Annotated in this window: 107 protein-coding genes (2 of these 107 only partly in view); 47 read left to right on the top strand and 60 right to left on the bottom strand. The window is 61.8% G+C overall.

The window, feature by feature from the left end:
• The 4 genes from DV706_RS07255 to ileS form a co-directional block, all read right to left on the bottom strand.
• Positions 1–337: the beginning of a hypothetical protein gene (locus DV706_RS07255; RefSeq protein ID WP_006065282.1), read on the bottom strand. The gene continues 1,829 nt to the left of window position 1, outside the view; the window shows 337 of its 2,166 coding nt (coding positions 1–337); the start codon lies at positions 335–337; the stop codon falls past the left edge of the window.
• Between the two features lie 88 nt (positions 338–425).
• On the bottom strand, positions 426–1,397 hold the full coding sequence (locus DV706_RS07260) for a permease (RefSeq protein ID WP_006065281.1): 972 nt from the start codon (positions 1,395–1,397) through the stop codon (positions 426–428).
• Positions 1,394–1,795 carry an ArsR/SmtB family transcription factor gene (locus tag DV706_RS07265; RefSeq protein ID WP_006065280.1) on the bottom strand — a complete coding sequence of 134 codons (402 nt, stop codon included), beginning with the start codon at positions 1,793–1,795 and terminating at the stop codon, positions 1,394–1,396. Before DV706_RS07265 ends, DV706_RS07260 begins: the two co-directional genes overlap by 4 nt.
• Positions 1,796–2,648: 853 nt before the next feature.
• Positions 2,649–5,864 (bottom strand): isoleucine--tRNA ligase, encoded by a 3,216-nt coding sequence (gene ileS / locus DV706_RS07270; protein ID WP_006065278.1) that lies wholly within the window; start codon positions 5,862–5,864, stop codon positions 2,649–2,651.
• Positions 5,865–5,981: 117 nt separating this feature from the next.
• Here ileS and DV706_RS07275 point away from each other — a divergent pair, with 117 nt between their 5' ends.
• Positions 5,982–6,236: a hypothetical protein gene (locus tag DV706_RS07275; protein ID WP_006065277.1), complete on the top strand. Its 255-nt coding sequence runs from the start codon at positions 5,982–5,984 to the stop codon at positions 6,234–6,236.
• Here the strand turns inward: DV706_RS07275 and DV706_RS07280 are convergent.
• The 3 genes from DV706_RS07280 to DV706_RS07290 all read right to left on the bottom strand — a co-directional run bounded on the left by DV706_RS07280 (position 6,233) and on the right by DV706_RS07290 (position 8,140).
• Positions 6,233–6,469, bottom strand: coding sequence for a hypothetical protein (locus tag DV706_RS07280; protein WP_006065276.1), 237 nt, complete (start codon positions 6,467–6,469; stop codon positions 6,233–6,235). The genes DV706_RS07275 and DV706_RS07280 overlap by 4 nt on opposite strands.
• 130 nt (positions 6,470–6,599) lie before the next feature.
• Positions 6,600–6,965, bottom strand: a complete 366-nt coding sequence (locus DV706_RS07285) for a PhlB family protein (RefSeq protein ID WP_006065275.1) — start codon at positions 6,963–6,965, stop codon at positions 6,600–6,602.
• A complete protein-coding gene (locus DV706_RS07290) occupies positions 6,962–8,140 on the bottom strand; it encodes a thiolase family protein (RefSeq protein ID WP_006065274.1) in 1,179 nt (392 codons plus the stop codon). The genes DV706_RS07285 and DV706_RS07290 overlap by 4 nt, the downstream gene beginning before the upstream one ends.
• Positions 8,141–8,244: 104 nt before the next feature.
• On the opposite strand from DV706_RS07290, the gene DV706_RS07295 reads away from it, so the two are divergent.
• Together DV706_RS07295 and DV706_RS07300 are read left to right on the top strand one after the other, a co-directional pair.
• Complete coding sequence (locus tag DV706_RS07295; RefSeq protein ID WP_006065273.1) at positions 8,245–8,907, top strand: uracil-DNA glycosylase; 663 nt, start codon at positions 8,245–8,247, stop codon at positions 8,905–8,907.
• 282 nt (positions 8,908–9,189) lie between these two features.
• Complete coding sequence (locus DV706_RS07300) at positions 9,190–9,696, top strand: hypothetical protein (protein WP_006065272.1); 507 nt, start codon at positions 9,190–9,192, stop codon at positions 9,694–9,696.
• A 75-nt stretch (positions 9,697–9,771) separates the two neighbouring features.
• Here DV706_RS07300 and DV706_RS21705 read toward each other — a convergent pair whose 3' ends face one another.
• The 6 genes from DV706_RS21705 to DV706_RS07325 form a co-directional block, all read right to left on the bottom strand.
• A complete protein-coding gene (locus tag DV706_RS21705; protein WP_006065271.1) occupies positions 9,772–9,930 on the bottom strand; it encodes a hypothetical protein in 159 nt (52 codons plus the stop codon).
• 214 nt (positions 9,931–10,144) lie between these two features.
• Positions 10,145–11,485, bottom strand: a complete 1,341-nt coding sequence (locus DV706_RS07305; RefSeq protein WP_006065270.1) for an ABC transporter ATP-binding protein — start codon at positions 11,483–11,485, stop codon at positions 10,145–10,147.
• On the bottom strand, positions 11,482–12,648 hold the full coding sequence (locus DV706_RS07310; RefSeq protein WP_006065269.1) for an ABC transporter ATP-binding protein: 1,167 nt from the start codon (positions 12,646–12,648) through the stop codon (positions 11,482–11,484). Before DV706_RS07310 ends, DV706_RS07305 begins: the two co-directional genes overlap by 4 nt.
• A gap of 3 nt (positions 12,649–12,651) precedes the next feature.
• Positions 12,652–13,677, bottom strand: a complete 1,026-nt coding sequence (locus DV706_RS07315) for an ABC transporter permease (RefSeq protein WP_006065268.1) — start codon at positions 13,675–13,677, stop codon at positions 12,652–12,654.
• 23 nt (positions 13,678–13,700) lie between these two features.
• The gene (locus DV706_RS07320; protein WP_006065267.1) at positions 13,701–14,693 is read right to left on the bottom strand and encodes an ABC transporter permease; all 993 of its coding nucleotides are present in this window, start codon (positions 14,691–14,693) and stop codon (positions 13,701–13,703) included.
• Positions 14,694–14,808: 115 nt separating this feature from the next.
• The gene (locus DV706_RS07325; RefSeq protein ID WP_006065266.1) at positions 14,809–16,398 is read right to left on the bottom strand and encodes an ABC transporter substrate-binding protein; all 1,590 of its coding nucleotides are present in this window, start codon (positions 16,396–16,398) and stop codon (positions 14,809–14,811) included.
• Positions 16,399–16,594: 196 nt separating this feature from the next.
• Between DV706_RS07325 and DV706_RS07330 the strand changes: the two genes are divergently transcribed.
• Positions 16,595–17,014: a PPC domain-containing DNA-binding protein gene (locus DV706_RS07330; RefSeq protein ID WP_006065265.1), complete on the top strand. Its 420-nt coding sequence runs from the start codon at positions 16,595–16,597 to the stop codon at positions 17,012–17,014.
• Position 17,015: 1 nt separating this feature from the next.
• Positions 17,016–22,175, top strand: coding sequence for a DNA polymerase II large subunit (locus DV706_RS07335; RefSeq protein WP_006065264.1), 5,160 nt, complete (start codon positions 17,016–17,018; stop codon positions 22,173–22,175).
• A 218-nt stretch (positions 22,176–22,393) separates the two neighbouring features.
• Here the strand turns inward: DV706_RS07335 and DV706_RS07340 are convergent, their stop codons facing one another.
• A complete protein-coding gene (locus tag DV706_RS07340) occupies positions 22,394–23,302 on the bottom strand; it encodes an alpha/beta fold hydrolase (protein ID WP_006065263.1) in 909 nt (302 codons plus the stop codon).
• A 509-nt stretch (positions 23,303–23,811) separates the two neighbouring features.
• Between DV706_RS07340 and DV706_RS07345 the strand changes: the two genes are divergently transcribed.
• Positions 23,812–24,717: a ketopantoate reductase family protein gene (locus DV706_RS07345; protein WP_006065262.1), complete on the top strand. Its 906-nt coding sequence runs from the start codon at positions 23,812–23,814 to the stop codon at positions 24,715–24,717.
• Between the two features lie 81 nt (positions 24,718–24,798).
• On the opposite strand, the gene DV706_RS07350 is transcribed toward DV706_RS07345, so the two are convergent.
• A complete protein-coding gene (locus DV706_RS07350) occupies positions 24,799–25,161 on the bottom strand; it encodes a NifU family protein (RefSeq protein WP_006065261.1) in 363 nt (120 codons plus the stop codon).
• A gap of 86 nt (positions 25,162–25,247) precedes the next feature.
• On the bottom strand, positions 25,248–25,565 hold the full coding sequence (locus DV706_RS07355) for a DUF5783 family protein (RefSeq protein WP_006065260.1): 318 nt from the start codon (positions 25,563–25,565) through the stop codon (positions 25,248–25,250).
• Between the two features lie 163 nt (positions 25,566–25,728).
• Between DV706_RS07355 and DV706_RS07360 the strand changes: the two genes are divergently transcribed.
• Both DV706_RS07360 and DV706_RS07365 read left to right on the top strand, forming a co-directional pair.
• Positions 25,729–26,118: a hypothetical protein gene (locus DV706_RS07360; protein ID WP_006065259.1), complete on the top strand. Its 390-nt coding sequence runs from the start codon at positions 25,729–25,731 to the stop codon at positions 26,116–26,118.
• A gap of 569 nt (positions 26,119–26,687) precedes the next feature.
• The gene (locus DV706_RS07365; RefSeq protein ID WP_006065258.1) at positions 26,688–27,443 is read left to right on the top strand and encodes a PHP-associated domain-containing protein; all 756 of its coding nucleotides are present in this window, start codon (positions 26,688–26,690) and stop codon (positions 27,441–27,443) included.
• A 5-nt stretch (positions 27,444–27,448) separates the two neighbouring features.
• Here the strand turns inward: DV706_RS07365 and DV706_RS07370 are convergent, their stop codons facing one another.
• From DV706_RS07370 to hemC, 5 genes are all read right to left on the bottom strand, one after another.
• Entirely contained in the window at positions 27,449–28,945 is a 1,497-nt protein-coding gene (locus DV706_RS07370) for a DHHA1 domain-containing protein (protein ID WP_006065257.1), read from the bottom strand.
• A 69-nt stretch (positions 28,946–29,014) separates the two neighbouring features.
• On the bottom strand, positions 29,015–29,374 hold the full coding sequence (locus tag DV706_RS07375) for a hypothetical protein (protein ID WP_006065256.1): 360 nt from the start codon (positions 29,372–29,374) through the stop codon (positions 29,015–29,017).
• A 108-nt stretch (positions 29,375–29,482) separates the two neighbouring features.
• Positions 29,483–30,226, bottom strand: coding sequence for a uroporphyrinogen-III synthase (locus DV706_RS07380; protein ID WP_006065255.1), 744 nt, complete (start codon positions 30,224–30,226; stop codon positions 29,483–29,485).
• A complete protein-coding gene (gene cobA / locus DV706_RS07385; protein ID WP_006065254.1) occupies positions 30,223–31,059 on the bottom strand; it encodes a uroporphyrinogen-III C-methyltransferase in 837 nt (278 codons plus the stop codon). The genes DV706_RS07380 and cobA overlap by 4 nt, the downstream gene beginning before the upstream one ends.
• Positions 31,060–32,184 carry a hydroxymethylbilane synthase gene (gene hemC / locus DV706_RS07390; protein WP_049889692.1) on the bottom strand — a complete coding sequence of 375 codons (1,125 nt, stop codon included), beginning with the start codon at positions 32,182–32,184 and terminating at the stop codon, positions 31,060–31,062.
• A 135-nt stretch (positions 32,185–32,319) separates the two neighbouring features.
• Between hemC and DV706_RS07395 the strand changes: the two genes are divergently transcribed.
• From DV706_RS07395 to DV706_RS07410, 4 genes are all read left to right on the top strand, one after another.
• Positions 32,320–32,685: a group I truncated hemoglobin gene (locus DV706_RS07395; protein ID WP_006065252.1), complete on the top strand. Its 366-nt coding sequence runs from the start codon at positions 32,320–32,322 to the stop codon at positions 32,683–32,685.
• 101 nt (positions 32,686–32,786) lie between these two features.
• On the top strand, positions 32,787–33,599 hold the full coding sequence (gene pheA / locus DV706_RS07400) for a prephenate dehydratase (protein ID WP_006065251.1): 813 nt from the start codon (positions 32,787–32,789) through the stop codon (positions 33,597–33,599).
• Positions 33,600–33,682: 83 nt separating this feature from the next.
• On the top strand, positions 33,683–34,141 hold the full coding sequence (locus DV706_RS07405) for a peroxiredoxin (protein ID WP_006065250.1): 459 nt from the start codon (positions 33,683–33,685) through the stop codon (positions 34,139–34,141).
• Positions 34,142–34,211: 70 nt separating this feature from the next.
• On the top strand, positions 34,212–34,631 hold the full coding sequence (locus tag DV706_RS07410; protein ID WP_006065249.1) for an Hsp20/alpha crystallin family protein: 420 nt from the start codon (positions 34,212–34,214) through the stop codon (positions 34,629–34,631).
• 44 nt (positions 34,632–34,675) lie between these two features.
• On the opposite strand, the gene DV706_RS07415 is transcribed toward DV706_RS07410, so the two are convergent.
• On the bottom strand, positions 34,676–35,101 hold the full coding sequence (locus DV706_RS07415; protein WP_006065248.1) for a DUF7522 family protein: 426 nt from the start codon (positions 35,099–35,101) through the stop codon (positions 34,676–34,678).
• A gap of 213 nt (positions 35,102–35,314) precedes the next feature.
• Between DV706_RS07415 and leuS the strand changes: the two genes are divergently transcribed.
• Together leuS and DV706_RS07425 are read left to right on the top strand one after the other, a co-directional pair.
• Positions 35,315–37,972 (top strand): leucine--tRNA ligase, encoded by a 2,658-nt coding sequence (leuS, locus tag DV706_RS07420; protein ID WP_006065247.1) that lies wholly within the window; start codon positions 35,315–35,317, stop codon positions 37,970–37,972.
• Between the two features lie 178 nt (positions 37,973–38,150).
• Positions 38,151–38,966, top strand: a complete 816-nt coding sequence (locus DV706_RS07425) for a YqjF family protein (protein WP_006065246.1) — start codon at positions 38,151–38,153, stop codon at positions 38,964–38,966.
• A 130-nt stretch (positions 38,967–39,096) separates the two neighbouring features.
• Here the strand turns inward: DV706_RS07425 and DV706_RS07430 are convergent, their stop codons facing one another.
• The 7 genes from DV706_RS07430 to rio1 all read right to left on the bottom strand — a co-directional run bounded on the left by DV706_RS07430 (position 39,097) and on the right by rio1 (position 46,281).
• On the bottom strand, positions 39,097–40,089 hold the full coding sequence (locus DV706_RS07430; RefSeq protein ID WP_006065245.1) for an ornithine cyclodeaminase family protein: 993 nt from the start codon (positions 40,087–40,089) through the stop codon (positions 39,097–39,099).
• Between the two features lie 339 nt (positions 40,090–40,428).
• A complete protein-coding gene (gene thsA, locus DV706_RS07435) occupies positions 40,429–42,087 on the bottom strand; it encodes a thermosome subunit alpha (RefSeq protein WP_049889691.1) in 1,659 nt (552 codons plus the stop codon).
• A 216-nt stretch (positions 42,088–42,303) separates the two neighbouring features.
• Entirely contained in the window at positions 42,304–43,554 is a 1,251-nt protein-coding gene (locus tag DV706_RS07440; RefSeq protein ID WP_006065243.1) for an MFS transporter, read from the bottom strand.
• A gap of 202 nt (positions 43,555–43,756) precedes the next feature.
• Positions 43,757–43,954 carry a hypothetical protein gene (locus DV706_RS21935; RefSeq protein WP_049889685.1) on the bottom strand — a complete coding sequence of 66 codons (198 nt, stop codon included), beginning with the start codon at positions 43,952–43,954 and terminating at the stop codon, positions 43,757–43,759.
• Positions 43,955–44,109: 155 nt separating this feature from the next.
• Entirely contained in the window at positions 44,110–44,667 is a 558-nt protein-coding gene (locus tag DV706_RS07450) for a KH domain-containing protein (protein WP_006065242.1), read from the bottom strand.
• Between the two features lie 171 nt (positions 44,668–44,838).
• Positions 44,839–45,342 (bottom strand): metallophosphoesterase, encoded by a 504-nt coding sequence (locus tag DV706_RS07455; protein WP_006065241.1) that lies wholly within the window; start codon positions 45,340–45,342, stop codon positions 44,839–44,841.
• A 63-nt stretch (positions 45,343–45,405) separates the two neighbouring features.
• Positions 45,406–46,281, bottom strand: a complete 876-nt coding sequence (rio1, locus tag DV706_RS07460) for a serine/threonine-protein kinase Rio1 (protein WP_006065240.1) — start codon at positions 46,279–46,281, stop codon at positions 45,406–45,408.
• 309 nt (positions 46,282–46,590) lie between these two features.
• On the opposite strand from rio1, the gene DV706_RS07465 reads away from it, so the two are divergent.
• From DV706_RS07465 to ligA, 4 genes are all read left to right on the top strand, one after another.
• Complete coding sequence (locus DV706_RS07465; protein ID WP_006065239.1) at positions 46,591–47,997, top strand: selenium-binding protein SBP56-related protein; 1,407 nt, start codon at positions 46,591–46,593, stop codon at positions 47,995–47,997.
• Positions 47,998–48,003: 6 nt separating this feature from the next.
• On the top strand, positions 48,004–48,381 hold the full coding sequence (locus DV706_RS07470) for a 2Fe-2S iron-sulfur cluster-binding protein (RefSeq protein WP_006065238.1): 378 nt from the start codon (positions 48,004–48,006) through the stop codon (positions 48,379–48,381).
• An 85-nt stretch (positions 48,382–48,466) separates the two neighbouring features.
• Entirely contained in the window at positions 48,467–48,847 is a 381-nt protein-coding gene (locus DV706_RS07475; protein ID WP_006065237.1) for a 2Fe-2S iron-sulfur cluster-binding protein, read from the top strand.
• A gap of 150 nt (positions 48,848–48,997) precedes the next feature.
• Positions 48,998–51,082, top strand: coding sequence for an NAD-dependent DNA ligase LigA (ligA, locus tag DV706_RS07480; RefSeq protein WP_006065236.1), 2,085 nt, complete (start codon positions 48,998–49,000; stop codon positions 51,080–51,082).
• Between the two features lie 33 nt (positions 51,083–51,115).
• On the opposite strand, the gene DV706_RS07485 is transcribed toward ligA, so the two are convergent.
• The 5 genes from DV706_RS07485 to DV706_RS07505 form a co-directional block, all read right to left on the bottom strand.
• Positions 51,116–52,288 carry an MFS transporter gene (locus DV706_RS07485; protein WP_006065235.1) on the bottom strand — a complete coding sequence of 391 codons (1,173 nt, stop codon included), beginning with the start codon at positions 52,286–52,288 and terminating at the stop codon, positions 51,116–51,118.
• Between the two features lie 118 nt (positions 52,289–52,406).
• The gene (locus DV706_RS07490) at positions 52,407–53,369 is read right to left on the bottom strand and encodes an ArsA family ATPase (protein ID WP_006065234.1); all 963 of its coding nucleotides are present in this window, start codon (positions 53,367–53,369) and stop codon (positions 52,407–52,409) included.
• A gap of 158 nt (positions 53,370–53,527) precedes the next feature.
• A complete protein-coding gene (locus DV706_RS07495; RefSeq protein WP_006065233.1) occupies positions 53,528–54,502 on the bottom strand; it encodes an ABC transporter permease in 975 nt (324 codons plus the stop codon).
• Complete coding sequence (locus DV706_RS07500; RefSeq protein ID WP_006065232.1) at positions 54,499–55,431, bottom strand: ABC transporter ATP-binding protein; 933 nt, start codon at positions 55,429–55,431, stop codon at positions 54,499–54,501. Before DV706_RS07500 ends, DV706_RS07495 begins: the two co-directional genes overlap by 4 nt.
• 80 nt (positions 55,432–55,511) lie before the next feature.
• Positions 55,512–55,781: a hypothetical protein gene (locus DV706_RS07505; protein ID WP_006065231.1), complete on the bottom strand. Its 270-nt coding sequence runs from the start codon at positions 55,779–55,781 to the stop codon at positions 55,512–55,514.
• 104 nt (positions 55,782–55,885) lie between these two features.
• Here DV706_RS07505 and DV706_RS07510 point away from each other — a divergent pair, with 104 nt between their 5' ends.
• The 5 genes from DV706_RS07510 to DV706_RS07530 all read left to right on the top strand — a co-directional run bounded on the left by DV706_RS07510 (position 55,886) and on the right by DV706_RS07530 (position 59,789).
• Positions 55,886–56,503 (top strand): hypothetical protein, encoded by a 618-nt coding sequence (locus tag DV706_RS07510; RefSeq protein WP_006065230.1) that lies wholly within the window; start codon positions 55,886–55,888, stop codon positions 56,501–56,503.
• A 26-nt stretch (positions 56,504–56,529) separates the two neighbouring features.
• Positions 56,530–58,314 (top strand): excinuclease ABC subunit C, encoded by a 1,785-nt coding sequence (locus tag DV706_RS07515; RefSeq protein ID WP_006065229.1) that lies wholly within the window; start codon positions 56,530–56,532, stop codon positions 58,312–58,314.
• Between the two features lie 51 nt (positions 58,315–58,365).
• Positions 58,366–58,665, top strand: a complete 300-nt coding sequence (locus DV706_RS07520; protein WP_006065228.1) for an SUI1 family translation initiation factor — start codon at positions 58,366–58,368, stop codon at positions 58,663–58,665.
• Positions 58,666–58,742: 77 nt separating this feature from the next.
• A complete protein-coding gene (locus tag DV706_RS07525) occupies positions 58,743–59,219 on the top strand; it encodes a GNAT family N-acetyltransferase (RefSeq protein ID WP_006065227.1) in 477 nt (158 codons plus the stop codon).
• Positions 59,220–59,306: 87 nt separating this feature from the next.
• Complete coding sequence (locus DV706_RS07530; RefSeq protein ID WP_006065226.1) at positions 59,307–59,789, top strand: GNAT family N-acetyltransferase; 483 nt, start codon at positions 59,307–59,309, stop codon at positions 59,787–59,789.
• 32 nt (positions 59,790–59,821) lie between these two features.
• On the opposite strand, the gene DV706_RS07535 is transcribed toward DV706_RS07530, so the two are convergent.
• The 8 genes from DV706_RS07535 to DV706_RS07570 all read right to left on the bottom strand — a co-directional run bounded on the left by DV706_RS07535 (position 59,822) and on the right by DV706_RS07570 (position 71,659).
• Complete coding sequence (locus tag DV706_RS07535; protein ID WP_006065225.1) at positions 59,822–60,775, bottom strand: hypothetical protein; 954 nt, start codon at positions 60,773–60,775, stop codon at positions 59,822–59,824.
• Between the two features lie 282 nt (positions 60,776–61,057).
• Complete coding sequence (locus DV706_RS07540; protein ID WP_006065224.1) at positions 61,058–61,384, bottom strand: PQQ-binding-like beta-propeller repeat protein; 327 nt, start codon at positions 61,382–61,384, stop codon at positions 61,058–61,060.
• 6 nt (positions 61,385–61,390) lie between these two features.
• On the bottom strand, positions 61,391–62,794 hold the full coding sequence (locus DV706_RS22025; protein ID WP_006065223.1) for a hypothetical protein: 1,404 nt from the start codon (positions 62,792–62,794) through the stop codon (positions 61,391–61,393).
• Positions 62,795–62,935: 141 nt separating this feature from the next.
• Entirely contained in the window at positions 62,936–64,135 is a 1,200-nt protein-coding gene (locus DV706_RS07550; protein ID WP_006065222.1) for a HEAT repeat domain-containing protein, read from the bottom strand.
• 33 nt (positions 64,136–64,168) lie between these two features.
• Positions 64,169–67,528, bottom strand: a complete 3,360-nt coding sequence (locus DV706_RS07555) for a vWA domain-containing protein (RefSeq protein WP_049889684.1) — start codon at positions 67,526–67,528, stop codon at positions 64,169–64,171.
• Entirely contained in the window at positions 67,525–68,499 is a 975-nt protein-coding gene (locus DV706_RS07560) for a hypothetical protein (RefSeq protein WP_049889683.1), read from the bottom strand. The genes DV706_RS07555 and DV706_RS07560 overlap by 4 nt, the downstream gene beginning before the upstream one ends.
• 274 nt (positions 68,500–68,773) lie before the next feature.
• Entirely contained in the window at positions 68,774–70,828 is a 2,055-nt protein-coding gene (gene uvrB / locus DV706_RS07565) for an excinuclease ABC subunit UvrB (RefSeq protein ID WP_006065221.1), read from the bottom strand.
• A gap of 105 nt (positions 70,829–70,933) precedes the next feature.
• Positions 70,934–71,659 (bottom strand): DUF4397 domain-containing protein, encoded by a 726-nt coding sequence (locus DV706_RS07570; protein WP_006065220.1) that lies wholly within the window; start codon positions 71,657–71,659, stop codon positions 70,934–70,936.
• A gap of 329 nt (positions 71,660–71,988) precedes the next feature.
• Here DV706_RS07570 and DV706_RS07575 point away from each other — a divergent pair, with 329 nt between their 5' ends.
• A complete protein-coding gene (locus DV706_RS07575) occupies positions 71,989–72,255 on the top strand; it encodes a DUF7553 family protein (protein WP_006065219.1) in 267 nt (88 codons plus the stop codon).
• Positions 72,256–72,276: 21 nt separating this feature from the next.
• Here DV706_RS07575 and DV706_RS07580 read toward each other — a convergent pair whose 3' ends face one another.
• On the bottom strand, positions 72,277–73,407 hold the full coding sequence (locus DV706_RS07580; RefSeq protein WP_006065218.1) for an ORC1-type DNA replication protein: 1,131 nt from the start codon (positions 73,405–73,407) through the stop codon (positions 72,277–72,279).
• Positions 73,408–73,444: 37 nt separating this feature from the next.
• Here DV706_RS07580 and DV706_RS21420 point away from each other — a divergent pair, with 37 nt between their 5' ends.
• Positions 73,445–73,603, top strand: coding sequence for a hypothetical protein (locus tag DV706_RS21420; RefSeq protein ID WP_161569792.1), 159 nt, complete (start codon positions 73,445–73,447; stop codon positions 73,601–73,603).
• 159 nt (positions 73,604–73,762) lie between these two features.
• Here DV706_RS21420 and DV706_RS22390 read toward each other — a convergent pair whose 3' ends face one another.
• Positions 73,763–74,032: a DUF1059 domain-containing protein gene (locus DV706_RS22390; protein ID WP_338043264.1), complete on the bottom strand. Its 270-nt coding sequence runs from the start codon at positions 74,030–74,032 to the stop codon at positions 73,763–73,765.
• A gap of 22 nt (positions 74,033–74,054) precedes the next feature.
• On the opposite strand from DV706_RS22390, the gene DV706_RS07590 reads away from it, so the two are divergent.
• Positions 74,055–74,366 carry an ASCH domain-containing protein gene (locus DV706_RS07590; RefSeq protein WP_006065217.1) on the top strand — a complete coding sequence of 104 codons (312 nt, stop codon included), beginning with the start codon at positions 74,055–74,057 and terminating at the stop codon, positions 74,364–74,366.
• A gap of 45 nt (positions 74,367–74,411) precedes the next feature.
• Here DV706_RS07590 and DV706_RS07595 read toward each other — a convergent pair whose 3' ends face one another.
• A complete protein-coding gene (locus DV706_RS07595) occupies positions 74,412–74,642 on the bottom strand; it encodes a hypothetical protein (RefSeq protein ID WP_049889690.1) in 231 nt (76 codons plus the stop codon).
• 108 nt (positions 74,643–74,750) lie between these two features.
• Between DV706_RS07595 and DV706_RS07600 the strand changes: the two genes are divergently transcribed.
• Complete coding sequence (locus tag DV706_RS07600; protein WP_006065215.1) at positions 74,751–75,773, top strand: threonine aldolase family protein; 1,023 nt, start codon at positions 74,751–74,753, stop codon at positions 75,771–75,773.
• 6 nt (positions 75,774–75,779) lie between these two features.
• Here DV706_RS07600 and DV706_RS22285 read toward each other — a convergent pair whose 3' ends face one another.
• Positions 75,780–75,905 carry a DUF7859 family protein gene (locus DV706_RS22285; RefSeq protein ID WP_006065214.1) on the bottom strand — a complete coding sequence of 42 codons (126 nt, stop codon included), beginning with the start codon at positions 75,903–75,905 and terminating at the stop codon, positions 75,780–75,782.
• 239 nt (positions 75,906–76,144) lie between these two features.
• Complete coding sequence (locus DV706_RS07605; RefSeq protein WP_006065213.1) at positions 76,145–76,702, bottom strand: metallophosphoesterase; 558 nt, start codon at positions 76,700–76,702, stop codon at positions 76,145–76,147.
• 129 nt (positions 76,703–76,831) lie between these two features.
• Between DV706_RS07605 and DV706_RS07610 the strand changes: the two genes are divergently transcribed.
• Entirely contained in the window at positions 76,832–79,003 is a 2,172-nt protein-coding gene (locus DV706_RS07610) for an ATP-dependent DNA helicase (RefSeq protein WP_006065212.1), read from the top strand.
• 11 nt (positions 79,004–79,014) lie between these two features.
• Here the strand turns inward: DV706_RS07610 and DV706_RS07615 are convergent, their stop codons facing one another.
• Both DV706_RS07615 and DV706_RS07620 read right to left on the bottom strand, forming a co-directional pair.
• Positions 79,015–79,515 carry a 2'-5' RNA ligase family protein gene (locus DV706_RS07615; RefSeq protein WP_006065211.1) on the bottom strand — a complete coding sequence of 167 codons (501 nt, stop codon included), beginning with the start codon at positions 79,513–79,515 and terminating at the stop codon, positions 79,015–79,017.
• Positions 79,516–79,654: 139 nt separating this feature from the next.
• Positions 79,655–79,849 (bottom strand): DUF7554 family protein, encoded by a 195-nt coding sequence (locus DV706_RS07620; RefSeq protein ID WP_006065210.1) that lies wholly within the window; start codon positions 79,847–79,849, stop codon positions 79,655–79,657.
• 84 nt (positions 79,850–79,933) lie between these two features.
• Between DV706_RS07620 and DV706_RS07625 the strand changes: the two genes are divergently transcribed.
• From DV706_RS07625 to DV706_RS21710, 14 genes are all read left to right on the top strand, one after another.
• Entirely contained in the window at positions 79,934–81,034 is a 1,101-nt protein-coding gene (locus tag DV706_RS07625) for a helix-turn-helix transcriptional regulator (protein WP_006065209.1), read from the top strand.
• 294 nt (positions 81,035–81,328) lie between these two features.
• Positions 81,329–82,525: an argininosuccinate synthase gene (locus DV706_RS07630; RefSeq protein ID WP_006065208.1), complete on the top strand. Its 1,197-nt coding sequence runs from the start codon at positions 81,329–81,331 to the stop codon at positions 82,523–82,525.
• Between the two features lie 2 nt (positions 82,526–82,527).
• Positions 82,528–84,036: an argininosuccinate lyase gene (gene argH, locus DV706_RS07635; protein WP_006065207.1), complete on the top strand. Its 1,509-nt coding sequence runs from the start codon at positions 82,528–82,530 to the stop codon at positions 84,034–84,036.
• A gap of 219 nt (positions 84,037–84,255) precedes the next feature.
• Entirely contained in the window at positions 84,256–84,420 is a 165-nt protein-coding gene (gene lysW, locus DV706_RS07640) for a lysine biosynthesis protein LysW (protein WP_005554620.1), read from the top strand.
• 58 nt (positions 84,421–84,478) lie between these two features.
• A complete protein-coding gene (lysX, locus tag DV706_RS07645; protein ID WP_006065206.1) occupies positions 84,479–85,357 on the top strand; it encodes a lysine biosynthesis protein LysX in 879 nt (292 codons plus the stop codon).
• Positions 85,357–86,406, top strand: coding sequence for an N-acetyl-gamma-glutamyl-phosphate reductase (gene argC / locus DV706_RS07650; RefSeq protein WP_006065205.1), 1,050 nt, complete (start codon positions 85,357–85,359; stop codon positions 86,404–86,406). Before lysX ends, argC begins: the two co-directional genes overlap by 1 nt.
• Entirely contained in the window at positions 86,403–87,254 is an 852-nt protein-coding gene (locus DV706_RS07655; protein WP_006065204.1) for an acetylglutamate/acetylaminoadipate kinase, read from the top strand. The genes argC and DV706_RS07655 overlap by 4 nt, the downstream gene beginning before the upstream one ends.
• On the top strand, positions 87,251–88,402 hold the full coding sequence (locus tag DV706_RS07660) for an aspartate aminotransferase family protein (protein WP_006065203.1): 1,152 nt from the start codon (positions 87,251–87,253) through the stop codon (positions 88,400–88,402). The genes DV706_RS07655 and DV706_RS07660 overlap by 4 nt, the downstream gene beginning before the upstream one ends.
• Complete coding sequence (locus tag DV706_RS07665) at positions 88,399–89,469, top strand: [LysW]-lysine hydrolase (protein WP_006065202.1); 1,071 nt, start codon at positions 88,399–88,401, stop codon at positions 89,467–89,469. The genes DV706_RS07660 and DV706_RS07665 overlap by 4 nt, the downstream gene beginning before the upstream one ends.
• Before the next feature lie 23 nt (positions 89,470–89,492).
• Positions 89,493–90,422, top strand: coding sequence for an ornithine carbamoyltransferase (gene argF / locus DV706_RS07670; RefSeq protein WP_006065201.1), 930 nt, complete (start codon positions 89,493–89,495; stop codon positions 90,420–90,422).
• Between the two features lie 473 nt (positions 90,423–90,895).
• Complete coding sequence (thrC, locus tag DV706_RS07675; protein ID WP_006065200.1) at positions 90,896–92,155, top strand: threonine synthase; 1,260 nt, start codon at positions 90,896–90,898, stop codon at positions 92,153–92,155.
• A gap of 182 nt (positions 92,156–92,337) precedes the next feature.
• Positions 92,338–92,907: a magnesium transporter gene (locus DV706_RS07680; protein ID WP_006065199.1), complete on the top strand. Its 570-nt coding sequence runs from the start codon at positions 92,338–92,340 to the stop codon at positions 92,905–92,907.
• Entirely contained in the window at positions 92,907–93,488 is a 582-nt protein-coding gene (locus DV706_RS07685; RefSeq protein ID WP_006065198.1) for a magnesium transporter, read from the top strand. The genes DV706_RS07680 and DV706_RS07685 overlap by 1 nt, the downstream gene beginning before the upstream one ends.
• 343 nt (positions 93,489–93,831) lie before the next feature.
• A complete protein-coding gene (locus DV706_RS21710) occupies positions 93,832–93,972 on the top strand; it encodes a hypothetical protein (protein ID WP_006065197.1) in 141 nt (46 codons plus the stop codon).
• A 28-nt stretch (positions 93,973–94,000) separates the two neighbouring features.
• Here the strand turns inward: DV706_RS21710 and DV706_RS07690 are convergent, their stop codons facing one another.
• Positions 94,001–95,209: a potassium channel family protein gene (locus DV706_RS07690; protein ID WP_049889682.1), complete on the bottom strand. Its 1,209-nt coding sequence runs from the start codon at positions 95,207–95,209 to the stop codon at positions 94,001–94,003.
• Positions 95,210–95,354: 145 nt separating this feature from the next.
• On the opposite strand from DV706_RS07690, the gene serS reads away from it, so the two are divergent.
• Positions 95,355–96,731 (top strand): serine--tRNA ligase, encoded by a 1,377-nt coding sequence (serS, locus tag DV706_RS07695; RefSeq protein ID WP_136350835.1) that lies wholly within the window; start codon positions 95,355–95,357, stop codon positions 96,729–96,731.
• A 570-nt stretch (positions 96,732–97,301) separates the two neighbouring features.
• Here serS and DV706_RS07705 read toward each other — a convergent pair.
• Positions 97,302–99,488, bottom strand: coding sequence for an elongation factor EF-2 (locus DV706_RS07705; RefSeq protein WP_006065194.1), 2,187 nt, complete (start codon positions 99,486–99,488; stop codon positions 97,302–97,304).
• Between the two features lie 203 nt (positions 99,489–99,691).
• Between DV706_RS07705 and DV706_RS07710 the strand changes: the two genes are divergently transcribed.
• The 3 genes from DV706_RS07710 (at position 99,692) to DV706_RS07720 (ending at position 103,430) form a co-directional block, all read left to right on the top strand.
• Positions 99,692–100,447 carry a DUF5781 family protein gene (locus tag DV706_RS07710; RefSeq protein WP_006065193.1) on the top strand — a complete coding sequence of 252 codons (756 nt, stop codon included), beginning with the start codon at positions 99,692–99,694 and terminating at the stop codon, positions 100,445–100,447.
• A gap of 103 nt (positions 100,448–100,550) precedes the next feature.
• The gene (locus tag DV706_RS07715) at positions 100,551–101,276 is read left to right on the top strand and encodes a DUF7504 family protein (protein ID WP_006065192.1); all 726 of its coding nucleotides are present in this window, start codon (positions 100,551–100,553) and stop codon (positions 101,274–101,276) included.
• Between the two features lie 69 nt (positions 101,277–101,345).
• A complete protein-coding gene (locus DV706_RS07720; protein ID WP_136350836.1) occupies positions 101,346–103,430 on the top strand; it encodes a hypothetical protein in 2,085 nt (694 codons plus the stop codon).
• A 5-nt stretch (positions 103,431–103,435) separates the two neighbouring features.
• Here DV706_RS07720 and DV706_RS22555 read toward each other — a convergent pair whose 3' ends face one another.
• Positions 103,436–103,561 carry a DUF7503 family protein gene (locus tag DV706_RS22555; protein ID WP_449406811.1) on the bottom strand — a complete coding sequence of 42 codons (126 nt, stop codon included), beginning with the start codon at positions 103,559–103,561 and terminating at the stop codon, positions 103,436–103,438.
• A gap of 161 nt (positions 103,562–103,722) precedes the next feature.
• Positions 103,723–104,232 carry a HalX domain-containing protein gene (locus DV706_RS07725; RefSeq protein ID WP_006065191.1) on the bottom strand — a complete coding sequence of 170 codons (510 nt, stop codon included), beginning with the start codon at positions 104,230–104,232 and terminating at the stop codon, positions 103,723–103,725.
• A 258-nt stretch (positions 104,233–104,490) separates the two neighbouring features.
• Between DV706_RS07725 and DV706_RS22030 the strand changes: the two genes are divergently transcribed.
• Positions 104,491–106,476, top strand: coding sequence for a hypothetical protein (locus DV706_RS22030; RefSeq protein WP_049889680.1), 1,986 nt, complete (start codon positions 104,491–104,493; stop codon positions 106,474–106,476).
• 63 nt (positions 106,477–106,539) lie between these two features.
• On the opposite strand, the gene DV706_RS07735 is transcribed toward DV706_RS22030, so the two are convergent.
• From DV706_RS07735 to DV706_RS07765, 7 genes are all read right to left on the bottom strand, one after another.
• Complete coding sequence (locus DV706_RS07735; RefSeq protein ID WP_006065189.1) at positions 106,540–107,148, bottom strand: 30S ribosomal protein S7; 609 nt, start codon at positions 107,146–107,148, stop codon at positions 106,540–106,542.
• Between the two features lie 2 nt (positions 107,149–107,150).
• Positions 107,151–107,579 (bottom strand): 30S ribosomal protein S12, encoded by a 429-nt coding sequence (locus DV706_RS07740; protein ID WP_004267302.1) that lies wholly within the window; start codon positions 107,577–107,579, stop codon positions 107,151–107,153.
• Between the two features lie 267 nt (positions 107,580–107,846).
• Positions 107,847–108,281 (bottom strand): NusA-like transcription termination signal-binding factor, encoded by a 435-nt coding sequence (locus DV706_RS07745; RefSeq protein WP_006065188.1) that lies wholly within the window; start codon positions 108,279–108,281, stop codon positions 107,847–107,849.
• Positions 108,282–108,284: 3 nt separating this feature from the next.
• The gene (gene rpoA2 / locus DV706_RS07750) at positions 108,285–109,481 is read right to left on the bottom strand and encodes a DNA-directed RNA polymerase subunit A'' (protein ID WP_006065187.1); all 1,197 of its coding nucleotides are present in this window, start codon (positions 109,479–109,481) and stop codon (positions 108,285–108,287) included.
• Positions 109,474–112,395, bottom strand: coding sequence for a DNA-directed RNA polymerase subunit A' (locus tag DV706_RS07755; RefSeq protein WP_006065186.1), 2,922 nt, complete (start codon positions 112,393–112,395; stop codon positions 109,474–109,476). Before DV706_RS07755 ends, rpoA2 begins: the two co-directional genes overlap by 8 nt.
• Position 112,396: 1 nt before the next feature.
• The gene (gene rpoB, locus DV706_RS07760; RefSeq protein WP_006065185.1) at positions 112,397–114,226 is read right to left on the bottom strand and encodes a DNA-directed RNA polymerase subunit B; all 1,830 of its coding nucleotides are present in this window, start codon (positions 114,224–114,226) and stop codon (positions 112,397–112,399) included.
• 4 nt (positions 114,227–114,230) lie between these two features.
• Positions 114,231–115,343, bottom strand: partial view of a DNA-directed RNA polymerase subunit B'' gene (locus tag DV706_RS07765; protein WP_006065184.1) — the 3' portion only. The gene runs 468 nt beyond the window's last position; the window shows 1,113 of its 1,581 coding nt (coding positions 469–1,581); its start codon lies beyond the right edge, outside the window; its stop codon occupies positions 114,231–114,233.

The following is a 115,343-nucleotide window of genomic DNA, read 5'->3' on the forward strand; positions in this document are numbered from 1 at the left end:
TGTGCACCTCGGCTTCCGACTCGAGGTCGATCTCCAGGCCGGTCATAGGCTCCGGCACGTCGAACGTCATCGCCGTCTCGAACGTCCCTGGTTGTGCCGGGAGCTGTCGGAGCGTCGTCGTCCGCTCGAGGACGTCGCTCGTACTGGCTAGACGCGTTGCGTCGCGGTTCACGGTGGGCGTGGCTGCCGATTCGCCACCATTGATTCCGGCGTCGAGTGTGTGTTGTGTGGCGGTTGTCTCGGGCGTCGGTGCTGTCGCCGAGCCACCGGCGACGCCCGCTGGAATCGCCCCGAGCAACACCACGACGACGAGACAGACGGCGACTCGAGTGATCACTACCCTGCTCTGTCGAGTCAGCAACCATGACTGTTACGACGTGACTATTTTCAGAAAATCTTGCACCACGAACCGAAACGCGCCGTCGTCAGAGCAGTCCAGCCAGCACCGTGTTGAACAGCACGCCGACGGCGACCCCGGTGGTCACGACGGTGCCCGCATAGACGGCAAGCAGTCGCCGTTCGAAGAGCTTGTTCAACAGGATCAGGTTCGGAATGCTGATTCCAGCACCACCGATGACGAAGGCGATCACCGTCCCGATCGGAATCCCCTGTTCGGCCAGCGAGTGAGCGATCGGCAACATGCCGCTAATGCTCACGTAGATCGGTGCGCCAGCCAGTGCGGCCATCGGCGTCGCGAGTGGGTTCGACGGGCCGGCGATTCGCTGGAGAAACGCCTCCGGGACTGCCCCGTGGATGAGCGCCCCTATCGTAATCCCGATGATGATGTAGGGAAGCGTATCCCAGAAAAACGACAGCGCTCCGCGACCGGCCGCGGAAAACCGCTCTCGGTGTGATCGGGATGGTGAACCGCTACACGCACAGCTCGTGCCACCAGTTGTCGCTCCCCCGTCGGTCGTGATCTCGCGTCCGCCAGCAGTGATGCGAACGTCTTTGACGTAGTTCTCGAGGTTGAGCGTGCCGATGACGATGCCACCGACGATCGCTGCGGACAGCGCCATCACGACGTAGGCGATCGTCACACTGGCCCCAAAGAGTCCGAACAGCAGGATGACAGCGATCCAGTTGACGATCGGCGAGGCAAGCAGAAACGAGAACGCGAGGCCGATCGGCGCACCGGCACCGAGCAAGCCCGCGAGAATGGGGACCGTCGAACACGAACAGAACGGCGTCACTGCGCCGAGTCCAGCAGCGAGGACGTTTCCGCTCCCGTGATCTCGAGACCGAAGCATCGCCTCGACTCGCTCCGGCGGCAGATACTCCTGTGCGAGACCGACGAGAAACGACGCCCCGACGAACAGCGGCGCGAGGACGAGCGCCAGATGGACGAAGTACTCGGCGGACTCGATCAGCGCCGTCTCGTAGCCGGCAGGAATCACCGTTCGTACTCACCCAGTGCGGCGGCGAGGTCGAGCAGTTGGAGACTCGCCGTATCTGCGATTCGATAGTAGGTCCATTTCCCCTCTTTGCGGGTGCGTACGATACCAGCCTCGCGGAGCTGTGAGAGGTGCGTGCCGACGGTCGACTGTGGTGCATCGAGGATCGTCTCGAGTTCGCAGGCACACAGCTCTCCATCCCGAAGTGCCTCGATGATCCGGAGCCGTTTTTCGTTTGCAAGCGCCTTGAAAACGCGCAGTTCGTCGTCGATCAGTTCGTCGCCTGCCATGCGGTTTGCAGGAAATGCCCCTTCACAGCAAGCACCACCGCTCATCCGGCTGATCGTCCCGCTTGCCGATTCGCTCGGCCCGTCCGCGTCGAGCCCGTGCTGATCGGTCATTGTCGATCAGTCCTCGTCGCTCGAGTCGATCTCTTCGATTTCCACACCACAGCAACAGTCATCATCCGTCTCGTCAGTATCGCGTCCAAGGAGGCGATCGAGTAGTCCCATACATATCGGGATAGTCCGATTCGACTTAACCGTTTTGCTCGAGCCGAGCTGATTCGAGACGGATTCTCCAGTGGGTGCACTGCCTGCGTTCTGGTACGTCCCTCGAAAACATCCGGTAGCGCGACTCTCCTCTCGAGTCGACTGCCACGCACAAATAGTCGACACACCGAACTCGTCTTGGAGCGCCTTTCGAATCGAGAGTTTTCGATTCGAACATACTCGATGAGCGACGCTGGACGGCTGCTTTCGAGCACCGTCTCGATTCGAGTCGTCTCCGTTCAGAGACAAACGAGCGTCCGCTTAGCCCGACGCTTCCGCAGCCGCAAGTGGCTCGTCTGCATCTACCGTTTTCCCGTCGGGTTCGCTAGCGCTCACCGCTCCTGGAAAAATCTGCCTGGCGAGAGCAAGCTCTCGCTGATCTTGCTTCGCTCACAAGAGAGCAAAAAGTCGCCTCGCTCGACTCGGCGCGCTTAGTCCGACGCTTCCGCAGCCGCCAGCGGCTCGAGTGCGATCTCGGCATCCACCTTTTTGTCGTCGGGTTCGCTAGCGCTCACCGCTCCTCCAAAAACCTGGACCAAAAAAATCGCCTCGCTCGACTCGGCGCGCTTAGTCCGACGCTTCCGCAGCCGCCAGCGGCTCGAGTGCGATCTCGGCATCCACCTTTTTGTCGTCGGGTTCGCTAGCGCTCACCGCTCCTCCAAAAACCTGGACCAAAAAAATCGCCTCGCTCGACTCGGCGCGCTTAGTCCGACGCTTCCGCAGCCGCCAGCGGCTCGAGTGCGATCTCCATCGTCACGCCTTCGACATCCCACTCCTTGCGGGCACCGTCGTCGATGTCGAGGTCGCCCAGTTCGTCGGCTCGAACCTCCTCGCGAATGAGGGTCTCGCGCTCCCTGATGAGGTCGGCAACGCGGTCGTCGTCGATTGCAAGCTCCAGTGCGATCCGCTCTTCGACGTCGAGATCGAGGTCTTTGCGCATCTCCTGAACACGGCGGATGACCTCGCGGGCGTAGCCTTCGCTTTCGATGTCTTCGGTCAGCGAGGCGTCGACGTAGACGACGCCGCGGTCGTCGCTGTTGAGGCCGAACGTGGTCCCGGCGACACCGTCAGGTGTCTCGGTGACGAACGACACCATCTCCTCGGTGATCGACTCGCCGTCTTCGAGCACGTCCCCAACGGCGTCCTCGAGTGCCTCGAGGGTCGTCTCCTCGATACGGGCCTCGTTGAGCGCGTTCATGACCTCGCCGGCGCGGCCACCGAAGGCCGGGCCGAGCTTACTCATGTCGGCTTCGGCGCTGTAGTCGAGTTCGCCCCACTGACTGTCAGGCGAGACGAGTTCGATCTCGCGGGCGTTGAGTCGCTCTTCGAGCAGCGTCGTGTGTCGCTCGACAGCTTCGACGACGCGCTGGTCGTCAGCCGCGACGACGACCCGCGGGACGGGCCATCGCAGCTTGCGCCCGGCCTGTTGGCGCGCGTTCGCGCCGGCTTCCTCAATCGCTCGCAGCAGGGCAACGTCCTCCTCGAGCTGTTCGTCGACCCAGTACTCCTCGACGGCCGGCCAGTCTTCCATGTGGACGGTGTCGTGGTCGTTCTCGCCGGCGAGCGTGCCGTAGATCTCCTCGCTGACGAACGGCGCGAACGGGGCCAGCAGGGTGACGCTCTCACGGAGCACCCGGTAGATCGTCGCATAGGCGGCGTTCTTTGAGGCGCTGTCCTCTTCTTCCCACATCCGTTCGCGGACGGCTTGCACGTAGAAGCGGGAGACGTCCTCGACGACGAACTCGAGGAGCGACTCGAGTGCGCGGTCCTGTCGGAACTCCTCTAAGTGCTCAGTCATCTCGGCCTTGGTGGCCTGCAGGCGGGCGAGGACCCACTCGTCGACCAGTTCGAGGTCCTCGTCGACTGCCTCGAGGTCAGTCTCGGACGGATCGAAGCCGTCTAAGCGCATATACGGCAGCGGGAAGCGGAAGACGTTCCACAGCGTCCGGAGGTGGTTCTCCATCGTCCCCATTTCGTCCCACGAGAAGCGCATGTCGTCGCCCTGTGGGTTCGCAGACAGGAGGAACATCCGCATCGCGTCGGAGCCATGGCGCTCGATCGCCGTGTCGGGCTCGACGACGTTGCCGACGGATTTGGACATCTTGCGGCCGTCTTCGTCCAGTGCGTGGCCGTGCATCAGAACCTTGTCGTAGGGAACCTCACCCATCGCGGCGGTACCCATCCCCAGCTGGGACCAGAACCAGCCACGGGTCTGGTCGTGGGCCTCGAGGATGAGGTCGGCAGGCCACAGCTCGTCGAAGCGGCTGTCGTCTTCGGGGTAATTGAGGGTGCCCCACGACGCCACGGAGGAGTCGAGCCAGACGTCGAAGACGTCAGGGATGCGGGAGTAGGTCGTTCCGTCCTCGGTGATCGTGAGGTCGTCGACGGTGTCTTTGTGGATGTCGACGGTCTCGGGGTCGACCGCCTGGTCGACGCGCTCTGCGAGCTCCTCGCGGTCGCCGATGACGATCACGTCGTCCATGTCGCCGTCCCAGCCTTCGGGCGTCCAGATTGGAATCGGGATCCCCCAGTAGCGCTGGCGGGAGACGTTCCAGTCGGGTGCGTCCTCGACGAAATCCCGGAAGCGGTTGTCACGGGCCCAGTCGGGGTACCACTCGCTGTCCTCGATGTTGTCGAGCAGTTCGTCTTTGACGTCCGTGATCGTGATGAACCACTGGTCAGTGACGACCTGGATGATACCCGTGTCACACCGCCAGCAGTGACCGTAGCTGTGGGTAGTGGTCACCGAGGCGAGCATCGCCCCTTCGTCCTCGAGGTCAGCGATGATCTCTTCGTCGGCGTCTTTGACGAACTGGCCTTCGTACTTGCCGCCCGCTTCGGTGTAGCTGCCGTCGTCGCCGACGGGACAGAACGCCTCGAAACCGAGCTCCTGGCCGCGGTAGAAGTCCTCCTCACCGTGGCCGGGCGCGGAGTGGACCAGCCCAGTCCCGTCGCCGTGGGTGTCGACGTAGTCGCCGGCGTAGACCTCGAGAGTGCCCTCGCCGTCGACGTGGTCGGGGACCTGTTCGGCGAGTGGGTGCTCGTAGGACCAGCCGATGAGCTCCTCGCCGGTCAGCTCTTCGACGATCTCGTAGTCGTCGTAGCGCCCTTCCTTGAGGACCGCCTCGTGTTTGGCTTCGGCGACGTACAGCAGTTCCTCGCTGCCGTCTTTCTGTGCGCGTACGCCGACGTACTCGCCGTCGGGATCGACGGCGACGAACGTGTTCGCGGGGATCGTCCACGGCGTGGTCGTCCAGATGACGATCGAACCCTCGCGCTCGGTGAGGTCGAACTTGACGTAGATCGAGGGGTCCTCGACGTCCTCGTACTCGACCTCGTTGTTCGCCAGCCCGGTTTCACACCGGGGACACCACGAGATCGACCGCTTGCCCTGCTCGACGAGGTCACGCTCGGCCGCCTTCGAAAAGCCCCACCAGGCCGCCTCCATGTACTCGGGATCGACCGTCTTGTAGGGGTCGTCCCAGTCCATCCAGACGCCAAAGGACTGGAAGTCCTCTTGAAGCCCCTCGAGTTGCTCGTCTGCGAAGGACTTACACTCCTCGATGAAGGCGTCCTCGCCGAACTCCTCGATGTCTTTCTTGTTCTCGAAGCCGAGTCTCTCCTCGACTTTGGTCTCGATCGGGAGTCCGTGCATGTCATAGCCCGGCCGGTCAGTGACGTCGTACCCCTGCATGCGCAGGAAACGGATGTAGACGTCTTTCAGGGACTTGTTCCAGGTCGTGCCCATGTGCGCCGATCCCGACGTGTACGGCGGGCCGTCGACGAAGAAGAACGATTCACCGTCGGAGCGATGCTCGACCGTCTGCTCGTAGGCGTCGACGTCGTCCCAGTAGTCGAACACCCGCTGTTCTAGGGCGTGGGGGTCGTACTGGTCGTCGACCTCGCCGAACCTGCTCATACGTGACCTAAGTTGCTGGGATAGTAAAGAGGAATCGATATCGCAGGTCCGACTGCGGGTGACAGCCGGGACGATCGGTCGGTGTGTCTATGGGGAGGGACTCGAAACGGCCGACGTATGGATGCACGTGACGCGATTGCTGTCCTGTTCGATCAGGAGGTTCTGAAACTCATTACAATCGCCTTGGTTGGCTGGTGGTTACTTACCACGAGTGCAACGGGCTGGGGCGGCTACCCAGCGCCGCTGCAATTCCTCTATGACGGACTGGTCACACTCACGTGGCTTACGGGGACGGTCACCTACTACGGCGGCGTTCTCGCGTTGTTGGTCAAACTCGTGTACGAAGCGTCCCGCCGGGCCAACTCGAGTTAGCTCGAGCGAACCGACGCGAAGAGCTTCTGGTAGCCGATTCCGTAGAGTCCTGCATAGAGCATGACCATGCCGATCGCGGCGAGCCAGATGCCAACCATCGCCTCGCCCGAACCGAAGTGTTGGAGACTCGCGTACTCCACAGCGAGACCGCCTGCCGTCAACGCACCGCCGAGAATCGTATAGACGACAAGCGGGAGCAGTTCTGCGAGGATTTCTGGGGGAGCCGAGTCCATTGCTACTGAGAAGCCACCCAGTCAACGTAAATCTGTCCCCTCAAAGAGGACTCGAGTGAGTCGACGGGGCAGGGCTCACGAAGCGAATCGGTCCGCGGTGACCGAGGAGATGGTTCGTAGTTCACCTTCGTCACGTGTCACTCGGTTCGAAGCGATAGCCATCCCAGTCTTGACTCTCGGGTTCCCGGATTCCGGCCCCGGGTTCGCGGAGTTCCTCGACGTGGACCGGTTCAACTTCGTCGCCGGTCTCGATGTCGTCGGTCGTCACCTGCCCGATCGCACGCACCGCCGTCCCTTCTACGTCGAACTCGACGATCGCGAGCGTGTTCGGCTCGCGGACGCCGGGCGGTGTGGCCATACTCGTCGTCCACGTGACGACCTCGGCGGTATACTCGCTGAGATCGATCGTACCCACTGGCTCCGAGCCGCCGGGACCACGCGGGTGCCCGGGGTAGCTGATCGAACCGTCCTCGTACTCGTAGGCGTCCATCGTCATTGTGCTGCCTCCATGATCGTGGTAATCACGCAGTTGCCAAAGCCGCCGACGTTACAGGCCAGACCGATGTCGGCGTCGACCTGTCGTGGGCCAGCTTCGCCGATGAGTTGTTCGTAGATCTCGACACCCTGTGCGATACCGCTCGCCCCAAGCGGATGCCCCTTCGATTTGAGCCCACCGGAGGTGTTGACTGGCAACTCGCCGGTGTCGCGTTCGGTGTAACCCTCCTCGATCAGTTTCCAGGCTTCGCCTTGCTCGGCGAAGCCGAGCCCCTCCATCTGGAGGAACTCGAGGATGGTGAACATGTCGTGGAGTTCGGCAACATCGATGTCATCGGGGCCGTAGCCACTCATCTCGTAGGCACCCTTGCCGCTCTCGACGACACCGCCCATCACGGTCGGGTCCTCGCGTTCGTGGACGACGTGAGTGTCGGTTGCACCGTCGACGCCGGCGATGATGACGTACTCATCCGTGTACTCTTTCGCGACCGACTCGGGACAGAACATGAGCGCGGCTGAGCCGTCCGTGATCGGACAGAAGTCGTACAGTCGCAGCGGGTCGGCGACGATCGGTGACTCGAGGATCGTCTCTAAGTCGACTTCCTTCTGGAACTGGGCGTGAGGGTTGTCGACGCCGTTTTTGTGGTTCTTGACGGCGACTTTCCCGAGGCTCTCGCGCGGCGCGTCGAACCGCTCCAGATAGTGTCGAGCGGTCAGTCCTGCAAACGACGGCAGCGTCACGCCCGTCTTATACTCGACGGGATGCGTAACCGACGCGATGATGTCGGTTGTCTTGGGGGTTGATCGGTGACTCATCTTCTCGCCGCCGACGAGCAGCGTCATGTCACTGGCACCGCTGGCAATCGACTGCCAGGCCGCGTAGATTCCTGCCCCGCCGCTGGAACTCGTCTGGTCGACGCGCTGGGTGTACGCCGGCATCGCATCGAGATCGTGTACCAGCGCGTTCGGTACACCTGTCATCCCTTCGAACTCACCGCTTGCCATATTCGAGACGTACAGGTGCTCGACGTCCGACGCATCGACACCGGCGTCCTCGAGACACTCGATCCCGGCCTCCGCGAGGAGATCCATGATCCAGCCCTCGCGTTGGCCGAACTGGGTCATCGAGGCTCCGACGACCGCAACCCGTTCGGATGCTTGCTGTGGTTTCGGCATCAGGAACAGTGCCCACGAACACCGTGTTAAACCTACTAATCGGTCGCATCGTGTGAAAGTTCGAATCGTGCGCAATAAAATATCTCCAGCGCCTCGAGTCGAGTGTGCCCGCCCCTAATCACGACCCGGCGTTTCCAACCACGCGAAACGTCATCGAACCCGGCTGTGATCGCTGTCCAGCCCTCACCGAGAGCCGTGAGTGTATCTCGTGGGGGGCTGGACCACTCGACGCGAGTCTCGTGGTCGTCGGCGAAGCGCCCGGGTACGGCACCCCCGAGGCCGACCGCTGGCGAGGTGGTAACTGGACCGGGAAAGCCTACACCTCCCGCCACTCCGGTCGACGAATCCGGCGCATGATCGCCCAACTCGGCTACGACGAGACGACCTACTACACGAACGCCGTCAAATGCTTTCCGGCAAGCGAGGCGCCAACGACCAACCGTGAGCCAACGGCCGAGGAGCGCGCGACCTGCCGCGACCATCTACTTGCGGAACTCGAGGCCGTCGACCCCGACGTCGTGCTCGCGACCGGGAAACACGCGACGACAACGGTGCTCGCCGCCGAGGACCGCACGCTCGAGGGCTTTCTCGAGTGTGTCCTCGAGCCGATGTGGTGTGCCCGCCTCGATGTCTGGCTCGTCCCGATCCTGCATCCATCGTATCAAGACGTCTGGATCGGGCGTCTGGGGTACGAGCCGGAGGCGTATCTCGAGGCGATTGGGGAGACGATCGAGGACTGTCGCGGCACGACGGGCGAGCGCCACTGACCGTCACCGCAGACAGCACGTGTCTCGAGGGATGACAGATTGCTCAAGGGAGCGATGATGGCCATCCACCCGCTGGACACGTCGCGTGGCGGGTCGAGATGTTGGTGGCCAGACAGGGTCTACTCGCCGTCTTCGAGTACACGAGACGGACGAATCGACCGACAGCTACCGTAAATCGCACCGCTGTCCCGCGACTGACGGCCACCGAGTAGGAGTCACATTGAGAGCTGTCGCCGCGTTGCCACCAGTAACCGTTTAGGGTTGTGTGTTGTGGTATCATACATGAGTCTCGAGCAACTGTTCGCTCAACTTCCCGACCCTGGCTCGCATGCGTTTCCCGACTACTCGCTTCCGCGCGGGGAGCCGGTGTTGCCGATCGCCGTTACGCACGACGAACTCGCGACGGTGCTCGAACTGTACGAGACGTTCCAGCGCGTCGATCCGACCGGGCTGGACTCGAATCCGTATCTCGAGGCGGCGACGACGTACATGCAACAGACGTTCGGGATCCCACAGTACCGGCCGGACGAACAGCTTCAGGACGATATCGCAGCGCTGCTCAACGATTTTTCCGACGACCTCGGCGGGGACTCGATGGGTGTGGTCGACGCCACACCGGCCCACCACCGGACGCTGTACTTTTTCCTGATTAGCTGTCGCGGCTATCACGCCGCGCCACACATCCGATTCCAGCCCGACGAAGCGGCAGTCGAAACGCTGTACGAACTCTACCAGCGGGTGGTCGAGCAGGACGTCTATCTCAAACACCCGTCGTCGGTACTCGAGTGAAGTCGACCGGATCAAGAGCGATCAGAAGCGAAAAAAGCTGGACGGCTCTCGAGAGGTGGGCATGGAGTCACCTCCTTACCCGGTGAGGAAGCCACCCGGTGGGATACGCGTCGTTGGGCGGCCATCCTCGTCCGTCGACTGGCCGTCGCCGAACTGTGGGGAGTGGGCGATCGTTCGTCGTGCCTTTGCGAGTCGCTGCGTTCCTGCCGTGACAGTTGCAATGATCTTACTCATACATGAGTAAATAGAAACGGCGGGTACATAAGTATTTTCGAGATGAAAGATCGTGTTGGTCAGCCGATGACGACCACAGATCGTTCGATAGCGTAAACGAGCTCTTCAAACCCTCTTATCCCCATATACGGCCACGAAATCGATTTAGTTTCGTGGGACTAGCGTCCTATTCACACATGTACTAAATCAGAGCGGTACCTCGATGCCGGGGCCGTCACCGGTGCATATGACACGCCGCGAAATGTTGTTCAGTCCCGTGTTCGGGTTCGACGTCGTAGGCAGGCCGTTCGCGCGCACAGATGCTCTGTTCGGCAAACGACTCGAGCAGCAGGTCGGTTGCCATCTCCCAGCCGTCGCGTTCGTCGTCCGACTCGTCCCCGCGACCGGTATCCGTCGCGACCGCGTCGATCGCGTCTTTGACGATCTCGCCCGCGTCCCCGCGCGGGAGGTCGCCGTCGAAGAACTCCCGGCGAATCTCGGCGGCTGCCATTGGCTCGAACGTGCGCCGTTTGACCGCCCGCATGAACGTCCGTGCGTGCGCCCACTCCTCGTCTGTGAACTCGTACGCCTCGGGCGCGATCAGCTGTGGACACCGCGTTCGGAACCGACAGCCGGACGGTGGATCCTGCGGGCTTGGCACTTCGCCCTCGAGCACGCCTCGAGCGTCTGACTCCCGCGGGTCGGGGACGGGGATCGACTCGAGCAACGCTTTCGTGTACGGATGCTGCGGGTTCTCGAATAGTTCCTCTTTTTCCGCGATTTCGACGATGTGGCCGAGATACATCACCGCGACGCGGTCGGAGATATGGCGGATCACGGAGAGGTCGTGGGCGATGAAGAGATAGGTGAGGCCGAACTCCGCCTGCAGTTCCTCCATCGTATTCATCACCTGTGCCTGAATCGAGACGTCGAGTGCGGAGACGGGTTCGTCACAGACGACGAAGTCGGGGTCGACCGACAGCGCTCGAGCGAGGTTGATCCGCTGGCGTTGCCCGCCGGAGAAGGCGTGGGGGTAGCGGTTGTAGTGTCGCGGATCGAGCCCGACTTTCTCGAGTAACTCCTTTGCCCGTGCCTCCCGGCCCTCGTCGTCGAACATGTCGTGGGCGCGCATCGGCTCCTCGATGATCTGTCCGACCTTCATGCGGGGATCGAGCGACGACTGGGGGTCCTGAAAGATCATCTGGATCTCCGAGCGCTTCTGCCGGAGTTCCTCGCCGCTTAGCTCGGCTAAGTCGTCGTTTTTGAACGTGATCGTCCCGTCGGTCGGATCGAGCAGTCGGAGCAGCGTCCGCCCGAGCGTGCTCTTCCCACAGCCGGACTCGCCAACGAGCCCCAGCGTCTCGCCCATTGTGATCTCGAAGGAGACGTCGTCGACTGCTTTCACCTGGTCGACGCCAAAGCTCACTGGCGGGAACTGATCGGTCTCGAGGCTGATACCCGCGAGCAGTCCCGACTCGGACGCGAAATATTTCGACAGCCCGTCGACCTCGAGCAACGTCTCCCCGTGGGGGATCTCGGTCTCGCCGAAGCCGATCGGATCGTCGGGTTTGCTCATCGTGACTCACCTCCGTCCGTCGAGGCGTGTTCTCCCTCGGCGGCTGATCCCCGCTCAGCTTCCGTCTCTCCGCCGCTCGGCTTGGCGTCCGCGCCGTCCTCGAGGGGCGTGCTCTCGTCGTAGCCCACATCGAAGACGCCGTGTTTCACGCAGGCTGCTCGATGTGGGTAGCCGTCGGCACGATCGACCTCGAGTGGCTCCGGATGAACGCGGGTACAGACCTCGCGTGCGTCGGGGCAGCGAGGATGGAACCGACAGCCAGACGGCGGGTTGATTGCTTCGGGCATCACGCCTTCGATGGGCTCGAGTTCCTCGACGGTTCGATCGGGCCGGGGCATCGAGTTGAGTAGGGCCTTGGTGTACGGATGGTTCGTCTCGTAGAACAGCTCGTCGACGGGAGCCTGTTCGACGATCTCACCGAGGTACATCACGTTCACGCGGTCACAGATTTCGGCGACGACGCCCATATCGTGGGTGACCCAGATAAAACTCGTGTCGTAGCGATCCTGCAGGTCGTCGACGAGATCTAGAATCTGCCCTTCGACGGTGACGTCGAGTGCGGTCGTCGGCTCGTCGGCGATGATCAGGTTCGGCTCACAGGCCAGCGCCATCGCGATCAGCACGCGCTGGCGCATCCCGCCCGAGAACTGGTGTGGGTACTCCTCATAGCGCTCTTTAGGATCGGGAATGCCGACCTCACGGAGCATCCGGATCGCCTCGGCTTTTGCCTCTGCACTCGAGAGATCCCGGTTGAGTTCGATGAACTCCCGGAGCTGACCACCGACCGTGAACACGGGATTCAGCGACTCCATCGGGTCCTGAAAGATCACGGCGATCTCTCGGCCTCGAACCTGTTCACGCATTGCAGCCTCTGAGAGCATGTCGGGGTGTTCGTGACGGTCGCCGTCGGGACCGTCCTCGAGGTCGAATATCGTCTTCCCCTTGTACTCGATCGTGCCGCCGACGATCTTGCCGGGACTGTCGACGAGGCGCAACAGGCTCATCGAGGCGACTGATTTGCCGGCGCCCGACTCACCGACGAGGCCGACGATTTCGCCTTCGTAGACCTCGAAGGAGATGCCGTCGACGGCACGGACGGTGCCGGTTTCTGTGAAGAACTGTGTCTTGAGATTCTCGACGCGAAGGAGTGGATCGGTACTCATGGGTTACTCTTTGATTCGTGGGTCCAGCGCGTCCTGTAGCCCGTCGCCGAACAGGTTGAAGCCCATAATCGTCACGAGGATCGCCAGCCCGGGCCAGATCGACAGCCAGATGTTCGAGTGCATATACCGGCCGTGGGCGATTCGTAGCATCTCGCCCCAGTCGGGTGTCGGCGGCTGGGCACCGTAGCCCAGGAAGGAGAGGCCGGCGACGATCAGGATCGTCACGCCGATCTGTAACGTTGCATACACCATCACGGGTGCGAAGCTGTTCGGGATAACGTGTCTGCGGATGATGTTGCGGTCTTTGACGCCGGCGGCGCGGGCCGCCTCGATGTAGTCCATCTCCCGGACCGACAGCACGCGACTGCGGATAATTCGAGCGAAGACGGGGATGAAGGTCAGCCCGACTCCGACGACGGCAAAGCGGATGTCCGGACTGCCATCGCTGATGAAGACGATGAAGACGATGATCAGGACGAGCGGCGGAATCGCGTACAGCGTTTCGACGGCTCGCATCAACACGTCGTCGGTCCGCCCCCCGTAGTAGCCGGCGATGGAGCCAATGATCGTCCCGCCGATCAGCCCGATCGCGGTCGAGAAGATGCCGACGCTGACTGATACCTGCGAGCCGTAGATGATGCGGGTAAAGTAATCACGACCCTGCGGGTCGGTTCCCAGCGGGTGTGAAAGCGTCCCCCCGTCGACGAACGCCGGCGGGACGTTTCGTTGGGCTTCGCCCGATTCAGGGAGTGCCGTCGGATGGTCGAAGATCGGCAGCGTCTGCGCGGCGGTGTAATCCGATATCGTCCCGAACGTGAGCCGCGAGAGGTTGCTGTCGATCGCCACGAACGTCGCGATAAACAGGACGGCTGCGACGATGTAGAACCCGAATCGAGCGGTCGTGTCGCGTTTGACCTTCGCCAGCGTGTACCGCCAACCAACGCGGGCTTCGATCTCTTCGTCTGCGGTCCCGCTTTCCGTCTGTCTGCCTGGCTCTTGGTCTTCGAGCTGTGATTCGGTCGTTGCCATTCAGGGGTCACCTCCACTCATCGTTACTCTCCGTAGGTTACGCGGGGATCGATGTACGCGTACGAGATGTCGGTGATGACGACGCCGATGACGAAGATGGCGCCGAGCACCATCGTGATCCCCATGATCAGCTGGTAGTCGAGTTGCTGTATCGCCTCGATGAACAGCCGGCCCATCCCGTTGATCGCGAAAACGGTCTCGATCAACACCGCGCCACCCAGCGCCGTCGAGAGGTTGAGTCCGACGATCGTAATGATCGGCAACTGTGCCGACCGGAACGCGTGCTTTTGGAGGATCGTCCGCTCGGGAACGCCATAGGCGCGGGCGAGTTTGACATAATCCTCCTGGAGCGATTCGATCATCTGGGTCCGCTCGACGCGCATCAGCGTCGCCATCTGTAGTGTACCCAGGGCGACCATCGGCAGAAGCAGATGTCTGATCGATTCGATCCAGTGTTCGATGTAGCTGTCGTGGCCCGCCGCCGCTGGCGGCTGCCACGGATAGACCAGCCCTGCAGACGGCAGGACACCGAGCCGAACCGCGAAGACGATGATCAGCATGATCCCGATCCAGAACGACGGCGTACTGACACCGATGAGCGCGATGATTCGTGAGATGTGGTCGGTCGGCTTGTTTCGTCGCTTCGCGGCGATGATGCCGAGTGGAATCGCCGTCACGAGCGCGAAGACGTACGCCGACAACACCAGCAACAGCGTCGGTCCGGCACGCTCGAGCATGAGCTCAGAGACCGGTCGCCGGCGATGGATACTGTAGCCCAGATCACCCTGGACGAGCCCGGTCATATAGTTCCAGTATCGGACGTGAACCGGCTGATCGAGTCCGTAGCGTGCCTCGATCGTCCTGACGAGTTCTTCGTCGGCCTGTTGGCCCTGCAGCATGAGCCGGACCGGATCACCCGGTGCCAGGTTCGCCAGTACGAACGTGATGATGGAGATCCCGATGAGAACCGGAATCGCCTGCAGTAGCCGGTAGACCGTATACTTGAGCAGTCCCATATCGTTCGATTTCGTTTAGATGGTCGTGTCGTCGTTTCGTGCGCTATCCGCCCGGTTCGGATCGGCCGTCTGTCGCTCTCTCACCTGTCGTACGGAAACGGCAGGCTCGAGTGGCTTACTCCTCGAGACTGACGTTGTTCTCGTCGGAGACGAGCTCCGGGTTGTACGAGACGTTCGGGTGGGGCTGTTTGCCCTGGACGTACTCCTGGGTCGCAATCGTGTTGTGTTCGGAGTACGCCGGCATGACGGGTACCTCCTCGATGATCTCGTTGATCACGTCGGTGTAGAGTTCGCGTCGATCGTCCTGATCGGCCGTCTCTCGTGCCTCGAGGATGTTGTCGTGGAAGTCGTCGCTGCCCTCGTAGAAGTGGCCCTGCGTGACGCCGGCGTTCTCCTCGTGAAAGAGGTTGTAGAAGTACACGTCGGGGTCGGGACCACCGGTCCAGCCGAGGATGTACATCTCGTAGTCCTCCGCGTCGCCCGAAATGTAGGTATCAGTCAGCGTCGCGAAATCCAGACTCTGAACCTCGGCATCGTATCCGAGTTCGTCCAGCCGGGAGACGATCACCTCACCTAACGCGATACGAACGTCGTCCGGCGGGACGATAACCGTCGGGTTCCAGTCGTCGGGATCGTCGAGTCCCTCCTCGAGGAGCGCCGCAGCCTCGTCGGGATCGTAGCCCGGCGGCTCTTCCTCGATCGAGAAGTCCCAGCCGAGATCGTCGACGATCGGTGGGATCGGCGTCTCCATCGGCGTTGCGCTCTCGCCGAGGTTCGCATCGACGAACTCGGACATCGAGAACGCGTGGGCGATCCCTCGACGGACGTCTGGATCGGCCGTCTCGCCGTCGTTGCAGTTGAACGCAACGTACTGGTAGGAGGGGCTTTCGGTCCGGTGGACCTCGATCCCCTCCTCGCCTTCGATCTGGTCCCAGTCTTCCGGCGGCACCGTCGCGATCGCGTCCGTGTCGCCTGCGAGGATCTGGGAGACCCGACCCGCGTCGTCTTCTGCGGCCTCGAATCGGACTGACTCGAGTTCGGGCTGGGGATCGCCCCAGTACTCGTCCCACCGCTCGAGTTCGACGTACTCATCTGAGGTCCAGTCTTCGAAGGTAAACGGGCCGCAGCCGACGGGATTCGTGTTGTATGCGTCGCGGTCGTCCGTCCGGACCGACTCGTTGACGATGTACGTCGCTACCGTGAGCGTCGTGAACGCACCATAGGGGTGCTCGAGGTCGATCTGAACGGTGTGCTCGTCGACGGGTTCGGTGCCGTCGACGTCGATGAAGTCGAACTCCGGGCGGTTGTCGGTGTCCTCCTCGATGGGCGCAGTAAACGAGTGGACGACGTCGTCGGCGGTGACAGGATCGCCGTTGTGGAACTCCGCGTCCTCGACGATCTCGATGATGTATCGTTCTCCGTCCCGTTCTTCTTCGGGGTCGCCGGCAGCGATCTTCGGCTGGAGTTCGAGGTCGTAGTCGTACTCGTAGAGGCCGTCGTAGACCTGGTGGATGACCTGCGCGCTGTAGGCGTCGTTCGAGATGATCGGATCGAAGTCGCCTTCGGGATTCACCTCTTGGGTGTAGAGGAGCCCATCCTCAGGTCCTTCATCCCCACCGATACAGCCAGCAACCAGGGCTGTACCAACCGCTGCACCTGATGCAAGAACCCGCCGTCGCGTAGCGGTGAACTGATCGTATACCATCCTTTTGTCCAACATGATCCATGTATATTGGTAGCAGGGATCTAAAGCAGTCAAGAAGCTGTTACCGTAACCGTATCTGTACAGTCACCCTCATTTTTGTCCGTTGGTGTATACGACATCGACTGTGAAACGCGGTAGTGACTGAGACGGGCAACAGACCGGTGGCATTTTTGTTGTGGCACCAGTGAGAGTTCGTATGAACTACAGGGCGGTCGAGACGGACGCCGAATACATCGCCCGCCTCGAGACCGGTGCCGACTGGCGGGCCGAGATCGAGTCGCTCGCGAACGACGTCGACGCTGATGCGGCCTGGTTTAGCGCCCTCGGTGCGGTCCAGGACGCCGAATGCTGGTTTTACGACCAGGACGACTGCGAGTACTACCCACTCGAGTTCGACGAGCCACTCGAGGTCGCCAGTTGCGTGGGCAACGTCTCGTGGCTGGACGGAGAGCGCTTTGCACATACCCATGCGGTACTCTCGGACTCCGAGGGCAACGCCGTCGCGGGCCACCTCAACGAAGCGACGGTCTGGGCCGGCGAGGTCTACATGCGCGTTTTCGAGGATGAGCTAGTGCGCGAGTACGACGAGACCACCGACCTCGACCTCTGGCTCTGATATGCGCGAGGAAGACACACGGTACTTCCAGCGCCTCGAGTCCCAGCTAGATGAGGCGTTCGACGTCGCCGAGCGGGCCAAAGCACGCGGTGGAGATCCGAAACCCGAAGTCGAGATCCCGGTCGCCAAGGACATGGCCGACCGCGTCGAGAACATCCTCGGCATCGATGGCGTCGCCGAGCGAGTGCGTGAACTCGAGGGCCAGATGTCTCGTGAGGAGGCTGCCCTCGAACTCGCGAAAGACTTCGCGGAAGGCAGAGTCGGTGACTACGAGACGAAAGCAGGGAAGATCGAAGGCGCGGTTCGAACGGCAGTCGCGCTCCTGACCGAGGGTGTCGTTGCCGCCCCCATCGAGGGGATCGACCGGGTCGAACTCCTCCAGAACGACGACGGCACCGAGTTCGTCAACGTCTACTACGCCGGCCCGATCCGTTCTGCGGGCGGGACGGCACAGGCACTTTCCGTGCTCGTGGCCGACTACACGCGCGCGCTCGTCGGTGTCGAACAGTACAACGCTCGACAGGACGAGATCGAACGCTACGCCGAGGAAATCGCCCTCTACGACAAGGAAACCGGGCTCCAGTACACGCCGAAAGCGAAGGAGGCCAAATTCATCGCGAAGAACCTCCCAATCATGCTCGACGGGGAGGCCACCGGCGACGAAGAAGTCTCGGGCTTCCGTGATTTAGAGCGCGTCGACACCAACAGCGCCCGTGGTGGGATGTGTCTCGTCCTCGGGGAAGGGATCGCGCTCAAGGCCCCGAAGATCCAGCGCTACACCCGGAACCTCGACGAGGTCGACTGGCCGTGGCTCCAGGACCTGATCGACGGCAACTACGCTGCCGATGACGGCGCTGCAGACGGCGAGGACGCCGACGAAGACGACGGCGACGACGAGTCGGACGAAAGCGACGCCGACGAGACCGAGTCGGCCGACGACGCTGCCGACGAATCCGACGGCCCGCCTCGAGCCGAGCCGTCGACGAAGTTCCTCCGGGATCTGATCGCCGGTCGGCCGGTGTTCTCCCATCCGAGCGCCAACGGTGGCTTTCGGCTCCGGTACGGCCGGGCGCGCAACCACGGCTTTGCGACGGGCGGCATCCACCCCGCGACGATGCATCTGGTCGATGACTTCCTCGCGACGGGAACCCAAATCAAGACCGAACGCCCCGGCAAAGCCCACGGGATCATCCCAGTCGACAGCATCGACGGCCCCACAGTCAAGCTGGCAAACGGCGACGTCCGCCGGATCGACGACCCCGAGGAGGCCCTCGAGATCAGAAACGGCGTCGAGAAGATCCTAGACACCGGCGAGTATCTGGTCAACTATGGCGAGTTCGTCGAGAACAACCACCCGCTTGCCCCCGCCTCCTACGTCTCCGAGTGGTGGATTCAGGACATGGACGCCGCGGGTGCAGACATACAGGCACTCGAGGACGACCCCCGAGTCGACCTCGAGTTCCCTGACGCCGAGCAGGCCCTCGAGTGGGCCATGGCGTACGACGCTCCGCTCCATCCCCAGTACACCTATCTCTGGCACGATCTCTCGGTCGAACACTACTGCGACCTCGCAGCGGCCGTTGCCGACGGCCGAGTCGAGGACGATGCCGACGGCGACGGCACGCTCGTCCTCGAGTACACGGCGTCGACTCGAGACGCCCTCGAGGCGCTCATCATCGAACACCGCCAGCGCGAAGACGCGGGCCGGATCGAGATCGATGACTGGCGACCGTTCGCCCGCACGCTGGGGTGTGAGCCCCGACAAGCGGTCACTGACGGGGCGACACTCGACCCCGAGGGGCGCGAACAGGCGTCGACGATCGAACTCGAGCGCACCTGGAGCAGCGACGACCTCTCAGAGCGAGCGCGCACGTGGGGCCACGAGGCCGAGGGCGACAACGCCATCGAGGCGGCCAACGAAATTGCCCCCTTCCAGGTCCGCGAACGCGCGCCGACACGGATCGGCAACCGGATGGGTCGACCAGAAAAATCCGAACGGCGCGATCTGAGCCCGCCGGTCCACACGCTGTTTCCCATCGGCGAAGCCGGCGGCGCACAGCGCAACGTCGCTAACGCGGCCAAACACACCGAGACGATGTCGGACACGCCCGGCGTCGTCGAGGTGCAGATCGGTCGCCAACGCTGTCCGAACTGCGAGACGGAGACGTTCAAGAACCGCTGTCCTGACTGTAACACCCGAACGGTCCCCGACTACCGCTGTCCCGACTGCGACCAGCGCATCGAACCCGACGAAGCCGGCCGCGTCGAGTGTGGCCACTGCGACCGCGAGGCCACCTGTGTCGAATCCCGCGAGGTCGATATCCACGAGGAGTATCGCGCCGCCCTCGAGTCAGTTGGCGAACGCGAGAACGCCTTCGAGATTCTCAAAGGCGTCAAAGGACTCTCCTCCGCAAACAAAATCCCCGAGCCCATCGAGAAAGGGGTCCTCCGCGCGAAACACGACGTGAGCTCGTTCAAAGACGGCACTGTCCGCTACGACATGACCGACCTGCCCGTCACGTCGGTCCGAGCCAGCGAACTCGATATCGACGTCGGGCAACTCCAGGCGCTTGGCTACGAAGAAGACATCCACGGCGACCCGCTCACCCACGAGGACCAGCTGGTCGAACTCAAAGTCCAGGATATCGTCCTCTCGGATGGTGCAGCCGAGCACATGCTCCAGATCGCCGACTTCATCGACGACCTGCTCGAGCAGTACTACGGCCTCGAGCGGTTCTACGAGTTCGAGGACCGACAGGACCTCGTTGGCGAACTCGTTTTCGGGATGGCACCGCACACGTCGGCGGCAACTGTCGGCCGAGTGATTGGTTTTACGACCGCAGCCGTCGGCTACGCACATCCGTACTTCCACGCCGCCAAGCGGCGCAACTGCTTCCATCCCGAGACAAAAGTCTGGTTTCAGGACGAAGCCGACGAGTGGCATCACGAACCGATCGAGACGCTCGTCGAAACCCGATTAACTGATCCCGAACAGGACGACTTCGGAACGCTCGTTCAGGAACTCGATGGGACCGTCACCGTTCCGTCGATCGATGATACCGGAAGCCTTTCACAAAAGCCGGTCGAAGCGGTCTCAAAACACCCGGCACCGGACCATCTCGTTCGCTACGAGACGCGAAGTGGCCGTGAAATCACGCTCACTCCTGATCACGACGTCCACGTCTACGAAGATGGAGAACTACGGTCGAAACGGGCGTCTGAACTCACGACGGCGGATCACGCGGTCGTCCCCGAACATCTCGACATTGTCGATACAGACACCGAACCGCACACCTTTGACCTGCTCGAGGAATTCCTCGATATCGATACTGTCGACAGTTCTCGGCTGATGATCAAAGGACTCGAGAAGGACCGATTGTATGAACGCTTCGAGGAGACGATCAGCCCCGAGTGGGACGGTGCGTTCTATCCGCTTACGAGCACGGCCGACTACTTCGGACTGAACAAGAAAACGTTCAGTCACTATCTGTACCGGGACAGTTTCCCTGCTGATCTGCTGCTCGACCTGTTCGACTCTCGCGAGGAGTTCCTCGAGTTCGTTCCGGACGACGTCAGTCTCGGGATGCGACACGACCGGACCGAAATCGATCGACACGTTACACTCAACGAACGCGTTGGAACGTTGCTGGGATACTACGCTGCCGAAGGATTCGCCCGAGCACAAGCGACGCCGAAAGGCACGATCCATCAAACGACGATCTGCGGCACTGAAGCCGAGGCTCGCGAGTTCTACGTCGACGTGCTTCGGGACGAGTTCGGTGTCGAACCGTACCACGAAAACGACGCAAAAGTAACCGCTTCGGGGCGACTGCTCCGTGCGTTCTTCGATTCGGTGCTCGAGGCGGGAATCTTTGCCGAGACAAAACGCGTTCCACAGCCACTGTTCGATGCAGCCGACGGGATTATCGCTGCCTATCTTCGAGGCTATTTCAGCGGCGACGGCGGCGTCGATGCAAACGCGCTGTTGGTCTCAGCAACCACAGTCAGTAGCGAACTCAAAGAAGACCTCCTCGCATTACTGAGTCGGCTCGGAATCTGTGGCCGGGTTACGATCACCGACCCGGTTCCCCTCTGCGAGAAGTTCCCGGAATTCTACGAAATCGACGATCCGTCGATGACCGCGACGTCGTACGTCCTCGAGATATCGTCCGAGGACGCGATGCAGTTCGCTGAGACTGTGGGCTTCCATCTGTCTCGAAAGGACAGCCGATTGCAGTCACACGTCGAGAATACCGTGCCAACGGGCCGTCGCGTCTTCGACGGCGGTGACGACGCGTATCTCGTCGAATCGATTTCGTCGGTCGACTATGTCGAATCGACTGTCGACTCAGTGTACTGTCTCACTGTTTCCGAGACACACTCCCTCGTCGCGAACAACATGTCTCAAAAGCAATGTGACGGCGACGAAGACTGCGTCATGTTGCTGCTCGACGGATTGCTTAACTTTAGCAAATCGTTCCTCCCTGACCAGCGCGGCGGCAAGATGGACGCCCCCCTCGTCATGTCCTCGCGAATCGACCCCTCCGAGATCGACGACGAGGCCCACAACATGGACATCGTTTCCCAGTACCCTCGCGAGTTCTATCTCGCGACTCGCGAGCAAGCCGATCCCGAATCAGTCGAGATCCAGATCGGCGAGGACACGCTCGGCACCGACGGCGAGTACACCGGCTTCGAGCACACTCACGACACCACCGACATCGCGATGGGACCCGACCTCTCGGCGTACAAGACGCTGGGTTCGATGATGGACAAGATGGATGCGCAACTCGAGCTCTCGCGCAAACTCGAGTCGGTCGACGAAACTGACGTCGCCGAACGGGTTATCGAAGGCCACTTCCTGCCGGATCTGATCGGCAACCTCCGTGCCTTTTCGCGACAGGAAACCCGCTGTCTCGACTGTGGCGAGAAGTTCCGGCGGATGCCGTTGACTGGTGATTGTCGCGAATGCGGTGGTCGGGTCAACCTCACCGTCCACGAGGGTTCGGTGAACAAGTACATGCAGACGGCGATTCAGGTCGCCGAGGAGTACGACTGCCGCGATTACACGAAACAGCGCCTCGAGGTCTTAGAACAGTCGCTCGAGAGCATCTTCGAAAATGACAAGAACAAGCAGTCAGGTATCGAGGATTTCATGTAGCTTGTCTCGAGGGCACGCCTTCGAGAGACTGCGGCGCTCGTGATCGGGCGACCCTTTCGACGCTGCGGCCCTCGTGCAGTTCGACAGCGTGTCCCTCCGGAGGGCCGTAAGAACCCCACGTTGGTCGACGCTCACCCCGGCCAGACGTCGATCTCCTGACCGGCCAGATGTCTGGACTCCGTTCGGTCAGTGTCGGAAACTCGGGACAGCAGCCCAGCTCAGTCGTTGGCTCGAGTCAACCCCGGAATCTGCCCTTTCGGATACTGTATCTGCGGAGTGTGTCGATGATCCGGGAGCCATTCGCGGAGACTCTGGTTGAACCGTTTTGGGCGTTCCCGTGGGGTCCAGTGGCCACAGTTGCCTACCAGATCCAGTTCGGCGTTGGGCAGTCGCTTCGCGGCGCGGATCGACCAGTCGACGGGGACGAGCGGGTCGTCTCTGCCGTGGACGAGCAGCGTTGGGACAGTCAGTGACTCGAGGTCGTCGACGAAGTTCGTCGCGACGCGGCCGTTGAACGAGAGTTCGTTCCGCTGGAACTGCTTGAACGCCTGGATCGAACCCGGTTCCATGAGCTTTGTCCTGACGTCTTCGACGAACGGCTCGGGCAGTTCGCTGGCGTCGGCGACGAGACTATCGAGGACCATGCGAACGCTCTCACTCGAGACGCTGCAGGCGATCTTTCCGAACTCCGTGATGCCGGGGATCTGTCCGAGCATCTTCCAGGGGAGCGCACTCGGAAGCCGGCCGCCGAGGCCGTAGCTATCCACGAGCGCCAACTGCTCGACGCGGTCGGGATGTCTGAGCGCGTAGCCGAGCGTTGCCCCGCCACCCATCGAGATGCCAGCCAACGAGACGCGCTCGTAGGGGAGCGTCTCGAGAAAGCCCTCGAGAACGTCGACGTACGTCTCGAGGGTGTGAGAGACACTACCCGTGCTGTTGCCGTACTCCGGCCAGTCGATTCCGTATACCTGGTAGTCCTCGGCGAGAGCATCGATGGTGTGTCGCCACGAGACGGTTGCGTCGTCGATTCCGGCACCGTGACAGAGGACGACCGGCGGGCCGCTCGTTCCCGCCCGTCGGTAGGCGATCCGGCAGTTGCCGACGGTAGCGACACCGGTTCCGGTCATTCGTGGGACACGCCATCTCTGTGATGGCCAAGGGATACCGGTTCGTCGAGCTGCTTTTGACTGCTGTGACTATCCGTAGAGCGGGTTGAAGAACGCAGACGTGCCGATCGTCCGACACTGTCGTCGGCCATGCCATCGTCGGTGGCCGATCGGGTCCCCACTCGGACTGATTCGAGACAACGCGGTTCGACTGGAAGCGCCCCGACAGCCGCTCCAGTGGTGCGACCAACTATCACGACCACCTCTCTATAGCCATGATGTATATTGTTTTCTATTACCATGGGTAAGAATGTCATGTATTCGACGAAATTCCCCACTCGAGTCATGGTTGAGTTCATATTCTATATAGCGACTATCAATTTATTGGAACACGATTCAGATCAGTCTCGAAAAGCGTGCGTGGAGAGCTGGCGGTTGACTCGGTGCTCGCCACGGCTCATCGCCGAAACCAAGAGTGAATCTCACCGAAGACAAAACCCGTTTCTATCGCGCTCCCGTCGGTTTACGCCATGGAGATCGTCGTCTTTGGTGCTGGGAGTCTCGGGAGTCTCATCGGCGGCGCGCTCGCGTCCGTTCGGTCTAACGACGTCACGCTCGTCGCGCGTGATCCCCACGCCAGCGCCGTCCGTGAGTCGGGACTCGAACTGCGTGGCGAACTCGAGGCCACGACCACCCCGAACGTGACGACCGACGGGCGAGAGCTCGAGGCCGAGCTGGCGATCGTGACGGTCAAAGCGTTCGACACCGCTGTGGCCGCCGAGACGCTCGCGACAGGGTCGTACGACGTCGTCCTCTCCTTACAAAACGGGATGGGCAACGAGGAGACGCTCGCTGACGCGCTCGCGTGTCCAGTCCTCGCCGGAACCGCTTCTTACGGTGCGATCTTGCAAGAACCAGGCGCCGTCGAGTGTACTGGCATCGGTGATGTCGTGCTTGGTGCCCGGATGGGTGGTCGCTCGGAGCCTGCGGATCGGATCGGCGACCTGTTCGCTGCGGCCGGCCTCGAGACGACCATCGCCGAGGATATGCCCCGGCGGCTCTGGGAAAAACTCGCTGTCAACGCGGGGATCAACGCCATCACAGCGCTGACGAATATCGAAAACGGAGCCGTCCTCGAGCCGCCGGCAGACGCCCTCGCACGGGCGGCGGCCCGCGAGACCGCGCGGATCGCTCGCTCGTGTACCGTCTCGCTCTCGAATCGAGCGGCTATCGCTAGCATGGAGTCCGTCGCGACCGATACGGCCGCGAACACGTCCTCGATGCGTCAGGACATCCTCACAGAGCGCCGCACCGAGATCGACGCGATCAACGGCTACGTGGTCGACCGGGCCGCCCAGCAGGATCTCGAGGTTCCGACGAACCGGATCCTCACGACGCTGGTGCGGACGTGGGAACGTGGCGTTGGCGTGCGCTGACTCGCTTTCGGACTCGCCGATGCAGCCGGGAGTGGCACTGCTGGCCGACGTACCAAACAACAGTATCAGTGCTCGAAAACGTTAGAACGGAGCTTCGGGGCCTTCGTCCGCTTCGCCGTCGTCGTCGACGGTTTCGCCGGGGAAGGATGGGCTCATACCACCCATGTCGTCGCCGCCACCCTCGCCGCCGGTGTGTGCGTGGACTTTTTCGATCTCGGGGATCTCTTTGACCATTCGGCTCTTGATCGCCTGAATCGTCATCGGCGAGATACCACAGCCACTGCAGGCGCCACCGAGTGCGATACTGACCTCACCGGACTCGCGGTCGAGATCCTGAATCGCCGCGCTGCCACCGTGCATCTGAATCTGCGGGAAGTTTCGCCGCAGGAAGTTCGCGACGCGCTCCTCGAGGTCGTCCCCGTCGTTTTGGGTCTCGGTACTCATGGGCCACCCTTGGGTGTGCGCGCCCCTAAACCTTCCGTCATCCGCAGTCGCTCGCCGACAGTGATGGCGGCTTGTGCCGGCTGTCGTTAGTTAAATCCGAAGATCCGCTCGAGTTCGGTTTCAATCTCCACGACGTGGCGCTCGAGGACCTGCTCAAATCGCTCTTCTTCGACGACCACGCCCGAAAGCCGTCCGTACGGATCGTCGGGTAGTTCGATTCGGAACTCACCATCCCCCTCGTAGAAGGGTTCGCTCTCGTTGAGCACCTGCTGGTCGATCGCGTGGACGAGCTCGGAGTCGTAGTTGTCGTTCATGCAGTTGAACGCGTTCTTGTACGCCTGCTGGAGTTCGGGAAAGTAGTTGGCGTACTTGTCTTCGAATTTCTCGGGATCGAACTCTACCATACTCGAGCGGACGGCAAGCGACGACAAAAGTCGGACGATCGGTTGCCCGTATTCCCCATTCCGTTGGTACTATCAGCCCGTTGACTCAGTATGGGCCACCTACATACGGACGATGCGTACGCAAGCGGAACCAACACTCTGTCGACGCTCCTCAAGACGCTACATGTCCCCTGATTATCCCCCAATCCCACGTGACAAACTCCCTCCCGGATGGGGGCCTGCTAACTGCTGTGACGGACAGTTTTCGTATCGTCACAGCCAGCCACCGCTCGAGCTCGTTGCGGATCGGACTGCTGCTGACCGATCACACCCCGGACTCGGCCTCAGCCGCTGTTGGGAACTTCGCTATCGGTACTTCCTTGCCGATCAGTCGGTCGCCGAAGCGATCGGCCGTGTCTCGACTCGCCAGGCCGCAATCAAGGGCATGCTCGAGTGTATGCACCACGTACACGAGCGTGTCGACGAGCCGGCCGGTCCCGGGGAGATACGGGATGTGCTCGAGCAGGTTCGGCTTTCAGATGTCGTTCCTGATACCCTCTCACCGATAAGGTGAGTCGGGGCACACACGTAGTCGTCAACATGCTATTAGTGTAGCAAACAACTGATTACCGCCGTCAGAAGTTGCGTGCCAGCATCGAAACACGAAGCTAATAAAGTGTATAATGCGATATTGAATTAGGGCTGTTCCCGGGCGACCACCAGCGGAGCGCTTATCCGAATTAGGCGGGAAAACCCACGACTTCAGTCGTGGGATGAATCGCCGCACGGTTCTCAAACGTTGAAACCGTAAAGTATGAGTGCCCAAACTACGTATTAGCGATTGTCGTTGCGATGATAGCCCATCGCGATTAACTGTCCGAAAACTGGCAGTTGACTTGGTGTTTGCCTCATCAAAAAGTAAGCCTTCGGACAATCCAACCGATGTTAAACAATCAGATACCTCCGAGTCCTGTATAGGATAGGAGTAACGGGGACGTGGCACTCCCATCGGCGTGTCGGGTCGTAAACGTAAGTTCCTAAACCAGCGCAACGGGCGTGGGAAGCCCACGACGTTAGTCGTGGGAGGATGTCACACTTCCATCAGCGGAATGGATACTCACAGACGCCACCTGACATGGTCCTATGACATCTCAGATCCCATTTGCTATCGACTTCCACGTCCACTCGGATGATTCATACGACGGTCACGAACCGATCGAACTCATCCTAGAGCACGCAGCCGATATCGGCCTCGATGGAGTCGTTATCACTGACCACGACGAAATCGGCGAGTCACTTCGCGCCGCAGCACTCGCACCGGAGTACGGACTGGTGGGTATTCCTGGTGTCGAGGTCTCGACTCGACACGGCCATCTGCTGGCAATCGGTGTCGAACAACGACCGGATCCGGGTCAGCCGTTCATGCAAACCGTTGAAACCGTCCGTGAACTGGGCGGGATCGCTATCGTGCCACATCCATTCCAACGGAGCCGCCATGGCGTCCGCAAACGTCATATCAAAGATGCCGACGCGATCGAGACCTACAACTCGATGGTCTTTACTGGCTACCGAAACCGTCGGGCCCGGACGTTCGCCCGGCGACGTGACTATCCCGAGATCGGCGCGAGCGATGCCCACTACCTCCCAAACGTCGGTAAAGCCTACACCGAGATTCTCGTCAGTCCCAACGCTTCGAACCCGACGAAAGCAAATATCGATGGCGACGACCTCGTCGATGCCATTCTCGAGGGTCGCACCCAGATCCGAGGAAAGCGAACCCCGATCCACAAGAGCACGGTCCAGTACGCCAAGGGGGCCGTTCGTAAATCCACGTACCTGCTGACCTCGCGGGCGCCCCTCATTCCGACAGTTCCGGCGTCGATGGACCGCTCGAGATAACCGGCTCAGGAGAGTTGCTCGGCGATGATTTCGTCGGCGCGTTCGATGAACTCTGCTTCGGCCCCCTTCGGAACCGTCGCACCGGCAGCGACGTCGTGACCGCCGCCGTCGCCGCCGACGGCGCGTGCGGCCTCGCCAACGACGATGGAGAGATCGAGCCCTTCTCGGACGAGACTGTGGGTGCCACGGGCCGAGACTTTGACGTGCTCATCATCCTTGTCAGCGAACGCGATGATCGGCTTCGATCGACTGATTCCCTGGTTTCCCATCGCCATCCCGGCGACGATGCCAACGATCGTCTCACGGATGCGATCGTCCGCGTGAAACCACTGGAAGGTATCCTCGTGCGTGACACCCTCTTGTGTGACCAGGTCGATCCCTTCCGAGAGGTTGCGCCGGTGATCGCGAAGGAGCTTTCGAGCCCGCTCGAGCGCGTCGCCCCGGTCCCCGAGGCAAACCCCAAGACCAACGTCAGCGCGCTCGTAGCGGGCGGTCGCGTTGAGCAGTGTCGAGAACTCGCTTGCATCCCGTAACTCGGTGCCGACGGGTTCGTTGGGGAGGACATACGCCGTGCTGACGAGCCCGTCGATCTTTGTCGCGGGGACGCCACTCGAGACGGCCCGCTTGACGAGTGCGCTGGCGACGGTCTGTTTTTCGTCGTTTGTGAGGCCAGCCCACCGGCGCCACTCGCCGTCGCGTTTCAACTCGAGATCGAGTTCGTCCAGAAAGCGCAGCGCGCCGTTTTTATCGTTCGAGATGCCGGGAATGTGGACGTCGGTTGCGTACTCGAGCAGTTTCGGCAGGGGGCGGGTCTGTTTGCCGTAGAGCGCGAGATCCTTGCCGGTCTCGAGAACGCCGGCATCGACGCCTTCGGCGACGATTTTTGCGTTCGCGCCGTGGAGTTCACCGCCAGAGGCCTGCATGTCGCCGACAGCGCCGACGACGGCGAGCGCGGCGAGATCACGGTTGTCCGAGCGGGCAGCAGTGGTTGTTCCGCCATCGGTCGCGACCGGCTGGTCCGGCTGCTGGTCTGCGACCGCGGCGAGTGCGCGTGCGAGGACGTAGCTTGCGCCGGCACCCGAAAGTTCTGAAGCGCCGTTGATGCCGAACAACAACGGGTTGAGGTGATAGTCGGTCTCGATACGGACCGACTCGCCGTCGTCGTCGACCGTGGCCGGCTGGTGGTGGTCTGCGATGACGGGGGTAAACGCGCTGTCGGCTTCGTACTCGCTGATAATATCGAGTTGGCCGCTCCCGAAGTCCGTAAAGAGGACTGTTTCGTACTCCGTGGCCGCAATGTCGGCGATCGCGTCTTCATCGAGTTGTTTTTCGAAGACCGTTTCGAAGGGGATCCGTGCCCGCTCGAGTGCCTGGGCGGCGATCGCAGCGCTGGTCAGCCCGTCGGCGTCGATATGTGAGGCCAACAGGACGCGGTCGGCTGCACAGAGCCGCGTTGCACAGCGTGTCGCACAGTCTTCGAGTTCGGGGATCGGCCCAGCCATCGAGCTATCGTTGGGCCGGCTTCGCTCATAAAGCTGCGGTCTGGCTCCGGCGTCACTCGAGTCCCGTCGCTACAGCCCGAGGAGTTCATGCGGTGGTTCACGAGCGAGCAACAGGACGATGTTGTTCGCTGCAAACACGACGTACAGGAGGACGACGCTGACGACGAACCGAACGTCGAGTGGCTCCGAAAGGACGTGGCCGATTACGACCACGACCCCGGCATAACAGACCGCCGCGAGCACGACGCCGGGCAGGCCAAACAGCCCGTAGAAAAAGACGGTGACAGGGTTGAGTTCGGTTGCGTACGGAACGAGAAAGAACAGCGTCGCGGCAACCGTGTCGATACTCCAGAGGATGAAAAACGCGACGCGGAGCTCGATGGACGCTGGCGGATCGAGCCTCCGCGTGAGCGGCGTTGCGACAGCCATTGGTAGGTGATGCGTAGGCTCGAGCGAGCGTGAGGGCACAGCTTGCGAGCGCTGGTTGTAAGAAAATAACACACATTCGCTCGGCTGTGCAACCCGAACGAGCCCTGTCTATTCGCGAGTCGCCCGGGCGGCCTCGAGCGTTTCGCGCGCGAGTGCGCCGAACGTAGCCTCCTCGGGGACGACGTCGACGTCGATCCCCAGTGTGTCAGCGGTCTCGGCCGTCGGCTCGCCGATGACACCGACCGTGACATCGGTGAGTCCTGCGAGTGTTTCCTCGCGAACGCCCCGTGTGGCGGCGGCCTCGAGGAAGTGTTCGGCGGTCAGCGATGACGTAAAGCAGGCGGCGTCGAGGCCACCTTCGGCGGCCAACTCGGCTGACCCACCGCTGTCCGCGGGACGGACCAGTCGGTAGAGGATCGTTTCGTGGACGTACGCACCTGCATCCTCGAGTCCCTCGAGCAACACCGGGCTGCCGTGGTCGCTGCGAGCGACCTCGATGCGTGCGCCGTCGACATCACCCTCGAGGGTGGCGACGAGGCCACTCGAGGTGTACTCCTCGGGAACGATGTCGACAGTGTATCCTGCATCGGAAAGCGCGTCGGCGGTTGCGGGGCCAATGGCACAGACGGTGGCATCGCCGGGCTCCCAGCCGGCCGCGGAGACGAGCTCCGCGCCGGTCTTGCTCGTGAGAATCACATAGTCGGCGTCGGTTCTGGGTGTCGCGTCGGTTGGGTCGACTTCCAGCATCGGATCGGCGACGGGAGTCGCGCCGAGTTCCTCGAGCAGGGAGACGGCATCGGCAAGTCGGTCGTCGTCCGGGCGGAAGACAGCGACGGTGGGTGTGTCACTCATCGTGGCTCGTGGTTCATATCCTCGGTTGCGTCGTCGTAGTCGTTCCGAAGGAACTCGACGACTGATTCGCGAGTGCTGGCGACGCCGCCGATGATCGTTACCGCGGGCGGCGAGATGTCGTTTGCATCGCGGACGTCGACGATGGTCTCGAGGGTGCCCGTCGCGACCTGTTGAGTCGGCCACGTGCCGCGTTCGACGAGTGCGGCCGGCGTTTCGGGGGCCATACCGCCCTCGGTCAGCGCCGCCGTGTACTCGGGCAGCCGTGTGACACCCATCAACACGATGATCGTGCCGCCGGCGGTGGCCAGCGCCTCCCAGTCGACGGCCGACTCCGGTTTGGTAGGGTCTTCGTGGCCGGTGACAAAGGAGACCGAGGAGGCGTGATCGCGGTGGGTCACCGGAATGCCAGCGACTGCGGGGGCGGCGATCGCCGACGTGATCCCGGGAACGACCTCGAAGGGAATCCCGTGGGCGGCGAGATATTCGGCTTCCTCGCCGCCGCGGCCGAAAACGAACGAGTCGCCGCCCTTGAGTCGAACGACGTTCTGTCCGTCGCGAGCGAGTGCGACCAGTCGTTCGTTGATCTCAGACTGTGGCGTCCGATTGCCGTGAGCGCGCTTGCCGACGTCTTGACGGTTCGCTTCGGGAACCATGTCGATGATCTCCGGACCCGGGAGCTTGTCGTGAAGCACGATGTCGGCGTCCTCGAGCAGACGCTGGGCTTTGACGGTCAGTAACTCGGGGTCGCCAGGGCCGCTCCCGACGAGATAGACGGTGCCGAGTTCGGTGTGGGTTGTCTCGTCTTCCACACCGGGTTCATCCGACGCGGGCATCTACGCCCCCTCTTGTGTCTCTTCGTCGTCAGCGTCGCTCTCCATGCGGGCTTGCTCGATCAGGTCCGCTGCACCACGGTCTGCTAGATCGCGGGCGAACTCGCGAGCGGCCTCCGCGTGGCGTTCGATCGGCAGATCTCGGCTTCCGGTCACCGACTGCTCACCGTCTTGGTCGAAAACGGTGACCGTCGCATGGACGTGTTCGCCCTGGACGACCGCGTAGATGCCGACTGGCGCAATACAGCCCCCACCCAGCTCCGCGAGGACCGTTCGCTCGACTGTCGTCTCGACGCGACTGCGTGGGTGATCGATCGCGGACTGGATATCACGAGCCGTTTCGCCGTCGATCGCAGTCACTGCGAGCGCTCCCTGCCCCGGTGCCGGGACGAACGTCGATGTCGGCAGCTCGTAGGCGTCGACGTAGTGGTCGAGGCCACTCCGCTCGAGGCCGGCCTGAGCGAGCACGATCGCGTCGTACTCGGTCTCGATCTCGCGGCCCAGCGCCTGCTTTTCGAGCTCGGTAAGTCCGTCGAACCATTCGTCAGTGGTCTGGTCAAACTCAGGCTCGAAATTCTCGTTTCCGGTGTTCCCCTTGCGCTCTTTGTCCGCTTCCGTCCGTTCCTGGTGTTCGGTCTGCAGTGCGGGCGCGAGCAACTTCTCGAGGCGCGTATCGACGTTCCCGCGCAGCGGCTCGACCTCGAGGTCGGGGCGCTCAGAGAGTAGTTGGGCCCGCCGTCGCAGACTCGAGGTGCCGACGGTTGCGCCCTCGGGCAACTCCTCGAGCGTCGCACCGTCGGGCGTGATGAGCAGATCACCCGGTGGCCCGCGTTCGGGCACCCCGGCGGTCACCAGTTCTGTGGGCTGTTCGGTCGGCATATCCTTCATCGAGTGGATCGCCCCGTCGAGGTCGCCCTCAAGGACGCGTTCGTCGAGCTCACGGACGAACGCGCCGGTTTTTCCCAGTCGGTGGATCAGTTCGTCTTTGATCTGGTCGCCCGTGGTGTCGACGGTTACGAGTTCGACCTCGTAGCGTCGATCCTCCAGCGCCTCCTGTACCAGTGAGGCTTGCCGCCGGGCAAGCGTGGACCCCCGTGTCGCCAATCGCAACGTCCCGCGCGTTCTCATAGCCATGAGTCTGCGCTTGGGGTATGAAAAGCGCACGCTTATCGGACGCCAGTCACCCATCACGGCGACGAGTTTCAGTTTCGAAAACATGTTCGACAGGAATTTTATGTAATCGACACTGGTAGATTGGTTTAGATGTCGAACACACTCTACGATCGACTCGGCGGCCAAGAGGCCATTGCGGCGGTTGTCGACCGATTCTACGACCGCGTCGTTGCGGACGAACGAGTTGCACACTACTTCAACGACGTCGACATGCAACGACAGCAGGCCCACCAGACCCAGTTTCTCAGTGCGGTTGCGGGCGGTCCCGTCGATTACACGGGTGCTGACATGGCAGCCGCACACGACGGCCTCGAGATCACGAAACCCGACTTCGATGCAATCGTTACCCACCTCGAGTCGACCCTCGAGGAGTTCGAGATCGACGCCGACGATCGGGACACGGTTCTCGCTGCTGTCGGTGAGTACGAGGACGCCATCGTAACAGCGACAGCCTGATCCACCGCCGGTGGGGGTGGGACAAACCGATGGCTCGAGCCCGCCCGCTCCGGCTTGCCGGACCCGAGGTCTTTTGATGCCGTCCCCGGTATCACAACCCAATGACTGCAGTTACGCTTGGTCCCGAAGGAACGTACTCACACCGGGCAGCCACGGCGATCGCCAACGGCGACGAGATCGATTTCCGCCAGTCGGTGACGGCCATCGTCGACGCCGTTGCCCGCGGCGAGCACGATCGCGGTGTCATTCCGATCGAAAACAGCATCGAAGGCAGCGTCACGGAGAGCCTCGATGCGCTCGCGGAGTACGACGTCGCCGTCGTCCGCGAGATCGTCACGCCGATTCGACACGCCTTGCTCGCTCAGGGGCCGGAGTTCGAGACGATCGCCAGTCACTCCCAGGCGCTGGCGCAGTGTCGCTCCTATCTCGACCGCGAGTATCCCGACGCCACGCTCGAGGCCGTCGCGAGCACGGCACAGGGTGTCGAGTTCGCCCGCGAAGATCCGTCCGTCGCGGGTATCGGCCACCCCGACAACGGCGGTAACGGCATCGAAGTGCTCGCTGAGGACATCCAGGATCAGGACTCGAACGCGACGCGATTCTTCGCGCTTGCACCCGCTGAAGAGCGCTCGAAAGGCGGCGGCAAATCCACGCTCGTCGTCTACCCGAACGCGAACTACCCTGGCCTGTTGCTCGAACTGCTCGAGCCCTTTGCCGACCGCGATATCAACTTGACGCGGGTCGAATCCCGTCCCAGCGGCCAGCGACTGGGCGACTACGTCTTCCACATCGATATCGAGGCCGGCCTCTACGAGGCGCGGACGAAAGAAGCGATCGAGGACTTAGAGGAGCTGGCAGAGAAGGGCTGGGTCCGTCGGCTGGGTTCGTACGACACTGAACACGTCGTCGGGTAGCGTTGAGCGACCGAGCCAGCGCCTGGCCGGGATCTCCCACGGAGATCGGAAACTGTTTTTCCCCATCTTGCGGGAGTACGACCATGCCACTCACTGCAGGCGACGACGCTCCGACCGTGACTGCACCGACTCAAGACGGCGAGGCAGTGACTCTCGAGTTCGACGAGCCCACAGTCGTCTACTTCTACCCGAAAGACGACACCCCCGGCTGTACGATCGAAGCCAACCAGTTCCAGCGCGAGCGCGAGACCTATCAGGATGCCGGCGTCGACGTCTACGGCGTCTCGATCGACGACGTCGACTCACACCAGTCGTTCTGCGAACAGGAGGGCCTCGAGTTCGATCTGCTGGCCGACCCCGACGCCGAGATCGCCGACGCGTTCGACGTCGACCTGCGGGACAGCGGTGTGACCAAGCGGACGACGTTTTTCCTCGCCGACGGCGAGGTCCAGACCGTCTACGAGAACGTCGACCCAGACGGCCACGCGCGTGACGTGCTTCTCGAGGCGATCGATGACGGACTGGTGACGCTGCCGGAGTAACGTTCTCGAGTTCCGTTTTGACCTCGAGGGGCGGGCAGAATTTATCCCACTCGAGGTCGTAGATCTGCGTATGCGAGGAAATCCGTTCGAGGAAATCGAAGAGATGCTCGACCGCGTGAGCAAGCAGGTCGAAGAGGGGATGACCAGCGGCGGGCTGCAGGTTCCCGGCTCCGTCCCGGTCAACGTCGTCGAAACCGACGAGGAGTACGTCGTCACGGCCGATCTGCCGGGCTACGAGACCGACGACATCGAACTGACGCTCTCGGAGGGAACCCTCCGCCTCGACGCCGAACGCGAGGACGACCACGCACACGAGGGTGACCGCTACCTTCGACGCGAGCGGACCCGAACGTCGGTGAGTCGTCGGATCCGGCTGCCCGAACCCGTCGAGGAGGAGTCGATCACGGCAGGCCACGAGAACGGGGTGTTGACGGTTCGACTCCCGAAAGTCACAACCGGCGAGACCTCCAGAGAGATCGATATCGAGTAGCCAGCCCAACCAAACCGTGTCGGTCGCTCCCCGGCAGCCGCCATCTACCGCTCGCTCAGGTGCCGTTCGATCGCAGTTGCCCCATCGCTGAACGCCGTAATATCCATACTGTCGGTCGTCAGGAGGACGCCGACGTCGCCGACGAGTTTTCTGACGACGAACCCGTCGTCGTGAACCCGAATCGTAAACGAGTACGGCCCGAGTTCCGAATTGCCGTCAGTCGCCGAAAGTGCGCTTCGGACGGGTGCTTCTACAAAGCCGACGGACTCGAGATCCACGAGCGGTGATTTGGCACGTCGTGCATCTGCGTGGGAGTGGTAGATACCCTGTCTGACATAGAGGATATCGAATTCAGACGGTGTAAAGTAGATGACACTCCGAAGCTCATCGCCAAGCCCTGTCCGGGCGATACTCACGAGTTCGTCGGCCAGTGCAGTGTCGATGTCAGTGGTGAATCGCTCTTGGCTCATCAGGACGGATATGCCGCCACGACTATCAAAGGTTTCGGCGGTACAGCGCCTCTACGTGTATTTTGTCCGGTTTGTGGACGTTCGTCCTCATCCTGTCGTAGTTCGCCTCCGTGGCCTTCTCTGTGCTGTTGTGCACACCGTGTCGATCCGTCTGCGGCGGCGATAGTCGCCTCGCAGTCATTATAAGGAGCGAGTTCGGATGTCTACACAGCAATGAGTGAGACGGGATACGACCATGCAGCGGTCGAACGACGCTGGCAGGAGGCGTGGGACGACGAAGACGCCTATCGGACGCCCGACGACGTCGACGATCCGACGTACGTGCTCGGAATGTACCCGTACCCGTCGGGCAAACTCCACATGGGCCACGTCCGAAACTACACGATTACGGACGCCTACGCTCGCTACCGTCGGATGACCGGGGATGAGGTGCTCCACCCGATGGGGTGGGACGCGTTCGGCCTCCCAGCCGAAAACGCCGCCAAAGAACGCGATACGAACCCGCGTGACTGGACGTTTGACTGCATCGATACGATGCGTGACCAGATGGAGTCGATGGGCTTTGGCTACGACTGGGATCGCGAAATCGCGACCTGTACGCCTGAGTACTACAAGTGGAACCAGTGGCTCTTCTCCCGGTTCCATGAGGAGGATCTCGTCGAGCGCCGCGACGCCGAAGTCAACTGGTGTCCCGAGTGTGAGACCGTCCTGGCCGACGAACAGGTCGAAGGCGACGACGAACTCTGCTGGCGCTGTGACACCCCCGTCGAGACGCGCGAACTCGAGCAGTGGTTCCTGAAGATCACCGAGTACGCAGACGAGTTGCTCGAGGACATTGACGATCTGGAAGGATGGCCGAACTCGGTCCGTCAGATGCAGCGCAACTGGATCGGTCGCCAGTACGGGACCGAACTGGAGTTCACTCTCGAAGGCTACGGCTCGGTCGAGGCCTTCACGACCCGGGTCGACACGATCTTCGGGGCGACGTTCTTCGCACTCGCGCCAGATCACCCGATCAGCGAGGAACTCGCCGAGGAAGACGACGACGTGTGGCAGTTCATCGAGCACGAGGCAGACCCCGACGGCGACGAACCGAACGGCGTCGAGACAGGACTGACCGCGACGAATCCCGTCACCGGCGAGGAGATTCCCGTCTACGTCGCCGACTTCGTCCTCTCGGATGTCGGGACGGGCGCGTTGATGGCCGTCCCTGGCCACGACGACCGCGACCACGCCTTCGCCGAGAAGATGGGCGTCGATATCGAGCCCGTTATCGCCCCTAAACCCGACGACTGGGACGGCGAGACGGTTCCCGACGCACCTGACGTCAGCGAAGAAGCGTTCACCGACGACGGCGTGCTCGTCAACTCCGGCGAGTACAGCGGCCTCGACAGCGAGACCGCTCGCGAGCGCCTGACCGAAGCCATCGAGAGCGCCGAGGAGGCCACCCAGTACCAGCTTCGCGACTGGGGGATCTCCCGCCAGCGCTACTGGGGAACCCCGATCCCGGTCGTCCACTGTGACGACTGTGGCGCCGTCACGGTCCCCGATGAGGAGCTGCCGGTCGAGTTGCCCGAGTTTATCAACACGACGAAGAACCCACTCGAGGCCGCCGAGGAGTGGAAACAGACAACCTGTCCCGAGTGTGGTGGCGAGGCGACCCGCGAGACCGACACGATGGACACATTCGTCGACTCCTCGTGGTACTTCCTTCGCTATATCTCTCCCGACCGCGAGGACGTTCCGTTCGATCTCGAGCAGGCCAACGACTGGATGCCCGTCGACCAGTACGTCGGCGGCATCGAACACGCCGTGATGCACCTGCTGTACTCGCGTTTCTTCACCAAGGTCATCGCCGACAACGAAGGACTCGAGCACCGCGAGCCGTTCACGAACCTGCTCGCACAGGGAATGGTCCAACTCGAGGGCGAGAAGATGTCCAAGTCGAAGGGCAACGTCGTCTCACCCCAGCGGATCGTCGAGGAGTACGGCGCGGACACCGCGCGGCTGTTCATGATGCAGGCCGCCCAGCCCGAGCGGGACTTCGACTGGAGTGAAGAAGGAGTTCGCTCGACGTACGCCTTCCTCACCCGACTGCGGGAAATGGTCGCGGAGTACACCGCGAACGAACCTGACGGCGACGATGACGCGATCGCCAGCTACGTCGCAAGCGAGATCGACGCCACGGTCGCGATCGCCACCGAGGAGTACGACGAGCTGACGTTCAACCGGGCACTGCGGGAAACGCAGGATCTGGTGCGGACGCTGCGCCAGTATGCGGACTCCACCGAGCCCCACGCCGACACCTACGAACGTGGGCTGTCGGCCGTCGTTCGACTGCTCGCGCCCGTCGCCCCGCATCTGGCCGAGGAGCTTCACGACGCACTCGGCAACGATGGCTTCGTCGTCGACGCCGAGTGGCCGACCGCCGACGTCGATTACGATTACGTCGCGAAACGCCGTCAGCTGGTCGAGAACACGCGCGAGGACGTTCGTCAGATCATCGACGTCGCTGGCATCGACGACCCGCAGGCGATCGACGTTGTCATCGCTCCCGGCTGGAAGTACGACGCGCTCGAGATCGCCATCGAGAGCGACGCTCCCAACCTGATCGGCGAGCTCATGGGCGAGTCACATATCCGCGAACAGGGCGACGCCGCCGCCAGCTACGGGCAGGATCTGCAGGCCGAACGCGAAGCGCTGTCGATGACGCTCGACCCTGATGACGAACACGACGCCCTCGAGTCAGCCGCGTGGCTGATCGAACGCGAGTTCGACGCACCAGTGTCGGTCGTTCGTGCCGACGCCGTCGATGACGGTGTCCTCAAAAACGCCGAACCCGGCCGGCCAGCGATCGAGATCGACGACTAACGACAGCAGAGACGGCCCCTGTCACGAGTGGCAGTGGTCCGTGCTGCTGGTCGACTCCCGTGCTCCACCCGTCCGGCAGTGTGCCGACGAAACTCCCATCGGTTCTGACAGGCGACTGTCTGATTTATACTGCTGTCCATCGTGTCGTCTGATACGGCCACGTGGCTGGCGCTCACGGATGACTGATCAGCACACCCGACAGACACGGAGACGGGCACAAACGCGCACGCGCACGGACCCGTTTCGCTGGACGTTTGGCGACGGCTCGTCGCCGATGGCACCCCACATCGCGTCGATGACGTGGCGCGACGGCCTGTTCATCAACTGGCCGGTCGACCCCGACGCGCTTCGATCGCACGTTCCTGAGCAGTTGACACTCGAGACGCGAAACGGCGACGCCTGGGTGAGCGTACTCCCGTTCGTGCTCACGAACGTCGGCATCCGTGGGACGCCACCAGCCCTCCGAACGGCGGTCGCCGAACTCAACGTCCGGACGTACGTCCGCTATCGCGGCGATCCCGGCCTGTTCTTTTTCAGTATTGACGTCGGAAGCCCGCTGATCGCCGCCGCAGTCGGTCGCACAACCCGGTTGCCGGTCTACCACGCCCATATGCGGGTCAGCACCGACGGCGAGACCGTCTCGTTCTCGAGTACGCGAGGACAGACCGGGGCTGGCGCTCGACCACGCTTTCACGTTGAACGAACGCCCGCGCGGTTCTCGGCGACGTACCGTCCCAACGGTGACGTGTTCAGGCCAGAACCGGGGACGCTCGCTCACTGGCTCACCGAACGACGTCGCTTTTACGCTGCCGAACACCGGGGTGTTCTGACCGGCGAAATCGCACACGAGCGCTGGCCGTTGCAGCCCGCTGACGTCACAATCCACGACAATTCTATGCTCGAGGCACACGAACTCCCGGAGCCGATGGCTGACCCGGTCGCGTACTACTGCAGTGAACTCTCGATGACAGGGTCGATTCCCCGACGGCTGTGAGCGTCGTAGTCGCTCCTGTTCGAACTGAGACGGCGGTTGGACGCGAGACCGACCAGCCGTGCGTGTCCGACGCGGACGACTGACCCAGCCTCGTGTTCGTTTTTCGACCGGTGGGTCCGCAACGACGCGTCTACCGGTCGGTATCGATCAGGCTGAAGTCATAGCCGTCGCCATCGGCGCGGGCGTTCTCGTAGACGACGTGGGCCGCGGCGACGTCTTGAATCGCGAGTCCAGTCGAATCGAAGACCGTGACGCCGATGTCGGCTGTCCGGCCGTCTTTCGTGCCAACGACGAGTTCGCCGATCTCGCCGTGGATGTCGTCGTCGGTCAACACGCCCTCGTGGTAGGGGACGTTGATCTCGCCGGAGTGAGTACACTGCTCGTGATCGTCGATGACGATCCGCGCTGCTTGCAGCAACTCGTCGGCGAGTTCGTGTTTCCCCTCCGCGTCGGCACCGATGGCGTTGACGTGGGTGTGGTCGCCAACGTCCTCGAGGCCGACGATCGGGTCTTCGACCGGCGTCACCGTCGAAAGCACGTCGCAGTGGCCAGCCTCCGAAATCGAGCCGGCGCGGACGTCGAATTCGTCGCCGAACGCCTCGATGAATCGCTCGATGCGGTCCTCGTCGAGGTCAGCGACGACGACCTCTTCGATCGGTCGGATCTCACTGATCGCCTCGAGTTGAGTGTACGACTGGACGCCTGCGCCGACGATGCCGAGCGTCGTGGCGTCCGCAACGGCCAGATAGTCGGTGGCAACGGCTGCCGCTGCGCCGGTGCGTTTCATCGTGAGCATCGTTCCGTCCATGATGGCCAGCGGGAACGCGGTCTCCGGGTCGGAGTAAATCATCGTCCCCAGTACGGTCGGCAGGTCGTACTCGGCGGGGTTGTCCGGGTGGACGTTGACCCATTTCAGCCCGGCGGCGTCCCACTCGTCGGTCGTTAAATACGCTGGCATCGACCGGAAATCGCCGTTGTACTGGGGCAGATCAATATAGGATTTCGCGGGCATCTGTGTGTCGCCGCGTTCGAACGCCCCGAAGGCCTGTTCGACCGCGTCGATGACGTCTGCAAGCGCGGCGTGTTCGTCAACATCACTGCTGTCCAAGAGAAGCGTCTGCATGGTGGCGAATATTGCGAGCGACTACTTAGATGGATCGAATATCATCACTTTCGACAGCGATGCCTCCACGTGTGTAGAACGATGACACTCGAAGCGCGTCGAATCACGAACAAAACAATCGGTCGCCGCGGTCGGTGACTCGAGTGCAGGAGCGGACTCAAGTCGGAAGCGACGACGAACCGCGACGTGGGCCGACTCGATTGGCGCTCGAGCGGTAGTACGGGGCTCCCACCGCAAGGGCCGGGTGCCGGACCCGCAGGGGAGCTGAGAGGCTTTCTGGGTTCGGCGAGCGAGTTACGTCGTTCCCCGCTCGAATAGTCGAGATCTTTCGAATCCCGCTTACATCATGCCGCCCATGCCGCCGCCCATACCGCCCATGCCGCCGCCCATGCCACCGCCTGGTGGCATCTCTTCGTCACCGTCGTCGTCAGCAACTGCGAGGTCGCCGGCGGCGATGACGTCGTCGATACGGAGCAGCATGACTGCGGCTTCCGTGGCGGATTCGATAGCCTGGGTCTTCACGCGAAGCGGCTCGTAGACGCCTTCCTCGGCCATGTCGATCGTGTCGCCAGTGTAGGCGTCGAGACCGGACGTGGTCTCGCCACCGTCGTGGTCGGCACGCAGTTCGACCAGCGAGTCGATGGGATCGAGTCCCGCGTTCTCTGCGAGGGTGCGTGGGATGACCTCGAGGGCGTCTGCGAAGGCCTCGACGGCGAGCTGTTCGCGGCCACCGACGGAGTCGGCGTAGTCACGCAGGGCGAGCGAGAGCTCGACTTCGGGTGCGCCGCCGCCGGCGACGACCTTGCCGTCCTCGAGGGTCGTGCGGACGACGCCAAGGGAGTCTTCGATCGCACGGTCGACCTCGTCGATGACGTGCTCGGTGCCACCGCGGAGGATGAGGGTGACGGCCTTTGCGTCCTCGACGTCCTCGACGAAGATGCGCTGGTCGCCAGCGATCTCCTTCTGGGCGACGCTGCCGGCGAAGCCGAGGTCGTCCTCGGTCAGATCGTCGACGCTCGAGACCGGCGTTGCGCCGGTTGCGCGGGCGAGTTGGCCCTGGTCGCTGGATTTGACGCGGCGGACGGCGATGATGCCTTCCTGTGCGAGGTAGTGCTGGGCCATGTCATCGATGCCGCCGTCGACGAAGACGACGTCAGCGCCGACGTCGGCGACCTGCTCGGCCATCTCGCGCAGCTGGGCCTCTTCCTGTTCGAGGAACTGCTCGAGCTGGTCTGGGTCGGTGACGTTGACCTCGGCGTCGATCTCGGTCTCTTTGATCTCGAGGGCACCGTCGACGATCGCGACGTTCGCGTCCTCGGCGAAGTACGGCATGCTGTCGGAGACGCGCTCTTTGTCGACGATGACGCCTTCGACGAGTTCGGAGTTCTCGATCGAGCCGCCGACGACCTTCTCGACTTTGATGTTGTCCGTGTCGACACCCTCGTCGTCAGCGACCGACTGGACGGCGTCGACGACCAGCTGGGCGAGCAGGTCGCGGGCGCTCTCTGCGCCTTTGCCAGTCATCGCGGTAGCGGCGATCTGCTGGAGGACCTCGTCATCGTCGGCTTCGACGTCGATGGCGATGTCCTCGAGGGCCTCGGTGGCCTCTTCGGCGGCCTGTCGATACCCCTGTGCGAGCGTGGTCGCGTGGATGTCCTGCTCTAAGAGGTCCTCGGCCTGGCTGAGCAGTTCGCCCGAAATAACGACGGCGCTGGTGGTACCGTCGCCGACTTCGTCCTCCTGGGTCTCGGCGACTTCGACGATCATGTCGGCTGCGGGGTGATCGATCTCCATCTCCGAGAGCAGGGTGACACCGTCGTTCGTGACGATGACGTTGCCCGTCGAATCGACGAGCATCTTGTCCATCCCCTTTGGACCGAGCGTGGTCCGTACGGACTCGGCGACGGCCTTGCCGGCCTGTACGTTCATCGATTGTGCGTCTTTGCCGGATGTCCGCTGGCTGTCCTCCGAGAGAACGATAAGGGGCTGGTTGCCCATCTGCTGTTGTGCCATAGTCAAGCGAAGGATTGTTTGTGATTCTATATAAGCCTTTCGAGAATTGTCGGGTCAAATCACTGTACGAGGCCCCACTCCGGTCGTTCCACCCGAGCGCTTCGCCTGGTATTTATATTATTCTTCGTTCCTCCCGCGACGCAAATCGGCGGCGAGCAACTCGCTCGAGGCGACGTTCCGCCACTACCAGAAATCATTGCTTCACGCCCCCTCGAGTCGCTTGGCGGCGATGATCGCCGCGGCACCGACGATGGCGGCCAGCCCGGCGCTGGCGAACGCGGGGGTGTATGTTCCGAGCACGTCGTATCCGACACCAGCGAGAAACGGCGCAGTGAGCCCGGAGAGAGCAAAGGCCCCCGAAATAAGTCCGAACACCGCGTTCAGGTTCTTCCGACCGAACAGATCACTGGTCAACGGTGCGAGCAGCGCGCCGTTCCCGCCGTAGGCGAGACCGAACACGAGCGCGAACGCGATGAGCGCGGTCGTCGTCTCGATCGCCGGCAAGGTGAGCGTCGATACGCCCATCAGTATCGAACAGCCGGCGAAGACGCGAACGCGACCGACGTAATCCGACACGTAGCCGATCCCCACTCGGCCGACTGCGTTTGCACCACCGATAACTGCGAGTGCGGTTGCGCCGGCGGCTCGAGAGAGTCCGATATCGGAGGCGTAGACGACGAGGTGGACGAAGACGATGTACATCGTCGTGTAGACCAGTATCCAGCCGACGAAGACCAGCCCGAACGATGGCGACCGCGCCACGGCGTAGATGTCGACGAACTGCTCTCTCAGAGATGGCTGCTCACTGCCGTCCTCTCGACCGCCGTTCGTCCTCGCCTCGAGCGCTCGAGGCTCGGCGAACTCCCCGGCTGGAATCGGCTCCGTCGTGGGTTCGTCTCTGATCAGCAGCGTCGCGACAAGCAACAGGGCGGCGACGACGCCGGCTAACACGAGAAACGACGAACGCCAGCCGACACGCTCGATGAGCGCGGTCGCCGCCGGCGCGACGACGAGCATCCCCGCACCGAGACCGGCAGAGGCGACGCCGCCGGCAAACCCTGCACGTCGGTCGAACCAGCGCGGCACTGTCGCGTACGCCACGACGTAGACGATGCTCATCCCGATCCCCGTGACGACACCATAGGCGAGGACGACCGTGAGCCACGTCGTCGCCACACTGGTCCAGAGCAAGCCGAGACAGAGCACGACCGTCCCGATGGCGAGCATTCGCCGCGTGCCGAGTCGATCGACGAAGACGCCGACGAGAACCGCGCCAACGTAGAGCAGCAGTGTCTGCACGCCGAAGGCGATCGTCGTCACGCCACGAGAGCGCTCGAAATCAGTCGCCATCTGCTCGAGAAAGACGCCGAAGGAGTAGGAGAGGCCGAAAACGACGAACGACCCGAGAAAACAGGCGATGACGACGATCCAGCCGTAGTAGGGACGATTCATTGCGAGAGATCGATCGATATCGTTGGTCGAGCGATGTGAATATCGTGGAACCGGCGAACTCGTCCGAATCAGTGCCGGTGGTCAGGTGTGTCGAGTTAGTACGGCACGACGTAGAGCATGACCGCGAGGAACGGGATGAGCAACACCAGCATAGCGATGGCGTAGCCGAACATCTCGCGGGCTTTGATCTCGATACCGGCCATCAGGAACGCGAAGTTGACGACGTTGAGGTTGAGCGCGTCGACTCCTCGGCATCGGCTTTCAGGTCACCGCCGCCGGTGCTGGTCTCGAGCAGTTCGGACTCGGGGATGTACTCCGTGATCCCCCGCGATCGTTCGGGAGCGGGGCGCAGCAGGTAGAGCACGATCGAAGCGAACGCGATCGAGAGGACGGTGAGCATGAAAGGAGTTGTCCAGTGTCCGGCCGACTCCTGTCACCACTCGATGCATTTCCGACGACCAATCGAGAACGAGTCTGCGTTCAGACACGCCGTCAACTGCCCGAGAAAAGAGCGTACTGCGTCGAGTGAGGTGTGCGAGTTCGGTCGGTGTTCGATCAGGACTGGCCGCCGGGGAACCGGTGGTACTCCATCCCTTTGTGTTTCATCTCGTTGTGTTTGTCCTCGAGGAACGAGTAGACAGTGCCGTGTGGGGCGCCATCGAGGATCATCTCGGCTGCGGTGCGGACGATGTCGACCTGCTGTGGCGTGCCGATCGTGCCGAGTGTCGAGCCGTAGATGACGACGTCAGCACCCGTCAGTTCTTCCATGAGTTCGCGTGTGCGACCGCCCTCGCCGATGAGTCGGCCTTTCTTGCGTTTCATGTCGTTTTTGTTTCGTGCAGCGGCATCGATGTCGACGAGGTCGAACATCATCATCTCGTCCTCGAGCAGTCGCAGTGCCGCTTCGGGCGCGAAGCCACGACCGATCGCACGGACGATATCAGGGGCTTTGAGACCGCGCACGGGGTCGCCAACGCTGTCGATGGCGACGGAGCCGTTCTCGGAATCGATGTCGAGTCGAACCTCGGCTTCCGCCTCGATTTCGCGCATCGTCTCGCCTCCTTCGCCGATAAGAACGCCAATACGGTCCTGCGGAATCTTCACGTGTTGCATATATCCACGATACTGGCTGGGTGAGGTTAAGACCTTGGTCCGAACCGAAACCCCTGCGAGTGACGGACACACACCGCCACGGCGCCATACGATCTGCTGTCCCGATCACCAGCGCGAGGTCAGTGATCGGCAGGACGTGACGCCAGCAGTCCGTCTCGCTCGCGGGACCGGCTACGGTTCGACCGATCGGAATCGAACCGTCTCCGAACGCGTCTCCACGATCGCGACCGTTCGGTCGGCCGCAGAACCCGGCAGGACGTGTGCGCCGGGGTTGAGAACCGTCGTCCGGCCGTCTTCCGACAGCTCTCGCTCGTGGTGGTGGCCGTAACAGACGAAATCGAACGTCTCACCGGCTGTGATCGCCTCGACCTCTGCTTTGGACTCGCCGTGGAGGACGGCAAACGAGAGCCCGTCGAACTCGAGGCTTGCGAATCGGCCGTGCAGTTCGCTTTCGCCCCCCAGCGCGTCGAACGCCGACTGGAGCGTTGCGGCGTCGCCGTCGTTGTTTCCGAGCACGCCATGAAGTTCGAACTCGCTGAAGTAGCCGATCATCAACGGCGCGATGAAGTCGCCACAATGAATAACGACCTCGACGCCCTCTTCGTCGAAAATCTCGACTGCGCGTTCGATCGCCGTGACGTTGTCGTGGGTGTCGGAAATGATCCCGATCTGCATACCATGGCTCGCGGTGGCAAGCCACTAAGCCGTTCGGGCGTGGTGGCTTCCGACGGGCAGCCCTCAGCTACGAGACGGATCCGGCTCCGGGTCCGTAACGAACTCGAGGAGGTCGTCTTCGCTGACCTCGAGTCCTTGTCGTGAGAAGAAACTCGCCACGTTTCGGCAGTCGCGCTCTAAGAACTCGCGGCTGTTGGGGTGGTGGACCGTCACGGCCTGGCCGAGGTCGATGATCACGAGTTGGCCCTCGCGTGCATCGAAGACGACGTTGTACTCACTGAGGTCGCCGTGGATCAGCCCGGCCGAGTAGAGCCGGCGCATATACTCACGCATGACCTCGTAGGCCGTCTGGGGGTTCTCGATGTGGACTTCGCCGAGGCGTTTCGCCCGGCCGTCCTCGGTGCCGATGTACTCCATGACCAGCACGTTGCGTTCGGTGGCGATCGGTTCCGGCACACGGACACCAGCCGCTTTCGCCCGCTCTAAGTTCGCCAACTCCTTTTTCGTCCAGGCGAGCACGACGTCTTTTTTCTTCCCGCCAAGCCCTTCGAAACGGGGGTCGCCCTCGAGATAGTCGCGCATCTGCCGGAAGTTCGAGGCGTTGATCCGGTAGATCTTGACGGCGACCTCGCGGTCGTCTCCCTGCGCGAGATAGACGTTGGCCTCTTTGCCCGTCGAGAGCGGGCCGCCGAAGGCCTCGACGTAGCCGTCCTGGACGAGCTTGTACAGCGCCGCCAGTGTCGCATCGTCGAACACCGATTGTTCGACTTTGAACTGGTCTGCGTCTTTGATCCGCTCCTCGAACTGCTCGAACTTCCGATCGCGCTTGCGGGCGATCCGGTCGGCCTCGGTCTCTGAAACGTCGATCTCCTCCCATTCGTCGCCCGGCGTCTCGACGTCCTCGAGGTCGACCAACCCGAACTCTGTTCCCTGTCCCATCTACCCCGTCGTACGGACTCGGGCGGGTAAAGTACTGGGTATTGTTTAGCCGTGATCGACTGTCGAACTGTCAGCACTGTCGTGGCCGCTGTGTGACTGCGCAGTCCCGTTGCACGACGGCTTTGGCTTGCATCGCGTTTCATACGGTCTGCTGTACCGATCACCAGAGACGGGATCGGTTATCGCCGGTACGTGATTCCAGCAGTCTGTATCAAGTGTGAGATGAGGCCAGACTGTCGCTCGAACTGACTGGCCCGAACGAGTACGCCTCCTGTTAGACTTATCCCCAAGTTCGTGGTAGGCAAAAACATGAGTGATGCTAACACGAGTGGTTCGGGAGCGGGACCGGATCACGATCACGACCACGACCACCACGGTGGCCCCGGCTATGCGTCGCCCCAGGCCGCGATCGAAGCGGGCGGCCGAGAGGAACTCGCCTATGTGATGAGTCTCTACACCGGCACCGACATCGACGAACCCGATTTCGTCGCCGTCGTCGACCTCGATCCCGACTCGGAGACGTACTGTGAGATCATCGACCGCGTCGAGATGCCAAACCGCGGCGACGAACTCCATCATTTCGGGTGGAACGCCTGTTCCTCATCGTGTCACGTCGAGGGTCTCGAGCGAAGACATCTGATCGTTCCCGGACAGCGCTCGTCGCGAATCCACGTGATCGACACGAAAGACCGGCGAAATCCCGAACTGGTCGAGGTGATCGAACCCGAGGACGTCTTCGAGTACGACCTCTCGGCACCGCATACGGTCCACTGCGTGCCGGACGGTCAAATCCTGATCAGCATGCTCGGGGACGCCGACGGCGAGTTGCCGGGTGGCTTTCTCGAGCTCAACGACGAGTTCGAGATCGAGGGCCGATGGGAGCCACCGGACGAGATCGAGATGAACTACGACTACTGGTACCAGCCGCGCCAGAACGTGATGGTCTCGACCGAGTGGGCCGCGCCGAAGACGTACTACCCTGGGTTCGACCTCGAGGACGTCGAGGCGGGCAACTACGGGCAGCAAATCCACTTCTGGGACTGGGAGCACGGCACCGTCGAGCAGACCATCGATCTCGGTGAGGAAGGGCAGATCCCGCTCGAGGTGCGGTTTCTCCACACACCCGAGTCGACCCATGGGTTCGTGGGAACCGCACTCTCCTCGAATATGTTCCACTTCTGGTATGATTCGGATGCAGGCGAGTACCGCGCAGAGAAGGTGATCGACTTCGAGGCCCGCGAGCACCCCGACTGGGATATGCCGGTCCCGGGCCTGACGACTGACATCCTGATCTCGATGGACGACCGGTATCTGTTCGGCTCGAACTGGCTCCACGGCGAGGTCTGGATGTACGACATCTCGGATCCCGCGAACCCACGCCGGGCCGATTCGCTCTCGGTCGGCGGCACCTTCGGCGAGATCCAGGAAGTCCAGGGCCGCGACCTCTCCGCCGGCCCGCAGATGCTGCAACTCTCGCTGGACGGCGAGCGCCTCTACTGGACCACCTCGCTGTTTTCCACGTGGGACGAGCAGTTCTATCCCGAGGAAGGCGAGCGCGGTTCGGTGATGCTGAAAGCCGATGTCGACCCGCGAAACGGCACGCTCGAGTTGGACGAGGACTTCCTCGTCGACTGGGGCGAGTGCCCAGCGGGGCCGGCCCGCGCCCACGAGATCAGGTGGCCCGACGGCGACTGTACGAGCGACGTCTGGCAGTAGCTCCGAATGGCAAGCTACGATGTCACCCTCGAGTGGATCGGCGGTCCGACGCGGACGATCGACATCGATGAGCGCGAGACGGTGCTCGAGGCGACTCGACAAGCGGACGCGCCGTTGCCGTACGGCTGTCGAACCGGCGCGTGTGGAACCTGTGTCGGGCGACTGCTCGCGGTCGACGAAACGGCGAGTGTCGACGCGGACACAGTCGAGGATGTGTTCGACGTCACGGACGCGTTCGCGTACCGACGCGAGCCGCGGGCGTTGAAACCTCGACACCGCGACAACGGGTACGTGCTTCTGTGTATCGCGACGCCCGAGACGGCCTGTCGGGTCGCCGTTGGCTCGCAGGTGCAGTCCGAACTGGTCGACAACCCCTGGAAGTGAGCGGTGCGCACAGCCTTTTCTCGCTGTCCGTCCTAGAACCAGGTGTGGCGCTCCTGTACGAACAACTGCGAACGAGAACCGGACGATGACGGGTCACGAGGTGACACTCGAGTGGCCGGACGGCCGACGCGATACCGTGACGGTCGAGCCTCGAGAGACGGTGCTCGAGGCGGCCCTGCGGGACGGCGTTCGATTACCCTATGACTGCCGAAAGGGGACCTGTACGGCCTGTGTGGGCCGACTCCGCTCGGTCGACGAGGATGACTCCGACGCTGAACCGTCGGAAGAGAGCGGGTCGATCGACGCCGCCGCGGCGTTTGACTACCGACGCCAGCCCGAGGCCCTGACAGAGCACGAGCGAGCGGACGGCTACGTCCTGTTGTGTATCGCCATGGCGCAAGCTGACTGTCGCGTTGCGGTCGGGCCGATGGTTCGCGCCGAACTCGGCGACAGCCCGTGGGGATAAGGCACTCATGACGCCATCCGCGGGTCGAAGTTCCGAGTCGATTTCGCGGCCCCGATCGCCAGGTCGCTTCGACGCTCGAGACAACCGTCCCGAACGGGTCGGGTGACTGCAGTACTGTTAACGGGCCCGGGACGAAACCCTCGAGCACGAATGCCCGCTGGCGACGCGACCGTAGACGAAGACAACCCGTATCTCCGGAACCCGCCGACCGAGTTCGAGCCACTCGAGGAACTCTCTGAGGAAGCGGCCCGTGAACAGGTCGAACACCTCCGCGCGGCCATCCGCGAACACGACCGCCGATACTACGTCGAGAACGATCCGATAATCGCCGATCGAACCTACGACGCGCTCTTTACGCGGCTGCAGGACCTCGAGGACGCCTTTGACCTCTCCCATCCAGATAGCCCTACCAGAAGCGTCGGCGGCGAGCCGCTCGAGTCGTTCGACACGGTCGAACACGTCGCGCCGATGCTCTCGATCGACGCGAGCGGCGGGGCCGATGACGTCCGGGAGTTTGACGACCGCGTTCGCCGCGAGGTCGGGGCGGTCGACTACGTTTGCGAGCCCAAGTTCGACGGCGTCTCGATGGCGTTCATTTACGAAGACGGTCGCCTCGAGCGTGCCGTCACCCGCGGCGACGGTCGCGAGGGCGACGACGTAACGGCCAACGCCCGCACCATCGGCTCGGTACCCCAGCGACTCCACGGCGACCGTCCCGACTTCCTCGCCGTCCGGGGCGAGGTCTACATGCCGAAAGACGCCTTTCAGGCCCACAACCGCGAGCGCATCGAACGCGGCGAGGAGCCGTTTGCGAACCCCCGAAACGCGACTGCTGGGACGATCCGCCAACTCGATCCGAGTATCGTCGCCGACCGCCCGCTCGAGGTCTTCTTCTTCGACGTGCTCGAGGCGAGCGAGCTCGAAGCGAGCCATCGCGAGGAACTCGAGCGCTTTCCCGAGTTCGGCCTGCGAGTGAACGACCGCGTCGAAGTGGTCGACTCGATCGAGGGCGCAATCGACTACCGTGATCGCATGCTCGAGGTCCGTGACGACCTGAACTACGAGATCGACGGCACCGTGATCAAGGTCGACGACCGCGAGGCCCGCGAGGAGCTGGGTCGGACCGCTCGCCACGACCGTTACGCGTACGCGTACAAGTTTCCTGCTCGAGCAGAGATCACACCGATCGCCGACGTGGCGGTCCAGATCGGGCGGACGGGGCGAGTGACGCCCGTCGCCTTGCTCGAGCCGGTCGACGTCGGCGGTGTGACGGTCTCGCGGGCCAGCCTCCACAATCCCGAGGAGATCGCCGAAAAGAACGTCAACGTCGGCGACACGGTTCGTGTCCAGCGGGCCGGCGATGTCATCCCCTACGTCGAGGAGGTCGTCGAGAAAGACAGCGAGGGCCACTACGAACTCCCCAAGCACTGTCCCGTCTGTGACAGCGCCATCGAACGCGACGGACCGATGGCGTTCTGTACGGGTGGGCTGGCGTGTGACGCCCAGCTTCGGCGCTCGATCGAGTACTACGCGAGCGACGACGGCCTCGACCTCGAGGGACTCGGCGAGAAGAGCGTCCGCCAGCTCGTGGATGCGAGCTTGCTCGAGTCCGTCGCGGACCTATACAAACTCGAGCGCGACGAGCTCACGGAACTCGAGGGCTGGGGTGAGACCAGCGCCGAGAACCTCTTATCGGAGATTGAGGCCAGCCGCGAGCCCCCACTCGCCGACTTCCTCTCCGCGCTGGGGATCCCTCACGTCGGCCCGACGACGGCCCGCGAACTCGCCCGTGAGTTCGGCTCTTTCGAGGCGGTTCGCGAGGCCGCCAAAACCGACCCCGAACGACTCGAGGGCGTCGACGACGTCGGCGAGACCGTCGCGGGGCAGATCCACGACTTCTTCGCGAGCGAGGCCAACGCTGCGGCCGTCGACGACCTGCTCGAGCACGTCTCCCCGCAGGAATCCGACCCCGAGCATGGCGGCGACGCCCTCGAGGGACTCACCGTCGTCTTTACGGGCTCGCTCGAGGGCATCACTCGAGGCGAGGCCCAGGACATCGTCGAAGCCCACGGGGCGAACGCAACGGGCAGCGTCTCGGGAAACACCGATTATCTCGTCGTCGGCGAGAACCCTGGCCAGACGAAACGCGACGACGCGGCGGCGAACGACGTGCCGATCATCGACGAGGACGAATTTCGCGAGTTGCTCGAGGAGCAGGGCATCGACCTCGAGTAAGATCGGCTGAGTCAGCTGGCCCGGTCCTCGAGGTCAGTACCCAAGTTTGAACGCCGAGTTGATCGCGAGGGCGAGCACGATGGCGGCCAGCGACGCCGCGAGAAAGCCGAAGGCAACAGTCCAGCCGAACAGATCCGCGAGCAGTCCGACGACCACGGAGCCAAGCGAGGCGACGATCATGTAGACGGTGCGAACGAGGCCGAAGCCGGCGTTTTGCTCTTCAGCCGAGAGTTCGCGTAAGAACCTGGGCATGAGTGCCGAGCCGAAGCTCATGGCGATTCCGACGAGTGTGACGCCAATGATAATCGACGGGAGCCCGGCTGCCGTGACGAGGAGTCCGAACCCGACGACGCCGGCGAGCATACAGCCGGCGAGTGCGCGGTCCCGGCCGATTCGATCGGAGACGGCCCCGACGCCGATCTGGGCAACGCCCTGGACGACGAAGTACACGGAGAAGAACACGCCCGCAAGCGTTGTCGAGAGGCCGCGGTGTTCGATGAGAAACGTCGGCAGGAACGAGGCGGTTCCCTGCCAGGCGAACTCGCCGACGATGGCGATGACGAGCGTGAACGCGATCGGTGGCCGGCTGAGCAGCTCACTGATCGGCCCGAGCTGGAAGCGCTCTCGAAGCGGCGTCTCCGGACGGCGAGGCTCGGTCGGACGGACTTTCCAGGCGAACAGCACTGCAGACGGAATCCCGACTAACGCGATGACGGCGACTGCGAGTCGCCACCCGAATCGAACCGCGATCCACGCGACGACGACGGGCGTGAGGAGACCGGCGACTGTCGCCCCAGAGTTGTGGACGCCGACCGCGGTGCCGACGTTGTCGTAGGTTCGGGCGAGCAACGTCGTCGCGACGCTGTAATGAAGTCCTGCGACCGCACCGAGCAGGATCGTCGAGAGGAAAAACAACCCGAATACGGGCGCGATCGACACGGCCAATGCGGCCAGTGCCGATCCGCCGACGGCGACGAGGATGACCAGCCGCTCGCCGTACCGATCCGCGAGAACGCCGCTTGGATACTGGGCAAGACCGTATGCAAGCCACATTCCAGACAGTGAGAGCCCGACGACTGCGTTCGAGACGGAAAACGTCTCGACGATCTCGGGAAGCACGGGGCTGATCGCCAGCCGTCCCACCATCGTGACGAAGAACGCAAGCGTACACAGCGCGAGGACGGTGTCCCGATATCGCCAGCGCATTGACGGCAGTCTCACCACTTCCGGTGGAAGTGGGGGTGGATACTTAGCCTACGCGATTTGCGGAAAGAAAGCGTGAGACGAACACACGTGACCGACGCTGCGAGCGATCGCCGACCCCCTACGCCGGGAGTTCGGCGGCGATCGCCCCCACTGCCTCGAGTCCCTGCACTTCGCCCTCGCGTTCGGGGAGTGTGACGACCTCGAGGTCGGGAAACGTGTTGTGGATCTCCGTGAGCCGTTTCTCGTGGCGCTCGTATCGGGACTGGCAGCGCGAACAGTCGTCGTCCGGGTCCTCGAGCACCTGGTTGACGACGAGTTGGTCGACGCGAACGCCGTTTTGACGAAGCGTCTCGACGAGGCGTTCGGATTCGGCGATGGCCATCTTCTCGGGGATGAGCACGACGCGAAACTCGGTGCGCTCGGGATCGACGAGCAGTTCCCGGGCGCGCTCGAGGCGAGCCTGAAACGCCTCGAGGCTTTCCTCTTCGTCGTCGCTGCGCCCGGTCATCATCGACATCGGCCCGAACACTGCCGACTTGGCCGCGGTGCCGATCCGCTGGGCCTGCCCACGAAGTGACTGGAGCGTCTCGAGTGCCGGCCCGATTGCCTCCGGCATGTCGAACAGCCGGAGCGTGTGCCCCGTCGGGGCGGTGTCGAAGACGACGATGTCCCACACCTCACTATCGACGTACTCGACGAGTAGATCCAACGCCGCGAGTTCGTCGCTGCCGGCCGGCGCACCCGAGGCGAATATTCGCTCGACTTCCTCGTCTCCGAGTCTGATGCCGGCGCTGCGGAGATCTTTGGCTAACGCCTGGGCCAGCTTTTCGTACCGTTCTTGCTGTGTCTCGGGATCAACCTCGACGGCCCACAGCCCGCCCGACTCGCTCTCCCCGCCGCCCTCGAGTCGTTGTGGCTCGCTTCCAAGGTCGACCTCGAGCGAATCCGATAGCGAATGAGCGGGATCCGTCGAAACGACGAGCGTCTTCTGGCCAGCGTCGGCGAGCCGAACGCCGGTGGCCGCCGCACAGGTCGTTTTCCCGACGCCGCCTTTGCCGCCGTAAAAGATGCAGTCAGTCATTGACCCGGCTACGACCGGCTGACACCTAAACGACCGGCCCGTTCTCACGGAGTGTCGTCAGTATTGATGGACACTGCGGTGGGTGATGGCGAGAAACACGGACTCACGATAAAACGAAACGGATAACGGAATCGCAGTGAAAGCGCGACGAACCTCGATCAGAGGTCGACGCGGTCGAACCGGTAGAGCGCGATGGCCATCGGGACGACGATCCAGAGCAGCAAGATCACGAAGGAGAACCAGTTCTCGAGGTAAAACGGCACGCCGTTAGCGAACCAGGCGTCCGGATAGGACGTGCCAAGTTCGCTGCCGCCGGTCGAACTGAGGACTGTGATCGCGTTCTGGAACGCGTTTCCTGGATCGATCATATCGATGAACAACGCCCAGTCGGGGAGTCGGTCCATCGTCATCTGCTGTGCCGTTCCATCCGGTCCGGCGACCTCCTGTGTGTAGCTCACACCGTCGATCGTGCCGCGGTTCATCAGGACCTGGAAGACGGTCTGAAGCGCGTTCCAGACGATGTAAAACAGGATGAAGACGCCGAACATCGCCGCGCCGGCGATCGTCGTCGACCGCGTGATCGACGACAGTGCGACGGCGATGCTCGTGTAGGCAAGGCCGTAGATGATCGCCATTACGAGCAGGCTCACGTAGTCGACGATATCGAAACTCCCGAGCAGCGCCGCGACGATAATAGCGGCAAGCGCGAAGCCGACGACTAGCGAAACCGAGAGCACGGCCGACCGGCCGAGCAGCTTTCCGAGCAGGACGTCCTTGCGGGAGTGGGGCAACGAGAGCAGGATTTTGATGCTGCCCGTCTCACGCTCGCCGGCGATCGCTTTCCAGCCCAAAATCAGCGCAATCAGCGGAATTACGAGCCGTGTGATCTGGCTGACAAAGAGGACGAGTGCTTCCGTCGTCGCACCCTCCGCTGCGATATCCTCACCGAAGTACGAGATTGTCCCCGTGACCGCGACCAGCAACACGAAAAAGAAGAGACTCAGTCCCCAGAACATCCACGAACGGACCGCATCCTGGAAGTCTTTTCTTGCGATCGCACGGACGCTCTCGAGGTTGATCGAACTCGAGGGCGAGGTCGTTTCCGAGCTTCCGGTCGCAGTGTCGGTGCTCATCGCGCTTCCACCCCCGTCCCGGTATCCGTCGTGTATGACTGGAAGACGTCCTCGAGGGTGGCCTCACGCGTCGAGAAATCCTGGACCTCGATGCCTCGATCCTCGAGCGTCGAGAGGACAGTCGTTTTCGAGCCGTCGACCTGCACGACGAGCGTTGGCGGGTTCTGTCCCTCGACGGTGGCGCCGCCGACGTCGGGAAGCGATCGCACTGCCTGGAGCGCGTCGTCGTCGATCCGGTCGACCGTGACTCGGAGGCTCGTCCCGCCGTCGACGGAGTCGCGCAGTCCGGCGACGGTGTCGATGGCGACCATCTCGCCGTCGCGCAGAATGCCGACCCGATCACAGACCGCTTCGACCTGTTCCATGATGTGACTCGAGAAAAACACCGTTGCGCCGCGGGCGCTTTCCTCGCGGACGATCTCGCGCATCTCGCGAGCGCCGTTGGGGTCGAGGCCGGTGGAGGGCTCGTCCAGAATCAGCAGTTCGGGCTCGCCGACGAGCGCCATTGCGAGCATGAGCCGCTGGGACATCCCTTTCGAGTAGCCGCCGGCCTTTTTGTCGATGGCGTCGCGGAGGCCGACGCGCTCGAGCAGTTCCTCGGGGTCGTCGTCGGCTCCTTTCGAGTCGATGGCGAACTCGAGATGTTGGCGGGCCGTCAGTCGGTCGTACGTTTCGACGCCTTCGGGGAGGACACCGGTTCGCGAGCGGATCTCGCGGCTGTGGGCCTGGGCATCAAGCCCAAGCACCGTTACCTGTCCAGCAGTGGGCCGGATGAAATCGAGGATCACGTTGATCGTCGTTGACTTGCCGGCGCCGTTGGGACCAAGGAAGCCGAACACTTCGCCCTCCTCGACCTCGAAAGAGAGGTCTGAGAGCGCGAGCGTCTGACCATAGGATTTGGTCAGCGTATCAACACTGATAGCTGGCATAGCTGTGTGGTCATGGCGTTCACCGATAAGAGTTGTTACTTCGCCATGATAATATACCAACAGGATTGGATGAACAAATCCTATATTGGGTCGTCCGGATCGTATCGTTCGGCGGTCCGTTCGACCTCGGTCGCGTAGCGCTCTCGGATGTCTTCGTCGACTACTGGCTCGAGGTCGTCCTCGGGAATTTCCGTGGCTGCCGTGACCTTTGGACCGGTGCGCAGCGCCGTCGACGAGCGCTGTCGTTGCTGGTAGCGCGAGCCGTCGGGCGTCGCATAGACGATCGTCACGAAGTCCCGGTCGCCGAACTCGCGTTCGACGAGCCAGCACTGCACCGTCGAGTCACTCATGGCTGGCCCTTGTGGATTGACGACCGAGAATGTACCGTCTCGCGTTCGCAGGTAGTGATGGCCGCCGCGAGTTACTTGCCGGTTGGTCACAACGACCGAGTACGATGGGGGGTTCTTGGACCGAGAACGTCGACGAACTGTTGTTTGATGGCGAACGGGAACAGCAACGCGTCGCCCTCGAGGCCGCGACGGTCGTTGTCACGAACCACCGAGTTCTGGTGTTTCGACACGGTGGCGACGGGTCGAAGTACCGCCACGCCGACCGGCCAAACGTCACACGCGTCTCCGTCGACGTCGAGAGCGCGCCGGGACAGTTGCTCTGGATGACGATCGTTCTGTTGTTCGGAACCGGTCTCCTGCTGGTGGCGACGACGACCAACCTGGCCGCCGCCGTCGGTGGCGTTGCCCTCGATGGTGGCGGTCTCTCGGGAATCGCTGCGAGCGCCCTCGAGGTCGTCGAAACGCTGCTGACCGTGTTCGATCTCTCCCTCCTCGCCGGTGGTGTCGCCCTGGTGCTCGTCGCCGCTGTGATCTTCATCCGCTATGTCAGGTCGCGCTCACGCCAGCTCGTGCTCCGAATCAGCGGTGACGACGACATCCAGGTCCCGGTTACCGACGCCGACCTCGAGGCCGGACGGCCGGAAACACTCGAGGACGTGATCGGGCCCGAATCGGCGTCCGACGCCACCGACACCGCGGCCGCTGTCGAGGAGTCAGGCTGAAAGTCCTCGCGGCCCTAGGGCCGCCGATGAACGCCGACAGGGTTCGCGAGCGAGCCGGGTCGTTGCCACGTGAGCCGGGGGTCTACCAGTTCCGGGCCGAGGAGACGACCCTCTATGTCGGAAAAGCCGTCGATCTTCGGAATCGGGTTCGCTCCTATGCTGACCCACGCAGCGCGCGGATCCGTCGCATGGTCAAGCGTGCCGATGGGATCGAGATTGCCGTCACCGACACCGAGACGCAGGCGCTGTTGCTCGAGGCGAACCTGATCAAGCGCCACCAGCCCCGGTACAACGTCCGGCTCAAAGACGACAAGTCGTATCCGATGGTCCAGCTGACGGCCCACGAGGCCCCGCAGATCGAGATCACTCGCGATCCGGATAGTGAGGCACAACGCGACTCGGACGGAGCCGCGACCGTCTTCGGCCCGTATACGAACAAAGGCCAGGTCGAGACTGTAGTGAAGGCACTGCGGGAAACCTACGGCATCCGCGGCTGTTCGGACCACAAGTACGCGGGCCGTGATCGGCCCTGTCTGGACTACGAGATGGGCCTCTGTACCGCCCCGTGTACCCGAGAGATCGACCTCGAGAGCTACGCCGAAGACGTGACTGCCGTCAAGCGCTTCCTCGAGGGCGAGACCGGAATCCTCGCGGACCCACTGCGTCGGGAGATGGAAGCTGCCGCCCAGAACCAGCAGTTCGAGCGCGCGGCGAACTGTCGGGACCGACTCGAGACCGTCGAGGCGTTCCACGGCGCGGGTGGCGAAGCGGTCCAGTCGGTCGGCGACGAGCGCAGCGTCGACGTCCTCGGCGTTGCCATCGAGGGCGAAGACGCGACCGTCGCGCGGCTGCGTGCCGAACGCGGAAAACTGGTCAACCGGGACCGACACACACTCGAGGCACCGAGCGCCGACACGGCTCGGACGGGATATGATGCTGACGGCGGCGTTTCAGCCGTTCTCGCAGCCTTTATCGTCCAGTACTACGCCGAACGCGACCTCCCCGACGCACTCCTGTTACCCGAACGCCACGGGGACGATGAGGTCGAAGCATGGCTCGAGGCCGAAGGAATCTCAGTTCGGGTGCCCGGCGCGGGACGGGAGGCCAAACTCGTCGAGTTAGCGCTCAAGAACGCTCGGCGGAACGTCGGCGGCCGCGACGAGTGTGGGCTGCTCGCCGACGCCCTCGAACTCGAGTCGGCCCGTCGGATCGAGGGATTCGACGTGAGCCACGCCCAGGGCACCGCGGCGGTCGGTAGCGACGTCACCTTCGTCGAGGGCAGCGCCGAGAAAAGCGACTACCGGCGGAAGAAGTTGACCGATCAGAACGACGACTACGACAATATGCGCGCGTTGCTCGGGTGGCGTGCCCGCCGTGCTGTCGAGGGGCGAGACGATCGCCCTGACCCCGACCTGCTGGTGATCGACGGCGGCGAGGGCCAACTCGCGGCCGCTCGCGAGGCGCTGGCCGAGGTGGGCTGGGACGTGCCCGCAATCGCGCTGGCGAAAGCCGAAGAGCGAGTCATTACGCCCAACCGCCAGTTTTCATGGCCGAGTGATGCACCGCACCTGCATCTGCTCCAACGGGTGCGTGACGAGGCCCACCGCTTTGCGGTGCAGTACCACCAGACGATCCGCGACGAGGTGACGACGGTTTTGGACGACGTCCCTGGTGTTGGCCCCGAAACGAGAAAGCGGCTGTTGGGCCGGTTCGGGAGCGTCGAAAACGTCCGGGAGGCGAGCCTCGAGGACTTACAGAGCGTCACGGGTGTCGGTGAGCGGACAGCCGAGACGATCAAGTCGCGACTGTAGCCGTCACACCGCAGGGACAGTACTATTCTCGTTGGCGTCGTACGTCATTTCATGTCAAACGAAGACGACGAACTCGAGGATCTGCTCGACGAACTCGACAGTCAGGGCGACCTCGAGACAGCCGAACAGCGCCTGTCGATCCGGATGGAGCGGCGTCGGTACGACAAGCCGGTGACGATCGTTGAGGGATTCGACCTTTCTAAGTCGGAGCTCAAATCGACGGCGTCGGCACTGAAGCAGGCGCTCGGAACGGGCGGGACGATCGACGACAACCGGATCGAACTGCAGGGCGACCACCGCGATCGCGTCCCCGACTTACTCCGTGACAGCGGCTTCGACGTTCAGGTGTAATCCCCGCACGAGACGAGCCGTTGGCAGTCGATGCCACAGCCGAAGTCACTTTATGTCCGCTATTCCAAATCATTAATATGAATATTCGACCGGCGGACGCCGAGGATTTCGAGGCGATCAAAGCCGTCGCCCGCAAAACGTGGCACGATACGTACGACGAACTCGAGGCCGACATGATCGACCGTACGGTCGACAACTGGTACACCGGCGACTCGATGCCGCTCGAGGCACCCGGCACGGTCGTCCTCGTCGTCGAAATCGACGACGAAATTGTCGGCTTTACACATGCGGTCGCGCAGGGTGAGACGGCCGACATCCTCCGGATGTACGTCGATCCGGACTGTCAGGGCGAGGGAGTCGGTAGCGACCTCCACGAACGCCTGATCGAGCAACTCGAGGCCTACGACGCCGACCGGATTCGGTCGTTCGACTTCGCGTTCAACGACGCCAGCCGCAACTTCTATGAGGGACTGGGCTTCGAACAGACCGACACCGGCGAGGTCGAAATCGAGGGCGAGAACTACGATGAGGCAGTCTACACGCTCGAAATATAGGGTTTGACCCGGTCGCGTCTACCGAGGGTCGACAGTATAACACTGTGAGGTGATACCACTTTATCACTCGACGGTGGAGCGGGCAGTATGGAGATCCGACCAGCCACGCTCGACGACCGCGAGGCGATCCGAACCGTCGCCCGCGAGACCTGGCATGATACCTACGACGAACTCGAGGCCGAGACGATCGATACGACCGTCGACGAGTGGTACGGCGACGAGGCCCTCGAGTTGGCGCTCTCGGAGCCGGGCACCGCGTTCCTGGTTGCGGAGAAAGACGGTGACGTCGTCGGCTTCACCCACGGCGTCGTCACCCAGAACGAAGGCGACGTGCTCCGGCTCTCGGTCCATCCCGACCACCAGGGTGAGGGGATCGGTACGGCGCTGCACGAACGGCTTCGTGAGGACCTACAGGACTTCAATATGGCGCGAATGCGTGCGATCGACCTCGCGTCGAACGAAGGTGGCCAGCGATTCTACGAAGAACAGGGGTTCGAACAGACTGGCGAGGGCACCGTCGAAATCGGCGACGAGGAGCGCCGAGAGGTCGTCTACACGCTCGAACTGTAAAAAAACGGACTGCGACGAATCGCTGTCGACCCTCAGCCACGGTTGACGACGCCGACGTTGAGCGCGTCGTTCGAACACGACAGCCGTGAGAGTCGGCCGGTAAACCACAGGGTTTCCCGGCCGCCCGCTGGCACGGTCAGTGTCCCACTCGAGGGCAGGGGAGCCGTCGACGAGACGTATCGTTGTTCGGAAACGCTGCCGGTGACGCTGACATCGATCTGCCCCCCGGTGCCCGAACAGTCTTGGACCGTGATCGCGCCGGTCGACCAGTCGTCCGGGGTTAGTTCGGCGTCGCTACACCCCCGTGTCTGGACCGTTCCATCGCCCTGTGCCGTGCCCGTCCCCGTTAGTGCCGTCAGTCCCGTTGCCGCCCCGACTGCGCCGAGTAACGCCCGTCGCGCTGGTGTCGTCTCGCTTTCCTCGTCTGCGGTCTCTTGTGTGCTCATTGACATCACACAACAAGAAGTAGTGGCTCGAGTCGCAAAATACCGTGTCCGGATTCGACGTACCAGTTTCGTACTCGAGAGAACGAAATTCAGTGACAGCGCCACCGGTGATTCTGCGGGCGAGTCGGTGCTCTTGAGCGCCTTCCCGGCTTCCCCGGCCGGAACCGCCAGCTCGACGACGAACCAGAAGAAGTAGCCCTGGTACCAGCCGTACCGGAAGTCGTCGTAGTACTGGTCACCGGGATCGTGGGGGTTGTTGAACTGCTGTTGGTCTTCGATCGCCGCGGGCAACGCCTCGATAATCTCGTCGAAGTTCTCGACGGCCTCGGGAACTGCCTTCGCCGCTTCGACGATCACGTGCGGATCGTCGTAGATCGCCAGGACGCCGCCGAGCGTCTCACCCGCACCGGTCGTCATTCCCTCGAGTACGCCAAGTCCAGCCTCGACTTCCGCGGCGGTGTATCCGGCGGCACGTAACTCCTGGGATACCTGATGGAAGATTCCGCCGACCTCGATCGCTTCCGCTTCGGTCGTCCCCACCTCCTCGATGATCTCGTGGCGGTCGTCAACTTGGACGGTTACGGCAGTCCCCTCGAAGAGGTCTGCAAACGTCGAGAGCGTCCCCGTCTCGAACTCGAGGGTGCCGCCGGATTATCCGCGTCGGCGTCCGGAGCGCCGTCACCGGTCGTATCGATCGATTCCGGGCCCGTTCTCAATTGCTGTACTTCCTCGCGGCCTGACCGATGATCGCTTGACTCTTCAACGAAAAGGAAGGCACCGTAGCAGGCGTACCTGCTCAGGGCGAACAGGCATAGCCTCTTTTCACTTCATATACTTTTTATCTACTATTGTACCGGTTTGCTCGTCGATTTTATAGCCGTACCCGTTCCAATTGTACACCCATAACTCCCCATCGTCGACCCAGAGACCAGTGAAGGGATCATCGGAGCGTACAGTTTCGATCTTCCATGTGATACCCTCATTTTCGTCGATCGCCCAAACATTGTTTGGGAGATTTTTGTTCCCGATAGTATCGAGCAACACGACGAGTGTCGAATCCAGTCGGACGGTTTCTTCGACAGACTCAGGTAACGCTATCTGCTGGTCATCGATCACCACCGTCGAATCCATGATTTCAATACGTGCCATCTGTTCTTAATTGTCCTCTAAGGGGCGCGAGTTATGGAAGTTATCGGATGGAATATGCTCAGCGAGCTGGTACTGTGTAGCGCCACTCGCCCCACCAAAGTTCTCTTCGACGGAACCGGTTCTGATTGGGGTATCGGAGGGGACAGTGACGTCAGAGACATGCGTAGGTTCGTCCGGGAGAGAGTACTTCCGCTGGATTTCACTCGGTGAGAGTTCATCAATATCATTGGCCCTCATCATCCACTCACCGACCTGATTGCCCGAACCGTGCACTCGGACAAACTGATCATCGGTTGCCGTAGTGAATTCAACTGTTAATGTATTTTGTTCATATGGGGCTTGATAGTCTGGACCACGCTCTTGACGGAGTTCTGTGTTCACGTCATCGGCCGTTCGAACGCGATCAATTGAGTGACCATCTCGTTCGAGATGATTGATTCGAGTGAGTGCCGTCTCGACGGCTACCTGATCGATGCTATCGTCGTTTAGGCCTCGGGAAATTCGCTGGAGATCAGCGTCGTCGATCGACCCTCGATCGTACGCCCGAATCAATCGATCAGTTGTCGCTGAACCGAGTCGGCCTGTAGTAACAATATCTCTGAACTCTTCCCCACCGTCAGCAGCAACTCTGACTCCGTCTTCACCGTGTCTCGAGGTGAATTCGCCAGTTTGACGGCGTTCATTAGCAGAGCGGGAATCAATTTCATTTCCGTCGATATCGTATCGATTGAGTAGCTTCGCGGCTTGATACTGCCCGCCCGTCGTCTGAATCCGACTGAGGACCTGCTGCCCAGCATCTTGTGTGATGCCGATACTAGCCGCGAGTCCATTCGACAGTTGCTGACGACTGTACCGGACCGGCGCTGTCGCGGTTTGACCACCCTGCTTCGCTATCTGGGCGGCCCGCTGAACCTGCGGTGTACTGATCCGGTCGACCGTCGACTGCACCGTCTCGGTACTCTTGAGCGCCTTCCCAGCCTCGCCGGCCGGAACCGCCATCTCGACGACAAACCAGAAGAAATAGCCCTGGTACCAGCCGTACCGGAAGTCGTCGTAGTACTGATCACCGGGATCGTGAGGGTTGTTGAACTGCTGTTGGTCTTCGATTGCCGCGGGCAGCGCTTCGATAATCTCGTCGAAGTTCTCGACGGCCTCGGGAATCGCCTTCGCCGCCTCCACGATTACGTGCGGGTCGTCGTAGATCGCCAGAATTCCACCGAGTGTCTCACCCGCACCGGTCGTCATCCCCTCGAGTACGCCCAGTCCGGCCTCGACTTCCGCGGCGGTGTATCCGGCGGCGCGTAACTCCTGGGATACCTGATGGAAGATTCCGCCGACCTCGATCGCTTCCGCTTCGGTCGTTCCGACCTCCTCGATGATCTCGTGGCGGTCGTCGACCTGAACGGTCACCGAAGTCCCCTCGAAGAGGATCGTCAGCGCTCGAGGACGCGCCAGACGTTAGATACGTGGATATCGACGCTGGTCAACGGATTGCAGTTATGAACGGAATCGAATCACGAGAAACTCCACCTTAAAAACTCGGTACTAGCGTCACTCCAGCGCGCTCAGCGCATCCTCGGCAGCGTACCGGACGTCCTCGTCGGAATCCGTAAGCGCCCCCTCGAGCGTCTCGACGAGTTGGTCGCGATCGATAAGTGTCGGATTGGCCGGTTCGAGCCCCGATAGGGTCTCGATCGCAGCAACTTTGACCTCCGGATGGTCGGACGATTCGATGCAAGTTCGTATTTCGCGGATGACCTTTCCCTGGTCGAACCCCTGATCGTTCTCGGTAAACGTTGTTTTCGTCTCGAGGAGTAATCCGAGAACCGCCATCGCCTGCGGTGTGAGGTCCGGATCGTCGTACCAGAGACACATGAGGAGTGCGTGTAGCGCCTTCTCGTCGGGATGCCGCGCCAGCACCGACAGTGCTCGTTCCGCGTACGCATCGTCTCCGCGTGTTATCAGGCCGTAATACAGGTCGCCTGCCCGCTCGGGTGGATGATCCGAAACTCGTTCACGGATCAGATCCTCGATTACGCCCGCTTCGAGCGCATGCGCTCGCAGCCAGTCAGTCTCGATCGGTCCGATCTCTTTGCCATCGGTCGGATGGACCAGCTCCTCGAACCGCTCGAGGGAGGTGTCAAATGCGGGCATCTTCCCCTCCTGCACGGCGTTCAGTACCGTCTCCACTTCGTCGACCACCATCGGTAATTCGTGGCTCGCTGCCGACGGATCAGTCCCGTGCTCCCGATAGAACGCGACCGTCTCTCGACCGACCGCGGCCAGTGCCGAAAGCTGTTTTTCGACCGAAACCGGGATCGGACCGAGCGGTAAGTCGGATTCGAGTTCGACTGATTCGTCAAAGCGTCCGTTTCCACCCGGGGGTGCGGCTTCACTAGTGACCTGAACGAGGTCGATTCCGATCGTCTCTGCGTCTCCATCCATTGGACGGTAAATCAGCGAACTTTCCTCGCGCTCGAGTCGTTCACCCTCGTGATGATAGGACCACGTTACCGGTACTGCCCAAGAGCGGGCACCGTCCGTCGCGTCGAGGATTGCTCCCGCCGTGAACTCGAGGAGTTTGCCGACGGGGACGTCGAAGCAGAGTTCGAGTTCCCGGTCCCCCTCCTGATCGGACAGCGAAAGTGCGAACACCGGCCAGATCTCCCGCGCATCGGCGGCCTTCTTCGTAGCTAGATCGTCGAAGGAGATCGACGGGTTCGTTTCCCATGTACGGTTCAATTCGGCCATTTAGTGTGAAATTATTTGGTAGATACGTGAGTCTTAGGGTTCCCAACTCACGAAATCATCGACTTCCGGATCCCAGCGCCACCACTGACCGTCTTCGAACTTTCGGACGGCTTCCCCCGTGCGCGGGTAAACGCTCTCAATCTGTCCACTTTTGACGTTGATCCTGACGCTTTCGATTCCGTGTCGTGAGATTTGGTTCGACACGATCGTCTGGCCATTATCGACGTCGCTGTGTTTTACCGCCCTGTACGCAACCTCTTCTATCTCTGATCGTAGAGCAGCACTGTCTCCAGTCATTCGCGGTGGCATCGTCGCAGCTCCCGCGGGCGAATCTACGGTCTGCCCTGCGGGGAAGAGGCTCGTTTCGTCCCTGTGTGTTATTCTGTTGCCGCGCATGTGTCGGTCAAAGGCGTGCTGTATATCAGTCTGCTCCATCCAACGGATAGCATCACCTTGCGCGGGACTCTTGGCAATTACTTGAGTCTCACGGAGCGTTGCTCCATTTTCGGAGAGCCGCGCGACTTCCCTTGCGGACAGGTCATCGACGTGCCGGAGACGATCACCTTCGTAAGCGATGGTGCGTAACGCTCGTTGCTCTGCCCGCGGAAGTTGGATAACGTGCGCTAATTCCCCGTTGAGATCGGAGACAAGCCGCTGATTGCGCGGCTCGCCGAGGAAATCGCCGACCTCTCGAGCGGGGATATTTTCGCGCTGCGTTATACCTAATAGCTTCTGCAAATCACCGTCTTCGAGCCGGTTAACGGTTGTAACTGCATCTTCGCCCCCTTCGGCCAGATACCGCGAAAGCTGCTCTTTCTGGGACGAACTGAGCGAGTCCAGAGTCCGGCTGTTAACGGAGTTGATCCGTGCCGACTGTGCGTTCTTCCCGGCAGTCCGGAACTGCGCACCAATATCATCGATTCCTTCGGCGAGTCGATGGGAGATCAGCGCAGAGCGAAGTCCACCGCCGTCGGTGCGCAACGCCGGTGATGCAGGAATGTCGTCGGCGACTCGATTCACTCGTTGTCCGACGTTCGCACCCTCGGTGGCCCCTTTTGTGATGGTGCCGCCGTAGGCCATCGACGCCAGAAAGTGCAACGTGTATCCCTCGTACCAGCCCTGGGCGTACGCTTCGTAATCGTCAGTACCCTCCGGATGTGGATTGTCGAACTGTTGCTCTTCCCGTGTCGCCTCAATCATCATCGGGAGCGCCTGTTCGAGCGCTTCCTGGTCGATTTCGCCGAGGAGACCGACAAAGTTCTCACCGGCGCCGGTCGGATCATCCCAAAGGGCCCTGCCGATCGTGTCGATCAGTTCCGGTAACTCGGCGGCGCTGTGGGTGAATCCCGAGAGGAGGCCACCGGAGTACGGATCGACGTTCGTCCCGATGACATCACCGTAAAAGGACGACTGGCCGTGAATGCGTTCACCGCCGGCGTTGCCGTAGACGTCGGTCGCTTCGATTGTCGTTTCCGAACCGCGCAGGGCGCTGAACGACCCCTCGGTCAACGAGTCGAGCGTCTCGGTCCGTGTGATCGACGTGTATCCACCGACGTCGTCGTCGGCACCGACCGTTCTGCCGCCCCGTTCGAGTTCGTAGGCGTCGATTCCTGCGGGATCTTCGAGTCTGAATTGGTACCGGAAGTTCCACGAGGGCGTTTCGATCTCGACCGGCGACCAGCTGAACTCGACATCGGCGCTACCCATCTCCGACCACTGGTCGTACTCAAGCAGCGTCGCCTCCGGCGGCGACGTCGAGAACACCGTGGGATCCTCCTCGGGGTCGTCGAACGCGTCGTCGTCCGAAATTCCATCACCCGTCGTGTCCAGTCGTTCAGGGTCGGTTCCCAGCTCCCGCTCCTCGATATCCGTCAGGCCGTCCCCGTCCGTGTCCACAACCAGTGGGCTCGCCGTCACGTTGCGCGACGAGAAGTACGACATGGGATCGCCGTCGACGTCCGGATCCGTGACCAGGTCCTCGAGATTCTGGGCCGCGTCTGGATCGTCGACGACCTCGATCTCCCAGCCCTCGAGTTGCTCGGCGTCGGTCAGTCCGTCACCGGTCGTATCCACCATCGCGGGATGGTGTGCGGCGTGGGTGACCTGTGCGGTGAGTTTCGTCTCGTTGTCCTCCTCGTGGACGCGATAGTTGATGTCGACCGTTTCGTTGTCCTGAATGCCGTCGCCGCTGGTGTCTAGCGCGACCGGATCGAGATCCAATGGTTCGCCCTGAACGTCACCCGGACCGGTCGGCATTCGGAGATCCATCTCGGCGACGAGATCCGGAATGCCGTCGCCGTTAGTATCTTCCAGGTCGACGCCAGTCTGATTCTCCGCGACACGCTCGAAGGTATCAGGGAGATCCTCGGAGTGCTGGACGTGGTGGAAGTCGCCGCCGGTGATGGCAGCGATCTCGCGGAGTTCGTTCTCGTCGATACTGTTTCCGAGTCCGACCGTACTGATCTCGACACCGGCGTCGGCGGCGTCTTCGGCCGCCGATTCGGCGTCGGAGTAACTGCTCGACTTCCCGTCCGCCAGCAGGATCATCACCGACGAGCGGTTCTCCCAGCCGTTGGCCTCGAGTTCCTCGAGGCCCTCCCTGATGCCGGCTTCGGTGTGCGTGCCGCCGCCGGCGCTCAGCGATTCGATGCTGCTGTTGAGCGCGTCGTGGTCTCGTGTGAGCGGATGTTCGCGGCTCGCACTGCTCTCGAAGCTGACGAGCCCGGCTTGCTCGTCGTCGGCGAGCGCGCCCACGAAGCGCGTCGCCGCGTCGCGCGCATAGCTGATCGGCGAGCCGCTCATCGAGCCGCTGACGTCGACGACGAACGTGAAGTCCGCCTTCTCGAGCGAGCCACCGTCGCCGACGTCACCATCGGTTTCGTTTCCGTCGAGCGTGATCGTATCGCTCGTCTCGTCCTCCCAGTCGTCGATCCAGAACACCGAGAAGAACGAGAAACCATCGACGTCGGCGGTCGCGACGCCCTCGTCGACGTCGATTTCGGTCTCGACCGGGGTCCACGGCTCGTCGCTCTGGGGATCCCACGTCACCACCGAGAGGTTGCCCTCGCGCTCGAGGGCGTCCTCCTCGAGCGGGATTGCGACGGTCGCTTCGTCGAACTCCTGCTGGCTCTCGATGCGGACCATCGGACCTGCACGATAGGGATCGTCCGCCGCGGGCGTCTCGTCGCGAACCGAAATATCGCTCTCGTGGAGTCCGTCGCCGCCGACATCGACGGCAACGCCCGACGAGTCGTTCGAGACTGCGACCTCCTGATACTCGTCGGGATTCGGCCGATCCAGAATGACGTCGTCGAGGTCGACGCGAAGTTCCTGGGTCGCCTCGGCCGTCCGCTCGTCGTCGTGTTCAGCCGTCGCCGTCACCGTGACGGTCACGTTCTCGGGTTCGGGTCCGAGGTCGACGAACGTGGTTCCGCTCGCGGTCGCGGTCCCGACTCGCCGGCGATCAGCGAGATATCGTCGGCGGTGCCGTTCCCGTCGACCGTTACGTCGGCCTCGTTGTAGGCATACGGGCGGACGTCGTCGAGGATCGCCTGAACCGGGACGACGACCGAATCGTTTCGCTCGAAGGCTCGGTTCTGCGAGAGCGACAGCGCTGGCTCGGTGTTCTTCTCGACTTTGTCGAGCGCTCGCTCGCCGTGTTTCCACGCGTTCTCGAGGTGCGTTGCCGCGTTCGCGCGATCCGCCGGCCCGGCGTCCGTTCCGACGGTGTCGTCGGCTCGCTCGAGCGCGTCGATCGAGTTGCCGAGCGCGCTCTCGGCCGCCTGTCGCTGGCCAGGATTCCGTAACTCCTCGTCGTTCGCGGCGACAACGGACTTGGCGTCGACGACGGTGAGTCGCGCGCTCCGATCGCTCGCCGCGTACAGGTCGCGACCGATCTCGTCGACGATCGCTTCGTCGTCTTCGTCGACGGCTTCGGCCAGTTCCGCGAGCGCTCGCTGCGCGTCGGCGTACCGCTCGAAGGCCTCGCGAGAATCAGCGTATTCGAGGTGTCGATACGCCTGCAGCGAGGCGTTGACTGCCGCGACGGTTTCGTCCGCGGCCGTCATCGCGGATTCGTCAGCTTCGTTGGTTTCGTTCTCGCCGGGCTCGAGATCGAGCTCTCCGAGTCGTTCGGTCGCGTTCACCGCCGTCTCGATCGACGTGTTCGCCTCGAGTTCCGGGACGGTTACGTTCGCGTCGCCGCGGTCGTGGCCGGGCGGTCCGCCGCCGTTCTGTCCTGGTGGGCCGTCGCCGTGGCCAGGTGGTCCATCTCCCTGGATCGTGACGCCGGTCGATCGCTCGTTCACCGTGCCAGCACTCGGCCCGGCTGCGAGTGCGGGCATGGCGATCATCGAGGTCGCCATGAGCACGGCGAAGAATATTGCAACAAACGTTCTCCTGCTGTCATCTATATCACATAAGCTGAAATAGTATTTTTAATTGTTTTGATATAAATGTAGAATAGCAATACATGCGGAAATGAATACGACCTCGTTCGGAGTCGGATTCGCGACCTCATGGCTGCTTATTGTCAGCGCAGGTTCGTCCCACACGAAGCGGGCATCTGGCCACGAAATCGCCAAAATACGCCGATAGTAGACTGCAGCGAACGAACGTGAGGCGAAGAGAATATCGGGTCTAGAACTCCTCGGCCGGCGGCGCGATCCCCTCGTCGTCGCCCTCGAGGTCGAACTCCTCGCGTACTTCCCGGATGCGATCCCGGATGTCCGCCGCCAACTCGAACTCGAGGTTGCTCGCTGCCTCCTGCATCTGTGTCTCGAGGTCGGCGATGTAGCGGGCAGCCTCGTCGTCGTCCGCGATGTCCTTCCCGGAGACGCTCGAGGTGTCGGTCTTGCTCCCTGGGAGGTTGGTTTCGCCCACCGCTTTCTCGATCGTCGTCGGCTCGAGGCCGTGGTCCTCGTTGTACGCCTGTTGAATCTCGCGACGTCGCTGGGTTTCTTCGATCGCCGACTCCATCGCGTTCGAGGGCTCGTCGGCGTAGAGCACGACCTCGCCGTTGACGTTTCGGGCCGCCCGGCCCATCGTCTGGACGAGCGTGGTCTCCGAACGCAGGAACCCCTCCTGGTCGGCGTCGAGGATCGCCACGAGCGAGACTTCGGGAATGTCCAGCCCCTCCCGCAGCAGGTTGATGCCGACGAGGACGTCGATCTCGCCCAGTCGGAGCGAGCGGATGATCTCGTGGCGCTCTAAGGTGTCCGTCTCGTCGTGCATGTACGCGACGTCGACGCCGGCTTCCTCGAGATACTCGGTCAGATCCTCAGCCATCCGCTTGGTCAGCGTCGTCACGAGCGTCCGTTCGTCGCGGTCGATGCGCTTGTCGATGCGATCCATGAGGTCGTCGACCTGTCCGGTGGCATCTGCGACCTCGATCTGGGGGTCGACAAGGTGGGTCGGACGAACGATCTGTTCGACGATCTGTCCCGACTCCTCCTGCTCGTAGTCGCTGGGGGTCGCACTGACGTACAGCGTCTGGTCGGTCTTCTCCTCGAACTCCTCGAACGTGAGCGGGCGATTATCGTAGGCGGTGGGGAGTCGAAAGCCGTTCTCGACCAGCGAATCTTTGCGGGACTTGTCGCCGGCGTACTGGCCCCGAATCTGGGGCAGGGTCACGTGGGATTCGTCGACGACGGTGAGGTAATCGTCCGGGAAGTAATCCAGCAGCGTGTAGGGAGCCTCGCCCGACTCCCGATCCGAGAGATACAGCGAGTAGTTTTCGATGCCCGAACAGTAGCCCGTCTCGGCCATCATCTCGAGGTCGAACGTGGTGCGCTCGTCGATGCGCTGGGCAGCGATCATGTCGCCCTGCCGTTCGAAGTACGAAATTCGAGAGTCGAGGTCGTCTCGAATCTCGTCCATCGCGCGCTCGAGTTTCGCTTCGGGAATCGAGTAGTGCTCTGCGGGGTGGACCAGCACGGCCTGTTGCTCGCCCTGGGTTTTGCCCTCGAGCGGATCGACTTTCACCATCCGATCGATCTCGTCACCCCAGAGTTCGACGCGGATGGCATACCGGCCGTACATCGGATAGATTTCGATGGTGTCGCCACGCACGCGGAACGTCCCCTGCGTGAAGTCGACGTCGTTGCGCTCGTAGTTCAAATCGACCAGTTGGGCAAGGAGGCCGTCGCGGCCGACCTCCTCGCCGACCTCGAGTCGCAACGACATGTCGATGTAGTTGCGCGGGTCACCGAGGCCGTAGATCGCCGAGACGGAGGCAACGACGATGACGTCCTCGCGAGTCAGCAGTGATCGGGTTGCAGAGTGGCGCAGCCGGTCGATTTCGTCGTTGATCGAGGCGTCCTTGTCGATGTAGGTGTCGGTCTGCTCGACGTAGGCCTCGGGCTGGTAGTAGTCGTAGTAGGAGACGAAGTACTCGACGGCGTTCTCCGGGAAGAGATTCCGAAACTCCTCGTACAGCTGGGCTGCAAGCGTCTTGTTGTGGGCGATGACGAGCGTCGGCTTCTGGATCTCCTCGATCGTCCACGAGACGGTGTTGGTCTTCCCCGAGCCGGTCACGCCGAGCAGGGTCTGTTTGTCCATGCCTGACCGGAAGCCGTCGGCGAGTTGCTCGATCGCCTCGGGCTGGTCACCGGCGGGATCGAACGGCGCATCGACCTCGAAGGGGCGATCGACGTCGGGACGGTCCGGCTGGAGGGGGCCTCGCGTGTCGCTCATTATCGGGTTCAGGTGGTCGAGCCACTTCACCCGCTCGCATGCGGCACGCGAGACAGTCACAGCGAGCGCACGCGGTAGACTGCCGACTGGATTGTCGGGCGTCGGTTATTCTTCGTCGTCGCCGAGCACGCCGTCGACCGTAATCTCGACGGTGAACTCACGGCCCTCCGTCTCCGCCGGCGGCTCGAGGTAGCCGATGGCGTTTGCGGTGTAGGCCGTGTCCAACTCGAGGTCGACATCGAATGCGGCGACGGTCGTCTCCGGATCGCCCGCCGGCCGAACAGACAGGGTGTAGCTGCCGGCCGGAACGGCGACGTAGTCGGTCGACTCGCCGAATTCGACGTTCTCGAACAGCGGGGCGTCGTCGGCGTAGACGTCGACGGCTGGGGCGTCCGGTGACGCGTGGAACAGCCGAACGAGCGCCGAGCCGGCGTCGACGAGTACTTCGGGTCGGAACGTGCCGGCTCCGAGTTCACCGATCGCCGCGACGGTGTAGAACGCCGAGCCGAACTCGACGTCTCCCTCGAACGCGACGGTTCCGGGGTCGCCAGCCGCCGTGATCGTGACGGTGTACGTTCCCGGCTCGATCTCGAGATACGGCGAGACGTCACCGTACGCAACGTCCGAAAGCACCTGCGCTCCGTCGACGAAGACGTCTACGTTCGGTGCATCTGGCGAGAAGTGCGCGACGCGAACCGCCGCGTTCGGCACGGTCGGTTCGTCGGCAGGGTACTCTTTTTCGTCTTTCTTTGTCGGTCGCTTGTCGTCTTCGTACTCTCCGGCAGCAAAGACGGTTCCGCTTGCGGCAGCGAGCCCACCGGCAGCGCCCATCGATTTCAGGGCTGTGCGTCGTGATACTGGCATAGTGCAGCCAAGACGGAGGACGCAACCAGCAAAAACGGGGTAGTTAGTATCGATGGTTGTCGTGTCGTTTCCCGCGACCCCCGTTCGTGTAGGCTGTCTGTGCATACTGAAGGACGGCGCTACACCGACGACTCTCGTCGCTCGAGCGTCCAGCAACGGCGGTTTCGTCGCCATACTCGGCTGCGATCGTGTAGGCCCGCCCTAGTCAGCCGTTCGCCCTCCGTCCTCGTTGCCCACGTCGTCAGGTGGCTCCTGCCCGCCCAACTGTTATGGACCCGGTCGGTGTGGCTCTGGCTATGACGGATCAACTCGAGCAGGCCCGTAACGACCTCGAGCAAGCAACGAAGACGGCCGACGACGGTATTCGCGACGAGATTCGCGAGACGGCCGACGCGTTCGACGAGTACGTTACCAGCGAGCAAAACCCCGACCACGCGGTTCTCGACGCCCACCTCAACACGCTCCGCCAGGCCCGTGAACGAGCCAGTGGCGACACCAAAGCCCGCCTCGAGAACGCACTCGAGACGGCCGAGTCGTATCGAACGGATCTCGAGCAGGCGTAACCGTCTCCGCAGATGACCGGCTCACTCGAGCCGATCTAACACCGCATCTTTCTCGTAGGAGAGCGACAGCGACCGCGAGCGACCGCGGCCGTCGACCTCGGTGTAGTCGGCGTCGATCAGTCCCAGCTGGTCGAGTTTGTTGACGATTTCGGAGTAGCGGGTGTAGCCCAGATCCGTCCGGTCGTGAAACGCCTCGTAGACGTCGCCGGCCTGCTCGCCGTCGTGGTTGGCGATCACCTCGAGCAGCGCCTCTTCGGTGTCGGTCAGTCCCGAGAGGCTGTGTGTGAGGTTGATGTACTTCGATGTCTCGTAGGCGTCTTCGACGTCTTGTAGCTCGACGGTACGGCTGGCTCGCATCTCGGCGTTGAGGCCGGCTCGACGCAGCAGGTCGATCCCGACCCGGAGATCACCGCTCTCGGCAGTGAGCTCGGCGACGTACTCGAGCACGTCTCGAGAGATGACACCGTCGTGGAACCCGCGCGTGACCCGCTCGGTGAGGATGTCGACGATTTCGGGCTGGTCGTAGATCGGAAAGTAGACGTCTTCGGGCCGGAAGACGCTCTGGACCCGAGAGTCGAGTTCGTCGATGACGTCCAGTGCCGGATCCGAAGAGACGACGACGACGCCGATTTTGGCACCCGGATACTCCTCGTGGGCGCGCAACAGCGAGTAGAGGGTATCGCTGGCCTCGTTCTCGTAGAAGAGGTAGTTGACGTCGTCGAGTGCAACGACGAGCACGCGGTCTTCCTCGACGAGTTTTTCGGCGATCTGACCGAACAGCTTCTTGAAGGAGATTCCCGACGACGGCGGCTCGTAATCGAACGTGCCCTCGAACAGGCGCGAGAACACCGAGTAACGGGTGGCGTTGACCTGACAGTTGACCCGGATAGTCCGTACCTCGCTGGTCTGGGCACCGACCTCGTCGAACAGCTTCTGGATGGCTGTCGTCTTGCCGGTTCCGGGCGGGCCACGGACCACGACGTTGAGCGGCCGCGATCCACGGACTGCTGGCCGAAGCGCGTACGTCAGGCTCTGGGTCTGGCCTTCGCGGTGCTTGAACGTCTCGGGAACGTAGTCGATCTCGAAGACGTGCTCGTTTTTGAACACGGATTCGTCCCACGACAACATCCCCTCCTCGGGGTCGTCCACCATCACTTTCACCCTGCTTCCGCAGCGTCTTAACGGTTCGGTGGCCAACCCCGAACTCTCCACATTCGACCTCCGACTTCCCGCTCGAACAGTCCAGCGAGCGGTCGCCGGCGACGTCGACTCGCTTGCGACGTTCCTCGAGAACGAGACGTCGACCCACACTGCCGGACAATACTATTTACGCACTGATCGCACGTGAACGGTCGTCGACGGAGGCGACGAGCCGTGAGACGCGCTTGGGCGGTTACTGACGTTCATCTGGCAGTGCCACTCACGGCAATCGATTGCACACGGGACTGTAGTGATGTGAGGTCACGAGCACAGTCTGCACTGTCCGTCGACAACGATCCGAACGCGATCAGGCCAGCTCGATCCGTTCCATGTCACGTTCGAGGTCTGATTGATCGATCCGACCGCCGTGAGTCATCCGCACGTGTGCCCGAACTAATCGTTTCACTTCGTCGGAACTACTCGAGCGAATCATGAACTGACAGTTCCCACCCGAACACGAAAATTGGTAGGGCATACCACACCATAAATGTGGGATGGAGATAGCTGTTGTACTTGCACACTGACACCCCCTTTCGCCCTCCACAGCCGTTGTTAACGCTGCCGATAGGATTATCATCCTGTAGCGAAACCGGCTCGGTATGGGCACAATCGACGCGAGCGATCTGTTACCGGCACCACGGCTCCGAACGGCTGCACTCGAGGGCGACGTCACACAGCTCCACCGTGGTGACAAACACGCCTCGGAGGGTGATACCTTCGAGATCGACGACACCACGTTCGAGGTTGTCGAAGTCACTGAAGAGCGCCTCGGTGAACTCACCGACGAGGACGCCCGCGCCGAGGGATCGCCTGATCTCGAGTCGTACAAGCGCCGGATCGAACGGACCCACGACACCGAATGGGATGACGACAAAACGGCCGTGTTGCACCGCTTCGAGCCGCGTTCGTAGCGTTCGACAGCTGAACACATCTGTGGCTGACTTTTCGGTCGACGGTTAGTCCCGATTCGCCAGAAAAATCCCGAGATAGATCGAAGCAACCGCACAGCCGACACCGAGTCCGAACGCGATCGTAAACGGGGACTCGAGTGTGACCTCCCCACCGTCGTCGAGCAGCCAGCCGCTGAAGCCGACGACGAGCAACGCGACGGCCGCGAGACGGAGTACCGAGACGAGACGCCTTCCTTGCGTGTGCCCACTCGAGCCGGTCGACTCGTCTTGGCTCATCGTCGTTTCGAACGGCTCCGGTTCAGTTGTCGGGTGGTGTCGTCCATGCAGTCGTCGTCGAACAGCACGACCGTAAATGGTTCCCTGTCGTCGGCTGTTGGTCAGCATATGATTGATCTCCGCTCCGATACGGTCACGACACCCGACGAAAGGATGCGCGAGGCTGCTCGCACGGCTGACGTGGGCGACGACGTCTACGGCGAGGATCCAACAGTGAACGACCTCGAGGAACGGGCCGCAGCGGCGGTGGGGATGGACGCCGCCCTGTACGTTCCATCGGGAACGATGGGGAACCAGATCGCGGCGCGCGTCCACACCGAACGGGGCCAAGAACTGCTCGCGGATCGCAAAAGCCACGTCGTCAAATACGAACTCGGTGGCCTCGCCCAGCACGCCGGCCTCCAGCTTCGGACGTTCGAGACGGCGCGTGGCGTCCCGTCGCCGGCACAGGTCGACGACGAGTACGTCGCGGCGGACCTGCACCGACCCGAAACCGGACTACTCTGGCTCGAGAACACGCACAACGCCCGCGGCGGGCTTGCAATTGCCCCCGATCGGATCGCCGGCGCAGCCGACGCGGCTCACGAGCGCGGTGTGCCGGTTCACGTCGACGGGGCGAGGCTGTTCAACGCGGCAACGGCGCTCGACGTCTCTGCGACCGACCTCACCGAGCCCGTCGACTCGGTCATGTTCTGTCTGTCGAAGGGGCTCGGCGCGCCGGTCGGATCGATACTCGCCGGCAGTGAGGCGTTCGTCGAACGTGCTCGGCGGACGCGAAAGCTGTTCGGTGGCGGGATGCGACAGGCTGGACTCATCGCGGCACCCGGATTGTGTGCCCTCGAGAACGTCTCGGAACTCGAAACTGATCACGAACACGCGCGTCTGCTCGCGGACGGACTAGCCGACGTCGAGGGGGTCGACATTCAGGCTCCGGAGACGAACATCGTCCTCGTCGATGTCGCCGGAGCGGAACTCGAGTCTGAAGCGGTTCTCGAGCGGCTTCACGAGCGAGGCGTGGCCGCATCCGCGCTCGATGCGACGACGATTCGGTTCTGTACCCATCGAGACATCTCACGAGCGGATCTCGAGAACGCAGTTGACGCTGTCTGCACAGCGTTCGACACGGTTTGACGGCCGTCAGCGCATCCCATCTCGGAACTCGAGAATCGTGCGCCGGATCAGCAGATACGAGAAAAAGACCAGCGACAGGAGGATCACCACGACCGCGATGATGACGGGATCGTCGGGGAGGAAACCGAGCATACAAGACCCGTACTGTGCCGGCGCGCAAAACCGTTTCGACCTCGCTCATCTGATACACTGCTGAGAGATCCCGACGCGAGCAGGCAGCGAGACGAACGGTAAAACGGCTGTTTCACCTTCCGCTGTGTCTATTCATCTGGCTAACAACGGAGCACATACGTCTCGAGCACGGTTCGTCGCCCGTCGTGGTCGAGACGGGATCACCCACTTCGACACCCGCTGACGCCGCTCCTCCTGGGTTACTCCGTCTGATCGGCTGTCGCCGTTCCCGTCACCTCGAACGACTCGACGAGCGTCCCATCCGGCTGGCGGAGCTCGCCTGCGAGTCGTGTCTCACCCGTCGTGTGTTCGCCGTCCACCGCCTCCTCGAGGACGGCAAACCCTGGCCGGTTCCCGCGCGGATCGGCGTGGCTGCCGGGGTTTACGAGGAGGCAGTCCTCGGTCTCGACGACCGTCGGTCGGTGGCTATGCCCCGAGACGACGACGTCGGCGTCCCGTGAGCGGCCGAACATGACACGTCCCATCTCGCCGCCGTCTCGGCGGTGGGTGACGGCGAATCGGACGCCGCCAGCCTCGACGACGCGAGCCGTCGGGAGTCGGTCCCGAACGGCCGCGCTGTCGGCGTTCCCGTGGACGGCATAGAGCACCTCACACTCGTCTTGAAACGCCTCGAGTGCGGTCGCACTCGTAAAGTCACCCGCGTGAATCACGACATCGGCTTCGCGGGCCGCAGTCAGCGCCTCGCCCTCGAGACCGTGTCCACGGCTGCGATGCGTATCGGAGAAGATTGCAATCATACGACCTGCTACAGGTCGGGGGATGACGATCCTTTCGCCATCGCGTCACACCGTCCCCGTGGGCGGCGGGACCGTCTGGGGATCGGCTGAGACGAACTCTTTTATCGAATGAAGGGCCAATCACGTACCGTGTCCGAGACTGCCGGGTACATGCGCTTTTTCCCGTACGACCAGCCGTACGAGAATCAGCGCGAGGCGATGGATCGCATCCATAACGCGTTGACCCGTGGGCAGAACGTCCTCTTCGAAGGAGCCTGTGGAACCGGAAAGACGCTCTCGTCGCTGGTTCCAGCGCTGGAGGTCGCCCGCGAGCAGGACAAGACGGTCGTCATTACGACTAACGTCCACCAGCAGATGCGCCAGTTCGTCGCCGAGGCCCGCGCGATCACCCGCGAAGAACGGATTCGAGCGGTCGTTTTCAAGGGCAAATCGTCGATGTGTCATATCGATGTCGGCTATGAGGAGTGTCAGGCCCTGCGGGATAACACCCGCGCGGTCGTCGACACCGAACGCGACAAACGACAGCTCGAACGCCGCCAGCGCGAACTGCTCGCCGAGAGCCAGGACGGCGACGGCGGTGCAGCCGACGCCCGCAGCGCCGTCATGGACGAACTCGAGTCACTCGAGGAGCGACTCGATGATCTCGAAGAGCAGAACGTCTGTGAGCACTACCGGAACAACCTGACCGAAGACACGGACGACTTCTTCGGTTGGCTGTTCGAAGACGTCCGCACGCCGGATGAGATCTACGAGTACGCCGACAGCCAGCAGCTGTGTGGCTATGAACTCTTAAAAGAGGGCCTCGAGGGCGTCGATCTCGTCGTCTGTAACTACCATCACCTACTCGATTCGACCATTCGACAGCAGTTTTTCCGCTGGCTGGGTCGCGACCCCGAGGACGTCATCGTCGTCTTCGACGAGGCCCACAACGTCGAAGACGCTGCTCGTGAACACGCCACCCGGACCTGCTCCGAGCGCACGTTCGACTCGGCGCTGGACGAACTCGCGGAGGCCGACGACTCGCGAGCCGAGAACGCCGGCAACGTCCTCTCGGCGTTTCACCGCGCGCTGGTCGAGACCTACGAAGCATCGTTTGGCTTTGGCGATCGTGAAGCAATCGGCGAGAACTGGACTGATATCTCGATCGCCAACGATGACCGACGCGATGACCTGACACTCGAGTTCCTCCAGCGTTACTCCGGCCGGGGAATCGACGACGACCTCGAGGCCGCGATGGAACTCGGCCAGGAACTCGACGAGCAGTACGAAGAGGCCTACCGTGAGGGCGAAACGGCAACGCGAACGGAGTGTCAAACGCTCCAGGCCGCGGCGTTCGTTAGCGCGTGGCTCGACGAGGGGACGGCCGAGGGGCTGTACCCGGTCGTCGCCGTCACCCGCGATGCCGGCACCGACGAAGTCTACGGCCGCGCGGAGCTGTACTCCTGTCTGCCGCGGCAGGTGACGGGGCGACTGTTCGAGGAGGTCTCGAGCACCGTCCTGATGAGTGCGACCCTTCAGCCGTTCGACGTCACCGAGAGCGTGTTGGGCCTCGAGGAGCCGGTCACGATGGCCTACGGGTTGCAGTTTCCCGCGGACAGGCGGCGAACGTATGCCGTCGAGACGCCGCCGCTGTTCGCCTCGGATCGGGACGATCCCGACGTGCAAGAGACCGTAACGGAGACGATCCACGACGCCGTGCGGATGACTCCCGGAAACACGCTCGCGTTTTTCCCCAACTACGGCGAAGCGGGCCGGTATGCCGACCGCCTCGAGCGCCGCTCGGAGAAGACGGTGTACCTGGACGAACCGGGTGAGTCAGTCGAGCGGTTGCGCCAGCGGTTCGTCGCAGACGACGGGGCGGTGTTGTGTACCTCGCTGTGGGGAACCCTCGCAGAAGGGGTGAGTTTCGACGGCGACGACGCGACCACGGTGCTGGTTGTCGGCGTGCCGTACCCGCATCTCGACGACCGAGCCGAGGCCGTGCAGGAGGCCTATGACGCGGCCTTCGAGGGAACTGAGACGGGCTGGCGCTACGCCGTCGAGATTCCGACGATTCGCAAAACGAGACAGGCGCTCGGCCGAGTGATTCGCTCACCGGAGGACGTCGGCGTCCGCGCGCTGCTCGACCGGCGCTACTCGCGGACGGCCAAATCCGACCTCGGCAGATACAGTGTCAACAGCACGTTCCCACACGAGGAACGCGAGGAGCTGATCGATATCAACCCCGAGAAACTGAAGTTCGCGATGCTCAATTTCTACGGTGACCACGATGCCTACAACGGCGAGTCGCCGCGGCCCTAACAGCCCTCGAGTTAGGCTGGCAACGACACCCGACTCACTGGGAGTTTGTACGTTCCATCCCAGAACTCGAGGCCGTTGACCGTCCATTTGATCGGCTCGATTTCGCGGTCGGCCAGTCGTTTCGCAGTCTCGAGGTCGCCGCCGCGGGCCAGCGTGACGTGGGGGACGTAGTCGTCGCCCTCGAGTTCCTCGACGACCTCGAACGCCTCAGTGAGGTCGTCGTGGATCGACTCGAGTCCGGGGCTCTCGACGGCAAGATAGACGACGGGGGCTGATCCGAGTGGGGGGTCTTCGAAGTAGTCGATCTCGGTGATCTGGGCCTCGACTGCGGGCGCGCCCTCGAGTGCGCGATGTGCGCGGTGTTGTAACTGGGCGACGTGGTCGGCCTCGCCGAGGCGTTTGAGCAGACACGAGTGCTCCTCACGGACGTGCTCGAAGCCGACGAGATCGGGGTAGAGTTCGTTCGCGAGCGTACGGACGCGACCGGGGACCGGGACGTTGACGCTGTACACGTGCCTCGCTGTAGGGGTGGTTCGCGTATGAGTGTGCTGATCTACAGTAACAACTGAACCGATTTACACATTGATCGTACAGCCGTCGTGCGATCAGGTGTGCAGTGACTTGCAGTGGCTACTGTAGCGACTTACGAACTTAGATTCGATCGACCAACCAGAGGACGATCAGGACGGCGATCGCAAGCTGGACCAGCAGGAAAAACGGGCCGAGCAGACTGGCGAGCCCGCTGACCAGTGTCTGGAGGATCTGCAAGACCAGTAAGACGGCGACCAGTCCGAGGACGATCTTCAGGAGTGTTTCGACCTCGAGTTCGCCACGCGTGTCGAGCATACCTTCGTGTAGGCGTGACTGTCTGAAAAATACACCGTTACAACGTCGCAAAGCATATCTGGACGGCTACGGCATGTGATTATAATGGATGTAAAGGGGCTTTGGGCCCTGGTCTGGGTGCTCGTGGGTATCGGGTGTGCGCTCGCGTTGCTGCCGGCCCTTTCGGCTGGGGCCGCTGGCACCGCCGGTGCACAGGGTGCACTGATGCAGGAGTCATCCGATGAGAGCGACCGACTCGCCGAAGCAGACGATATCCACATCGATATCTTCGTCTCCGAAAACGGGTCGGCCACGTTCGCCATCGATTATCGCTTCGAGAACAACTCCGATGGCACGTGGGAAGCGCTTCAGGAGGACGTCGAAGCGAATCCGGAGGCGTACGCCGACAGCCAAGAAGCCCGCTGGAACGAGGTCCTGGCTGAAGGGGTGAACGCGACGGAGAGAGACGAGATGGAAATCTCGAACGTCTCCGTTGGGACGGATACGAGCGCTGCGCCACGAGATATCGGCCGTGTCGAGGTTCGCTTCGAGTGGTCGAAGTTCGCGTACGTCGAACTGAATCGAATCGAGGCAGGCGACGCACTCGCAGGATACACCCTGTCGCAGAACACCTCGTTACAAATAATCGCCCCCGAGGGCTACATGATCGAGGAGACCGCTCCCTCACCGGAGGATGTCGGCGAAGACTACGTCTACTGGGATAGCGATGGCTCCGAGTTTTCGCCCGACCCGCCCCTTGTCGTCATGATCGAAGAGACGAACGATGACGGACAGCCGACTGACGCGACAGATGGGCCATCGATGCCGTGGCTTGCTGTGCTGGCCGCGCTTGCCCTGCTAGCGACCGTTGGCGCTGCTGGCTGGTTGCTCAAACGGAACCGAGACGACGCGGCGACGACTAACAGCGGCGGTATGACCCCGCCGGTTGCCGATGGCTCGAGTGCGGCTGATGGCTCGAACGGGCCGTCACCCGACCTGCTCAGCAACGAAGAACGCGTTCTGCAACTGCTCGAGGCCCATGGTGGCCGGATCAAACAGCAGGCAGTCGTCTCAGAACTGGACTGGACCGAAGCCAAAACGAGCCAGGTCGTCGGCAGCCTGCGAGAAGACGACGAGATTGAGGTCTTCCGGATCGGTCGGGAGAACGTGCTAGCGCTTCCCGACGAGGACGAAGCGGAGACGTAGCCGTCACGTTGCTCGCTATTCAGCAGGATTTAATACAGAGGACTGCCATTCCCCCACCAATGAGTCTCACCGTCGGAACCACGAGTTCGGTTTCCGGTACCGACGGGATTGCTTCTCCGCGGCGACGACGCCGACGGCGGGCCTTTGAGCCCGACCTACATCACACCCCACGTCCCCGGATTGTTCCACTATCCCAGAAACGCCAAATTTCCTGTTAGCAGCCGCTCTGCCCTTAATTTACGCAGATGAAATCAATGTACTTAAGTCCCTCCTGCTGTTTCACTCGAGTACCATATGACACGCGTCGCACTTGCGTTCTCGGGTGGGCTTGACACGACTGTTTGTGTCCCGCTGCTTGAGGAAGAGTACGGATACGACGACGTTATCGGCGTCACGGTAGACGTCGGCCAGCCGGCTTCAGAGTTCGACGAAGCCGAAGAGACTGCCGAGGCACTCGGCCTCGAACACTACGTCGTCGACGCGAAAGAAGAGTTCGCTGACCTCTGTCTTGAGGGCGTTCGCGCGAACGCGACCTACCAGGGCTACCCACTCGGGACGGCACTTGCCCGCCCAGTGATCGCCGAGGCAATTCTCGAGGTCGCAGAAGAACAGGGCTGTACCGGCATCGCCCACGGCTGTACGGGCAAAGGGAACGACCAGCTGCGTTTCGAAGCTGTCTGGCGTGACTCCGACCTCGAGGTCATCGCCCCCGTGCGCGAACTCGGGCTGACCCGTGAGTGGGAACAGGAGTACGCCGCCGAGAAAGACCTCCCCGTCGAGGGTGGCAGTGGCGGCGACTGGTCGATCGACACCAACCTCTGGAGTCGCTCCGTCGAGGGCGACGACCTCGAGGACCCAAGCTACGTTCCACCGGAGGACATCTACGCCTGGACGCAGGCCCCAACCGGCGAGACCCAGGAGATCGACATCGAGTTCGAGCAGGGTCGTCCCGTCGCCGTCGACGGCGTCGAGTACGAGCCCGTCGACCTCATCGAGCACTTGAACGAGGTCGCTGGCGCCTACGGCGTCGGTCGTACCGACTCGATGGAAGACCGTATGCTCGGGCTGAAGGTCCGTGAGAACTACGAGCATCCCGCGGCGACGACGCTGCTCAACGCCCACGAGGCGCTTGAAGGGCTCGTCCTCACGCAAGAAGAACGTGAGTTCAAGCAGCTGATCGACCAGAAGTGGTCCAAGAAGGGCTACGAGGGCCTGATCGACGCACCGCTCGTCGGCGCACTCGAGGGCTTCATCGACGAAACCCAACAGCGTGTTACCGGCACCGTCACGATTCGTTTCGAGGGTGGCCAGGCTCGTGCCGTGGCTCGCGACAGCGAATTCGCGGCCTACTCGGCTGAACACGCCTCCTTCGACACCGAAACGGTCGGGAAGATCACCCAGGAAGACGCCACCGGCGTTGCGAAGTACCACGGCTTCCAGCGCCGTCTCGCAAACGAAGCGATCGCGGCGAACACGGACGAGGACGAATAACCATGACTGAGGAGAGCGCTCACGACGGGCCGACTGAATCCACACTGGAAACCGACGGGAGCGGCATCTCGGGTGACGAAGGTGTCGTCCGACGGGACCGATTCAGCGGCGGCCCCGCTCGGAGCTTCCTCTCCTCGCTTGCGGCTGACGAACGGATCTTCGAGGCCGATATCGAGATCGACCGCGCACACGTCATCATGCTCGCCGAGCAGGACATCATCGGCGACGACGTTGCGGGCCAGATTCTCATGGCACTCGATGCGATCGAAGTCGACGGCCACGCCTCCTTGCCCGACGGCGAGGACGTCCACGAGGCCATCGAGACGGCCGTCATCGAGGGGATCGGCCCCGACGGCGGGAAGATGCATACCGCACGCTCGAGAAACGACGAGGTCGCGGCCTGTATCCGCTACCGACTGCGTGAGGACGTCCTCGAGGCAATCGAAACAACGCTCGCATTGCGCGAGTCGCTCGTCGAGGTCGCCGCCGAGCAGACGGAGACGATCATGCCCGGCTACACCCACCTCCAGCCGGCTCAGCCGACGACGGTGGCACACTGGGCGCTGGCCTACGAAGGCGCGGTTCGTCGCGATACGGAACGCCTCTTCGATGCCTACCAGCGGATCAACCAGTCGCCGTTAGGTGGGGCCGCGTTCGCCGGCACGACGTTCGATATCGACCGCGAGCGCACAGCCGACCTGCTCGGGTTCGATTCGGTCGTCGAGAACTCGATGGACGCCTCCTCGAGTCGCGATTTCTTGCTCGAGACGACCCAGGCGCTGTCGACACATGCGACGACGCTGTCCGGGCTGGCCGAAGATATCATCATCTTCGCCAACCGTGGCTTCGTCGACCTTGCCGACGACTACTCCTCGACGTCGTCGATCATGCCCCAGAAGAAAAATCCCGACACGCTGGAACTCGTTCGCGCGGTCGCGGGCGATGCGGCCGGCAGCGTACAGGGGCTGACGACGACGCTCAAAGGGCTCCCCCGTGCGTACAACCGTGACCTCCAGCGTGCGACGACCCACGCCTGGGAGACCGTCGACGCGGTGACCGAAGCCAGCGAAGTCGCGGCCGGGGCCGTGGCGACGGCCGACTGGAACGCAGAGACGCTCGCGGCAGAAGCTGGCGCGGGCTTTTCGACGGCGACCGGCGTCGCTGACCTGCTTGCGGCGAATGGGTTGCCGTTCCGGACAGCACACGAACTCGTTGCGATTGCAGCGGAGAGTGGAGCAGACTACGACGCGATCGCGGCCGCTGCCGAGGAGGTGCTCGGTGAACCCCTCGAGTCGGTCGTCGAACCCGATGCCGTCGAGGCCGCACTCGATCCCGCCGAAAGCGTTGCGAGCCGTGACTCACAGGGTGGGCCCGCTCCCGAGGCCGTCAACCCACAGCTCGAGGCCGCTCGCGATGCTCTCGGGGCCGACGAGGAAACGCTCGAAGCGACCGACGACGCACTCGAGGCAGCCCACCAGGCGCTTCGTTCGGAGGTAAACGACTATGTCTGAGTCACCGCTTCCCGCAGTGGCGAGCCCAGCAGGTGCTCGAGTGCGGCCTACGATTTCGCGGCGGTCCCCGCCAGGGGACAAACTACCAACTCCATGATATTGGAACCGTAATCGGCCGGAAAATAGTACATTCACTCCATTAGGCGAGACTGCGCTTCGTGTATTCCTCTTGATAAGTTCGAAGGGTTTAAGGGTTACTGGCTCTCAGTTGCAGGTACAATGACCGAATGCGTCGAGTGTGGGGCGGAAGTGTCCCTGCACGATGATCTGGAAGTGGGAGAGATCGTTGACTGTACGACCTGTGGCGCAGAGCTTGAAGTCGTCGACACCGAGCCGCCAGTCCTCGAGCGAGCCCCCGAGCTCGAAGAGGACTGGGGTGAGTGACCTTGCACGCGGTCGCGACTACCTTGTGCCCTGAGCTCACACACCAGGGGTGGTTCGCGTGAACATAGGAATACTCTATTCCCGGATTCGCAAGGACGAGAAGCTCCTGCTCAACGAGCTTCGCGAGCGTGATCATGAGATCGAGAAGATCGACGTCCGCAAGCAGACGTTCGACATCAGCGAGCCCCCCGAAGCGTTCGCCGACCTCGACATCGTCGTCGATCGCTGTCTCGCCACGAGCCGCAGCCTCTATGCCACGCAGTTTTTCGAGGCCTACGGCATCCCCGTGGTCAACAGCCACGAGACAGCCGACATCTGTGCGGACAAAGTGAAAAACAGTCTCGCGCTCGAGCAGGCGGGCGTGCCGACGCCGGCGACCAAGGTCGCGTTCACCAAAGAGACCGCGATGGAAGCCATCGAAGACTTTGGCTACCCCTGCGTGCTCAAACCCGTCGTGGGATCGTGGGGCCGCCTGATGGCCAAGATCGACTCGCCGGACGCCGCTGAAGCCATCTTAGAACACAAGGCCACGCTCGGTCACTACGAGCACAAGGTGTTCTACGTCCAGGAGTTCGTCGAGAAACCCGGCCGTGACATCCGCGTGCTCGCGACCGACGGCAAGCCGATCGCCGGCATGGTCCGTTCGTCGGACCACTGGATCACCAACGCCGCTAAGGGCGCGGAGACGGATGTCTTCGAGCCAGACGAGGAGGCTATCGAACTCGTCGAAAAGGCCAGCGACGCCGTTGGCGGCGGACTGCTCGGTATCGATCTGATGGAGACCGAAGACGGGTACACCGTCCACGAGGTCAACCACACCGTCGAGTTCAAAGCCCTCGACGGGGCCGTCGACACCGACATCGCCGGCACCGTCGTCGACTGGCTCGAGCAGAAGGCAGCCGACGCTGCCGAGAACGAACTCGAGGTGAGCGCCTGATGGCGGCCACCGAAACCGCTACTGCGACCGTCATCGGCGGCTCGGGCTTTACGGGCGGCGAACTGCTGCGACTGCTCGCCGGCCACCCGAACTTCGAGATCGCCGAAGTCACGAGCCGATCGAAAGCCGGCAAAAGCGTCGGCTCCGTCCACCCGCCACTGCGCGGCACGGACCTGCGCTTTACCGAACCCGAGGATCTCGAAAGCGTCGACGTCCTCTTTGCGGCGACGCCACACGGCGTCTCGATGGGGCAGATCGACGAGTTCTTTGAGATCGCCGACACCGTCGTCGACCTCTCGGCTGACTTCCGGCTCGATACGGAAGCACAGTACGACGAGTGGTACGACGGCCACAGCGCGCCCGAATACCTCGAGAAGGCGGAGTACGCCCTCCCCGAGATCAACCGTGAGAACCTCGCGGGCGCGGAGCTGATCGCCGGCGGCGGCTGTAACGCCACCGCGACGATCCTCGGCCTCTACCCGCTGTTCGACCAGGGGATTCTCGAGGGCGGCGAGCAGGTCGTCGTCGACGTGAAAGTCGGCTCCTCCGAAGGCGGGGCCGGCGGCGGCGAGGCCTCGAGCCACCCCGAGCGCTCGGGCGTCGTTCGTCCCTACGCGCCGACAGGCCACCGTCACGAAGCCGAGATCGAGCAGTTCCTCGGCACCTCAGTGGCGTTTACGTGCCACGCCGTCGACATGATCCGCGGCGCGAGCGCGACCAGCCACGTCTTCCCGTCGGGCCCCGTCTCGAAGGGCGACCTCTGGAAGGCCTACCGCGGTGCCTACGAGGACGAGCCCTTCGTCCGTATGGCCGCCGGTGGCTCCGGCGTCTACCGCTACCCAGAGCCGAAGTCGGTCGCGGGAACGAATCTCGCCGAAGTCGGCTTCGAACTCGATCCCTCGAACAAGCGCATCGTCGTCTTCTCGGCGATCGACAACATGATGAAAGGCTCGGCTGGACAGGCGGTCCACGCCGCCAACATCGCGCTGGGCCTCGAGGAGACGGCCGGACTCGAGTTTACGGGACTGCACCCGGTGGGAGCACCATGACGACTGTCGTCAAGATCGGCGGCGCACGCGCCGTCGATCCCGAAGGCGCACTCGCGGACGTTGCGAGCCTCGTCGAGGATGGTGAAGACGTCGTGCTCACCCACGGCGGCTCGACCGCCGTCGACGAAACCTTAGAAGAACTCGGCGAGGAGCCGACCTACGTCGAGACGCCTGGTGGCGTCGTCGGGCGCTTTACCGACGAACGCACGATGGACGTCTTCAAGATGGTGATGCCCGGCAAGCTCAACACCGATCTGGTCGAGAGCCTCCAGAACGAGGGCGTCAACGCAGTCGGCCTCTCGGGCACCGACGGCAAACTCCTCTCTGGGAAGCGCAAGTCCGCCGTCCGCGTCAAAGAAGACGGCAAGAAGAAGATCAAGCGCGGCGACCACTCGGGCAAAATCGAATCCGTGAACGCCGACTTGCTCGAGACCGTCCTCGCGGGTGGCTACACGCCCGTCGTCTCCGTCCCGGTACTCGGGAAAGAGAAAGACGGCGGCTACACCGCAGTCAACGCCGACGCCGACCGCGCCGCCGCCGCGATCGCAGGGGCGCTCGAGGCCGACCTGGTGCTCCTCACGGACGTCTCCGGCGTCTACGAGGACCCCGACGACGAGTCGACGAAGATCGATTCGGCGTCGACCCCCGAAGCGTTCGAGACGGTCAAATCCGCTGCGGAAGGTTTCATGACGAAGAAGGTCATGGCCGCCGAGGAAGCCCTCGAGGGGGGCGCGTCCTCGGTCGTCGTTGCTGATGCCAACGCCGAGGAACCGATCTCGAATGCACTCGCCGGTGAGGGGACGACTCTCGAGCCCGGCGCCCTCGACACTGCGGAGGTGGAACAGTGAGCGACCACGACTTCATCTCCGGCAGCAAGCCGATCCCGCTCGAGCACGGCGAGGGGTCGTCCCTCTACAGCACCGACGGGACGGCGTACCTCGACGCGGGCGCGAGCTACGCGTGCACGCCGCTCGGCCACAGCCATCCGGCTGTCGTCGAGGCGGTACAGGAACAGGTCGGTCAGCTGACGTTCGTCGACTCCTCGTTCCCGGTTCAGTCCCGCGAGGATGCCTACGCCGCGCTCGTCGCGTCGACACCCGACGGCCTCGACTCGGCCTGGTTCTGTAACTCCGGAACCGAGGCCAACGAGGCTGCACTGAAGTTCGCTCGCTCGGCGACCGGCAACTCGAAAATCATCGCCGCCACCCGGAGCTTCCACGGCCGGACGATGGGCTCGCTCGCGGCGACCTGGAAGGACAAATACAAGAAACCGTTCGAGCCGCTGGCCGGCGACGTGGAGTTCGTCCCCTACGGCGATGGCGAGGAACTCGCCGACGCCGTCGACGACGAAACTGCAGCCGTCATCTTGGAGCCCATCCAGGGCGAAGGCGGCATCAACGTCCCGCCAGCGGGCTACCTCGAGACTGCCCGTGAGGCAACCGACGAGGCCGATGCGGCGCTCGTCTTCGACGAGGTCCAGACCGGCATGGGACGGACGGGTTCGATGTGGGCCTGCCAGAACGCTGGCGTCACACCCGACATCCTCACAACGGCGAAAGGACTCGGCAACGGCCTGCCTATCGGCGGCGTCGTGGTCGCAGACTGGATCGCCGACGGCGCGGCCTCACACAACGCCACGTTCAGCGGCGGTCCCGTCGTCACCGCGGCGGTCCACGCGACGATTTCGACGCTGGTCGAAGAGGAGTGGCCCGCCCACGCCGCTTCGATGGGCGACTATCTTACGACCGAACTCGAGGCCAGACTCGGTGACGAGGTCCGCGAGGTCCGCGGCGAGGGCCTGCTCATCGGCATCGAGTTGAAGCGAGGAGCAAATCGCGCCGCCCGTGACCTGGCGATCAACCACCAGGTGCTGGCGCTGCCGGCGGGTCGGACCGTCCTGCGCCTGCTGCCGCCGCTGGTGATCGATCAGGAGGAAGCAGACCAGCTCGTCGACGCACTCGGCGCGGTTATCGCACCCGACGACCCTGAATCATGAGCGCGAGCACGAGTGAACCGGCGGATGTCTCGCTTTCGGAAGCCCGGGAGCTGCTGGTCGACCTCGTTTCGATCCCGTCGCCGACCCGCGAGGAGCGCAAGGCGGCCAAACGGCTTGTGGATTTCTTCGAGGCCCACGATCGTGAGGTCTGGATCGACGCGGTTGGCAACGTCCGCGCACCAGCAGACGATTCCGTGTTGCTCACTTCACACATCGACACCGTGCCAGGGGATATCCCCGTCGAGGTCGAAGAAACCGGCGACGACGAGATCCTCTGGGGTCGTGGCAGCGTCGACGCGACAGGCCCCCTCGCCGCGATGGCGGCCGCCGCCGTCCGCACCGGCGTCTCCTTCGTCGGCGTCGTCGGCGAGGAAGTCGACTCGAAGGGGTCGCGCTATCTCGTCGCCGACAGAGACGACGCACCGAACGCCGTCGTCAACGGCGAACCCTCCGGAACTGATGGGATTACGCTCGGCTACCGTGGTCTTATCGCTGGCACGTACGTCGCAACCAGTGAATCCGGCCACACCTCCCGACCAGATCCGAACGCGATCCAACACGCCGTTCGCTGGTGGGCTGGCGTCGAAAAACACTTCGAAGGTGGCGAGTACGAACCCGTCTTCGAGCAGGTGACGACCAAGCCGGTCGACATCGAAGGCGGTGTCAGCGAGGACGGCCTCTCCGTCGAGGCGACGATGGCCGTCCAGTTGCGCGTCCCGCCTGCACTCGATGTCGAGACCGTTCGCGAAGCCGCGGAAGCCGAACTCGAGGTCGGAACCGTAACCTGGAAAGACAAGGTTCCGCCCGTGATGATGAGCCCGCGAACGGAGGTCGCTCGAGCGTTCCGCGTCGCCATCCGTAAGGAGGGCAAAGAGCCACGACTGGTGCGCAAGACGGGGACCAGCGACATGAACATCTACGCGGGCGCGTGGGACTGTCCAATGGTTACCTACGGCCCTGGCAACTCCGACTTAGATCACGCACCCGACGAACGACTGTCGCTGTCGGAGTTCGACAAGTCAGTTGCCGTCCTCGAGCGTGTCTCGCGGACGTTGAGCGAAAACTGAACATACAATTTTCATACACAACAATGACGACAGAGACTGACGATACACAGCCGAGACATTTCCTCGACGTCGACGATCTCACCGAGACAGAACTGCTCACGGTCCTCGATCGGGCCACAGCGTACAAACGCGCTGTCGAAGCTGGCGACGACCATGCTGATCTCGAGGACCAGACCCTGGGGATGCTCTTCCAGAAGGCGAGCACCCGTACCCGTGTCTCCTTCGAGACGGGGATGACCCAACTGGGCGGCCACGCGATCTTCCTCGGGGAAGACGACATCCAACTGGGTCGTGGCGAGCCGCTAAAAGACACCTCGCGTGCGCTCTCGCGGTACGTCGACGCCGTGATGGCCCGCGTGTTCAAACACGAGAACGTCGAGGTGCTCGCGGAGTACGCCGATGTCCCCGTCGTCAACGGGCTGACCGACGACGCCCACCCCTGCCAGACGCTCGCGGACCTCCAGACGATCCGTGAACAGGAAGACGGCTTCGATGGCGTCTCAGCGACCTGGATCGGCGACGGCAACAACGTCGCTCAGTCGTTCGCACTCGGCTGTGCGCTGACCGACATCGATCTGACGGTCGCCACACCCGAGGGCTACGAACTCGACGACGAAGTGCTCGAGCGTGCCCGCGAGCTCGGTGGCGATCCGACGACGACGACGGACCCGATCGAGGCGGTCTCGGACGCCGATATCATCTACACCGACGTCTGGATCAGCATGGGCCAAGAGGACGAACGCGACGTTCGAATGAACGACTTCGAGGGCTTCCAGGTCGGAGCCGACCTGCTCGAGTACGCCCCCGAAGCGTCGATTATGCACTGTCTCCCTGCCCACCGCGGCGAGGAGATCACCGACGAGGCCATCGAGAGCGACCAGTCGATCGTCTTCGATCAGGCCGAAAACCGGCTCCACGCCCAGAAAGCCGTATTGAGCTGGTTGCTCGAGTAAGAACCGCGAGCGACGCGAGTGGCTTTTTGATCCAGATTTGTTCGTGAGCGGTGAGTGGAACGAACCCGAGCGAAAGAAGGTGGGCTGTAAAACCGGCTCCACGCTCAGAAGGCGGTGTTGAGCTGGTTGCTCGAGTGTGTTGTCCGCGTTCGACGCGATCTGCTGCTCACCGCCACTCTGTTAAGCTGGGTGTTATTTCTGGTATGGAATAATTACCGTGTTGAACAGTGTGGGACAGTTATCAGAGTGTTCGACATCGGATCCCATCAGCATGTCAGTTCGGTTGCTACTCGCGACGGTCATCCTGCTGTTGGGTCCTGCAGTATTGCTTGCACTCATCGTTGTCTGAGCAGACACGACTGTCGGAGCAGCAGCATCGAGTATGGGCGGCATCGGAACCGACTGCGGGTCAGTCACAAGGGTGACCGGCGAATCCACGTCCTTTTTGCCACTGCCACACCTCTCGGCTGATAATGAGTCTCAGCCTGTCCGCAGAGCAGCCGGCCGTTCCCGACGTCGCAGACGATGGCGTCTGGCTCGAGTGTATCGAGTGTGGCGAAACGTTTGCGCCGTTTGACGACGTCCGGTACACCTGCGACGAATGTGGCGGCTTACTCGAGGTCCGCTACGCAGACCTGCCGACGTTCGACGACTTCGAGGGCCACGGCGTCTGGCGGTATGCCGCCGCGTTGCCGTTCGAGGCGGGTGTCTCCATTCAGGAGGGAGCGACGCCGCTGTATGAGGTGCCCCGTCTCGAGGACGAGATCGGTATCGAAGCGCTGCGAATCAAACACGAGGGGATGAACCCGACTGGCTCGTTCAAAGACCGAGGCATGACTGTCGGTGTTCAGGTCGCCAAAGAACTCGGCGTCGGCCGACTGGCCTGTGCGTCGACGGGGAACACGAGCGCTGCACTGGCCGCCTACGGCACTCGTGGCGATATGGAGACGCTCGTGCTCTTGCCTGCGGGCAAGGTCGCAGCCGGGAAAATCGCCCAGGCGAGTCTGCACGACGCGCGCATTCTCGAGGTCGACGGTAACTTCGACGCCTGCCTCGACATCGTTCAGGAACTGGCCGCCAAAGGCGAGGTCTACCTGTTGAACTCGCTGAACCCGTTCCGGCTCGAGGGCCAGAAGACGATCGGCCTCGAGATCCTCGAGGGCTTCCTCACCGACTACGACACCGTCCCCGACCGAATCGTCCTGCCAGTGGGTAACGCCGGGAACACCTCGGCGCTGTACAAGGCGTTCCGCGAACTCGTTCAGGCGGGCGAACTCGACGAGGACGATGTCCCCAAGCTGACGGGCGTTCAGGCCGACGGCGCTGCGCCGATGGTCGAAGCGATCGAGAACGACGCCGACGAGGTCCGACGCTGGGACGATGTCGAGACGCGTGCGACGGCGATCCGGATCGGGAACCCCGTCAACGCACCGAAAGCCATCCCCGGTATCCGTGAAACCGGTGGCACCGCCGTTGCCGTCTCCGACGAGGAGATCACTGACGCCCAGCGAGCCCTCGCCCGCGAGGGGATCGGCGTCGAACCTGCCTCCGCTGCCTCCGTCGCTGGCCTTCGAAAACTCCGTGCATCGGGCGTCGTCGACGACGACGAACGCGTTGCCTGTCTCACGACCGGCCACCTGCTCAAAGACCCTGACGCTGCGGCCGCTGCCGGTGGCGACCCCGAACCCGTTCCGGCTGACACGGACGATATTCTCGAGCACCTCCAGCAGTAACGAACGCACCGTCTCGAGGAGCCGACTGTCGCTTCCATCTCGTTGATTTCCGACGATCGCTTCATTCTCTTCAACAGACACCTATCAGTGAACTCGAAACGATCTCGTCGGAATTCACCGGTAGCGACCGCGGAGACATTCGTTCCCGGTACGTTTAACTTGCAACTGAGTAATGCACTGATATGAGCGTTCGCAGTGACTTCTGGTCGATCTATCGGGAGGCACTTCCTATCTTGTTCATCGCACTCGGTGGCGGACTCTTCGCTGGAATCGTCCTTGAGGGGATGGTCGAGAGTATTGAACGGTTTCCTGGTCTGTTCGTGATGATTCCCGTCTTCCTCGCGACAAGAGGGAACGTCTACGGGGCTCTCGGAGGACGAATCGCCAGCGGGCTCCACCAGGGGTTGATCGACCCTCGATTCGAGTGGGACGATCGTCTCGTCAATGCAATCCTCGCGTCGTTTATCAACGGGATCGGGATCTCCATCGTCATCGGGGTCGTCACCTGGATCGGCCTCTTGATTCTTGGCTGGGAGGTCGCAGCGCTCTATGAACTCGTCGGGATCATGCTGATCGCGGGGATGCTGACGTCGGTCATCATGATCTTCGGCCTGCTCGGACTGATTTTCACCGGCTACAAGTTCGGCTACGACCCAGACAATCTCGTCGGCCCGATCGTTACGACTCTCGGTGACATCTTCGGCATGCTGTTCATGCTCTTTGCGGTCGGCCTCGTCGAGGTGATCGTCTGATGGTCGTCCCGCAGGGCTCGCTTGGGACGTGGGACTGGAAGTCGATCGTCAGCAATATGTTTCCGCTGTTGATCGTCCTCTCGATCATCGTCCTCTGGGCGGGCGTTACCCTCGAGAGCGCCGAAGAGATGCTCGAGGAGGTCGCTATTCTGGCGGTAATGGTCCCCACGATGGTCGACATGGGAGGCAACCTCGGGGCGATTTTGAGTTCGCGGCTCTCGACGCGGTTCCACCTGGGGACGACGGAGCTCGATCCACGGGATCGGGTGCTGTGGGCGAACGTTGCGGCGGTCCTCGCACTCGCGGCAACGATCTTTACGGCGCTTGGTGTCGGGGCCTACCTGATCGGGGTCCTCTTTTTCAACAGCGCGATCGGACTCTCCACGCTGTTGTTCATCTCGCTTGTCAGCGGGATGTCCGTCGCCGTTATCGCGATCGTTTTCAGCTTCGCCGCGACCTACGGCTCCTACAGACTGGGGATCGACCCCGACGACACGACGATCCCCATCGTCACCAACGTCGTTGACGTCTTCGGGATGGTCATCTTTATCGGCGTCTCGGCACTGGTGCTTGGCTTCTGATCGGTCGGCCATCACGTGCCGACGCACGCGAAGCCTATCGCTCGGCGACGAGCTATGAAACGCAACTATAGTGACCACTGAATGTCAATGTACACCAGATCGCATGACGGCTATGCGATCTGTATGGAAATCGTTTCAGTTGTTACTATCGACTTTCACTGCCATTTTCTGACAGCCCGAGTCGGTGCCTCGAAACCCCGTCAGCGCCACGTCTGTCGGGCGTCTGACTGAGTTTCAAGTACAACGCTGTTGGCAGTTCGCATATGTCGTTTGAACCGACTCACGACCGACGACACCGACAGCGCCACCATCAACAGACAGTACCAACGAGGCGGGAAGCCCGATGATTGGGCTCTTTCGAACGGTACCGCTTCGAGGACTGGGACAGACACTCGTGCCGTTTCTCCTCGCGATTGCCGTCGTCGTCCTCGGAACGTTCGTCTACCTCGAACTCGTCGGCATCTTACTCGAGTTCGTCGAGTGAGACACCGCGTGCCGTCTTCGGATGCCGATCAGGCCTGTGCCAGTGCTTCGAACTCGCTCGCGGCCGTCCGTGTCCCTTTGGAGATGAGGATGTCGCCACCACGGAGTTCGGCATCGGAGTCAGTCACAAGTAGCCAGCCTTCGTCGGGCCGGCGGATGGCGATCACCGACATCGTCGACTCGACGTCCGGGACGCCGGCTGCGACCGACGTGCCGTCGAGTTCGCTTCCCGACTCGATCTCGACGCGTGTGATGAGCTCGTCGCTTTCCTGAACTGCCAGCTGCACGACCGGGTGGACGTCGATATCTCGAAGCACACCCTCGCTGATGTCGATCGCTGCGTCGCTGATCACCTCCGTACTGCTGCCCAGTCGGATCAGTCCCCGAAGCGTCACTGGATCCGCCGCGTCGGCAGCCGCCCGCAGCGTCCAGGCTTCAAAGCGTGACTGTAACGCGTCGACCTCGATCTCTAAGTTTCGGACCTCTTCGGCCAGTTTTGCGCTGTCGAACAGCACGCTACTGTAAGCCAGATCGACCGCCAGCTCCGAGAGGTTCTTCATGTGGATAATCGTGTCCACTGCCCGCTCTAAGTCTTCAATCCCGGGGTCGTCGACGGTTGGCGTCTCGTAGACGTCGCCAGTCAGTGTCTCGTAGACATCGCCAATCGCCAGCTCGGGGCCGCGGAGCAACGCGACATCGTCGGACGCGACAGTTGTCTCCGGGCCGGGGTTGAGCAGCCAGTCGTCACCACGCCGGAGCGCGATCACGCGCACCCCTGTCTCCGACTCAAGGTCGATATCGACGAGGGTTCGATCAGCGTACGCGGAGTTGGGATCGACGACGCCGCGAACGAGCGTTTCGGCGGCTTCGGGCAGCGCTGCACGCATGGCATCGGGGAGCCCCATCTCCTCTAAGACGATTTTTGCGATGTCACCGGCAGCATCGCTTATCTCACCGGTCGCGGCGACGATTCCCAACACGGGAGCGAGCTCCTCGGCGTCATCAGGCTTGCGCACGGCCATCATGAGGCTCATCCGTGCTCGAAGCTCGAGGACGTCCATGCGCTGTTCGAGCTTGAGCACTTCCTGTGCGAGATCCGTGTTCCGGTGGAGCACTGCAGAATAAGAGAGATCGATCAGCAGCTCCGCCGTGTCTTTCATCTCGACGAGCACGTCCTTGACGCTGACGGGCTCGTACTCAACCGATACCGACGACGCTTCGCCCTCGAGCGGGTCCATACACCGAAGACGGTTCCCTGCCGAAAAAAACGTTTCCCGAGCGCGGTCGATGTAACCGGCGATCCACAGCCCGGATGTGGCCATCGTGGCCACACGATGCAGCCTTCCGACACGGTTTTGGAGGGGCACAAAGAAGGATCCAGCAATGCACGATCGGACTTATCTGCGCGAAAACACCGACGCGGCGCGCGATGCCCTCGACAACCGAGGTGCTGACGTCGATCTCGACGAAATCCTCGAGATCGACGAGCGCTGGCGAGAGCTGAAAGCCCGCGGCGATGACCTGCGCCACGACCGCAACGAGATCACCACGCAGATCGGCAAGCTCGTCGCTGCAGGGAAAGACGAAGAACGCGAGGAGGCTATCGCTCGCTCGAAAGAGCTCAAAGCCGAGATCGAAGACGTCGAAAGCGAGGCCGCCGAGCTCAAAGAAGAACTCAAAGAGCGCCTCCTCGAGGTCCCACAGATCCCCCACGAGAGCGTCCCACTCGGGGTCGACGAGCGCCATAACGTCGAAGATCGGCGCTGGGGCTTCGACGATCTCCGTGCGCTGCCCGAGGACGTCACGCCCCACTACGAACTCGGCGACGAACTGGACATCATCGACGAGGAACGCGGTGCCAAGACCACTGGCGCTGGCTTCTATTTCCTCAAAGGCGACGGCGCCCGACTCGAGCACGCGCTGATCCAGTTCATGATGGATATCCACCGCGAACAGGGGTACGTCGACCTCTTCCCGCCGATTCCCGTCAAGAGCAAGGCCATGCGCGGGACTGGACAGCTGCCGAAGTTCGCCGACGACGCCTATCGGCTGGGCGGCGACAACGACGAGTACGGCGACGACGATCTCTGGCTCTGTCCGACCGCCGAAGTGCCGGTCACCAACATGTACGGTGGGGACATCCTCCTGAAAGACGACCTTCCGCTCAAACACCAGGCGTACACGCCGAACTTCCGGCGTGAAGCTGGCGAGCACGGCACCGAGACGCGCGGGATCGTTCGCGTCCACCAGTTCAACAAGGTCGAACTCGTCAACTTCGTCGAACCTGAAACGAGCTACGACCGCCTCGAGGGGCTGCTTTCGGAAGCCGAAACCGTTCTCCAGGAACTCGGCCTTCCCTACCGCATTCTCGAACTCTGTACCGGCGACCTCACGTTCGCGAGCGCGAAAACCTACGACATCGAAGTCTGGGCCCCTGGCGACGACCTCGAGGACGGCCCCGAGGAAGGTGGCCGCTGGCTCGAGGTCTCGAGTGCCTCGAACTTCGAGGACTTTCAGGCTCGCCGTGCCGGCCTGCGCTATCGGCCCGAGCGTCACGAATCGGCTGAGTTCCTCCACACCCTGAACGCCTCCGGGCTTGCCCTGCCCCGCGTGATGGTGGCGATCCTCGAGTACTACCAGAACGAAGACGGCACAGTGACGATTCCCGAAGCCCTGCGGCCGTACATGGGCGGGAAGGAAGTCATCGAGGGCCACGAGAAGGTCGGTGAGGCGGCGCTGGGTGCCGGCGAACGCGAATAACCACCTCACCAACTCGCCAGCTAGCGCTGGCTCCGTACGGAAGCGGTGTTCTCACAACTCTCTTCAAAATCTACAGTAACTGATCGGATTAACACCGCTCAGCGGTCAGTACGGGCGAGGTACTGAACAGCTAAGAGTTGTAGTTGAGTTCTTTCACACTGTTTGCGATGTCGTAAAGCAGATAGAGTGCGGCGAGTCCAATCCCGATCCAGATCCACGTTACTACCGTCCCGAGACTGTCAGTAGCGCTAACCCCCCATGACCCGACGACGGTAGAGACAAGAACAATTGCGGACACTACCAAGACATTCTTTATCGGTGGGTTAGACAATACAATTTCTTGTTGTTCGCCCATGGAATCAGTTCGCTACCGAAAAAATATCATTCTATTGCTTTCCGAAGTCAGAGCTTGGAACTAGCCGCTCGGTAGGCAGCCATAGTGCGTGGTCCGTTCACTGTTCTAACTATCTGAACAGGCTCGCATCCAGGACGCTGTCGCTCACGTCCCAACGTCGAAAGAAAACGGCAACAACAGCATACTGACGGGCTGGTGCCCGTCAAGTCCACTGCTTAGATGTAGTCGATGCTTGGTGGCAGTTCGAGCTTCATGCCCTTGCGCTCTCGGATCTCCATAATCTTATCGCGCTGGAGGGACTGGGACATGAATTCGAAGCCGGCGTTCTCAGTGTTCCAGGAGGCACGACCTTCGGTCGCGCTACGGATGTCGGAGGCGAATCCGATCATCTCGTCGACGGGTGCGATACCCTCGACGACCATGAGGTCACCTTCCTGGTACATGTCGTCGACGCGGCCACGACGACCCTGAATCTCGCCGGAGGCGGCGCCCATGTGGTCGTTTGGTACGTCAATACGGACGTCCTGCATCGGCTCCATCATCTTGATCTGACCGACGATCAGCGACTTGTGGACGGCCTCACGCGTGGCGGGGATGACCTGTGCTGGGCCACGGTGGATGGTGTCTTCGTGGAGTCGTGCGTCGTGCAGACGGATGAGTGCACCCTGGACCGGCTCGTTGGCGAGCGGACCGTTGTCGAGGGCCTCCTCGAGTCCCTCGATGAACAGCTCCATCGTCTCGTTCAGGTGCTGGATACCCTTGGTCTGGTCGAGCAGGATGTTCGTCCCGTGGATATGCTCGACGTCCTGGGAGTCGTCTTTGTCCATGCCGGCTTCCTGGAGCGCTTCACGGCGCTCGAGTTCAGGCATGTCCATCGACGCCTCGCCCATCCGGATCGTCTCGACGATCTCCTCGTCGAGCGGCTCGGCGGAGATGTAGAAGCGGTTGTGACGGTTTGGCGAGATACCCTCGACCTCTTCGCTTACACGGTCGATTGCCTCGCGGTAGACAACGATCGGTTCACCGGTGTTGACCGGGATGCCCTGGTTCTTCTCGATACGCTGGGTGATGACCTCGAGGTGAAGCTCACCCTGTCCGGAGATCAGGTGCTCGCCGGTGTCCTCGTTGATCGTAATCTGGATCGTTGGGTCCTCTTTCGAGACCTGACGCAGCGTTTCGATGAGCTTGGGGAGGTCGTCCATCGTCTGGGCCTCCACGCTCTTCGTAATGACCGGCTCCGAGATGTGCTCGATCGACTCGAACGGCGTCATCTCGACGCTCGAGACGGTCGAACCGGCGATGGCGTCGCGCAGGCCAGTGACGGCTGCGATGTTCCCTGCGGGAACGTGGTCGACTTCCTCGCGTTCGCCACCCATGTAGATGCCGACGGACTGGACGCGGTTCTTGCCTGCGGTCCCGGAGACGTACAGCTCCTGGCCCTTCTCGAGGGAGCCCGAGAAGACACGACCGGAGGCGACTTCGCCCGCGTGGGGGTCCATCGCGATGTCGGTGACCATGAAGACGACGTCGCCGTCCTCGTCGACGAGACGCATCTCTTCGGCGAGGTCGGACTCGGCGTCACCACGCCAGATGCGTGGGACACGGCGGGGCTGTGCATCGACAGGGTTCGGGAAGTGCTCACAGACCATGTCGAGGACGACGTCCGACAGGGGCGTCCGCTCGTGGAGTTCCTGACGGTTGTCGTTGCGCTCGAGTTCCATGATTTCGCCGAAGTCCATGCCGGTGCGCTGCATCGACGGCATCGAAACGCCCCATTTGTAGAGGGCGGAACCGAAGCCGACGGTTCCGTCTTCGACGGAAACCGTCCAGTCGTCGATGTCATCCATGTCCTCGGTCATGCCACGAATGAGTTCGTTAACGTCGTGGATGACTGCGAGGAGTCGCTCCTGCATCTCTTCAGGTCCTTCCTGAAGCTCCGAGATCAGGCGGTCGACTTTGTTAATGAACAGTGTTGGCTTGACACCTTCGCGCAGTGCCTGTCGCAGCACTGTCTCCGTCTGGGGCATGGCCCCTTCGACGGCGTCGACGACGACGAGTGCGCCGTCTACAGCACGCATCGCACGCGTGACGTCGCCACCGAAGTCGACGTGGCCCGGCGTGTCGATGAGGTTGATGAGGTGGTTGGTGTCCTCGTACTCGTGGGTCATCGAAACGTTTGCTGCGTCGATGGTGATCCCACGTTCCTGCTCGTCTTCTTCCGTGTCCATCGCGAGCTGCTCTCCAGCGGTCTCGTCGGAGATCATGCCGGCGCCAGCGAGGAGGTTGTCAGAAAGGGTTGTTTTACCGTGGTCGACGTGAGCGGCGATGGCGATGTTCCGGATGTTCTCCGGTTCGCCCATCAGCCGTTCACACTCTTGGACGATCTTCTTGCGTCGGCCCATATACTCCTTGTTACCGGTAGCGGGGTCAAAAGGGTAGTGTTTCGTCCTCGAGCGAATTCGTCGATTATCCCGGTTTTTACGCCGGAATTTCCAACTTGCGTGAGTGAATGCCACGCAACAGACGACATGGACGGCCGGGCGAGTTTCGACCGACGAAATTGGGCGTAAGAGACATACACTCACAGAACTTGGTACTGATACGCATGGATCTCCGAATACGGGGCTCTGGCCCTACGTCGCCGTTTCTCAGCGCTCGAGATCTCTTCGAGACTGAGTACGAGCTGTCGTTACCCGTCTCCGTCCAGCTTCGAGACGACCCCGACGAACGGACCTGGGCCGGCCACTACGACGACCACCATGTCCTCAACATCTCGAAACAGGCCGCCTCGAGTGCCATGGCCCGCGAACTGGCTTTACACGAGTTTTCGCATATGGCCAGACACGAACAAGAACACCCGTCTCACATCCAGTCGACCGAAGAGGTCCTCTATCTCGCACTGGCTGGCAAACGCGTCGAACGACGTAAGCTCTCTCACTGTTATCAGATCGCGAATCACATGAAAGACATCTACGCCGATGATATCACGCTCGCCGTTGGTCCCGGAGAGAAACTCCTCTCGTTTCTCGAGTCGAGTCTTGCGATGGCGATCGCGGACCGCCCAGAGCTGCCCGCTCGGCCCGGTCTCGAGCGCCTTTCGACGAGTGCTGATCCGGAGATTACGGCCGTGAACGCGGCGTTTGCCCTGGCACTGGCAGAACGCCACGACCTTGTCGAGGACACTCATCGACTCTACGACCTCTCACACGCGGCTGCGATGGACGCTCCCGGTGTGGACTTCAAGGGGTTCAAACGACGGTTCCGCGAACTCGCCTGCGATCCCGATGCAAGCACCTATCGACAAATTCTCGTCGATGCCACCCGCGCGTACGTCGGTGGCGAGGGACTGGCTGCGGAGTGAGATAGCACTTGAACACTGTCAGCGTTCCGTCAGACGTAATCTCTGGGCTCAGATCGGCCCGAACACTTAACGTTTGATAGGTCCATATCTGAAACATATACTGATGGTTTCGCGAAACGCCCTGGGGGGCGAGTCGAACGAGGAGCGATTCTCCAATAGGCTCTCTCAACTGAAGCGACAGGGTGCCAGTGTCCTCGTCGTCGGCTCCGTCCGACCAGCGCAGCGTCGACATCTCTGTCGTCGACTACTCGGACAGGCGACAGCCGAATCACGCCGACGTGTTTTGGTCTCCACGACTGGAACGCGCCACGACGCCTCCGAGTTGCTCGAGGGCATATCCGGTTCCCAAGCAACGAATACGCTCATCCGGTACGCGACACAGGCTCGCGGCGCTGCTGCGAGTGCTGGGGACTCGGACACGATGGACCCCATCGCACCCTCGATCGACGACTCACCGGTTACGACCACTACGCTCGCCGAGTTGGGGATCGAAATCTCGAATGCAATTGAAACGTTCGACGGCGAGTCGAACGGGCTTGCACCCGCAGAACTCCGTGTTGGCGTCGAATCGCTGGTGCCGCTGCTCGAGGAGTACGGCACCGAACAGGTCTTCAAATTCCTCCATCTGACTAATGGTCGGGCCAAAACTGTTGACGGGATGATCCACTATCATCTCTCGATGGACAGCGACTCGGACACCGCATCAGTACTGGCACCGCTGTTTGACATCATCATTGAGCTGCGAGAGCAAAACGGCGTCCCCCAGGAACGCTGGTCGATCGCCGACGGTGAACTCCACTCCGGCTGGGTTTCCGTCTCCCAGTCGTAACCGCCACCTGCCCACTCGAGTGACCACTCGTGTTCTGTCTCCTGATCACACCACGACCCTCTCCATTCCATGAACCCAACATTCGAGCCAACTGACGACGGTCTGGAGGTCATCGATTCGATCGAACGCCATCGGTATCGGCTCACGACACACGATCCGGTTTCGCTCGAGGTAGTGAGTACAGACCGGCTCCAGTATCCCGTAGACGCTGCCGTCGAGATTACAACAGCGATGCTTACGCTGCCGACGAGTAACACCGTCTACGTTCGCGACCGAGACGGATCGATGGTCGCCGAAGTTCGTCCGAGTGAACAAGCGTCACTGCCACGAGAGCAGTATATCCTCGATCTGTCCGGCCCACTGAAGCTGTATGCCCGTCTCGAAAGTTCGGTGCAGATTTACTCTGATACGGACCAGACCTACGTCTCTCTCGATGGATCGACGGCCGTGAGTCTCGGTGCTCGCTCCTATCATCGGCGTCCAGCAGGAACGATTACGACGACCTCGAACCCGACCGACATGATGCGAGCGGTTTCGACGTTCGGATCCGCACTGAAAACGACGACACCTGAACGGTCGTATCCGACACTCCGTGGCCACCCACCAAAAATAGAACTCGGTGATGAGTTGCATATCCCATCGCAGTTTACCGCTCCAGAAACCGGTGTGCGGATCGAAATTCCGAACACGACCCGCCACGTGTTCGTCGTTGCACCGCTGGCGTACTATCTCGGCGCCGACGTTGTGCCCGGATCCACACCACGGCTCGTTACCGAGAGCGGTTTTACGTATTCCCTCGGTTGTGGGGCCGATTTTGCTGACACTGTCGAGCGTGTACTCAAACACGTTTTTTTCCTCGATTGCATCGTCCGTACCGAGGGCACAACACCACTCCCCTTACACGAGCGAGACGCGATTGAACCAGCCCTTGCGTTCAACATCGAGACCGTATACGACCAGCCCTTATCCGCACAACTCGAGACGTATCTCACCGACGTCTCGTTTGAGACTGTCGACCGACACCTTCCAGATTGGAGTCTCGAGACGCGACTCCAGCCGGATCCAGAACGCGTTGAATTTCTCCCGTTCGTCGCGAACAGCCTCTCGAGTATCCGTGTCCAAGACGAGCCACAGCCGCCAACGGACACACAGCCCACGGTCTCGACACAGGCAATCGAAGAGTTCGTCAGAGGGGATTTCACCCGGAGCAACAGTCCAGTCCGTGACGCAGAGCTGACGACAACGTCGAACGAGGGCACGTCAATCCCGACAATAGAACAACGCTGGAACAGCAGTGGGTCAACACAGATTATCAGCAACGCGCCACTGTCTGCGTTTCACAACAGTATCGGCCGACAGCCGAAAGCAGATCCGATCGAAATCGACGTCGTCTGCAACGATGCAGCGATGCGAGACGAACTCGAGACCGTAGACGGCGTCTATGGAACTCGAGCGGAACTTCCATTCGACGTGACGGTCCACTACGAACTCTCGACGGACGAACTCGAATTCGTCTTGGAGTCCGACACTGACTTCCTCCACTTTATTGGCCACATCGATGACGGCGGGATGCAGTGTTCGGATGGCACAGTCGATGCATCGCTGCTCGAGACATCCGGTGCAAAGGCGTTTCTACTCAACGGCTGTCAGTCGCATGATCAGGGACTCCACCTCATCGATGCTGGCAGCATCGGCGGCATCGTGACCCACGACGACGTTGTGAACACTGGGGCAGTGAGCGTCGGAAGTACGATCGCACGATTGTTGAACCGAGGGTACCCGCTGTACGCTGCGGTGGAGATCGCACGGAAAAAAAGTGTCGTAGGCGAGCAGTATCATATTGTTGGCGATGGATCAATCGCAATCGCACAATCGAAGAAAGGACTCCCCAACATCTGCTTCATGAACGACGACGGATCTCAATTCAAGGTTGAGATGAAATCGTATACGACCACTGGGACCGGTGTGGGTGTGGTGTTCACTCCGCAGATTGAGGAGGTCGAACTGTATTATATAGCTCCGAGAAAGACGGATCCAATCAAAATCTCGGGAATGCAACTACAGGATTTTATCGGGCTGGATACGTTTCCAATAATACTGAACGGTCGTGTAACGTGGAGCAATGAACTCGGTGATGAACTTGCTCTCAACTAGTCTACCTAGGGTCCAAAAAAGGCGTTATTGTTTGCTGCGACAGTACCAACTTGCGACAGCACTAGCAGGATGGTAAACAGCACGCCAATCATTCGTGGGTGATTCTTCAGGTATTGGGTCAGGTCCGTCATGGTACATTGTAGACGTCTCGGTGCGTTGTTATAAATTTATTTTAATATAACATATAATTAAGAAATAGGAGTATGGAGGAAATAATTTGTTCAAAAGTTTAGAAGGGCTGGTGCTCTCACGTGACCGCGCAACCGCCGAAAAACAGCGCTTGAACCTGCATCTACTCATCGAGTAGCTGCCGGAGTGATTGATCGAATTCGTCACTCGAGAGTTCGTCACGAATCGCGGCCGCGCGTTTCCGTGACTCATAGTGGTTACAGATGACCGACTGATACCGATCAGCAGTGTCGACACCGGCTTGGAGTTCACTCTCGAGGAGCGCACGCTCAGTCGAGAGTCTAAAAAATTCGTCCATCGCTTCCTCATAGGCACCTTGTAAGAGCAACCGTTCGACCGTCAACTGCAGCGTCTCATCCGAGTATGGGGCGGCGAGGAGTTCGTCAGCACCACGGTTGACGGGGTCATCTTCGGGGACGTCTTCCGAGAGGACGAGAACCTGTGTGTCCGGGGTGTTCTGTTGAAACGCATCGAGGATCCCGCGAGCGTCAGGCGTCTCGAGCCCCCAGTCGAGAAGGAGGAGATCGTATTCGTCGTTGATCTGGTCGAGAATAGATCGATTGAAATTGGCGCTGTGGACGTCTACAGCGACTCGAGACCGGTCGGTGTCCACCTCGGCCAGAGAGAGTGTAGGATGGACAACAAATAGTTGGAATGGAGAGTCCTGCAACACAGCTCGTACTAGTATCCTCTGGTAGATACTATTAAATGTGGTCGGGAGCGGACGGAACATTACAACGCATACACATATATCGTGAAACGAGTGGACGACATTCCCAATTGGCCATAACGTATATTTTTCTCTATACAGAAATCTCACATAAGTGTTAGCGCTGACAACCACGAATCGTTTGTCATCTTTTCTCTGTCGATGAAACCAAAATTCAAATCGACTTCAGACGGATTAGCGATTGTCGATCCAATCGAGCGCAAGCAGTACCAAATCGAGACAAACACGTCAGTCACGCCGACATCGGTTTCTGACGATTGCATACCGTACCCGATGGACACAACTGTGGAAATTTTGACTGACGGTTTCAGAGTGTTGAGTGATAATAGTATCCACATTCGAGATCCAAATGGAATCCTTATCACCGAACTCAGGGCAGACGAAAAGGTGAGTCTTCCAAAGTCAGAATATATTCTTGATATCTCTGGCCCTTTGAAAGTGTATGTCGTCGTCGAAAGCACAGTCCATGTCCACGAAGGTGTTGGGCAAGCTGAAATATCGTTTGGAGAACTAACTCCAGCAGTGATAAGTGCGCGATCGTATCACACATCACCGGCAGCGACGATCACAACGACCACAGAGCCAACCGATGTGATGCAAGCAGTTTCGATGTTCGGGTCCGCACTGAAAACAACAACGCCTGAGCGATCGTACCCAACACTTCGTGGCCATCCACCAGCTGTCGAGTTAGGTGCTGATGTAACGATTCCTGATGAGTTATCACGACCACAGACAGGTGTCCGGATCGAGATTCCACCGACACTCCGCCACACGTTCGTCGTCGCACCACTTGCGTACTATCTCGCAGCAGCGGTCGTTCCGGGGTCGACGCCACGACTCGTCACGGAAGCCGGCTACTCCTATCCACTCGAGGGAGAACACGGGTTTGAACGGACAGTCAAGCAGGTGTTCAAGCAAATTTTCTTGCTCGATTGCATCGTTCGAACTGAGGGGGAGACACCACTGCCGCTGTACGAACGGCAAGCAGTCGAACCGGCTCTCGAGTTTGACATCGAAGATGTCTATGAACAACCGCTAGCCGAACAGCTCGAGACCTATCTGGCGGTTCCGTTCGAAACGATACAGGCACACCTTCCTGAATGGCAGTTTGAAGTTCATCTCAATCCACTTGCGCCAGATTCTCTTGAGTTACTGCCGTTTCTTATGAACCGTCTCTCAATAGTCAAAACAGATACTGCTGCGAGCAGATCGGCTCGAACCGCTACAAGGACGTCTGCTTCGGTCTCCCCGCTACTTCGGCAGTCTTGGGAAGATGGGCGAACTGAAATAACAGGGACAGGAACGTTGTCAGCGTTCCAAAATAATATCACTCAATCACCGCGAGACGGACCGCTTGAGATCGAAGTCGTCTGTAACGACTCGGAGATGAGTAAAGAGCTTGTGACGGTCCATTGTGCCTATCAGAATCGGAATGATCTTCCACTTGATGTTACCGTTCATTATGATCTTACGACGGATGAACTCGAGGAGGTCCTTTCTCGAGAAAGCGACTTCGTTCATTATATTGGCCATATCGATACCGATGGGTTTCGGTGTTCAGATGGAACGATCAGTGCATCACGGATCGAAACGGTTGGCACAAAAGCGTTCATTCTGAACGCGTGCCGTTCCCATGAACAGGGACTGCATCTCATCGAAGCAGGTGCGATCGGCGGGATCGTCACCTTCAGCGAGATAGAAAACAGCACCGCAGTCGATGCGGGACGTACAATTGCTCGTCTCTTGAACTTTGGACTACCGCTCTATGGGGCATTACACGTTCTTCAAAAGAGAGGAGATGGCGAGCAACAGTATCATATCGTCGGTGACGGGGCGCTGACGGTCGTTCAGACAAGCCAGGGATCGCCGATGGCAGGTACAATCAGTCACGGAGAGGACGGGAACGATATGATTGTAGATTCATATCTATCACCGTCCAAAGATATGGGTAGCGTATATAATATGGCCACAAAAATATCTGAATCATACCATTTAGTGTCTGGAAAAGTGAGCTTACAGTCAGAGTCAACAGCCGACTTCGTGGAACTCCTCAATACTGAGTCGTTCCCTGTGTTATTTGACGGCGAACTCCGTTGGAGTACCGACATCAAGACACATGAACTGTAGCTCGTCGGGTGAAAGTGGAGCACTGCCGCTCTCGAGGTAAGAAAACAAAAGGAAACCGAGAGCTTAGCGTGCAGCTGCCGCGACGCGCTCTTTCTCTTCTTTCTGACTGACCGCGTAGGTCTGGACGTCGTAGTTGGCCGCGCCGATAAGCTGGCTGGCGATGGCCTCTGCGACGGGCGTCGGGGTCTTGAACGAGTCGTTGTAGACGCCTTCGGCGAGGAACTTCAGGGCCTGGTCGACACGACGCTGGGGTGCGACGTCGACGGCCTTGGGGACCGAGATGCCACCGTATTTGAGGCGGACGGTCTCCTCGCGTGGGGCTGCGTTCTCGACGGCGGTGACGAGCACCTGAATCGGGTTCTCGTCAGTGCGCTCGTGGATGAGTTCGAACGCATCACGCACGTGATTGAGCGTCTGCTGTTTCTTGCCCGTGTTCTCTTCGGTCTGCATCAAGCGGTTGATGAAGCGCTCGACGATCGAGATCTGGGATTTCTTGAACTGCTTGCTGGCGTGGCGGCCGGCCGTGTGAGCGACTGGCGTCACCGAAATGTAGCGTTCGGTGGACGGATCGTTGTATGCGATTTCGTCGATTTCCCACGTGCCGAACAGCTTTGCGCCGACGTCTGCGCCACCTGCAGGGGCGTCTGGGTCGGGTTGGTCTTCTGCAGCCATGATTATCGCACCGGTTTCTCTGCGTTGCCACGAACCAGTTCTTTCAGTGCAACACCGTTGACCTTGTCAACCTTGTAGTTGACACCGGAGAGGTCACCCATCGCACGACCCTTCGCCCCACCGATACCAGCGATGGTGACTTCGTCGTGTTCGTCGATGAAGCTGATTGCGCCGTCACCGGGACAGAACGCGGTGACCTGTTTGCCGTTTTTGATCAGCTGGACTCGGACACACTTTCGGATTGCCGAGTTGGGCTGTTTTGCCTCGATGCCGACCTTTTCCAGTACAATACCTCGAGCCTGCGGCGCACCCTCGAGTGGGTCGGACTTCTCGCGAAGTCCACGGGCGCGGCGCGCGTAGTCAGAGTCGGACCACCGCTGATTCTGGCGGTCCTTCTTGAGCTTGCGCGCGGCATACTTGCCGTTTGCCATAGTATCCATCGCTATCCGACGAAGGCACTTAAGCATCCCTGTTTCGAGTCGCCGTTACGCCACGAGAGTCCTCGAGGCACCCCGCTCGCCGAATCTGAGCGCGTTTCGCTGCTCGAGTTACGGACTGAGAACGGCGCAGCGCATCTCGGCGGGCATGAGGGAGCCCAACTGAGCGAGTTGCGGAAATGACAGTCCTGTGGAACAACGCCGCTGTCCGGACGGTGTCTCGAGTCGTCTGTGGTGCTCAAAAAACGGTGTCGCCAGCGATCAGAGCAGCTGTACGTCGTCGATCCCGAAGTGGCGATCCACGAGCGTTCGTGCAGCCTCGATCGTCCGGCCGTTTGTCCCGATTGCGACGCCACGGTCGGCGTCGGCGACTTCGACGTAGGCGACGGTATCGTCGTTTTCGCTGATCGTGACGTTGTACACTGCCGCTGGGGCGAGCGTGTTCGCGACGAACTCCTCTGGGTCGTCGGCGTCTTCGACGAGCCTGACGGGGTGGCCGACACGGTCCTCGTATCGTTTGACGGTTCGTCCGCCCGGACCGATAGCTTCGCTCATCCGCCCGCTCGAGACGACGATGAGGAGTCGTTCGTCATCTGCATCGGCCGTGGTGACGAGACAGTCCTGTCCATCCACGCCCGTTGTATCCTCGAATGCGGCGAGATACTGACGGGCGTCGTCGTCGAGGGTAACACCCATCGATCAGTCGGCTTGGCCGCCGGAGCCGGTGCTTGTCGATCCCATCCGCAGATCGACGTCACCGGTGCCGAGCTTGATCGGTTTGCCGACGATGACGTTCTCCGTGACGCCGTCGAGTTCGTCGACTTCGCCGTGGATTGCGGCGTTGAGCAGGTGGTTGACCGTCACTTCGAACGCTGCGCGAGCCAACACCGAGTCTTTCGAACCCGAGATACCGTGGCGACCGATCGATTCGATCTCGCCGCGGTTGGTCATCATGTCGGCGACGAGCATCAGGTGACGAACGTTAACGTCGTCAAGTCCCTGCTCTGCGAGCGTGTTGTTCGTCTCCTCGATGATCGTCTCACGGGCAGCCTCGATACCGAGGTTGCGGTGGATCTCGTGGATGTTGTTACACGTCGTTCGCGAGGCGTCGACACCCTCGATCTCGAGGGCGTCACCAAACGCCGACCCCTCGGTGTAGAGGACGAACTCCTCGCCGTCCTCGAGTTCCTCGCGTCGGATGACGACACGAGAGATCTCTTCGATGCCTTTGAACGTGATCTCACGCAGCTCTTCGACGAGCTGGAGCAGGTCACGGTAGGACGGCTCTTCGGGGCCGAACTGAATCTGGGTGCCCTGCTGGATCGTGCTGACGCCGAGGTTGTCCTCGATGATCGAGGCGACCTCTTCGGGCGTGATCATACGCTCTTTGAGCGTGTCCTCGTTGAGCGAGATCTGGACTCGCATATCCGCGACGTTCGTCGAGACGTCACCCAGCGCGAGGATCTTCGTCGCCTCGATGTTCCAGACGACCTCGTGGGCCTTCTCGCGTTCGGTCGCGTACTCGTCTTCGAGATAGACGGTCATCATCGGCGTGTCAGGGGTCTTCCGTGCGTCGACCAGTTCGATCAGTCGCGGCAGCCCCTGGGTCACGTCGATCTCTGCGACACCGGCGTAGTGGAACGTGTTCATCGTCAGCTGCGTTCCGGGTTCGCCGATCGACTGGGCGGAGACGGTCCCGACAGGGTCGAGTGGGTCGACTCGAGTATCGAGATATCGGGCTTCAACGGCTCTTGCGACGTCGTCTGCGTCCTCGACGGTGGCGTCACCGCGTTTCTCGAGTGTCTCGTAGACGTTGTCCTTGAGACGACGGGGGAGGTCGGTGTCTTCGACGACGGCGATCATGTCGTCGGTGACGTCGTAGTCGACCTCAGTCATCGGAGGTCACCTCCGTTCGGTCGACAACGCGGCTATCCGCATGCTCGGAGAGGTTCGTCGGCTCCGGTTTCCGGCTGAAGAACGCCTCCTTCTCCTCTTCGGAGTCGAACTCCTCGTCGAGAACCTTCGTGGCGATTTCGTCGACGTCGATGTCGTTGTCCGCGCTGGAGGACACCTTGACTGGCGAGGTACCGTCCTCACCGAACTCGAACTGGACGATGGTGTCCGAGGTGTCTCGGACGGTGCCGTCGTACTGGGTTTCGAGTTCCGAGAGGGCGTTAATCAGCCGACGCTGGAGGTATCCGGACTTGGAGGTTCGGACTGCCGTGTCGACCAGTCCTTCCCGGCCACCCATCGCGTGGAAGAAGAACTCCCGTGGGGTCAGCCCGCTCGTATAGGAGTTCTCGACGAAGCCGTGGGCTTCTGCCGAGAGGTCGTTTGGCTCGTAGTGGCTGAGGGTGCGGTCCTCGTAGCCACGGTTGATTCGCTCGCCTCGAACTGCCTGCTGGCCGACGGCGCCGGCCATCTGGGTCAGGTTGAGCATCGACCCACGGGCACCGGAGTTTGCCATGACGACGGCCGGGTTGTCGTCTTCGAAGTGCTCGTCGGCGATGTTCCCGGCGTTGTCACGCGCACGCGAGAGCGTCTGCATGATCTTCATCTCGAGGGTCTCGTCGATCGTCCGGCCTGGTAGGGACTCGAGTTCGCCCCGTTCGTAGGCCTCGATGAGTTCCTCGACGCGGTCGTTGGCGTCGTCGATCGTCTCGTCGATGCGGTCTTGGGCTTCTTTTGGAATCGTCTCGTCGTCGATCCCGATCGAGAACCCGAAGTGCATGATCGCACGCATCGCCAGCGTCGAGAGCTCGTTGACGAAGATCCGGGCACGCGTGTTGCCGTAGACCTTCGTGATCGTGTCGACGATCTCGCCGCCGAACTCGCCGACCTCGTCTTCGGCGATGGTTCCCTCGAGGAGCTGTCCGTCTTCGATGATGACGTCTTCGCCGATCGTCCCAGTGAAATTGAGGTTGAGGTCGTCGGGAAGCAGTTCGGAGAAGACGGCGTAGCCGGTCCAGAACGGCTTGCCTTCGTCGTCGATCCCGCTTGGCTCGGGCAGTTCGTCGATCCGCGTCGCACGGAGCAGGTCGAGTGCCTGGGTTTCGTTGAACCGTGGGTTGTCGTGGGTAAGCAGGTACGTTCCGGAGATGTGGTCCTGGATCGCACCGATGATGTTCTCACCGAATCGCGGCGAGAGCATCTGTTCTTGGACACGCATGAGCACGCGCGCCTCGGCGCGAGCCTCCTCGTTTTGGAGGGCGTGCATGTTCATCTCGTCGCCGTCGAAGTCGGCGTTGTACGGCGGACAGACAACCGTGTTGAGTCGGAACGTCTTGTACGGCATGACCACGACCTCGTGGGCCATGATCGACATCCGGTGGAGCGACGGCTGCCGGTTGAAGATGATGATGTCGCCGTCGATGAGGTGGCGGTTGACCTCCCAGCCGGCCTCGACTTTCTCGGCGAGCTGTTCGCAGTTCTTCTCGGTGACTTTGAGTCGACGACCGTCCGGTCGGCGAACGTAGTTTGCGCCAGGATGGCCCTCTGGGCCGTTGGAGACGAATCGCCGAGCCTCCTCGAGATTGCGCTCGGTGACGTTCATCGTCTGGGTCATCTCCTTTGCGACCCGATCCGGAACCCCAACCTCGTTCAGACTCAGCGTTGGGTCAGGTGAGATAACGGTTCGGGCGGAGAAGTTGACACGCTTCCCGGACAGCGAGCCACGGAACCGTCCCTCTTTGCCCTTCAGGCGCTGAGAGAGTGTCTTGAGCGGCCGTCCCGAGCGGTGACGAGCGGGCGGCGTCCCCGAAATCTCGTTGTCCATGAACGTGGTGACGTGGTACTGGAGCAGTTCCCAGAGGTCCTCGATGATCAGCTGTGGGGCACCGGCTTCACGGTTCTCCATGAACCGCTGGTTGATCCGGATGATGTCCACGAGTTTGTGGGTAAGGTCGTCTTCGGAGCGCTGGCCGTTATCGAGCGTGATCGACGGCCGTGTCGTCACGGGTGGAACCGGCAACACGGTCAGAATCATCCACTCGGGACGCGAGCGCTCGGAATTGATACCCAGGACTTCGATGTCCTCGTCGGGAATCGCTTCGAACCAGTCCCGAATATCGGAGGGCATCAGCTTGTTGGTGTCCTCTTCCGTGAGGTCGATGTCGAGGGCTTTCTCGATCGATTTGCGCTGACTCTCTCGCGGGCGGAACGAACCTGAGAGAATCTCGTTGATTCGGGTGAGATCGATATCGGTCTCGTCGGCAAGTTCGTCTGGCGACATCCGTTTGCCGTCTTCGCCGCCCTGCATCGCCGCGGCGATGCGCTGGGAGTACTCGCTGGTCAGCACCTGCTGGACCTCGTAGTACGTCGTCGGCTTTTCGTGGTCGATGTCGTACTGGACCTCGCCACAGTGCGGACATCGGTCTTTCTTTCTTGCCTGCCGAATCGCCGCTTTCAACACGTCCTGTGGGTCACGGCTGAGGCGTTTCGCTTCCGCAAGCCGTTCGCGGAACTCCTCTTTTTCGTCTTCGGTGAGCAACAGCCGTGAACACTCCCGGCACGTGCCACGCAGCAGTCGACGGATGAGCTTCGTAAAGCCGACGTGAATGACCGGCGCAGCGAGTTCGATGTGTCCGAAGTGGCCCGGACACGATCCAGAGTGTTGTCCACAGGTCGGACACTCGAGACCGGGGTCGATGACGCCCAGACGCGTGTCCATAAGCCCCATATCGATGGGGAAACCGTCGTCGTCGTAGGTGTCCGCCGTAATGACCTTCGTGACCGAGAGGTCCCGATACGTCTCCGGGTCCATGAGCCCGAACTGGATCTCGTCGAGTTCTTTTGGTGTTTGGATTGACATGTTAAACTGCGTCCTTGAGGTTGAGCCGTGGTCGAATGCCGAGTGCCATCATCTCGTCTAGCAACAGTTTGAACGCGTAACTGATTTCGACGCGGTGGATGTCGCTTTCGTCACCGGTGAGCTGGTCGTAGACACGACGTTGATTGACGTCTTGAACCGCGATCATGCCGGTTTCCGCGGAGATGTACACCTCCTCGCGGTCGGATTCGTCGACCAGTCGTTCTTTGAGCGTCATGGCCGCACCGTGGCCGATGAACACGTCCCGTTCCATCTCCCCGATACGGAGACCACCCTCGCGGGCGCGCCCCTCCGTTGGCTGGCGGGTCAGCACCTGCACCGGCCCGCGCGAACGGGCGTGCAGTTTGTTCGAGACCATGTGGTAGAGCTTCTGGTAGAAAATGATTCCAACGAAGATCTCGGCCTCAATCTTCTCCCCGGTGACACCGGAGTACATGACCTCTTTGCCCGCGGAGTCGAAGCCGGCGTCCTCCAGACCGCCTCGAAGCTCGGATTCGTCTTCACCGAGGAACGGTGTCCCGTCGACGCGACGGCCTTCCATCGCACCGAGTTTGCCGCCGATCATCTCGAGGATGTGTCCGACGGTCATCCGCGACGGCAGCGCGTGTGGGTTGAGGACGAGGTCGGGAACGACGCCATCCTGCGTGAACGGCATGTCCTCCTGTGGAGCGAGGTGGCCGACAACCCCCTTCTGGCCGTGGCGACTCGCGAACTTGTCCCCGAGTTCCGGGATTCGCTCGTCACGCACCGAGACCTTCGAGAGCTTCGAGCCGTCCTCGCCTTCCATCAGCGTGACCGTGTCGACGACGCCGGATTCGCCCGAGCGCATCGTCACCGACGTCTCGCGACGTTTCTGTGGCGAGAGGCCACCCATGTCGTCGGGTTCTTCCAGGAACCGTGGCGGGGAGGTCTTCCCGAGCAAGACGGAGTTCTCGTCGACTCGCGTCTCGGGGTTGACCAGCCCGTCTTCGTCCAGGTGGGCGTAGGCTTCCTCGCCGCGTGCACCACGAACGTCCTGGCTTGGGATTTCGAAGCGGTCTTCCTGTCCACCGGGGTAGCGTCGCTCCTCGCCCTCGTAGGTTCGGAAGAAGTGCGAGCGAGCGAGTGCACGCTCGACGCTGGCTTTGTTCATGACCAGCGCGTCCTCGATGTTGAACCCTTCATAGCTCATCACGGCGACGACGAAGTTCTGTGCGGCAGGCCGCTCGTCGAAGCCGATCTGTTCAGTCGTCTGGGTCTTGACCATCGAGAGCTGCGGATAGTGCAGCAGGTGCTGGCGCGTGTCCGGCCGGATGCGGTAGTTTGCACTCGGCAGTCCGAGCGACTGTTTGACCATCCCGGCACCCATCGTAATACGCGGACTCGCGTTGTGCTCTGGGTACGGAATCATCCCCGCACCGATCCCGAAAATCAGGGAAGGATCGATCTCGAGGTGCGTGTGTTTTTCCGTGACGTCGTCCTCGTCGACGGCGACGTAGATGTCCTCTTCTTCCTCGGCGTCGATAAACTCGATATAGCCGTGATCGACGAGGTCCTCGAACTCGAGGTCTCCCTGCTGAAGCGCCTCGACCTCCTGGTCGGTAATCCGGGGCTCGCCGTCCTCGACGACCAGCAGTGGTCGACGTGCACGACCGGCGTCGGCGTTGACGATCACTTCGCGGGTACGCTCTTTGACCGAGACGTTGACCATCTCGCTGACGTCCCCGATGCGTCGTGCTTCGCGAATCTGTTCGGCTAGCTCGTGCGGGTCGGGATGTGTCCCCACCAGCGACCCGTTGACGTATACCTTGGCTTCTCGTTGTTGGCTGCTCATTGTATTAGTCGTCTGCCGTCGATGTCGATCGTTCGATGCCCTCGAGGCCCGGAATGCCCTCGACGCCCATCGATGCCAGTTCGCGTTTGAGTTCCTGTTCGTCCTCGACGTTCTGGGAGAGCTCCATCGCCTGTGCGAAGTTCTTCACCAGGCCACAGTTTGGCCCCTCAGGCGTCTCCGAGGGACAGATACGACCCCACTGGGTCGCGTGAAGGTCCCGTGCCTCGAAGTGGGGCTGACTGCGCGACAGCGGCGATCGGAGCCGCCGAAGGTGAGAGAGAACCCCCATGAAGTCGGTCCGGTCGACCAGCTGGCTCACGCCGGAGCGGCCACCGACCCAGTTGCCCGTCGCGATCGGGTGCTCCAGTCGTTCGGTGAGCACGTCCGAGCGCACAACCGTCGAGACAGAGAGGTTCCGGTTTCGCATGTTTGCGCGCTCGAGCTGGTACTTGACGTCCCGTGCCAGCTTGTTCAGCGCGGTCCGGAACAGGTCTTTCATCAGGTCGCCGCTGACCTTCAGGCGCTTGTTGGCGTAGTGGTCTTTGTCGTCGGCCTCGCGTCGGTTGAGTGCGAGTTCGAAACAGGCCTCGGCCATCCGACAGAGATAGTGTGCCTTGTTGATCCGGACGTCTTCTTCCTCGACACCGTCCTCGTGGAGGTGTGGGAGGAGATAGCGGTCGATGACGTAGTTCGCGCGCTTGAGCTGGTAGTTTTTCCCCTGGCCCGAGGCGACGCGTTTCCCGAGCGTCTCGATCGCTTCTTCCTCGGTTTGGACCTCCGCTTCCTCCAAGTTCTCGAGCATGTACTTGACGACCTCGGGGTCGTTCGAGACCTTGTGGACGATCTCCTCGTCGCTCTCGAGGCCAAGTGCACGCACGAGCGTCACGAAGTCGATCGAGCCCGACACCGAGGGGAACGAGACCTCGAGGAGGCCGTCACGTGTTCGTTCACACAGCACCAGTGCACGGTAGCCACGGCGCTGGCTGAACGTTTTGGCGACCTGAATCTCGTCGCCGTACTTGGTGTCGTACTCGGCGAGGATCTTGTTCGGTGCGAGGTCCTCGCTGGTCATCAGAACGCGCTCGGAGCCGTTGACGATGAAGTAGCCGCCAGGGTC

The sequence above is a fragment of the Natronorubrum bangense genome (genome assembly GCF_004799645.1).
Classification (GTDB): Archaea; Halobacteriota; Halobacteria; order Halobacteriales; family Natrialbaceae; genus Natronorubrum; species Natronorubrum bangense.

What these genes read in the sequence shown, in the direction of transcription:
- DV706_RS07265 (WP_006065280.1), bottom strand. Translation starts at nt 1,795, where the DNA reads ATGACCGATCAGCACGGGCTCGACGCGGACGGGCCGAGCGAATCGGCA.
- ileS (WP_006065278.1), bottom strand. Translation starts at nt 5,864, where the DNA reads ATGAGCAGGTTCGGCGAGGTCGACGACCAGTACGACCCCCACGCCCTA.
- DV706_RS07275 (WP_006065277.1), top strand. Translation starts at nt 5,982, where the DNA reads ATGGATGCACGTGACGCGATTGCTGTCCTGTTCGATCAGGAGGTTCTG.
- DV706_RS07280 (WP_006065276.1), bottom strand. Translation starts at nt 6,469, where the DNA reads ATGGACTCGGCTCCCCCAGAAATCCTCGCAGAACTGCTCCCGCTTGTC.
- DV706_RS07285 (WP_006065275.1), bottom strand. Translation starts at nt 6,965, where the DNA reads ATGACGATGGACGCCTACGAGTACGAGGACGGTTCGATCAGCTACCCC.
- DV706_RS07290 (WP_006065274.1), bottom strand. Translation starts at nt 8,140, where the DNA reads ATGCCGAAACCACAGCAAGCATCCGAACGGGTTGCGGTCGTCGGAGCC.
- DV706_RS07300 (WP_006065272.1), top strand. Translation starts at nt 9,190, where the DNA reads ATGAGTCTCGAGCAACTGTTCGCTCAACTTCCCGACCCTGGCTCGCAT.
- DV706_RS21705 (WP_006065271.1), bottom strand. Translation starts at nt 9,930, where the DNA reads ATGAGTAAGATCATTGCAACTGTCACGGCAGGAACGCAGCGACTCGCA.
- DV706_RS07305 (WP_006065270.1), bottom strand. Translation starts at nt 11,485, where the DNA reads ATGAGCAAACCCGACGATCCGATCGGCTTCGGCGAGACCGAGATCCCC.
- DV706_RS07310 (WP_006065269.1), bottom strand. Translation starts at nt 12,648, where the DNA reads ATGAGTACCGATCCACTCCTTCGCGTCGAGAATCTCAAGACACAGTTC.
- DV706_RS07315 (WP_006065268.1), bottom strand. Translation starts at nt 13,677, where the DNA reads ATGGCAACGACCGAATCACAGCTCGAAGACCAAGAGCCAGGCAGACAG.
- DV706_RS07320 (WP_006065267.1), bottom strand. Translation starts at nt 14,693, where the DNA reads ATGGGACTGCTCAAGTATACGGTCTACCGGCTACTGCAGGCGATTCCG.
- DV706_RS07325 (WP_006065266.1), bottom strand. Translation starts at nt 16,398, where the DNA reads ATGGTATACGATCAGTTCACCGCTACGCGACGGCGGGTTCTTGCATCA.
- DV706_RS07330 (WP_006065265.1), top strand. Translation starts at nt 16,595, where the DNA reads ATGAACTACAGGGCGGTCGAGACGGACGCCGAATACATCGCCCGCCTC.
- DV706_RS07335 (WP_006065264.1), top strand. Translation starts at nt 17,016, where the DNA reads ATGCGCGAGGAAGACACACGGTACTTCCAGCGCCTCGAGTCCCAGCTA.
- DV706_RS07340 (WP_006065263.1), bottom strand. Translation starts at nt 23,302, where the DNA reads ATGACCGGAACCGGTGTCGCTACCGTCGGCAACTGCCGGATCGCCTAC.
- DV706_RS07345 (WP_006065262.1), top strand. Translation starts at nt 23,812, where the DNA reads ATGGAGATCGTCGTCTTTGGTGCTGGGAGTCTCGGGAGTCTCATCGGC.
- DV706_RS07350 (WP_006065261.1), bottom strand. Translation starts at nt 25,161, where the DNA reads ATGAGTACCGAGACCCAAAACGACGGGGACGACCTCGAGGAGCGCGTC.
- DV706_RS07355 (WP_006065260.1), bottom strand. Translation starts at nt 25,565, where the DNA reads ATGGTAGAGTTCGATCCCGAGAAATTCGAAGACAAGTACGCCAACTAC.
- DV706_RS07360 (WP_006065259.1), top strand. Translation starts at nt 25,729, where the DNA reads ATGTCCCCTGATTATCCCCCAATCCCACGTGACAAACTCCCTCCCGGA.
- DV706_RS07365 (WP_006065258.1), top strand. Translation starts at nt 26,688, where the DNA reads ATGACATCTCAGATCCCATTTGCTATCGACTTCCACGTCCACTCGGAT.
- DV706_RS07370 (WP_006065257.1), bottom strand. Translation starts at nt 28,945, where the DNA reads ATGGCTGGGCCGATCCCCGAACTCGAAGACTGTGCGACACGCTGTGCA.
- DV706_RS07375 (WP_006065256.1), bottom strand. Translation starts at nt 29,374, where the DNA reads ATGGCTGTCGCAACGCCGCTCACGCGGAGGCTCGATCCGCCAGCGTCC.
- DV706_RS07380 (WP_006065255.1), bottom strand. Translation starts at nt 30,226, where the DNA reads ATGAGTGACACACCCACCGTCGCTGTCTTCCGCCCGGACGACGACCGA.
- cobA (WP_006065254.1), bottom strand. Translation starts at nt 31,059, where the DNA reads ATGCCCGCGTCGGATGAACCCGGTGTGGAAGACGAGACAACCCACACC.
- hemC (WP_049889692.1), bottom strand. Translation starts at nt 32,184, where the DNA reads ATGAGAACGCGCGGGACGTTGCGATTGGCGACACGGGGGTCCACGCTT.
- DV706_RS07395 (WP_006065252.1), top strand. Translation starts at nt 32,320, where the DNA reads ATGTCGAACACACTCTACGATCGACTCGGCGGCCAAGAGGCCATTGCG.
- pheA (WP_006065251.1), top strand. Translation starts at nt 32,787, where the DNA reads ATGACTGCAGTTACGCTTGGTCCCGAAGGAACGTACTCACACCGGGCA.
- DV706_RS07405 (WP_006065250.1), top strand. Translation starts at nt 33,683, where the DNA reads ATGCCACTCACTGCAGGCGACGACGCTCCGACCGTGACTGCACCGACT.
- DV706_RS07410 (WP_006065249.1), top strand. Translation starts at nt 34,212, where the DNA reads ATGCGAGGAAATCCGTTCGAGGAAATCGAAGAGATGCTCGACCGCGTG.
- DV706_RS07415 (WP_006065248.1), bottom strand. Translation starts at nt 35,101, where the DNA reads ATGAGCCAAGAGCGATTCACCACTGACATCGACACTGCACTGGCCGAC.
- leuS (WP_006065247.1), top strand. Translation starts at nt 35,315, where the DNA reads ATGAGTGAGACGGGATACGACCATGCAGCGGTCGAACGACGCTGGCAG.
- DV706_RS07425 (WP_006065246.1), top strand. Translation starts at nt 38,151, where the DNA reads ATGACTGATCAGCACACCCGACAGACACGGAGACGGGCACAAACGCGC.
- DV706_RS07430 (WP_006065245.1), bottom strand. Translation starts at nt 40,089, where the DNA reads ATGCAGACGCTTCTCTTGGACAGCAGTGATGTTGACGAACACGCCGCG.
- thsA (WP_049889691.1), bottom strand. Translation starts at nt 42,087, where the DNA reads ATGGGCAACCAGCCCCTTATCGTTCTCTCGGAGGACAGCCAGCGGACA.
- DV706_RS07440 (WP_006065243.1), bottom strand. Translation starts at nt 43,554, where the DNA reads ATGAATCGTCCCTACTACGGCTGGATCGTCGTCATCGCCTGTTTTCTC.
- DV706_RS21935 (WP_049889685.1), bottom strand. Translation starts at nt 43,954, where the DNA reads ATGCTCACCGTCCTCTCGATCGCGTTCGCTTCGATCGTGCTCTACCTG.
- DV706_RS07450 (WP_006065242.1), bottom strand. Translation starts at nt 44,667, where the DNA reads ATGCAACACGTGAAGATTCCGCAGGACCGTATTGGCGTTCTTATCGGC.
- DV706_RS07455 (WP_006065241.1), bottom strand. Translation starts at nt 45,342, where the DNA reads ATGCAGATCGGGATCATTTCCGACACCCACGACAACGTCACGGCGATC.
- rio1 (WP_006065240.1), bottom strand. Translation starts at nt 46,281, where the DNA reads ATGGGACAGGGAACAGAGTTCGGGTTGGTCGACCTCGAGGACGTCGAG.
- DV706_RS07465 (WP_006065239.1), top strand. Translation starts at nt 46,591, where the DNA reads ATGAGTGATGCTAACACGAGTGGTTCGGGAGCGGGACCGGATCACGAT.
- DV706_RS07470 (WP_006065238.1), top strand. Translation starts at nt 48,004, where the DNA reads ATGGCAAGCTACGATGTCACCCTCGAGTGGATCGGCGGTCCGACGCGG.
- DV706_RS07475 (WP_006065237.1), top strand. Translation starts at nt 48,467, where the DNA reads ATGACGGGTCACGAGGTGACACTCGAGTGGCCGGACGGCCGACGCGAT.
- ligA (WP_006065236.1), top strand. Translation starts at nt 48,998, where the DNA reads ATGCCCGCTGGCGACGCGACCGTAGACGAAGACAACCCGTATCTCCGG.
- DV706_RS07485 (WP_006065235.1), bottom strand. Translation starts at nt 52,288, where the DNA reads ATGCGCTGGCGATATCGGGACACCGTCCTCGCGCTGTGTACGCTTGCG.
- DV706_RS07490 (WP_006065234.1), bottom strand. Translation starts at nt 53,369, where the DNA reads ATGACTGACTGCATCTTTTACGGCGGCAAAGGCGGCGTCGGGAAAACG.
- DV706_RS07495 (WP_006065233.1), bottom strand. Translation starts at nt 54,502, where the DNA reads ATGAGCACCGACACTGCGACCGGAAGCTCGGAAACGACCTCGCCCTCG.
- DV706_RS07500 (WP_006065232.1), bottom strand. Translation starts at nt 55,431, where the DNA reads ATGCCAGCTATCAGTGTTGATACGCTGACCAAATCCTATGGTCAGACG.
- DV706_RS07505 (WP_006065231.1), bottom strand. Translation starts at nt 55,781, where the DNA reads ATGAGTGACTCGACGGTGCAGTGCTGGCTCGTCGAACGCGAGTTCGGC.
- DV706_RS07510 (WP_006065230.1), top strand. Translation starts at nt 55,886, where the DNA reads ATGGGGGGTTCTTGGACCGAGAACGTCGACGAACTGTTGTTTGATGGC.
- DV706_RS07515 (WP_006065229.1), top strand. Translation starts at nt 56,530, where the DNA reads ATGAACGCCGACAGGGTTCGCGAGCGAGCCGGGTCGTTGCCACGTGAG.
- DV706_RS07520 (WP_006065228.1), top strand. Translation starts at nt 58,366, where the DNA reads ATGTCAAACGAAGACGACGAACTCGAGGATCTGCTCGACGAACTCGAC.
- DV706_RS07525 (WP_006065227.1), top strand. Translation starts at nt 58,743, where the DNA reads ATGAATATTCGACCGGCGGACGCCGAGGATTTCGAGGCGATCAAAGCC.
- DV706_RS07530 (WP_006065226.1), top strand. Translation starts at nt 59,307, where the DNA reads ATGGAGATCCGACCAGCCACGCTCGACGACCGCGAGGCGATCCGAACC.
- DV706_RS07540 (WP_006065224.1), bottom strand. Translation starts at nt 61,384, where the DNA reads ATGGCACGTATTGAAATCATGGATTCGACGGTGGTGATCGATGACCAG.
- DV706_RS07550 (WP_006065222.1), bottom strand. Translation starts at nt 64,135, where the DNA reads ATGGCCGAATTGAACCGTACATGGGAAACGAACCCGTCGATCTCCTTC.
- DV706_RS07560 (WP_049889683.1), bottom strand. Translation starts at nt 68,499, where the DNA reads ATGGCGACCTCGATGATCGCCATGCCCGCACTCGCAGCCGGGCCGAGT.
- uvrB (WP_006065221.1), bottom strand. Translation starts at nt 70,828, where the DNA reads ATGAGCGACACGCGAGGCCCCCTCCAGCCGGACCGTCCCGACGTCGAT.
- DV706_RS07570 (WP_006065220.1), bottom strand. Translation starts at nt 71,659, where the DNA reads ATGGGCGCTGCCGGTGGGCTCGCTGCCGCAAGCGGAACCGTCTTTGCT.
- DV706_RS07575 (WP_006065219.1), top strand. Translation starts at nt 71,989, where the DNA reads ATGACGGATCAACTCGAGCAGGCCCGTAACGACCTCGAGCAAGCAACG.
- DV706_RS07580 (WP_006065218.1), bottom strand. Translation starts at nt 73,407, where the DNA reads ATGGTGGACGACCCCGAGGAGGGGATGTTGTCGTGGGACGAATCCGTG.
- DV706_RS22390 (WP_338043264.1), bottom strand. Translation starts at nt 74,032, where the DNA reads ATGATAATCCTATCGGCAGCGTTAACAACGGCTGTGGAGGGCGAAAGG.
- DV706_RS07590 (WP_006065217.1), top strand. Translation starts at nt 74,055, where the DNA reads ATGGGCACAATCGACGCGAGCGATCTGTTACCGGCACCACGGCTCCGA.
- DV706_RS07595 (WP_049889690.1), bottom strand. Translation starts at nt 74,642, where the DNA reads ATGAGCCAAGACGAGTCGACCGGCTCGAGTGGGCACACGCAAGGAAGG.
- DV706_RS07600 (WP_006065215.1), top strand. Translation starts at nt 74,751, where the DNA reads ATGATTGATCTCCGCTCCGATACGGTCACGACACCCGACGAAAGGATG.
- DV706_RS22285 (WP_006065214.1), bottom strand. Translation starts at nt 75,905, where the DNA reads ATGCTCGGTTTCCTCCCCGACGATCCCGTCATCATCGCGGTCGTGGTG.
- DV706_RS07605 (WP_006065213.1), bottom strand. Translation starts at nt 76,702, where the DNA reads ATGATTGCAATCTTCTCCGATACGCATCGCAGCCGTGGACACGGTCTC.
- DV706_RS07620 (WP_006065210.1), bottom strand. Translation starts at nt 79,849, where the DNA reads ATGCTCGACACGCGTGGCGAACTCGAGGTCGAAACACTCCTGAAGATC.
- DV706_RS07625 (WP_006065209.1), top strand. Translation starts at nt 79,934, where the DNA reads ATGGATGTAAAGGGGCTTTGGGCCCTGGTCTGGGTGCTCGTGGGTATC.
- DV706_RS07630 (WP_006065208.1), top strand. Translation starts at nt 81,329, where the DNA reads ATGACACGCGTCGCACTTGCGTTCTCGGGTGGGCTTGACACGACTGTT.
- argH (WP_006065207.1), top strand. Translation starts at nt 82,528, where the DNA reads ATGACTGAGGAGAGCGCTCACGACGGGCCGACTGAATCCACACTGGAA.
- lysW (WP_005554620.1), top strand. Translation starts at nt 84,256, where the DNA reads ATGACCGAATGCGTCGAGTGTGGGGCGGAAGTGTCCCTGCACGATGAT.
- argC (WP_006065205.1), top strand. Translation starts at nt 85,357, where the DNA reads ATGGCGGCCACCGAAACCGCTACTGCGACCGTCATCGGCGGCTCGGGC.
- DV706_RS07655 (WP_006065204.1), top strand. Translation starts at nt 86,403, where the DNA reads ATGACGACTGTCGTCAAGATCGGCGGCGCACGCGCCGTCGATCCCGAA.
- DV706_RS07665 (WP_006065202.1), top strand. Translation starts at nt 88,399, where the DNA reads ATGAGCGCGAGCACGAGTGAACCGGCGGATGTCTCGCTTTCGGAAGCC.
- argF (WP_006065201.1), top strand. Translation starts at nt 89,493, where the DNA reads ATGACGACAGAGACTGACGATACACAGCCGAGACATTTCCTCGACGTC.
- thrC (WP_006065200.1), top strand. Translation starts at nt 90,896, where the DNA reads ATGAGTCTCAGCCTGTCCGCAGAGCAGCCGGCCGTTCCCGACGTCGCA.
- DV706_RS07680 (WP_006065199.1), top strand. Translation starts at nt 92,338, where the DNA reads ATGAGCGTTCGCAGTGACTTCTGGTCGATCTATCGGGAGGCACTTCCT.
- DV706_RS07685 (WP_006065198.1), top strand. Translation starts at nt 92,907, where the DNA reads ATGGTCGTCCCGCAGGGCTCGCTTGGGACGTGGGACTGGAAGTCGATC.
- DV706_RS21710 (WP_006065197.1), top strand. Translation starts at nt 93,832, where the DNA reads ATGATTGGGCTCTTTCGAACGGTACCGCTTCGAGGACTGGGACAGACA.
- DV706_RS07690 (WP_049889682.1), bottom strand. Translation starts at nt 95,209, where the DNA reads ATGGACCCGCTCGAGGGCGAAGCGTCGTCGGTATCGGTTGAGTACGAG.
- serS (WP_136350835.1), top strand. Translation starts at nt 95,355, where the DNA reads ATGCACGATCGGACTTATCTGCGCGAAAACACCGACGCGGCGCGCGAT.
- DV706_RS07705 (WP_006065194.1), bottom strand. Translation starts at nt 99,488, where the DNA reads ATGGGCCGACGCAAGAAGATCGTCCAAGAGTGTGAACGGCTGATGGGC.
- DV706_RS07710 (WP_006065193.1), top strand. Translation starts at nt 99,692, where the DNA reads ATGGATCTCCGAATACGGGGCTCTGGCCCTACGTCGCCGTTTCTCAGC.
- DV706_RS07715 (WP_006065192.1), top strand. Translation starts at nt 100,551, where the DNA reads ATGGTTTCGCGAAACGCCCTGGGGGGCGAGTCGAACGAGGAGCGATTC.
- DV706_RS07720 (WP_136350836.1), top strand. Translation starts at nt 101,346, where the DNA reads ATGAACCCAACATTCGAGCCAACTGACGACGGTCTGGAGGTCATCGAT.
- DV706_RS22555 (WP_449406811.1), bottom strand. Translation starts at nt 103,561, where the DNA reads ATGACGGACCTGACCCAATACCTGAAGAATCACCCACGAATGATTGGC.
- DV706_RS22030 (WP_049889680.1), top strand. Translation starts at nt 104,491, where the DNA reads ATGAAACCAAAATTCAAATCGACTTCAGACGGATTAGCGATTGTCGAT.
- DV706_RS07735 (WP_006065189.1), bottom strand. Translation starts at nt 107,148, where the DNA reads ATGGCTGCAGAAGACCAACCCGACCCAGACGCCCCTGCAGGTGGCGCA.
- DV706_RS07740 (WP_004267302.1), bottom strand. Translation starts at nt 107,579, where the DNA reads ATGGCAAACGGCAAGTATGCCGCGCGCAAGCTCAAGAAGGACCGCCAG.
- DV706_RS07745 (WP_006065188.1), bottom strand. Translation starts at nt 108,281, where the DNA reads ATGGGTGTTACCCTCGACGACGACGCCCGTCAGTATCTCGCCGCATTC.
- rpoA2 (WP_006065187.1), bottom strand. Translation starts at nt 109,481, where the DNA reads ATGACTGAGGTCGACTACGACGTCACCGACGACATGATCGCCGTCGTC.
- DV706_RS07755 (WP_006065186.1), bottom strand. Translation starts at nt 112,395, where the DNA reads ATGTCAATCCAAACACCAAAAGAACTCGACGAGATCCAGTTCGGGCTC.
- rpoB (WP_006065185.1), bottom strand. Translation starts at nt 114,226, where the DNA reads ATGAGCAGCCAACAACGAGAAGCCAAGGTATACGTCAACGGGTCGCTG.